Source organism: Mucilaginibacter calamicampi, from assembly GCF_042676765.1.
GTDB classification, from domain to species: Bacteria; Bacteroidota; Bacteroidia; order Sphingobacteriales; family Sphingobacteriaceae; genus Mucilaginibacter; species Mucilaginibacter calamicampi.
The window spans coordinates 574,549-689,891 of the sequence record NZ_JBHTHU010000005.1; the positions used below are offsets into that span (position 1 = coordinate 574,549).

At 42.0% G+C, this 115,343-nt stretch carries 97 protein-coding genes, 1 tRNA gene and 1 pseudogene (2 of these 99 only partly in view); 43 read left to right on the forward strand and 56 right to left on the reverse strand.

Going from position 1 to position 115,343, the window contains the following annotated elements:
• The 7 genes from ACFQZS_RS08260 to ACFQZS_RS08290 form a co-directional block, all read right to left on the reverse strand.
• Positions 1–145, reverse strand: partial view of a Pr6Pr family membrane protein gene (locus ACFQZS_RS08260; RefSeq protein WP_377099106.1) — the 5' portion only. The gene continues 500 nt to the left of window position 1, outside the view; 145 of the gene's 645 nt are visible here — the first part of the coding sequence; the start codon lies at positions 143–145; its stop codon lies off the left edge, out of view.
• Positions 142–474: an MmcQ/YjbR family DNA-binding protein gene (locus ACFQZS_RS08265; RefSeq protein ID WP_377099108.1), complete on the reverse strand. Its 333-nt coding sequence runs from the start codon at positions 472–474 to the stop codon at positions 142–144. Before ACFQZS_RS08265 ends, ACFQZS_RS08260 begins: the two co-directional genes overlap by 4 nt.
• A 148-nt stretch (positions 475–622) precedes the next feature.
• The gene (locus tag ACFQZS_RS08270; RefSeq protein ID WP_377099111.1) at positions 623–925 is read right to left on the reverse strand and encodes a hypothetical protein; all 303 of its coding nucleotides are present in this window, start codon (positions 923–925) and stop codon (positions 623–625) included.
• A 162-nt stretch (positions 926–1,087) separates the two neighbouring features.
• A complete protein-coding gene (locus tag ACFQZS_RS08275) occupies positions 1,088–1,993 on the reverse strand; it encodes a DnaJ C-terminal domain-containing protein (RefSeq protein WP_377099113.1) in 906 nt (301 codons plus the stop codon).
• Between the two features lie 84 nt (positions 1,994–2,077).
• Entirely contained in the window at positions 2,078–2,299 is a 222-nt protein-coding gene (locus ACFQZS_RS08280) for a PspC domain-containing protein (protein WP_377099115.1), read from the reverse strand.
• A gap of 6 nt (positions 2,300–2,305) precedes the next feature.
• Positions 2,306–3,592 (reverse strand): DUF2851 family protein, encoded by a 1,287-nt coding sequence (locus ACFQZS_RS08285; protein WP_377099117.1) that lies wholly within the window; start codon positions 3,590–3,592, stop codon positions 2,306–2,308.
• A gap of 253 nt (positions 3,593–3,845) precedes the next feature.
• Positions 3,846–4,310 (reverse strand): NUDIX domain-containing protein, encoded by a 465-nt coding sequence (locus tag ACFQZS_RS08290; RefSeq protein WP_377099119.1) that lies wholly within the window; start codon positions 4,308–4,310, stop codon positions 3,846–3,848.
• Between the two features lie 80 nt (positions 4,311–4,390).
• Here ACFQZS_RS08290 and ACFQZS_RS08295 point away from each other — a divergent pair, with 80 nt between their 5' ends.
• The gene (locus ACFQZS_RS08295) at positions 4,391–4,975 is read left to right on the forward strand and encodes a riboflavin synthase (protein ID WP_377099121.1); all 585 of its coding nucleotides are present in this window, start codon (positions 4,391–4,393) and stop codon (positions 4,973–4,975) included.
• A gap of 2 nt (positions 4,976–4,977) precedes the next feature.
• Here ACFQZS_RS08295 and ACFQZS_RS08300 read toward each other — a convergent pair whose 3' ends face one another.
• A complete protein-coding gene (locus ACFQZS_RS08300) occupies positions 4,978–6,138 on the reverse strand; it encodes a tetratricopeptide repeat protein (protein WP_377099123.1) in 1,161 nt (386 codons plus the stop codon).
• Positions 6,139–6,232: 94 nt separating this feature from the next.
• On the opposite strand from ACFQZS_RS08300, the gene ACFQZS_RS08305 reads away from it, so the two are divergent.
• A complete protein-coding gene (locus ACFQZS_RS08305; RefSeq protein WP_377099125.1) occupies positions 6,233–6,526 on the forward strand; it encodes a hypothetical protein in 294 nt (97 codons plus the stop codon).
• Between the two features lie 78 nt (positions 6,527–6,604).
• Here ACFQZS_RS08305 and ACFQZS_RS08310 read toward each other — a convergent pair whose 3' ends face one another.
• A complete protein-coding gene (locus ACFQZS_RS08310) occupies positions 6,605–7,381 on the reverse strand; it encodes a CPBP family intramembrane glutamic endopeptidase (RefSeq protein ID WP_377099127.1) in 777 nt (258 codons plus the stop codon).
• Between the two features lie 63 nt (positions 7,382–7,444).
• On the opposite strand from ACFQZS_RS08310, the gene ACFQZS_RS08315 reads away from it, so the two are divergent.
• The 4 genes from ACFQZS_RS08315 to ACFQZS_RS08330 all read left to right on the forward strand — a co-directional run bounded on the left by ACFQZS_RS08315 (position 7,445) and on the right by ACFQZS_RS08330 (position 10,717).
• Positions 7,445–7,894: a helix-turn-helix transcriptional regulator gene (locus ACFQZS_RS08315; RefSeq protein WP_377099129.1), complete on the forward strand. Its 450-nt coding sequence runs from the start codon at positions 7,445–7,447 to the stop codon at positions 7,892–7,894.
• A 98-nt stretch (positions 7,895–7,992) separates the two neighbouring features.
• Complete coding sequence (locus ACFQZS_RS08320; protein WP_377099131.1) at positions 7,993–8,748, forward strand: prolipoprotein diacylglyceryl transferase; 756 nt, start codon at positions 7,993–7,995, stop codon at positions 8,746–8,748.
• On the forward strand, positions 8,741–10,141 hold the full coding sequence (locus tag ACFQZS_RS08325) for a radical SAM protein (protein WP_377099133.1): 1,401 nt from the start codon (positions 8,741–8,743) through the stop codon (positions 10,139–10,141). The genes ACFQZS_RS08320 and ACFQZS_RS08325 overlap by 8 nt, the downstream gene beginning before the upstream one ends.
• 303 nt (positions 10,142–10,444) lie before the next feature.
• The gene (locus ACFQZS_RS08330; protein WP_377099135.1) at positions 10,445–10,717 is read left to right on the forward strand and encodes a hypothetical protein; all 273 of its coding nucleotides are present in this window, start codon (positions 10,445–10,447) and stop codon (positions 10,715–10,717) included.
• A gap of 221 nt (positions 10,718–10,938) precedes the next feature.
• On the opposite strand, the gene ACFQZS_RS08335 is transcribed toward ACFQZS_RS08330, so the two are convergent.
• The 10 genes from ACFQZS_RS08335 to ACFQZS_RS08380 form a co-directional block, all read right to left on the reverse strand.
• On the reverse strand, positions 10,939–12,936 hold the full coding sequence (locus ACFQZS_RS08335; protein WP_377099137.1) for a M1 family metallopeptidase: 1,998 nt from the start codon (positions 12,934–12,936) through the stop codon (positions 10,939–10,941).
• 45 nt (positions 12,937–12,981) lie between these two features.
• Positions 12,982–13,911, reverse strand: a complete 930-nt coding sequence (locus tag ACFQZS_RS08340) for a Ppx/GppA phosphatase family protein (RefSeq protein ID WP_377099139.1) — start codon at positions 13,909–13,911, stop codon at positions 12,982–12,984.
• Positions 13,912–13,982: 71 nt separating this feature from the next.
• Positions 13,983–14,480, reverse strand: a complete 498-nt coding sequence (locus ACFQZS_RS08345) for a hypothetical protein (RefSeq protein ID WP_377099141.1) — start codon at positions 14,478–14,480, stop codon at positions 13,983–13,985.
• A 143-nt stretch (positions 14,481–14,623) separates the two neighbouring features.
• Positions 14,624–15,868: a hypothetical protein gene (locus tag ACFQZS_RS08350; RefSeq protein ID WP_377099143.1), complete on the reverse strand. Its 1,245-nt coding sequence runs from the start codon at positions 15,866–15,868 to the stop codon at positions 14,624–14,626.
• Between the two features lie 102 nt (positions 15,869–15,970).
• Positions 15,971–16,297, reverse strand: a complete 327-nt coding sequence (locus ACFQZS_RS08355; protein ID WP_377099144.1) for a DMT family transporter — start codon at positions 16,295–16,297, stop codon at positions 15,971–15,973.
• A gap of 69 nt (positions 16,298–16,366) precedes the next feature.
• Positions 16,367–16,987: an L-threonylcarbamoyladenylate synthase gene (locus ACFQZS_RS08360; RefSeq protein ID WP_377099146.1), complete on the reverse strand. Its 621-nt coding sequence runs from the start codon at positions 16,985–16,987 to the stop codon at positions 16,367–16,369.
• Positions 16,988–17,148: 161 nt separating this feature from the next.
• A complete protein-coding gene (locus tag ACFQZS_RS08365; RefSeq protein WP_377099148.1) occupies positions 17,149–19,098 on the reverse strand; it encodes an FG-GAP repeat domain-containing protein in 1,950 nt (649 codons plus the stop codon).
• Positions 19,099–19,151: 53 nt separating this feature from the next.
• Positions 19,152–21,488, reverse strand: coding sequence for an outer membrane protein assembly factor BamB family protein (locus ACFQZS_RS08370; protein ID WP_377099150.1), 2,337 nt, complete (start codon positions 21,486–21,488; stop codon positions 19,152–19,154).
• Positions 21,489–21,775: 287 nt separating this feature from the next.
• On the reverse strand, positions 21,776–22,162 hold the full coding sequence (locus ACFQZS_RS08375) for a group III truncated hemoglobin (RefSeq protein ID WP_377099152.1): 387 nt from the start codon (positions 22,160–22,162) through the stop codon (positions 21,776–21,778).
• A gap of 68 nt (positions 22,163–22,230) precedes the next feature.
• A complete protein-coding gene (locus ACFQZS_RS08380) occupies positions 22,231–22,782 on the reverse strand; it encodes a hypothetical protein (RefSeq protein ID WP_377099154.1) in 552 nt (183 codons plus the stop codon).
• A 138-nt stretch (positions 22,783–22,920) separates the two neighbouring features.
• On the opposite strand from ACFQZS_RS08380, the gene ACFQZS_RS08385 reads away from it, so the two are divergent.
• The 4 genes from ACFQZS_RS08385 to ACFQZS_RS08400 all read left to right on the forward strand — a co-directional run bounded on the left by ACFQZS_RS08385 (position 22,921) and on the right by ACFQZS_RS08400 (position 27,764).
• Positions 22,921–24,165, forward strand: coding sequence for a M16 family metallopeptidase (locus tag ACFQZS_RS08385; RefSeq protein WP_377099156.1), 1,245 nt, complete (start codon positions 22,921–22,923; stop codon positions 24,163–24,165).
• Positions 24,158–25,447 (forward strand): M16 family metallopeptidase, encoded by a 1,290-nt coding sequence (locus ACFQZS_RS08390; protein ID WP_377099158.1) that lies wholly within the window; start codon positions 24,158–24,160, stop codon positions 25,445–25,447. The genes ACFQZS_RS08385 and ACFQZS_RS08390 overlap by 8 nt, the downstream gene beginning before the upstream one ends.
• Before the next feature lie 174 nt (positions 25,448–25,621).
• Positions 25,622–27,091 carry an IMP dehydrogenase gene (guaB, locus tag ACFQZS_RS08395; RefSeq protein WP_377099160.1) on the forward strand — a complete coding sequence of 490 codons (1,470 nt, stop codon included), beginning with the start codon at positions 25,622–25,624 and terminating at the stop codon, positions 27,089–27,091.
• 88 nt (positions 27,092–27,179) lie between these two features.
• Positions 27,180–27,764: an LOG family protein gene (locus ACFQZS_RS08400; RefSeq protein WP_377099162.1), complete on the forward strand. Its 585-nt coding sequence runs from the start codon at positions 27,180–27,182 to the stop codon at positions 27,762–27,764.
• A 92-nt stretch (positions 27,765–27,856) separates the two neighbouring features.
• Here ACFQZS_RS08400 and ACFQZS_RS08405 read toward each other — a convergent pair whose 3' ends face one another.
• Positions 27,857–28,837 carry a hypothetical protein gene (locus tag ACFQZS_RS08405; RefSeq protein WP_377099164.1) on the reverse strand — a complete coding sequence of 327 codons (981 nt, stop codon included), beginning with the start codon at positions 28,835–28,837 and terminating at the stop codon, positions 27,857–27,859.
• A 251-nt stretch (positions 28,838–29,088) separates the two neighbouring features.
• Here ACFQZS_RS08405 and ACFQZS_RS08410 point away from each other — a divergent pair.
• The 10 genes from ACFQZS_RS08410 to ACFQZS_RS08455 all read left to right on the forward strand — a co-directional run bounded on the left by ACFQZS_RS08410 (position 29,089) and on the right by ACFQZS_RS08455 (position 37,813).
• A tRNA-Pro gene (locus ACFQZS_RS08410) sits at positions 29,089–29,162 on the forward strand.
• Between the two features lie 271 nt (positions 29,163–29,433).
• On the forward strand, positions 29,434–30,675 hold the full coding sequence (locus tag ACFQZS_RS08415; RefSeq protein ID WP_377099166.1) for a site-specific integrase: 1,242 nt from the start codon (positions 29,434–29,436) through the stop codon (positions 30,673–30,675).
• A 133-nt stretch (positions 30,676–30,808) separates the two neighbouring features.
• Complete coding sequence (locus tag ACFQZS_RS08420; protein WP_377099169.1) at positions 30,809–31,201, forward strand: plasmid mobilization protein; 393 nt, start codon at positions 30,809–30,811, stop codon at positions 31,199–31,201.
• Positions 31,176–32,090, forward strand: a complete 915-nt coding sequence (locus tag ACFQZS_RS08425; protein WP_377099171.1) for a relaxase/mobilization nuclease domain-containing protein — start codon at positions 31,176–31,178, stop codon at positions 32,088–32,090. Before ACFQZS_RS08420 ends, ACFQZS_RS08425 begins: the two co-directional genes overlap by 26 nt.
• On the forward strand, positions 32,087–32,596 hold the full coding sequence (locus ACFQZS_RS08430; RefSeq protein WP_377099174.1) for a hypothetical protein: 510 nt from the start codon (positions 32,087–32,089) through the stop codon (positions 32,594–32,596). The genes ACFQZS_RS08425 and ACFQZS_RS08430 overlap by 4 nt, the downstream gene beginning before the upstream one ends.
• Before the next feature lie 78 nt (positions 32,597–32,674).
• Positions 32,675–33,007, forward strand: a complete 333-nt coding sequence (locus ACFQZS_RS08435) for a type II toxin-antitoxin system HigB family toxin (RefSeq protein WP_377099177.1) — start codon at positions 32,675–32,677, stop codon at positions 33,005–33,007.
• A 2-nt stretch (positions 33,008–33,009) separates the two neighbouring features.
• On the forward strand, positions 33,010–33,462 hold the full coding sequence (locus ACFQZS_RS08440) for a helix-turn-helix domain-containing protein (protein WP_377099179.1): 453 nt from the start codon (positions 33,010–33,012) through the stop codon (positions 33,460–33,462).
• A gap of 907 nt (positions 33,463–34,369) precedes the next feature.
• Complete coding sequence (locus ACFQZS_RS08445; RefSeq protein WP_377099181.1) at positions 34,370–35,848, forward strand: GmrSD restriction endonuclease domain-containing protein; 1,479 nt, start codon at positions 34,370–34,372, stop codon at positions 35,846–35,848.
• On the forward strand, positions 35,845–36,954 hold the full coding sequence (locus tag ACFQZS_RS08450; RefSeq protein WP_377099183.1) for an AAA family ATPase: 1,110 nt from the start codon (positions 35,845–35,847) through the stop codon (positions 36,952–36,954). The genes ACFQZS_RS08445 and ACFQZS_RS08450 overlap by 4 nt, the downstream gene beginning before the upstream one ends.
• Before the next feature lie 37 nt (positions 36,955–36,991).
• Complete coding sequence (locus ACFQZS_RS08455; RefSeq protein ID WP_377099185.1) at positions 36,992–37,813, forward strand: type II toxin-antitoxin system YoeB family toxin; 822 nt, start codon at positions 36,992–36,994, stop codon at positions 37,811–37,813.
• A gap of 77 nt (positions 37,814–37,890) precedes the next feature.
• On the opposite strand, the gene ACFQZS_RS08460 is transcribed toward ACFQZS_RS08455, so the two are convergent.
• Genes ACFQZS_RS08460 through ACFQZS_RS08480 form a run of 5 tightly spaced genes read right to left on the reverse strand, consistent with a single transcriptional unit; the run spans position 37,891 to position 44,466 of the window.
• Entirely contained in the window at positions 37,891–38,868 is a 978-nt protein-coding gene (locus ACFQZS_RS08460) for a DUF3883 domain-containing protein (RefSeq protein ID WP_377099187.1), read from the reverse strand.
• Positions 38,852–40,840: a DEAD/DEAH box helicase gene (locus ACFQZS_RS08465; RefSeq protein ID WP_377099189.1), complete on the reverse strand. Its 1,989-nt coding sequence runs from the start codon at positions 40,838–40,840 to the stop codon at positions 38,852–38,854. Before ACFQZS_RS08465 ends, ACFQZS_RS08460 begins: the two co-directional genes overlap by 17 nt.
• Positions 40,840–42,273, reverse strand: coding sequence for a hypothetical protein (locus tag ACFQZS_RS08470; RefSeq protein ID WP_377099191.1), 1,434 nt, complete (start codon positions 42,271–42,273; stop codon positions 40,840–40,842). The genes ACFQZS_RS08465 and ACFQZS_RS08470 overlap by 1 nt, the downstream gene beginning before the upstream one ends.
• Positions 42,274–42,276: 3 nt before the next feature.
• Positions 42,277–43,992 carry a DNA cytosine methyltransferase gene (locus tag ACFQZS_RS08475; protein ID WP_377099193.1) on the reverse strand — a complete coding sequence of 572 codons (1,716 nt, stop codon included), beginning with the start codon at positions 43,990–43,992 and terminating at the stop codon, positions 42,277–42,279.
• 27 nt (positions 43,993–44,019) lie between these two features.
• A complete protein-coding gene (locus ACFQZS_RS08480; RefSeq protein ID WP_377099195.1) occupies positions 44,020–44,466 on the reverse strand; it encodes a very short patch repair endonuclease in 447 nt (148 codons plus the stop codon).
• Between the two features lie 190 nt (positions 44,467–44,656).
• Here ACFQZS_RS08480 and ACFQZS_RS08485 point away from each other — a divergent pair, with 190 nt between their 5' ends.
• From ACFQZS_RS08485 to ACFQZS_RS08495, 3 genes are read left to right on the forward strand one after another with little or no spacing between them, the layout of a single operon-like run.
• A complete protein-coding gene (locus ACFQZS_RS08485; RefSeq protein ID WP_377099197.1) occupies positions 44,657–45,925 on the forward strand; it encodes a hypothetical protein in 1,269 nt (422 codons plus the stop codon).
• A 9-nt stretch (positions 45,926–45,934) separates the two neighbouring features.
• Positions 45,935–46,753, forward strand: coding sequence for an esterase/lipase family protein (locus ACFQZS_RS08490; protein ID WP_377099198.1), 819 nt, complete (start codon positions 45,935–45,937; stop codon positions 46,751–46,753).
• Positions 46,754–46,769: 16 nt separating this feature from the next.
• Complete coding sequence (locus ACFQZS_RS08495) at positions 46,770–47,318, forward strand: hypothetical protein (RefSeq protein ID WP_377099200.1); 549 nt, start codon at positions 46,770–46,772, stop codon at positions 47,316–47,318.
• A gap of 772 nt (positions 47,319–48,090) precedes the next feature.
• On the opposite strand, the gene ACFQZS_RS08500 is transcribed toward ACFQZS_RS08495, so the two are convergent.
• Positions 48,091–49,797 (reverse strand): RagB/SusD family nutrient uptake outer membrane protein, encoded by a 1,707-nt coding sequence (locus ACFQZS_RS08500; protein WP_377099202.1) that lies wholly within the window; start codon positions 49,795–49,797, stop codon positions 48,091–48,093.
• A gap of 10 nt (positions 49,798–49,807) precedes the next feature.
• Positions 49,808–52,954: a SusC/RagA family TonB-linked outer membrane protein gene (locus tag ACFQZS_RS08505; RefSeq protein ID WP_377099204.1), complete on the reverse strand. Its 3,147-nt coding sequence runs from the start codon at positions 52,952–52,954 to the stop codon at positions 49,808–49,810.
• Between the two features lie 286 nt (positions 52,955–53,240).
• Here ACFQZS_RS08505 and ACFQZS_RS08510 point away from each other — a divergent pair, with 286 nt between their 5' ends.
• The 8 genes from ACFQZS_RS08510 to ACFQZS_RS08545 all read left to right on the forward strand — a co-directional run bounded on the left by ACFQZS_RS08510 (position 53,241) and on the right by ACFQZS_RS08545 (position 63,628).
• Positions 53,241–54,131: an AraC family transcriptional regulator gene (locus ACFQZS_RS08510; protein WP_377099206.1), complete on the forward strand. Its 891-nt coding sequence runs from the start codon at positions 53,241–53,243 to the stop codon at positions 54,129–54,131.
• A gap of 263 nt (positions 54,132–54,394) precedes the next feature.
• Positions 54,395–55,423, forward strand: a complete 1,029-nt coding sequence (locus tag ACFQZS_RS08515) for an aldo/keto reductase (RefSeq protein WP_377099208.1) — start codon at positions 54,395–54,397, stop codon at positions 55,421–55,423.
• A gap of 7 nt (positions 55,424–55,430) precedes the next feature.
• Complete coding sequence (locus tag ACFQZS_RS08520; protein ID WP_377099210.1) at positions 55,431–56,264, forward strand: amidohydrolase family protein; 834 nt, start codon at positions 55,431–55,433, stop codon at positions 56,262–56,264.
• Positions 56,265–56,270: 6 nt separating this feature from the next.
• Positions 56,271–57,281, forward strand: a complete 1,011-nt coding sequence (locus ACFQZS_RS08525; RefSeq protein WP_377099212.1) for a zinc-binding alcohol dehydrogenase family protein — start codon at positions 56,271–56,273, stop codon at positions 57,279–57,281.
• Positions 57,282–57,311: 30 nt separating this feature from the next.
• On the forward strand, positions 57,312–58,823 hold the full coding sequence (locus tag ACFQZS_RS08530) for a tagaturonate reductase (protein WP_377099214.1): 1,512 nt from the start codon (positions 57,312–57,314) through the stop codon (positions 58,821–58,823).
• A gap of 1 nt (position 58,824) precedes the next feature.
• Entirely contained in the window at positions 58,825–60,792 is a 1,968-nt protein-coding gene (locus ACFQZS_RS08535; protein WP_377099216.1) for a sialate O-acetylesterase, read from the forward strand.
• Positions 60,793–60,820: 28 nt separating this feature from the next.
• Entirely contained in the window at positions 60,821–62,761 is a 1,941-nt protein-coding gene (locus ACFQZS_RS08540; protein ID WP_377099218.1) for a glycoside hydrolase family 97 protein, read from the forward strand.
• Between the two features lie 57 nt (positions 62,762–62,818).
• The gene (locus ACFQZS_RS08545) at positions 62,819–63,628 is read left to right on the forward strand and encodes a 3-keto-disaccharide hydrolase (protein WP_377099223.1); all 810 of its coding nucleotides are present in this window, start codon (positions 62,819–62,821) and stop codon (positions 63,626–63,628) included.
• 89 nt (positions 63,629–63,717) lie between these two features.
• Here the strand turns inward: ACFQZS_RS08545 and recQ are convergent, their stop codons facing one another.
• The 7 genes from recQ to ACFQZS_RS08580 form a co-directional block, all read right to left on the reverse strand.
• Positions 63,718–65,877, reverse strand: a complete 2,160-nt coding sequence (gene recQ / locus ACFQZS_RS08550; RefSeq protein ID WP_377099225.1) for a DNA helicase RecQ — start codon at positions 65,875–65,877, stop codon at positions 63,718–63,720.
• A 68-nt stretch (positions 65,878–65,945) separates the two neighbouring features.
• On the reverse strand, positions 65,946–67,853 hold the full coding sequence (locus tag ACFQZS_RS08555; protein WP_377099227.1) for a DUF294 nucleotidyltransferase-like domain-containing protein: 1,908 nt from the start codon (positions 67,851–67,853) through the stop codon (positions 65,946–65,948).
• Positions 67,850–68,551, reverse strand: a complete 702-nt coding sequence (locus ACFQZS_RS08560; protein WP_377099229.1) for a 3'-5' exonuclease — start codon at positions 68,549–68,551, stop codon at positions 67,850–67,852. The genes ACFQZS_RS08555 and ACFQZS_RS08560 overlap by 4 nt, the downstream gene beginning before the upstream one ends.
• A 143-nt stretch (positions 68,552–68,694) precedes the next feature.
• Positions 68,695–69,231 (reverse strand): NADPH-dependent FMN reductase, encoded by a 537-nt coding sequence (locus ACFQZS_RS08565; RefSeq protein ID WP_377099230.1) that lies wholly within the window; start codon positions 69,229–69,231, stop codon positions 68,695–68,697.
• Between the two features lie 169 nt (positions 69,232–69,400).
• Positions 69,401–70,942 carry an alkaline phosphatase family protein gene (locus tag ACFQZS_RS08570; protein WP_377099232.1) on the reverse strand — a complete coding sequence of 514 codons (1,542 nt, stop codon included), beginning with the start codon at positions 70,940–70,942 and terminating at the stop codon, positions 69,401–69,403.
• Between the two features lie 175 nt (positions 70,943–71,117).
• Positions 71,118–72,578, reverse strand: coding sequence for a SusD/RagB family nutrient-binding outer membrane lipoprotein (locus ACFQZS_RS08575; RefSeq protein ID WP_377099234.1), 1,461 nt, complete (start codon positions 72,576–72,578; stop codon positions 71,118–71,120).
• A gap of 13 nt (positions 72,579–72,591) precedes the next feature.
• Positions 72,592–75,759, reverse strand: coding sequence for a SusC/RagA family TonB-linked outer membrane protein (locus ACFQZS_RS08580; RefSeq protein WP_377099236.1), 3,168 nt, complete (start codon positions 75,757–75,759; stop codon positions 72,592–72,594).
• A 293-nt stretch (positions 75,760–76,052) separates the two neighbouring features.
• On the opposite strand from ACFQZS_RS08580, the gene ACFQZS_RS08585 reads away from it, so the two are divergent.
• The 4 genes from ACFQZS_RS08585 to ACFQZS_RS08600 all read left to right on the forward strand — a co-directional run bounded on the left by ACFQZS_RS08585 (position 76,053) and on the right by ACFQZS_RS08600 (position 81,258).
• Positions 76,053–78,200: a glycoside hydrolase family 20 zincin-like fold domain-containing protein gene (locus ACFQZS_RS08585; RefSeq protein WP_377099238.1), complete on the forward strand. Its 2,148-nt coding sequence runs from the start codon at positions 76,053–76,055 to the stop codon at positions 78,198–78,200.
• Positions 78,201–78,204: 4 nt separating this feature from the next.
• Positions 78,205–79,536 (forward strand): GntP family permease, encoded by a 1,332-nt coding sequence (locus ACFQZS_RS08590; RefSeq protein ID WP_377099240.1) that lies wholly within the window; start codon positions 78,205–78,207, stop codon positions 79,534–79,536.
• Between the two features lie 2 nt (positions 79,537–79,538).
• Positions 79,539–80,675 carry a glycerate kinase gene (locus tag ACFQZS_RS08595; protein WP_377099242.1) on the forward strand — a complete coding sequence of 379 codons (1,137 nt, stop codon included), beginning with the start codon at positions 79,539–79,541 and terminating at the stop codon, positions 80,673–80,675.
• Between the two features lie 82 nt (positions 80,676–80,757).
• Positions 80,758–81,258 (forward strand): DinB family protein, encoded by a 501-nt coding sequence (locus tag ACFQZS_RS08600; RefSeq protein WP_377099244.1) that lies wholly within the window; start codon positions 80,758–80,760, stop codon positions 81,256–81,258.
• Between the two features lie 178 nt (positions 81,259–81,436).
• Here ACFQZS_RS08600 and dnaJ read toward each other — a convergent pair whose 3' ends face one another.
• The 5 genes from dnaJ to ACFQZS_RS08625 all read right to left on the reverse strand — a co-directional run bounded on the left by dnaJ (position 81,437) and on the right by ACFQZS_RS08625 (position 85,509).
• Positions 81,437–82,600, reverse strand: coding sequence for a molecular chaperone DnaJ (gene dnaJ / locus ACFQZS_RS08605; RefSeq protein WP_377099246.1), 1,164 nt, complete (start codon positions 82,598–82,600; stop codon positions 81,437–81,439).
• A 138-nt stretch (positions 82,601–82,738) separates the two neighbouring features.
• Positions 82,739–83,311: a nucleotide exchange factor GrpE gene (locus ACFQZS_RS08610; RefSeq protein WP_377099247.1), complete on the reverse strand. Its 573-nt coding sequence runs from the start codon at positions 83,309–83,311 to the stop codon at positions 82,739–82,741.
• Between the two features lie 185 nt (positions 83,312–83,496).
• Positions 83,497–84,186, reverse strand: coding sequence for a cell division ATP-binding protein FtsE (locus ACFQZS_RS08615; protein ID WP_377099249.1), 690 nt, complete (start codon positions 84,184–84,186; stop codon positions 83,497–83,499).
• A gap of 6 nt (positions 84,187–84,192) precedes the next feature.
• Positions 84,193–84,396 (reverse strand): fructose-6-phosphate aldolase, encoded by a 204-nt coding sequence (locus ACFQZS_RS08620; protein ID WP_377099251.1) that lies wholly within the window; start codon positions 84,394–84,396, stop codon positions 84,193–84,195.
• A gap of 69 nt (positions 84,397–84,465) precedes the next feature.
• Positions 84,466–85,509: an acyl-CoA reductase gene (locus ACFQZS_RS08625; RefSeq protein ID WP_377099253.1), complete on the reverse strand. Its 1,044-nt coding sequence runs from the start codon at positions 85,507–85,509 to the stop codon at positions 84,466–84,468.
• A gap of 97 nt (positions 85,510–85,606) precedes the next feature.
• Between ACFQZS_RS08625 and ACFQZS_RS08630 the strand changes: the two genes are divergently transcribed.
• Both ACFQZS_RS08630 and ACFQZS_RS08635 read left to right on the forward strand, forming a co-directional pair.
• Positions 85,607–85,960, forward strand: a complete 354-nt coding sequence (locus ACFQZS_RS08630; protein WP_377099255.1) for a 4Fe-4S dicluster domain-containing protein — start codon at positions 85,607–85,609, stop codon at positions 85,958–85,960.
• 121 nt (positions 85,961–86,081) lie between these two features.
• Positions 86,082–86,843 (forward strand): C40 family peptidase, encoded by a 762-nt coding sequence (locus tag ACFQZS_RS08635; RefSeq protein WP_377099257.1) that lies wholly within the window; start codon positions 86,082–86,084, stop codon positions 86,841–86,843.
• Here ACFQZS_RS08635 and ACFQZS_RS08640 read toward each other — a convergent pair.
• The 11 genes and pseudogenes from ACFQZS_RS08640 to hisG form a co-directional block, all read right to left on the reverse strand.
• Complete coding sequence (locus ACFQZS_RS08640) at positions 86,840–87,829, reverse strand: hypothetical protein (RefSeq protein WP_377099259.1); 990 nt, start codon at positions 87,827–87,829, stop codon at positions 86,840–86,842. The two genes, ACFQZS_RS08635 and ACFQZS_RS08640, sit on opposite strands and share 4 nt — an antisense overlap.
• A gap of 62 nt (positions 87,830–87,891) precedes the next feature.
• A complete protein-coding gene (locus ACFQZS_RS08645) occupies positions 87,892–88,800 on the reverse strand; it encodes a WD40 repeat domain-containing protein (protein ID WP_377099261.1) in 909 nt (302 codons plus the stop codon).
• 68 nt (positions 88,801–88,868) lie between these two features.
• Positions 88,869–89,456, reverse strand: a complete 588-nt coding sequence (gene hisIE, locus ACFQZS_RS08650; RefSeq protein ID WP_377099263.1) for a bifunctional phosphoribosyl-AMP cyclohydrolase/phosphoribosyl-ATP diphosphatase HisIE — start codon at positions 89,454–89,456, stop codon at positions 88,869–88,871.
• A 108-nt stretch (positions 89,457–89,564) separates the two neighbouring features.
• A complete protein-coding gene (hisF, locus tag ACFQZS_RS08655) occupies positions 89,565–90,314 on the reverse strand; it encodes an imidazole glycerol phosphate synthase subunit HisF (protein ID WP_377099623.1) in 750 nt (249 codons plus the stop codon).
• Positions 90,315–90,383: 69 nt separating this feature from the next.
• Positions 90,384–90,728 (reverse strand): annotated as a pseudogene (locus ACFQZS_RS08660) (endonuclease domain-containing protein); the annotation flags it as partial.
• 35 nt (positions 90,729–90,763) lie between these two features.
• A complete protein-coding gene (locus ACFQZS_RS08665) occupies positions 90,764–91,513 on the reverse strand; it encodes a 1-(5-phosphoribosyl)-5-[(5-phosphoribosylamino)methylideneamino]imidazole-4-carboxamide isomerase (RefSeq protein ID WP_377099265.1) in 750 nt (249 codons plus the stop codon).
• A 5-nt stretch (positions 91,514–91,518) separates the two neighbouring features.
• Positions 91,519–92,190: an imidazole glycerol phosphate synthase subunit HisH gene (gene hisH, locus ACFQZS_RS08670; protein WP_377099267.1), complete on the reverse strand. Its 672-nt coding sequence runs from the start codon at positions 92,188–92,190 to the stop codon at positions 91,519–91,521.
• Positions 92,191–92,281: 91 nt separating this feature from the next.
• Positions 92,282–93,430 carry a bifunctional histidinol-phosphatase/imidazoleglycerol-phosphate dehydratase HisB gene (hisB, locus tag ACFQZS_RS08675; RefSeq protein WP_377099269.1) on the reverse strand — a complete coding sequence of 383 codons (1,149 nt, stop codon included), beginning with the start codon at positions 93,428–93,430 and terminating at the stop codon, positions 92,282–92,284.
• Positions 93,427–94,473 carry a histidinol-phosphate transaminase gene (gene hisC / locus ACFQZS_RS08680; RefSeq protein WP_377099271.1) on the reverse strand — a complete coding sequence of 349 codons (1,047 nt, stop codon included), beginning with the start codon at positions 94,471–94,473 and terminating at the stop codon, positions 93,427–93,429. The genes hisB and hisC overlap by 4 nt, the downstream gene beginning before the upstream one ends.
• A gap of 49 nt (positions 94,474–94,522) precedes the next feature.
• Positions 94,523–95,806 carry a histidinol dehydrogenase gene (gene hisD, locus ACFQZS_RS08685; protein ID WP_377099273.1) on the reverse strand — a complete coding sequence of 428 codons (1,284 nt, stop codon included), beginning with the start codon at positions 95,804–95,806 and terminating at the stop codon, positions 94,523–94,525.
• Between the two features lie 117 nt (positions 95,807–95,923).
• Positions 95,924–96,775, reverse strand: a complete 852-nt coding sequence (hisG, locus tag ACFQZS_RS08690; RefSeq protein ID WP_377099274.1) for an ATP phosphoribosyltransferase — start codon at positions 96,773–96,775, stop codon at positions 95,924–95,926.
• Between the two features lie 361 nt (positions 96,776–97,136).
• Here hisG and ACFQZS_RS08695 point away from each other — a divergent pair, with 361 nt between their 5' ends.
• Genes ACFQZS_RS08695 through ACFQZS_RS08705 form a run of 3 tightly spaced genes read left to right on the forward strand, consistent with a single transcriptional unit; the run spans position 97,137 to position 99,756 of the window.
• Positions 97,137–98,183, forward strand: a complete 1,047-nt coding sequence (locus ACFQZS_RS08695) for a sensor histidine kinase (protein ID WP_377099276.1) — start codon at positions 97,137–97,139, stop codon at positions 98,181–98,183.
• A 23-nt stretch (positions 98,184–98,206) separates the two neighbouring features.
• Entirely contained in the window at positions 98,207–99,058 is an 852-nt protein-coding gene (locus ACFQZS_RS08700; RefSeq protein ID WP_377099277.1) for a TlpA family protein disulfide reductase, read from the forward strand.
• A complete protein-coding gene (locus ACFQZS_RS08705; protein WP_377099279.1) occupies positions 99,055–99,756 on the forward strand; it encodes a LytR/AlgR family response regulator transcription factor in 702 nt (233 codons plus the stop codon). The genes ACFQZS_RS08700 and ACFQZS_RS08705 overlap by 4 nt, the downstream gene beginning before the upstream one ends.
• Positions 99,757–99,761: 5 nt before the next feature.
• Here ACFQZS_RS08705 and ACFQZS_RS08710 read toward each other — a convergent pair whose 3' ends face one another.
• The gene (locus ACFQZS_RS08710; protein ID WP_377099281.1) at positions 99,762–102,194 is read right to left on the reverse strand and encodes a glycoside hydrolase family 95 protein; all 2,433 of its coding nucleotides are present in this window, start codon (positions 102,192–102,194) and stop codon (positions 99,762–99,764) included.
• A 171-nt stretch (positions 102,195–102,365) separates the two neighbouring features.
• A complete protein-coding gene (locus tag ACFQZS_RS08715) occupies positions 102,366–103,250 on the reverse strand; it encodes a hydroxypyruvate isomerase family protein (protein ID WP_377099283.1) in 885 nt (294 codons plus the stop codon).
• 203 nt (positions 103,251–103,453) lie between these two features.
• On the opposite strand from ACFQZS_RS08715, the gene ACFQZS_RS08720 reads away from it, so the two are divergent.
• Complete coding sequence (locus ACFQZS_RS08720; RefSeq protein ID WP_377099285.1) at positions 103,454–105,040, forward strand: aldehyde dehydrogenase (NADP(+)); 1,587 nt, start codon at positions 103,454–103,456, stop codon at positions 105,038–105,040.
• Positions 105,041–105,168: 128 nt separating this feature from the next.
• Positions 105,169–106,866: a GH39 family glycosyl hydrolase gene (locus tag ACFQZS_RS08725; protein ID WP_377099287.1), complete on the forward strand. Its 1,698-nt coding sequence runs from the start codon at positions 105,169–105,171 to the stop codon at positions 106,864–106,866.
• A 294-nt stretch (positions 106,867–107,160) separates the two neighbouring features.
• Here ACFQZS_RS08725 and ACFQZS_RS08730 read toward each other — a convergent pair whose 3' ends face one another.
• From ACFQZS_RS08730 to ACFQZS_RS08745, 4 genes are all read right to left on the reverse strand, one after another.
• The gene (locus ACFQZS_RS08730; protein WP_377099289.1) at positions 107,161–107,568 is read right to left on the reverse strand and encodes a Dabb family protein; all 408 of its coding nucleotides are present in this window, start codon (positions 107,566–107,568) and stop codon (positions 107,161–107,163) included.
• A gap of 176 nt (positions 107,569–107,744) precedes the next feature.
• Positions 107,745–109,103, reverse strand: a complete 1,359-nt coding sequence (locus tag ACFQZS_RS08735; RefSeq protein WP_377099291.1) for a glycoside hydrolase family 27 protein — start codon at positions 109,101–109,103, stop codon at positions 107,745–107,747.
• Positions 109,104–109,208: 105 nt separating this feature from the next.
• Entirely contained in the window at positions 109,209–110,735 is a 1,527-nt protein-coding gene (locus tag ACFQZS_RS08740) for a hypothetical protein (RefSeq protein WP_377099293.1), read from the reverse strand.
• A 44-nt stretch (positions 110,736–110,779) separates the two neighbouring features.
• A complete protein-coding gene (locus ACFQZS_RS08745) occupies positions 110,780–111,271 on the reverse strand; it encodes a D-glycero-alpha-D-manno-heptose-1,7-bisphosphate 7-phosphatase (protein WP_377099295.1) in 492 nt (163 codons plus the stop codon).
• 355 nt (positions 111,272–111,626) lie between these two features.
• On the opposite strand from ACFQZS_RS08745, the gene gltB reads away from it, so the two are divergent.
• Positions 111,627–115,343 carry the 5' portion of a glutamate synthase large subunit gene (gene gltB, locus ACFQZS_RS08750; protein ID WP_377099296.1) on the forward strand. 801 nt of this gene lie beyond the right edge of the window, so 3,717 of the gene's 4,518 nt are visible here — the first part of the coding sequence; the start codon lies at positions 111,627–111,629; the stop codon falls past the right edge of the window.

Consider the following 115,343-nt stretch of genomic DNA (forward strand, 5'->3'; position numbering starts at 1 on the left):
AGCTCAGCAATTGCACTATCGCTCCACCTAATGTTCGCCCTTTGTCAAGATAGTCGGGTATGGAAATGTAGAATTGAAGAACAATGCCAATCCATAAAAGAATGGCAAGCAGCGCCGCGAAGGTGAGTTTGACTTTGTTTTTCATTTCTTCTTTTTAACCCGTTTTTCTGAAGCAGCCTGCCATGCGGTTGTCAGGGCATCTTCCAGCATATCCAGCCTAACGGTGGCCAGTTCAAAAAAAGTGCAGCCATGCAGACCCCATTTGTTGGGTACTGGGTATATAACCGCCGGATCAAAAGCCGAAAACACCGATTGATCAACCAACGACAATTTAACCATAGCCCGCTGCTCGGGTACCCAAAGCGTTGCGAATGTGCGTTTGTTGGCTCTGAACGCCGGCTTGCCAAAATGGTCATATTCCTCTGTTCCCGGCAGGGACAGGGCAAACTGGCGTACGGTATCTATGCTGATCATAAAATTTGTGCAGGCGCTTGCTGAGGTTGATATTTTAGAATGAAGTTATAAGTAAATATTTATAAATGAAATGTTTCTGCGAAGGGAGGGCGGATATAAATAAAAAAGGCCCTTGTTTCCAAGGGCCTTAAGCATTTGTTCTTTGTTATTAATATCTTCTGTAAGGGGCGTAGTAGGGTTGGTTAACATAGTAACGGTGCCCACCTCTGTAACGTACAACCTGGCGATATCTTGCCGGACCGCGATGCGCAATTACCACGGGTCTGTGATATACTACCGGCCTATGGCGATACACTACCGGTCTGCTGTAAGCTACGGGCCTGTTATACACAACTACACGGCGCGGTGCAGGTGCGCCAATTTGTAAACCTACGCTTACCTGCGCTTCGGCAGCCTGAAATCCTAATACTAATGCTATTGTTGCTATGGCTAATTTTAAAGTCTTCATCATCGTATCTGTTAAGTAAACCTAATCTTGTTGTTTGTATTATTGAGACGCAGCCAACAACACAGGGTTTAACAAAACATTGCCAAAAAATATAATTTGCTGTTAAACAGCCTTATAAGTTTAGATGAGCAGCAATAAGTGTAGAAGAATATACACCTATCCGTACTATGATTTTGCCAGTTCTTCAAATAATTGCTTCTGTTTTTCGGTTAGATTGGTGGGTACCTGCACATCATACGTTATAAAAAGATCGCCATGCGCGGCAGTTTTTTTATAAACGGGCAATCCTTTTCCTTTTAATTTAACTTTTGTGCCATTTTGCGTTTCGGGCGCTACTTTAAGTTTTACTTTTCCGTTAAGCGTATCAATCGTCAAATCGCCGCCTAAAACAGCAGTATAAATGTCAATTTTAGCTATCGCGAACAGATCAGCCCCCTGCCGCCTAAAGCGTGTGTCCTCACTTACCAATAGTTTAATAAACAGATCGCCCGCAGGGCCGCCGTTAACACCTGCCGCGCCATGTCCGGCAACTCTAATGGTTTGCCCGTTCTCCACCCCGGCAGGTATGGTAATGCGGATGTTCTTTCCGTTTACAGTAAGTGTTTGTTTATGTGTTTCAGCGATCTGGTTCAGGTTAAGCTGTAGCTCCGCGTTATAATCCTGACCGCGGTAACGCGCCTGCCTGCCTCTGCCTGCACCGCCACCACCGCCAAACATAGATTGAAAGAAATCCGAAAAATCATCGCCGCTGCCAAAGCCTTCAAAGTCAAAACCCTGTTGGCCCCCGCCACCGTAGCTGCGTTGCTGCCCCTGTTGCTGTTGCCGGGCTTGGTCATAAGCGTCGCCATGTTGCCAGTTCTCGCCGTATTTATCGTATTTCTTCCGTTTTTCCGGATCGGCTAGTACCTCATTGGCTTCGTTAAGCTGCTGAAATTTTTTATTGGCTTCGGCATCATTAGGGTTAAGGTCTGGATGATACTTACGCGCCAGTTTGCGGTAAGCGTTTTTTATGTCTTTATCTGATGCGGTTTTATCTAACCCTAAAACCTTATAATAGTCAATAAATGCCATAGCAGTTTTTTGTAAATACTAAACTTTAAATATAGCAGATTGGTTTTTATAAATAAGTGACGGAAGTCAACTATGGTGGTTAGTCTAAAGATCTGTAGCGCCCGCGCGGCTTCGTTTTACATAGTTGCGTATATCTAAAACAATACCTGCAAAAAAGTAAAATATCAGCGGAAAGCCCACTGCTAAAAACGAGGAGTAAATAAAAAACAGCCTGATCTTAGAGATTGAAATATTAAAGCGCTCGCCTAAATAGGTACAAACCCCAAAGGAATGCCGTTCAAAAAAAGTGAGGAGTTGTTGCAACATAATTAATCAGGCTAACTTTAATATCTTATTTCCAATGCTGCATTGCAGGCATTTTTTGTAATTACAATAATAATTTTTCAGCTCCAGCAGCGCCTGCGATTCAAAAGCGGTTACCGCTTTAACACCTAACAAGTTAAAATCAGCAATTATCTGATTTTGTTCGCCGGGTAAACTTTCCAGCAGTTTCAAACTACGGTCTATGTAGTACTGTTGCTGATGGTGTTTGCCATAGCTGAACAAAAATACAGCTAAAGTGTTTAAAAGCAATATATTAATTGATGCCGCGCCTAAATTTTTGCCTAAAGGCTTTGATATTTTATCAAAACGATATCTGTCGTCCCAATAAGCGTTTACTTTTATCCCATCAAACAGCTCGCCCAGCGTTTTTACATCCCTTATGTCCAGTACTTTTGAGAAAAGGTGATTAGATGCCACAATTAATGCTGCAAACTGCGCCAGCCTTATGGTAGGGAAGTTTTGCGGACGTAAGCGCATAAACTTCCATAAGTGCTTTTCAATCGGCGTTAAGTTGTATTTTTTGTGCAGAAACGCGTACTCTTGTTTTAGCTGATTTGGATAATCGTCTGCAAAATCATCCTCCAGCATACCGGCCTGCCCAAATATCAAGGCTTCAATTTGTAGCGGATTGTTTTTGTTTTTAGCCAGAATGTTTTGCGGCAGCGACCGGGCCAGCAGTTCAAACGGCAACGCGTTGGTTTTAAAACCAAAGTTGGCTGCCAAAAACTGGTAAAAGGTTTCTTCCCAATCGCCGCGGTTAACCTCAAGGGCCGCAATTACCGCTGCCGATTTTTTTTCGAGCCGCTCAATCAATACCCGGGTAAGCCAGGTTCGCAGCGTAAAATCATCTAATTTGCCGATGCTGCTTTCGCAGGGAATAATGGTCTTTTCGCCATATACTAAATTGTGATACCTTAGGTACAATTCTTCGGGTATCCGATCCTTTAATTCAAGTGTAGGGATGCGCCGGCCATTAGCTAAAACAAGTGGTGCGTCGTCGCGGTAAACTACATGCAGAATAACATTGCTATAAGCGTAGTCGTTGGTGTGGTTATGTTTTTGCCAGTCGGACGAATTAATGTGCAGCTCTATATTTCCCGCCCAGGTAGTCTCGGCAATGCGAATGCGTCCGTTATGAAAATCAGGGCCTGAATCGGTGTTATGCAAACCGGCAGAGAAGATCTCCAGTTCATCACCATCGGTAGTTTGCAGTGCAGAACGTTCAAACAAACGGAACTTCCATACATAATGCAAAAAATCTTCTGTGATAAGCATGTAACTAAGGTAGGTGGTTTACTTCGAAAAACATAGCGATGGGTTTCAAACCAAGAGTGTTTTGAAAATTTGTGTGCGTAAAAACTCCTTCCTCGGGGAAGGGTGCGGTAGCCTGTGGAGTGGCGGGTAGGGGTTTCGCTCGGCGATAAACGGCGGTCTAACCCCTTCCTACACCTTCCCCGAGGAAGGAATCGCACAGGCCACCGCTTTCTTTAAATCTTGTTGAACTCTTCTTTACTTTCAAACCCATACACTATGCGGAATTTAAAATACTGCTCAACTCCTCTATTAACCCAACTTGCGCAATATTAAGCTTAACACAGGCCTCATCCACACCAAACCACCCCGCCCGGTCCACCTCCGGAAAGCTGGCCATTTTACCTGAACGCGGCGGCCATTCTATTTCAAAAGTATTGCTGACTATGATATTATCATCAATGTCACCCTCAACAGCCCATGCATGCACAATTTTGCCGCTCTTTAATTTTATGGGGGATAGTTTAATAAAATCGCCCTCAACCTGCTGACCTGTTTCCTCTAAAAATTCGCGTTTGGCAGCCTGTAGCGGATCTTCATCATCCAAAAATTCACCCTTAGGGATAGACCACGCGCCAGCATCCTTATTTTTAAAGAATGGCCCGCCCGGATGCACCAGGAAAACCTCTAATTGGCTATTGATGTTGCGGTAAAGTAAAATTCCGGCGCTTTGCTTGGGCATACTGCGGCTTTTGATAAATGTATCGTCAATATAGTTATTTTTGCCACACCATGCTCCCCCTTTAGGGGGCTGGGGGGCTAATGTTTACAGGAATAATAGAAACTTTAGGTACAGTAAGCAATTTACAACGCGAACAGGGCAACCTGCATATCACGGTTGAATCTGCTATATCAAACGAGTTGAAGATAGATCAGTCTGTTGGGCACAATGGCGTTTGTTTAACCGTTGTTGGCATTGCCGATGGTAAGCACACCGTAACCGCTATTGAAGAGACGCTGAACAAAACCAGCTTAGGGCATTTAAAATTAAATGACCCGGTAAACCTGGAGCGCTGCATGCAGATGAACGCGCGTTTGGATGGCCATATTGTACAGGGCCATGTAGACCAAACCGCCACTTGCACCGGTTTTAAAGAATTGGATGGCAGTTGGGCATATACATTTGAATATGATGCCGCATTGGGTAATGTTACGGTTGAAAAAGGTTCTATCTGTGTAAACGGCATTAGTCTTACAGTAGTTAACTCGCGGGCCAATAGCTTCTCTGTGGCGATAATACCATATACCTATGAGCATACTAATCTGCACAATGTACGCCAAGGCTCTGTTGTGAACCTTGAGTTTGATATTATTGGCAAATATGTTGCGCGTTTAATGCAACGCTAAGTTTATTTTGCCTTAGTTGTTAATTGCTCTAAACGACTTTTGCCGTAGGCGATGTAATCCTTTTCTGCTGTTTCATCGGGCTTTGATGCAAGATATTTCCTAAAGTATTTTATCGCGTTCTTTTGGTCATTCAGCTTCACATCATACAAATTGGCCAGGAAATAAAGGGTAAGCGGCTTTTCGTCATACAATAACGCTTTTTGATAGGATGCCTGGGCTTTGCTCAACTGGTTAATGGTTTCGTAGCTATCAGCCATTTCGGCGTAGTAGGTGTTTGTACTGGGCGATATACTCAGCTTAATCGCTTTTTCAAATAGGGGAATAGCATTTTTTTGGTCCTTCATTTGTTTATAGCAAGCTGCGGCAAAATAAGCCGTTACTTCGGTTTGTGATGTTTCTGGCAGCGCCATCAAAACTTCAACTCCGCAGCGGTAATTTTTAGTATGATAATAGGCCACGCCTAATTTAGTGACAACGAACACAGATTCATCGCCGGCTTGCAATAGCTGTTCGCCCGTTTTTACAGCAAGCGGCCATTTTTTTTGTGCCGATGCCAGGCGGAGCAGACTTTCAAGTAATATAATGTTTTCAGGATCTGCCGCTATGGCTATTGACAATACTTTTTCGGCTTGCTTAAATTGCAGCAGCCTTACGTAAGCATCGCTCAGGTCTGATGCAACGTCAAACTCAGTCGAATCCAGCTTATTGGCTTTTTGAAGATAGATAAGCTGCGAGACGATATCGGCCCGTTTTATACTGAAATTGGCCAGGTCTTTATAAACATCAAAATTGCCGCTGTCTATCAAAATGTATTTTTTCAGGAAGCCCTCTGCTTTAAAAACATTGCCGCGACGCAAATTTATGTTAGCCATATTTTGCAGTGAGTTTTTATCCGTCGTATCGCGGTCATACATCCGCTGATAAAAGTTCTCGGCATCAGGCAGTTTACCACCCATTGACGCGGTATAGGCCAGCCTGGATAGTTCCTTTGCATCAGTAACCGGCTCTGTATACACAGTTTTTAAATAGCTAAATGCGTCAGCATAGCGGTTATTCTGGTAATACTCTAGTAATAATCCATCATCGGTTTTACGGGTTTGCTGTGCTAAACAAATGGCACAGGAAGCAACAAATATCAGGAGCGTACTAAATGTCAATTTCATTTAACTAAATTATTAGTTAAAATCCAAATATCCAAATTTTAAACAAAAAAGCATTTAAGGCGTTGCTTTTATAGTTTAACTAAAAAACATACTTATGGATACGTTAAAGAAATTTGGATTGATGGAGAAGATAGTGCACGAGTTGGAAGATTTAAGGCACAGCCAGCAAGCCATTATGCAGAAGCTTACCAAGATAGAAGTGGATAATATTGACTTGGGCGATAAAAGGTTAGAAAAAGTGCTGCCTGATATGCACCAGCGTATTGCAGATAACCTGGATGCCATAGCTGCGTTGATGGAAGACTTTACCGAGCAGACCGACAAATTCGGTGATAAGAACAACATCACCGCGCTGAAGGAACAGCAAGAAATTGAAAATTTAAAATAGTAAAAGCCCCGAAAGGGGCTTTGTTATTTCTTTGTATTTAAGTTCCTGGTATGTACAGCATTAACGCGGGCAAATTTATTAGTAGCTGGCCATATTAATGTTGTTATTCCTATTACAACAATACCACCGATAATTGATGCTAAACAGTGCGATGACTTGCCAGGTGTTAAGATTATTATGTGATTGACCATCGATAAAAAGCCATGAGGTAGTGGTGCGTGAAAAGGTTATAAGGCGCGAATTAGCGAAGTTATTACCCCAGTGTAACCCGATTACCAACCAAATGCTACCTGAACGCAGAAAAGCCGTTGAAAACATTAAATAACCCAATAGCAAAGTTGACGCATAAAAAACAAAATTCCAGACATTGCCGCCCCAAACATCGTGCATGCAAATAAAAAAAACAGCGAACAAAGCGGTTGCTATTCGTTTATTTGTAAGCTCAATTAGTTTCACATAACAGTATCCCACTATAATAAAGTCCTGCACCACTGTAGTAGGTAAAACAGCCCAGAAAGCTTTAAACAACAACGAGCCATCTATTATATGGCTGGCAGAAATATGATCATTTCGCACCAACGCGCCAATGTAGAAAGACAATAAGAAGGAAGCTATACCTAATAACAGCCCCAGCGGCAAGAGTAATAAATAGCGGGGGGTTAGATCAAAGCCTAAAAAACTAAAATTTCTTCCCTCGCTGCGCAGCATTACCCAGTTAACAATAATTACCAGTAAGGTACCAACAGGTACAAAGGGTATATTGATAAAACCGCTGCCAATAAGTGAGGCCGCCAGCAATAATACACCAAGAACAAATCGGGATAAATGGGGATAAGATTTAAACAAGTTTTTCATTTCGGAGGCTAAATTAGTACCTTCAAACGCGAATCATATATAATTGTATAAAACGTCGCCGCAATGTCGCTAAATGTCATTACCGAAATATCCTCTCTAACACCCGCGCAGACAGCCGGTATTGTAAAGAAGGGACGGCTTGAAAAACCGCTGACCCAGAAGGAACTGGCCGATCTGTCCGGAATTAGCCTGCGCTCGCTTCAGCGTATTGAAAATGCCGAAGTGCTGCCGCGTTTGTATACACTACGCCTGCTGGCTAAACATATTAACCTTGATATAAGTTCCTCATCCCAATCATCACCGGTTTCAGAAGCTTCTATCGCAATACCATTAAAACCCAACTTGGCACGCAAATGGATTTTAAGCATAAGCTCGCTTGTATTTATTGTGCTATCTTTTTCTGCCTTCGTAATCCAATCGCCTACATTTCCGGAGAACTTATTTGAAACTGTGAACATGGTTCGGGCAGGCTGTATCATTTACACAGTTATTCTTTATAACATTTGGAAGTAAGATATAAGTGAGTGGTATATCAAGATCTGTCAGAATTTCTGATCATATTTTTTTTGCGTTTTTGTAAGGTTAACTTATCTTTCCAAACAAAAAGCCTTTTGCATTTCCCTGTTGATATTTCTATTTGGGGTGCCGCCATCCCGCTGCACCTTATTTTCGAAACGCTTGCTTATTTTATTGGCTATCGATACTACGCCTACCTACGTAAGCACCAGCCCGATCTGATCAGCGATGAAAACCGCATATATATATTTATCTGCTCCGCGTTTGGTGCTTTCATCGGCTCACATCTGGTGGGTATTTTTGAAAATCCCGCCGGTCTTTCTCATTTTAGTTTGATCTACTTTATGAGTAACAAAACTATTTTAGGTGGTATGCTTGGCGGCCTGGTAGGGGTTGAACTTGTTAAAAAGTATATTGGTGTAACTGTTTCCTCCGGCGATCTGATGGTTTATCCGCTTATTTTGGCGATGATAATTGGCAGGATAGGTTGCTTTTTGGCCGGCCTTAAAGATGGTACTTTTGGTACAGCGTCGTCTTTACCCTGGGCTATTGATCTTGGCGATGGCGTGCCGCGGCACCCCACCAATTTATACGAAATTTTATTTTGGATATTGCTTCGGCTGGCGCTTGTTTTAATCGAACGGAAATATACTTTTTCTAATGGATCAAGATTTAAGGTGTTTATGGCCAGCTATTTAATTTTCAGGCTATTAATTGAGTTTATTAAACCTGCATATTTTTTCCCGATAGGTTTATCAACTATACAATTGGTTTGTATAGCAGGTATTTTGTATTATTATAAAGTTTTTATAAAGCCGTATAACCTTTTACAACTAAAACCGCATGCCTGAGCGCCCATATATTTATTATGATTTTACGCAAAGTGTTTGCTCAACTTGCTTACGCCGGGTTGATGCCAAGATAGTTTTTGAAGATGAAAAGGTATACATGCTGAAAAACTGCCGTTTGCATGGCTCTGAAAAGGTATTGATAGCTACTGATATTGAATACTATAAAAACTGCCGCAACTACGCCAAGCGCAGCGAAATTCCGCTTAAATTCAATACCAAAACCCATTATGGCTGCCCGTATGATTGTGGTTTGTGCCAGGATCATGAGCAGCATTCGTGCCTTACTATTATTGAAGTTACAGACAGGTGTAATTTAAGCTGCCCAACGTGTTATGCTATGTCATCGCCCAGCTATGGCAGGCACCGCACACTGGAGGAAATTGAGGCGATGCTGGATGTGGTTGTTGCGAATGAGGGCCAGCCCGACGTAGTGCAGATAAGCGGTGGAGAGCCGACCGTACACCCGCGTTTTTTTGAAATTTTAGACATCGCCAAAACAAAACCTATCCGCCATTTAATGCTAAATACCAATGGTATAAGGATAGCCAAAGACGAAAGTTTTGTTGCAAGATTAGCAACTTATATGCCCGATTTTGAGATCTACCTGCAGTTTGACTCCTTTAAAAAAGAAGCATTAGAGCAGTTGCGCGGCGAGGATCTTCGCGAAGTGAGAGAGAAAGCTATTGCTAATCTTAACAAATACAATTTGTCGACAACACTGGTTGTTACGCTGCAAAAGGGCCTAAATACAGATGAAATAGGCGAAATAATTGAATATGCGCTTAAGCAACCCTGCATTCGTGGAGTTACATTTCAGCCAACGCAACAGGCCGGGCGATTGGAAAACTTTAACGCACAAACCGACCGGTACACGTTAACCGAGGTGCGATCTGCCATTTTAGAACAAACCAATATTTTTAATGCTGCGGATCTGATACCGGTACCTTGTAACCCTGATGCACTGGTGATGGGTTACGCGTTAAAAATCAATGGGCAGGTTTTTCCGCTTACGCGGATGATAGACCCGAATGATCTGTTGGATAATTCAAAAAACACCATTGTTTATGAGCAGGATGAACAGCTGAAGGGCCATTTGTTGAATATGTTCAGCACAGGTAATTCGGTTGATAAGGCAACGGAGCATTTAAAATCTATCATGTGCTGCCTGCCTGAAATAGCCGCGCCAAACCTTGGGTACGATAACCTTTTCAGGGTAATTATAATGCAGTTTATTGACGCGCAGAATTTTGATGTAAGGGCAATTAAAAAGTCGTGCGTACACATCGTTAATAAAGACCTTAATATAATCCCTTTTGAAACCATGAATATGTTTTATCGGGATGATAAAATTGGATATCTAAACCAATTGAAGGAGGAAATGAAATGGATGTAAATGAAGGAAACAACATCCCGGAAAATAAAAAGGATTGGACAATGAGGATTGTCGCTATTAATCTCGTGTTAATGATCATTTACACGATTGTTTTCCGATCAATGAAGGGTAATTATTTGGCACTTACTGCGGGTTTTTTTATGGCAATACAGATAGTAATTTGCCTATTAACTGCCATATTTTTTCAGCCAAAGGCTTTCTTGTTGAGCGCGCTTGCTATTTTATTGATTGGTTTTTCTACCTGTCAGATAGCTTTTTCGGGCAATATGTAGGCGTTGCTAACTATTTAAAGGAGTAAACAAAATGGATGTAAACCAAACCCCGCAGGAGGAGGCCCCGAAAAAACAGTATTCACAAATTAAGATAGTAGGGATTAACCTGCTTGTATTGGCAGTTTATGGTATACTGTCTAAAGTAGCGCCACACGGAGAAGGTTGGACCTACTACGCTTTTTTAATAGCTATCCACTTCTTATTCTGTATTTGCGCGGCTATTTATAATAGAAATTGGATGTGGGTTTTAAGCGCTTTGCTGGTGTTGGTAATTGGGTTTTCTACGTGCGTTGGGTCACTTTAGTACTGAAAATAAGCCGGAAATTTTTGGGACAAAATTTGCCATTTTTCACAACATGTCTGTAAATCAATTATTTAACCTTTTTTTTACAGCTAAATTTCCTGACGAATAAGTAGTCTCACTTTGTCCCACAAAAAATCTTCAAACGACTAGCTGTCAAATGGTTGCTGAAAATTCTGTCCCAACTTGTCTCATTTTGTCTCACATACCAGCGGGACAGAAAGCTACTTCACGGTTAAGCTGTTATTCTTTCTGTTCACATCAGGCAGGGCCAAATCAGGGTCAATACTAATACTTTCAACCGCGGAGATGGTCGGCATGATGAAAGTAGTGGCCTTGTTCTGCAGCCAGGTTTCCACAGGTAGTTTCATGCGGTATTTATTACCATCCTTTAGCTTGGCCTCAATACTATATGGCATGGCCATAGCTTCCTTGTTGGCCACCACCACTTCCACGCCATTTTTGGCGTCGCCATCCACATAATTAGCGCTGATGAGTGCAAGGTCAAGTTTATAGTTATTCATAAACCATCCGCGCCAAAACCAGGCAAGGTCTTCGCCGGCTCCATTTTCCATAGCCCGGTAAAAGTCGTCGGGCTGGGGGTGTTTGTAAGCCCATTTGCGGATGTAGTTGCTAAAGGCGTAGTCAAAACGGTCTTTTCCCAACACCTGCTCGCGTAGCAATATCAAGCCAAAAGCAGGTTTAAAATAGGTTAGGGGGTGACGGTACTTTTCGGGTATAGCATCAGGATAGGTATTTATCGCGGGCGAGGCCGGGTCAATTATAGCCGGAATGATCTCATCGGCCGGGTTACCGCCGCCGGGCGCATACTCGCCGTCGCGTTTTGGCGCGTATTCGCCCTTATTGATCACGTCTGATGCGTAAACGTCTATAAACGTGTTAAATCCTTCGTCCATCCACGCAAAGCGCCGCTCGTTAGATCCCACTATCATCGGGAACCAGTTGTGTCCTATCTCGTGCGCGGTTACCCAGAACAACTCTTTGCCTTTATCGTTAATGCCATCAAACAGAATGCCCGGGTACTCCATACCTCCGGCAAGGCCGGCCTCATTTATAGCTGCCGGGTAAGGGTATGGGAACCACTTGGTTGAGAAGTATTCTATCGCGCCTTTCAGGTATTCGGTTGATCGACCCCAGGCATCGTTGCCCGCACTCTCAACCGGGTAAACCGACATGGAGATCGACTTTTTACCGCCCGGAAGATTGATCCTTGCCGCATCCCACATAAAGGCACGCGATGCGCCAAAAGCTACATCGCGAGTGTTCAACATTTTAAAATGCCACGTAAGCGTGCCCTTGTTCACCGGTCGTGATGCAGGATCGGTAACTTCCTGCGCTGTGCGTATCATCACGGTTTTATCGCTGTTACGGGCGGCAGCCAGGCGACTGATCTGTTTGGCGGTCAACACTTCGTTAGGGTTAACCAACTCACCCGAGCCAGCCAAAATCATATCCCATGGCACCGTAACGCTGTAATCAATATCGCCATACTCACAGTAAAACTCGCCGCTGCCTAAAAAGGGGAGTGTATCCCAGCCGTTTGAATCATCATATACGCACATCCTCGGAAACCATTGGGCAATCTCGAAGATAGTACCATTCTTAGTTTGGGTATAGTCCGTCCGGCCCCCAAAGGCACCAGGGATGGTGTAGTGGTAATTGATGAGCATGTTGATCTTGCCCCCCTTCGCCGCTAAAGCCTTCGGTAAGCGAATTTGCATCCGGGTATCCGTAACAACGTAATTTACTTTCTGCACCTTGCCATTAACCGAAATAGCAACCGACTCAATAATATAACCATCGGTATGCTGGTCGACCTTGGGCTGGTTGCCGGTAACAAAGTTAGACCGCGCATCTTTCTTGTAGGTGTTCTGATCCATTTGCAGCCACAGGTAACCCAAAGCATCCGGACTGTTATTGGTATAGGTTATAGTTTCGGAGCAGGTGAGCAACTTGCTTGCGGTATCTATTTTGGCTTTTAACACATAGTCGGCGCGGTTTTGCCAGTATTTGGGGCCGGGCTCGCCATTAGGGGAATGTATTTCATTGCCTTTCTCAGTATAAAATTGCGGCGAGAACAAAGCCGCCGGATTATAATTAGATCTGATGGTATCGTTGGCTGTATTACGTGGCTTGCGTTGGGCCTGCGTAAATAAAACGCCAAAGGTTAGGGCCAACAAAGCGAAGAGTTTAAGTTTCATGCGTATCAGTTAAGGATAGCAATATACAAAAACAGGTTTAAGCGGCTATAACATATCAGCCAAAATACCCTCTTTAAGCGAATTGGTGCAAAGTTTAATAGTAGCTACCTTGAGCGTATCCATAACAAAGCGGGTAAGCAATGATGCCACCACTATCATATCCACGCGGATAGAAACAATGCCCTCCATGCTTTTACGCTGCTGGTGCGACGATGCGATAAGCTTATCGGTAACGGCAATTAGTTCCGAAGTTTCAAATGGGTAGTTTTTAATGTTTTTAAGGTCGAAGGGATTGCGTTTATCCAGTTCAATAATCTCGGCAAAGGTTTCAAACGCGCCCGATGAACCTATAATACTTTCTACTTTGTATTGCTTAGCCGCCTTAAAAAGCGGGGCCAGTTTTTCCTCCAGGTAGAAATGAAGCTCAGCAATCGATGAAGCAGGAATAGGGTCGACCTGGTGAAACTTATCCATTAACCGCGCGGCACCTATTTCAAAACTCTGTTTCCAAAATATTTCATCAGCGTTGCATAAAATGAACTCCACGCTGCCCCCGCCAATATCCATAATAAGCGATGTTTGCGCGCCAAGGCTGCCAGCCAGTTTAACCCCTTTATAAATGTATGTAGCTTCCTGTTCGCCGTTTATCAGTTCTATGTCGATGCCGGTTAGCACACGTACCTTGTCAATAAATTCCTGTCCGTTAGCAGCGTTGCGCAGGGCGGAAGTGGCTACGGCCTTTATGCTATCAACACTGTTCTTCGCAATATCCTGCTCATATTGCTGCATAGCTGCCATACCGCGTTCAAAAGCAGCAGGAATGATCACGCCTTTGTTAATGCCACCTTCGCCTAATTTTGCGGGTAAGCTTTTATGCACTATTTCATTATAAGCAGCGGCTGTACCTTGCGCAATAAGTAAATGAAAAGTATTAGTGCCGAGGTCCATTACGGCGACAGTTTTTTGCTGGCTCATAAACAAGTATGTGCCGTAATAATGCAAAAAATAATTTAATGTTTTAAGCGATGGATATTTGGCACCTGAATTTACTTCGTCAGATAAAATATATCCGCGTATTTACCTACAGTGCCGTTGTCTTTGTCAGCTTCGCTGTTGTTTATAAAAAGCTTATCTATTTGAGGCTGAGTAGTGTTAAACTGCAGTTTAAGCTCGTAAACAGGCTCGTTGCCCAATTTAAGGTATATGCTTTCTCCCGATTGTTTTACAGTGTTTATCCCTGCGGTATATAAGGTGTTGAAGGCGAAATTTTCATTACCGTAAGAAAATGGTGGCCTGATATAAAATGCAAGCTGTGTTGCATTCCCGTTCGCGTCTTTTTTAAACAATTGTATATCGCTTTTTGCGTAAGCCGCCGCATTTTTATCACTTAGCAAGTCAGCACCTGCGGCATTTTTAATAACTAACATAAGCTCGGGCTGTTGTATTGGCGAGCATCCGCAAAGGCCGCCACCGTCTATATTGGTTTTTTTGCAACCTACACCGGCTATAAAAATGATAAAGCAAGCAATTAGAAATTTTTTCATGGGAAGAGTTTAGCGTAATTTACCGGTAAAACGTTTTGCATACGCATTACGCTACATCTAAATGTGATTTATTTATGATGTTTAAAAAGCGAAAAAGCGCCGTATCCTGCCATTAGGATCGGCGCTTTTTGGTTTCAAGAAGTTTATTTAAAGCTGAATAGCAACGGAAATATAAAGGTTACTATGATAGTCCACACAAAATAAACAGGTAAGTAGGATGCGATCACTTTCCCAACTTCGCTAATTTCCGTCCGCTTGGTAAGTGTTCTGAAAAGGCTTACAGTAACCAACACCAGATTGATCAATATCAACACGTTCCCGCCCATAACAGCCAGCCGGTTAGGGGTAATGCCGAGTGTTGCAATGCGATATATAATTGCAGATAATGCCACGCCGTTAACAATAATAGTTATGATGGACAGAAATGCAAGCACCCATATTTCAGCTTTGGTTTTTTGTGTTTTTGCCGTTTCAGCAGCAGAGAAGAAGATGATGGCTAAAACCCCCGCCAGCAAGGCGTTAAAGATCAGCAGAAACTCCCTGTCATTGTACGGGTTTTTCCCCGAGTAGACAATTGCCACTAAATAAACAACAAGCATTACAGTAACCAACGGACTGAAGATCCTGGCAATTACCGGAGACACTTTGCCTACCAGTTGCGGATTAGTTTGCGTTAAGAAGGTGCCTACTATAGGCGCTGCAGCAAGGCCGAATATGGCTATGTTTTTAAAGTAAAATTCCTCTATCCTTAATCCAATTAGCGAGAACAAACCTACAGTAATAGCGCTCATCAGTCCACCTGCTATTAGTATAAGCGCGGTCATTACAACCAGGTCTCCGTTGTATTTTAAAAAACTGAGACGTTTTTGAACATTGTTTACAGTTTCGCCAACATAAACGAAACCGGTAATGCACCAAAGCAGCAAGGCCAGGTGGATACACGACAAGATCAGCGTATCACTGGTTTTTACATTGGGGAGCAGATTAATAAAAACAAGTCCGGCAAGCATCGCGACCGCGCTGAAAGCTATCTTACCGGCAGATAATTTGTTACGCCAGGCAAAATAAGCGGACACAAAAGGAAAGACGATAAAACCAATATTACGCGGATAGAAAAACTCTTCGTCTATCGTGAAAAAGTGCGGAAGTTTAGCTATCAAGCCAGCAATTAAAGATATCACTACAACAAATATCAGTTCGCCTTTTATGCCCCAGTTGATATCGTCACTTTCATAATTTAACCTTTCGTGCCAAAAATCAGCCAACTGATTGCCTTTCAGTTCGGGGTATATCACATCAAAAGCCCGTTTAAATGGCGCCTTATTGGCACGATACATCTTTTCTAAACGAGCCGGATTGTCTAAATGAGTAAATATTTCTTCTTTCATGTTGTACACCAATTTAGGAACACTCAAAGGTAAACAAAAGTACTTTGTATTTCAAAGTAATTATTGAAAATATTTTCTCTAGTACAATTTATGCGAGGAAAATCAATGCGATACAGCCTTTAAGCCAATGATTGAACCTATAAGCGTAGTAATAAAAAACATTCGCCAAAAGGTTGCGGGGTCTTTAAAAACAACTATCCCAATAATTGCGGTTCCTACCGCGCCTATGCCTGTCCACACAGCATAGGCTGTTCCTATAGGGAGGGTTTGAGTTGCTTTTACCAATAATATCATACTTATGGCCATGGTAACAATAAAGCCGCCAAACCAAAGGTACATTGGGGTGCCCGATGTTTCTTTTACCTTACCGAGGCAGGATGCAAAAGCTATTTCGAATAGCCCGGCAATAATTACGATTAACCAGTTCATAAGTGTTTTTGGGCAAATGTATAATATCCGCCTATAAGTAGGCGATTTTAACACTATAAATGCGAACAACTACAAATACATGTCCAACTCTCCTTTACCTTCACGGATGATCTCAAAATCGCCGGAGGTACAGTCGACAACGGTGGAGGGTATATTATCGCCATATCCACCGTCTATCACCAGATCAACAAGCTCCTGGTATTTTTCATAGATCAACTCCGGATCGGTTGAGTACTCAATAACGTCGTCATCATCGTGAATAGAGGTAGACAGGATAGGGTTCCCCAATTTCTTCACAATACACCGCGCTATATTGTTATCGGGAACACGGATACCCACTGTTTTTTTGTTTGAACTTAACAACTTGGGCACATTGTTATTGGCGTTGAAAATAAAGGTAAAAGGCCCCGGCAACGCCTTTTTCAGCACACGGAAAGTGGTATTGTCAATAGGTTTTATAAAGTCGGATATGTGGCTCAGATCATAACACACAAAAGAGAAATTTGCCTTTTCTGGCTTAATATTGCGCATCTTACAAATTTGCTCAATGGCCCGGTGATTGGTAATATCACAGCCCAAACCATAAACCGTATCAGTAGGGTAGATGATGATGCCGCCTTTACGCAGCACCTCCGCCACCTGTTGAATGGATTTCTCGTTAGGGTTTTCCGGATATATTTTAATGAGCATGTTTTTTTGATTTCGGATTTCGGATGTTCTATTTCGGACGTTTTTCCCTTAGTAAACCATTGAACTTTACTACTGTTTTAATAGAACGCAAGATACCTAAAAATCAAGAAAGCCTTCCTGTGATATCAGGAAGGCTTTCTTTAATTAAAATTTATAGGAAACTACTTTTTAGCTGTAGCGGCTTTCGCTCCGGCTTTGGGCGTGTTCCAGTAAATAAATACACCACGGTTGGTAGCTGTAACCAGATCAATAGTGCCGTCCTTATTTAAGTCGGTTGCCAAAACGTCTGATCCTACTCCCGAACGGTTATGCACCAACTCCGGAACAAACTTAGCGCCACCCGGCGCTTTTGGGTCGCGTACGGTTTTGTATATGTAAACAACCGGCGCGCTGTAAGGATCAGGATCCAGGTAGGTATCCAGGTGACTGTAGTAACGTTTACCTGTTATAAAATCGGTAATACCGTCGCCATCCATATCAGCAAATGCGGCACCATGCGCTTCAGTAAAGGTTACATCGCCTGCATTTTTGGTAGAGTAATCGTCGGCTATCATGTGTCTTACAAACGATATTTTACCTGCGGCATCACGTTTTTGTTCAAACCAGGCAAGGCCAAAACCGTGCGCGTTAAGGCTGGCTACAACATCGTTCAATTTATCACCGTTAACATCATAAACACCCATGGACGAGCCACCAAAGAGCGAACCGCGTTTACCGTACCGGCCAAATGCCTGCGGATGGTACTCCCACATCATTTTGCCATCGTAATTTTTTGGATGTTCAAACCAGCCATTTGCGTTCAATACATCTAAAAGGCCATCGCCATTGATGTCCCCAACGCCAACACCATGTTGGGAGGATGTGCCACGCTCAGATATAGCGGTTTGAATCCATGGTTTTGTTGGATCAGCCGGATCTGGTTTGGCAAATTTCATTTGGCCTCCGCCACCGTATATCAGTTCAGGTTTGCCGTCGCCGTCAATATCTCTGAATATGGTACTCTCTGATTGTACGCCCTGTACAACAGTATATTTATCCCAACGGCGAGATTCGCCTTTAGGGTTGATAAATAACGAACTTGTTGACGGGCCGGTTAATACGTCCGGCCATCCATCGCCGTTAAAATCATAAGTATACTGACAATTATAAGCAGTAAAGTTTTTTGAAGGGCTTACTGATGAAGCGAACTCAATTTCGCGCGATTTTTTAAAATCAGGGCCATAGTAAATTATCGGTCCGGCAACTATGTCCATAATACCATCACGGTTAAAATCGCCCGCTCCGGCTGCCCATGAGTAGTACATATCCTGTATATGCTGAACTTTAAAGCGTGATGAAGTTAGCTCGTTATCCAGTTTTTTAATGGCTGCATCATTGTAAGCCAATTCACTAAACTGCACTTCGCCGGTTCCGTTCACCATTAAAGCTATCGGGCCAAAACCATTAGCTACCTCTGTTGCCGTCATGTTTTCGCCACCGTCATTAAAGAAAGCGCGCATTACATCAAGGTCAAGTATATCTTCAAATTGATTCCACTCGCCTGGTTTTACTGCTGTATTTGGGCGGGTTAGAGGCAATTGCACCGTTGATGCAGCCGCCCCACCCGGGCCACCCGGACGAGGGCCACCAGCGCCCCGTGCAGGTGCGTTAGGGTCAACCACGGGAGCCTGACGGATAATGCCATTAACATTGCGCAATTTTTCGCGACTTAGTTCTTTGCCCTGTGCATCCAGTTTTACTTTATACGAGCCTGTTTCGCTACCTTTTGATGATACCAGGAAGCCCTGCCAGCCATCGGCAGTTTTCTCTAAACGGAATAAAAAGCCAACCTCGGTGTTTGCATCCGGTTTATACAAAGTTCGGATGGCCACATCCTGAAATGATTTATCAGATATCAGGTACCCGGTACCATTGGCTTTTGCCGTAATAATACCATTACTGGCCTGCCAGTTTGCATTGCCTAAAGTATGCCAGCCCGTAAGCGCCGAACCTTTAAAAACATAATCGGGTTTCAGACTTACACTTCTGCCGTTAAAGTCACCGTTTACGTCTTGCCCATAGGAAAATGCGGCGAGCGCTGTTAACAGCAGGGTTGAAATTGTGCGTTTCATTTTTTTCTATTTAGAGTGTTATAATTGGCTGTATTTTCAATTGGTTAAGCAATTTATTTCTTTTTATCAGGTAAAGCAAATACCATGTAGCCGGATGGATAAAGCCCCGGTTTTTTTGCGCGTTCGCCTGCTTCTACGCCAAATGCGCTTGTAGCCGGAACCACCAGGTATTGTTTTCCATTAACCTGATAGGTGCTCATTGGCCCGTCTGTATCTTTTGGCAAATCGTATTTCCATAAAACTTTGCCGTTATCGGCATCAAAAGCGTATAGTTGCCCGTTGGCTATAGTTGCAAATAACACACCTGTAGATGTTACTACCATGCTTTTGCGCTGCGAGCCTGCAGGCACCCCCATTTCATCAGCCCCTGTTTTTAAAGGAATTCGCGCATCTTGTCCATAAGGTTTCTTCCAAAGCACGGTGCCTTTATTCAGATCGTAAGCGGTAATGGTTGTCCACGGCGGGTTAACCAGATCTGTATTTGAAAGTCCGTAAGGAGTAGTATACCTATCATAATTGGGCACACCCTCAGGGTAATCCGTCATGGTTTTAGTTGGCCGCTGCGCGTTGAATGCCACAGCATCAGGCGCGCCTCCGGTTGCTACAACAGGGCCCTTAGGTACTGCAGCGGCACGCGGCGCACCGCCAAAACCACCCGGCCTGCCCCCGGGCGCTCCCGCAGGAGGGCCTCCGGCACCTCTTCCGGTTACAAAACTATATATACCGGTTAACGTAGTTTCATCAATGTGCGCAAAAGGCGGCATCTGCCCCTTACCGGTAGCTACCAGCGTTTTAAATGCCTCAAGGTTTATACGCGTTGCAATATTATTTATAGCTGGTCCTACAGCGCCTTCGCGGTTAGCACCGTGGCACGACTGGCAATTTTGTACATAAGCCGTCTGCGCTGCAGACATGGCCGCTGCCGAGATTGGCGTATTACGCGCCGGTGTTTTGGTAAGTTTATAAATAGACGCATGGTTCATGGAAGCAACGTAAACAATACCCTTTTTAGGGTTAGAGGCTGTATTGCCCCAGTTGGCCCCACCCACAGCGCCTGGCATGGCAACTACTTCATATTTATCACTTAATGGCGTAAATAAGCCGGTTTTAGTGGCGGCTACCCTGCGTTTCATAGTATCAGCATGACCCGGACTCCAATAAGGATTCAAGTCCTCAACGCTAACCTTTTGCCGGGTAAATGGCGGCAGCGTAGAGTGGGGTTGAGTTGGCCATGCCTGTTCGCCGGCTACATCGCTTTTCGGTACGGGGCGCTCTTCAATAGGGAATAGTGGGTCGCCGGTTACCCTGTCAAATACGTATAAAAAGCCTTGTTTGGTGGCTATGGCAACGGCATCAATGCTTTTGCCATTTTTATCCACCGTGATCAACTGCGGAGCCGCGGTAATATCATAGTCCCATATGTCATGATGCACAGTTTGATAATGCCATAACCGTTTGCCTGTGCGTGCGTCTAAAGCAACAATACAATCGCTAAAAAGGTTAGCGCCTATACGGTCCGCTCCATAGTAATCATATGTTGGTGAGCCAAGCGGAACATAAACTATCCCGCGTTGAGCGTCTATTGACATTTCGCCCCAGCAATTAACGCCCCCTATGTATTTGTAGGCTTCTTTTGGCCATGTTTCGTAGCCAAACTCACCCGGTTCAGGGATGGTATGGAAAACCCAGGCCAGTTTGCCGGTTATTACATTATAGGCCCTGATATGCCCAGGCGAAGAAAACAGGCCCTCGCCGGGTGAAGAACCCAGTACGATCACATCTTCAAAAACCTGCCCCGGTGTACCCGAAGCCGCACGACCTATGCTTTCAGGATCACGATTCAGATCATTTTTTAAGGAGATATAGCCATTGTTGCCAAAGGTGAGAATGGATTTACCTGTAAGCGCGTCAATCTCCTGCAATGTGTTGTTTAACGAGAAGATAAGGCGGCGGTCTTTGCGGTCCTTACTTTCCCAGTAGTTAAGGCCCTTACGTGTAATACCGGCTAAGTTGGCATGGATCCATATCTCTTTACCGTTAACGGCATTAACTGCTATTAGCGAGCTATTCTTTCCCATCAGATACATAATGGTATCGATAACAATAGGGTTAAAGGTATACTCTGTATTATCCATTGTTGGATAATGCCAGGCCACCTGTAGCTGTGTTACATTTTTCTTATTAATCTGCCCTAACTCTGAGTACCGGGACATATCTGCACTGCCTCCATAGGTTGTCCATGTTTTAAAGGGAACAACACCGTTAATAGTTTTAACCATAGCATCCTTGCGAGACATACAGCCAACGACGACTATGGTGGACACAAGCGCAGCCAGGCCGATCTTTCTCCACGTTCGGCGGGTTGTTTTTTTGTAAATGTTTGAATTCATATAGCGTTTAGTATAATGGGTTTTATTACAAGCACTATTAACCTCAATACCAAATAAAGACATTCCGAAGAAATGCCTTGTTCAAAATAAAAAAATAAACCTGCTGGCTTTAGGTAATTGGTATAATAGCTGGCTTAAAAATACTAAATAAGGCGAAAGTATACGCTTTACTAATGTATTAATTAGCTATTAACAAAGAAATCAGATATGGGCAAATTGTTGCAAAGTATCGCCTAAATGTTACAGGAAAATCAATGCAAACGATGTAGTGTTTAAATGGTTGATTTTTAGATCAGCGGCTTTGTATTCCGTTCTCTAAAATATTCAATCTTAGCCATAAACATATCAGCCATGGCTTGTCCGCGCCATTTGGCATCATCGGCTTTAGAGCCTTCAAAAAAACTATCTACAGTTGTTCGCCAAAGCCCTAACCAGCGTTCAAAATGAGCGGGGCTTACAGGTAACTTGGCATGCGGAGGAAACGGACTGCCAAAATAAGTATGCTCTTGCAGTAAAACGGTTTGCCAAAAGGTGTACATCTTGGCCAGGTGCGGTGTCCAGTCGCTGATAACACTATTGAAGATAGGGCCTATCAGATCATCATTCTGTACTTTGCCGTAAAAGGTATCAACCAATAGTTTTATATCATCCAGGTGGGTTATGTCCTTCTTCATCGCCTTAAATATTCGTCAAAATTAAGTTAAATAGGGCATAGGTACTGTCTTGATTTCGCCATTTTAATTTACTGCAGCTGGTGCAGTATTTTCCTTCCTTTAGATTGTATGGCAGCTGTACCGTCGCGCATTAAAAACTGAAGCTGCTGGGCAAGTTCATCTTTAATCCAGGGGTAACGGTCCTTCATATTAAATAACGCTTCGGCCGCGAATGCTTTTACAGCGATTTTAACTTTAGGCTCAATCATCCATTCAAATAATTGTTCAACAGCCGGTTCCATATTTAATTGCTGTACTTTATCTTTTATTATTTGGGGTGCTGATGAATCGGTAATGTGCATTATAATTTTAGCGTAATGCCGCTGCGGACCGGGGTGTTTTACTTTGGTTATGCCACTCAGTAAAAATTCCAGTTCGGGCAGGTAAACTTCGGGGTTATCTAAAAAAACATTTTCCAATAACCACGTCGCTCTAAAGGCTACGTCTTTGTTGTTATGAAAGGTAACAGCTATCAGGTCGCGCAGGTCGAAATTTCGCTCGTGCAGTATTTTGCTTAGGCCCAGTACTTTTACTTTGCCAATGTTGCTGCTAATTTGTTTAATCAGTTCGGTTTTATCCAATGTGCTTGCAGATTATTGTAAACTAAAATATAAAAGCTTCCCTTTCCGGTGGAGATGCGATAGCAATTGGATTAGAGGGGGCTTTTTCACCTTAAAATTATACATTTGCCAACTGCTATTATAACTATTTATTGATACATGGTTAAATTCAACCGATTTACATTGAGCAATGGCCTGCGGGTTATTGTACACGAAGATAATACGACACCCATGGCGGTTCTTAACATACTTTATGATGTGGGTTCTCGCGATGAGGACCCTGAACGCACCGGTTTTGCCCATTTGTTTGAGCATTTAATGTTTGGTGGGTCTGTAAATATTCCAAGTTATGACGAGCCCTTACAAAGGGTTGGGGGCGAGAACAACGCCTTTACCAGTAACGACATTACTAACTATTATATAACCCTGCCTGCCGCTAATTTAGAAACGGCATTCTGGCTGGAAAGCGACCGTATGTTGAGCCTCGCGTTTAGCGAGAAAAGCCTTGAAGTACAGCGCAACGTGGTGATAGAGGAATTTAAACAACGCTACCTGAATCAGCCTTACGGCGATGTATGGCTGCGCCTGCGCCCAATGGTTTATAAAAACCACTCTTACCGCTGGGATACTATTGGCAAAAACATAGAACACATTGCCGAAGCAAGTATGGAGGATGTAAAGGCTTTCTTTAAAAAGCATTATAATCCGCAAAACGCTATTATGGTGGTGGGTGGAAATATCAAAACAGAAGATGTTAAGCTGATGGCCGAAAAATGGTTTGGCCCTATCCCGGCAGGCGAAAAATATAACCGCAACCTGCAACAGGAGCCTGAACAACATGATGAGCGCCGCGACAGCGTTACGGCTAAAGTTCCTTTAAATGACATTTATGTTGCCCTGCAAATGCCGGGCCGTAGAAGCGGGGAGTTTCACGCTATTGAACTGCTGGGCGATATTCTTTCTCGCGGTAAATCTTCGCGTTTGTACAAAGCTCTGGTTAAAGAGCAACAATTTTTTAGCGAGATACACGCTTACATGACCGGTAGTTTAGATAAAGGCATGTTTGTTATTGAAGGTAAGCCCCTTACCGGCGTTGCTGTTGAGGACGCTGAAGCTGCCATATGGCAGGAAATTGAAAAGTTGAAAACGGAAGAAGTGCCTGCGGATGAGCTTGATAAAGTTAAGAACAAGATGGAATCAACCATGGTGTTTTCAGAAATGTCATTGCTGGATAAGGCGATGAATCTGGCTTATTTTGAATTGTTAAGTGATGCGGAAGATCTGAATAGTGAAACCGGCAGGTTTTTGGCGGTAACTGCCGCTCAGGTTAAAGAGCAAGCCAATAAGTTGTTCAGAAAAGATAATTCGTCAACCTTAATTTACTACGCTGAAGCAAATGACTAACGATATATTGAACAGGAGTGTTGCTCCGGATTTTAAGGCGATAGAGAACATAGATCTAATTAAGCCAGAACATACCGTATTACCTAACGGCTGTAATTTGTTTACATTTAATTCTGGCGACCAGGAGTTGGTGCGGATTGAATGGATATTTAGTAATGTAAGATTTGACCCTGCAAAGCCTCTGCTTAACATGGCTGTAAACACCATGCTGACGGATGGCACCGCCACTTTAACCGCTGCCGAGATTGCGGATAAGATTGATTTTTACGGCGCTTTCTTCTCAACCGAATATGGCTTTGATCATTCGCAAGTTACGTTGCATAGCCTAAACAAACACCTGAATGATGTTTTGCCAATTGTAAGCGATGTACTAACTGATTCTATATTCCCGCAAAAAGAATTGGATACATATGTACGCAATCAGCAGCAAAAATTACAGGTAAGCCTGCAAAAGAATGATGTAGTTGCCCGTCGTGCTTTTAATAAAGCCGTTTACGGCGATACCTTGTACGGAATGGCTGTTGAGCCTGAAGAATATGATAAACTGCGTAGAGATGACCTGTTGACGCATTTTAAACAAATGTATCAACCCGGTAATTGTACATTAATAGTAGCAGGTAAAATTGACGATGTTACCTTGCAACAACTCACCTCAGTTTTTGGAAGTGATTGGAAGAACGCCGATGCTCGCGCCGTTACCAGCCAGCCGGAAGTAGCCACAGCTACAGAGAAGTTTTATTTTATTGAAAAGCCGGAGGCTTTGCAATCTGCCATACGCATTGGTATGCCATTTATAAAACGCGATCACCCGGATTTCCCGGCTATGCAAGTACTGAATACCGTTTTAGGCGGCTATTTTGGGTCGAGGTTAATGGCTAACATCCGCGAGGATAAAGGTTATACCTATGGCATTGGTTCGGGCATGAGTTCGTTAAAACATGGCGCGGCTTTCTTTATAGCTACCGAGGTGGGCGCCGATGTTTGTAAGAATGCCGTGGCCGAAATTGAAAAGGAAGTGAACCTTTTAAAGACGGAGCTTATACCAGACGAGGAAATATCATTGGTGCAAAATTATATGCTCGGCTCATTGTTGGGTAGTTTAGAGAATGTATTCTCGCATGCTGATAAGTTTAAAAATCTTTATTTTTCCGGTGTAGGTTATGAGTATTATGATATTTATACAGAAACGGTTAAATCTATCACAGCCGCCAAGCTATTAGCGCTCGCCAATAAATATTGGAATTTTGACGGCTTTTATAAAGTGATTGTTGGTAAGTATTAAAATTTCGGATTTCGGATGTTCAATTTCGAATTTATAAAAGGTCACGGATGGGCAATTTATATAGTTATTGTCAATTTTAAGAACAATCAAAAAAATCCGAAATTGAAAATTCGAAATCCGAAATAAATCATTAGCTTTGCCCGGCAAATAATATCTCCAAAATCATTGTTTGCTATGCAGTCTTACAACTCCAAATTTGTTGCCGAAGGATTAACTTACGACGACGTTTTACTACTCCCCGCTTATTCAGAAGTTTTACCACGAGAGGTTGATACCAGCTCTTTTTTAACTAAAAAGATCAGGCTGAACATTCCCCTGGTATCTGCAGCAATGGATACCGTAACCGAAGCCCAGATGGCTATTGCCATGGCGCAGGCGGGTGGTTTAGGTATGTTGCATAAAAACATGAGCATACAGCGCCAGGCTGATGAAGTACGCAAAGTAAAGCGCTCAGAAAGCGGGATGATACAGGACCCGGTAACGTTGAACGAGAACGCTATTGTAGCCGACGCGTTTAAAATAATGAAGGAGTATAAAATTGGCGGTATCCCGGTTGTAGACGATAGCAAAACACTTAAAGGTATTGTAACTAATCGCGACCTGCGTTTTCAAAAAGATATGAAACGGCCGGTGAGCGATGTAATGACAAAAACCGATCTGATAACCGCCCCGAAAGGAACTACGCTTACCCAAGCCGAGGAGATATTACAAAACTACAAAATTGAAAAACTGCCTGTTGTTGATGACAATGGTGTACTGATAGGCCTTATCACTTTTAAAGACATTCAGAAGTTTAAAAATTTCCCTAACGCTTGTAAGGACGAGTTAGGCCGTTTACGCGTAGGTGCTGCGGTTGGCGTTACACCTGATACACTTGATAGGGTAGATGCCCTGGTTAAAGCAGGTGTAGATGTTATTGCAATTGATACAGCGCATGGGCACTCAGTTTATGTAATAAATAAAGTTAAAGAGGTTAAGGCGGCATACCCTGATCTGCAGGTTATAGCGGGCAATGTAGCAACCGGCGACGCAGCCAAAGCTTTAGCTGATGCCGGGGCAGACGGCGTTAAGGTAGGTATTGGCCCTGGGTCTATTTGTACTACACGTATTATCGCCGGAGTAGGCGTTCCGCAGCTATATGCGGTGTATGAGTGCGCTGAAGCCTTAAAGGGTACCGGTGTTCCGGTTATTGCCGATGGTGGCATAAAACACACCGGAGACGTTGCCAAGGCCATTGCAGCCGGCGCAGGCACTATAATGGCAGGCTCACTGTTTGCCGGTGTTGAAGAATCGCCTGGCGAAAGCATAATTTATGAAGGGCGTCGATTTAAGTCTTACCGTGGCATGGGTTCTATTGAGGCTATGGAACAAGGTTCAAAAGATCGCTATTTTCAGGATGTGGAAGATGATATCAAAAAACTGGTTCCCGAAGGTATTGTGGGCCGTGTACCATATAAAGGCACATTATCTGAAGTGATATACCAGTTTGTAGGCGGTTTACGTGCCAGCATGGGTTATTGCGGTGCTAAAAACATAGAGGCACTGCAACAAGCGCGTTTTGTTCGCATAACCGCATCGGGCATCCGCGAGTCGCATCCGCATGATATTACGATAACTAAGGAAGCACCGAATTATACACGTTAGTTTTATCGAGTGAATTAGCGAATGAGTGATTGAGCGATTTGTGCTTTTGTATTTCATTCACTAAATCACTAATTCACTCATTCATAATATGCAAAGCATTTGCGTTTTCTGCGGAGCCAATTTTAACGGTGATCCTATTTTAAAGGATACTGTTGAATTGCTGGCCGGAACTATGGTGAGCCAAAATATTACACTGGTTTATGGTGGCGGCTGGGTAGGGGTTATGGGTATTTTGGCCGACGCTGTTTTAAAGCGCGGAGGTAAAGCTATTGGCGTTATTCCGCAGTTTTTGATGGATAAGGAAGTAGGGCATACGGGCTTAACCGAATTACGTGTTGTTGAGAATATGCATCAGCGTAAACAGGTAATGAATGACTTATGCGATGGTATTATTATGCTACCCGGCGGATTTGGTACCTTAGAAGAGTTTTTTGAAGTATTAACATGGTTGCAGCTTGGGCTGCACAATAACCCGGTTGGCATATTGAACGTAAACGGCTTTTACGATCTGTTGCTAAAGCAAATGGATGTTATGGTAGAGCATTCCTTTTTAAAGCCTGCTAATCGTGATCTGGTACTCTCTTCAGGTGATCCGATAGAATTGATCAGCATGATGAACAGCATTGACATAAAACCAGATGAAGTATGGTTTAGAGACAGGAACCTTTCCTGATGTTCGGATAAGTACCCTATTTCAGCAATTATACTAAACAAAAAAGCAGTTCTTTTTAGAACTGCTTTTTTGTTTAGTATGTATTTTTAAGACTATTGTTTAGCCAAAGTATATTTACCCCAAAAATCTGTTGGAGCTGCTAACTCAGCAAAATTAACGTTACCTCCACGGGCGTTGCCACCACCGGCAGGGCGCCCACCACCACCGAATCCGCCGCCGCCGCCACGGCCACCGCCAAAGCCGCCACCACCACCACCACGGGCTCCGCCGCCACCGCCGCCGCCAAATCCACCTACTACAACTTCACGATCGCCGCCGCCGGCACCACCAAAGTTACCGCCACCCGGGCCGCGTCCGCCGCCCATTTGCAAACCATTAAGTTTAACGTTATAGGCTATTTCTTTTCCGTCGCCGGGAGTTAACCCCATTTGTTTAAGCGGAATAGCTATTTCATAGCTAAAGCTTCCTTCAGCATCAAAATCCATAGCAGCTTTAATGCTGTATTCGTTATATACAGATATTAGCGAATCGCTGATATCTTTAAAGCCCACTACTTTTATTTCTTTAGCAGCAGTTAAAAACCGCTTTTCATTCTCTTTCCTGGCAGAATCAGTTGTAGCACCAAATCCTGGAATGCCACCGCCGCCGGCAAATCCGCCTGGACCGCCTCTGCCACCGCCTGCCGCGCCACCAAATCCGCCTGCACCGCGTTGCCCGCGTGTTGCCCTGGTAATAACAGGAAAGGTAATCTGGAAGGATTCGTCCTCTTTCTTTTTATTTGCTGTGTTCACCGCAAAAGTAATGGCACCAGCCTGTATTTTGGCTATGGTAGTTGCATCAGTTGTTTTTAACTGCAGATAAATAAAACGGGCATCATTGCTGATGGTATAAAACGCTTTTACGGTTTTATTATAAGCTTTAAACGAGTTATTAAGTTCTGTGAGTTTGCCATCAACTTTAACGCCTGTAGCGGCCCATTGAGGCGTCTCCTGAACATCTTTTAACTTCTCCTGCGCAAACGCATTAACGCCGGTAAGCAATGTAAATAGAAATAAATAAAGCGGTTTTTTCATGTTCTTATTAGGTTGAGCTTTGGTGAGCTGATTTGAATGTGAAATTACAACGAAGTTTGTTTAATAATTATTTGTAATAAAAATGTTAGCCTCTTGTCATGCAATTGTTGCATACATAGACATGGCTGCATTAAAATAGTTTAGTTTTTGCAGCTTAAAAAAATATAAAATGCTAAGAGTAAAGCTAATGCAAACTTCTTTTAAAATTTATTTGCAACAGTGATTTTAAAGCGTACTTTTGCATTCCCTTTCGGGATGTAGCGTAGCCCGGTATCGCGCCACATTTGGGATGTGGAGGCCGCAGGTTCGAATCCTGCCATCCCGACACCAGCGATACCAAACAAGTATCAAAACCCTCTAAATTGTATGATTTAGAGGGTTTTTTTGTGATAATTGAAAAATTATCCCCTTAACAACCCCAAAGTTATATCAACTTCTAAATGCCCTATATCGCACCCTCTTTTTAATTTGTAAAATTGTTCAATGCGTTTTTACTCGCAACCCGTGGTTGCTTGTAACTGATTTCGTGTTTTAATCCGTTTGTCGCAAAATGTATTTGCGTCGACGGGGATAATATCAAATAAGTAAAACCGCGTATGAAAACAACAAATTCATTCAGTATCCTTTTTTTTCTAAAAAAGGATAAAGCAAGCAAAGGGATCGCTCCCTTGTATGTGCGAATCACTATTAACAAGAAGTTCGTCGACATTTCTTTGAAACGCCGCCTCAAGTTAATATCCTGGGATCACAAGTTTCAAAAAGTAATTGGAGCTGATAAGGAATTAAAAGAGATACAGGAGAAGATCCGGCAGACCAGGACAGAAATTAACTCTGCTTACGACAATCTTCGATACAATAAAGAAGTTCTAACTGCTGATAGCATCAAGACTTTTCTGGAAAGTGGTGGTGAGGAAGAGCAAACAACTTTGCTTTTCCTAATGAACTACCATAACACTGAGGTTAAAAAGCTTTTGGAACCAGGTACCATGAAAAACTACTATAGTACCGAGCGGTATGTTAAGGAGTTTTTGCTAAAAAGAAAAAAACGCACTGACATTTACCTTTCTCAACTCGATTATAAGTTTATAATAGATTTTGAGATCTATTTACGCCAGCGCGAACCCGATAAAGGCCAGCGCCCTTGTACAAACAATACGGTCATGAAGCACATCGAGCGGCTGCGCAAGATGATCAACATCGCACTGAAGAACGATTGGATCGTCAAAGACCCATTCCTTCGTTTCGAGCGTCACATGATTCACAAGGATAGGCAGTGCTTGGAATTGGAGGAGTTGGAAACTATCAAGGCTTTGAATTTCGAGATTCATGGACAAGAGATAGTAAGAGACACTTTTGTTTTTAGCTGTTATACAGGCCTGGCTTTTGCCGACGTGTGCAATCTGAGTAGTGAACATTTGGTAACTGATATCGAAGGTGAAAAGTGGATTGAAATGGTAAGACAGAAAACGGCTAATTTTTCCGGCAAGAAATTTTATGTTCTATTGTTGCCGGAGGCTGTCGAGCTGATTAAAAAATATAGAGGTCATCCAATGGCTTCTTACACGGGCACTGTCTTTCCAATCTATTCAAACCAGGCTACCAATCGCTACCTTAAAGTCATTAGTAAGATGGCTAATCTGAATTTCGCTTTAACCTATCACATCGCAAGGCACACATTCGCAACTACTGTTACTTTGGAGAATGGCGTACCCATGGAAAGTGTATCTAAAATGCTTGGGCATTCAAGTATTCGGACAACGCAAATCTATTCAAAGGTTAAGAAAAAGAAGGTTAGTTCGGACATGAAAGTCTTAAGAGAACGCCTGAAACAGGCATAACCGATAGTAAAGAGCAAGTTTGTGTTTTTGCTATACAAAAACTCGTTTCGCCTTAGCGGCTAAACGGCAAACTTGCCTTCTGCGCCCGTTGGTTGCAGAAGGGGAAATCGAAAGGAATTTAAAGGAGGTAGTGATGGAAGACCAAAAAAGTAAAGCAGAAAAAGTGATCCGAAGCAAAGGCGGCAGGCCACAAAAGAAAATAAAACGGTGCCATATTTATATGATAAGGTTAACGGATTTAGAGCAATTTACTATTGCCACTAAAGCCAAAAATGCCGGAACTTCAATCAGCGATTTTTTCAGAAAGTCAGCACAAAAGGCGAAAGTCGTATCCCGGTTGACTACCGAGGAAGCGGGACAAATGCGCGTGTTGGCTGGTATGGCAAATAACCTTAATCAGCTCACACACTTGGCTCACTTAAACGGGTTGCTGAGCGTCCAAAGAAATTGCAGGTTGCTAATGGCTGAGATAAATGAGTTGCTTAAAAAAGTAATTGGCGATGATAGGGAAAGTGATTACAGGTAGAAGCTTTGCCGGGTGCATAGCCTACAATTTGCAGCGGAATGGAGCAAGCATATTGGATGCAAGCGGCGTGCGTACAACAAGCGTTAAAGACATTGCCAGCGATTTTAATTTTCAGCGTAAGCTAAACCCAAACTTGGGACAAGCTGTTGGCCATATCGTTTTAAGTTGGAGTTGCGAAGATAAAGCAAAGCTTAATGATGCGATCATGGTTGAGCGTTCAAAGGAGTACATGCACAAAATGAAAATCAGAGATACGCAATATCTGATTGTGCAGCATACAGACAGGCAGCATCCGCATTTACACTTGGTCTACAATCGTGTGGGTAATGATGGGCAGACCATCACTGACCGTTACCAGAAAGTTGTTAATGCGAAAGTATGCAAAGAAATTACCTTGAAATATGGCTATCATTTAGCGGAGGGTAAAGTTCAAGTGAATAGGCAACGCCTTAAAGGTTCAGATCAAATCAAATATGAAATGTATGATGCCATCAAAGGGGTAGCTAAAGTTGCGCAAAACTGGCAGCAATTGGAAGCAGCACTTCTTAAGCAAGGAATACAAATTCATTATAAGTATCTAAGCGGAACTGACAATGTTCAAGGAATCAGCTTCAGTAAGGGCATTACTAAATTCAAAGGTTCTGAAATAGACCGGAGTTTAAGCTACGGCAAATTAATTCAGCTTATTGAGTTTAATAAACAACATGGGCAGCGGCAACAGATTGCGTCGGTAAACGGCATAACACTTCCTAACAGCAACTCATTTAGTGATAAACACGGAGCATCTTTATTAGGCAAATTATTAGAACCCGACCACGAACAGGACGCCCAAGCACCATTTGAGTTATTAAGAACTAAACGTAAACTTAAGAAAGGGAGAAGGATATGAATGATACACTTGAAAAGCTTGAAGCAATAGAGGAAGTATTGCAACAAGTGATCGTGACTATAAACAGTTATGATAAAAAGGAAGTTAAATTACCTGAAATAAGAATACCTGACTATAAAAAGGAGTTGCTTGATATAAATGGTCAACTGCATGAACTCAAGCAGAACAGAGATAATGTACTGATTGAGAAGCTATCACAAAAGATCCAGCAATTGGATTTAACAAAGCAGCCTGTAAAGCAATATCGTTTCCTATTATTTCCGGAAACCAACCAGGGCCAATATTATAAAATTGTCTTCGGTCGCCTTATTCCCTGGGGAATTCTATTAATGGGATTAGTGTTCTTATTTGCTTTGGCACAAAAAGGATTAGACGTTTGGAGGATAAAAGAATACAATCAACAGGCTGACCGATACGTCAAAGCGTGGAATTATATGAATAACCACGCAGAAAGTAAGTTAGTAAAAAAACGAATGGATGAAGCTTGGGAAAAAGCCAACCAATAACCATTAGCAGAAAAAAAAGAATAAATATTTCATTTTAAAAGTTCTCTTTTTGTGAACTTTTATTTAAATTTGCATAAGATGAAAATTCATCTGATTAAAAAACAAACGCTGGAAGAGTTTGCAAAGCTTCAACCACGTAGTAAATCTTCGTTGGAGGACTGGACTGAAAAGTTGAAACTTGCCGACTGGCAACAGCCCGGCGATATGAAATTCACTTATAACACTGCTGATCTATTAGGGAAAAGCAGTAATAGGGTGGTATTTGATATTGGCGGCAACAATTACCGGATGATCTGCAAATACGTATTTGGAACAAAGCAGGTACATCTTTTTGTTTGCTGGATGGGAACTCATGCAGAATATGATAAAGTTTGCAAACAAGGTGAACAGTATACAATTAATCTCTATTGAAGATGGAAACAACAGTTTTAAAATATACCGTCATAAAAGATAAAAACCAGTATGAAGAATATTGCAACCAATTGGAAGGCTTACTCTCTGGTGATAATAACGATGCAATACAGGATGAAATTGATCTGCTAACGTTATTGATCGAAAAATTCGACGAGGAAAACAACACGTTTAAAGATAGCGATCCTATTACCTTACTACGTTCCTTTATGCAGGATCATCATTTGAAACCGCAGCATTTAGTTAATATTCTGGGCATTAGTAAAGGTTACGTATCTGATATTTTAAACTATAAAAAGGGACTGTCTAAAGAAGTTATTAGAAAACTTGCTGATTATTTCAAAGTAAGACAGGAAGCTTTTAACAGGCACTATAAGTTGACACCTACTGCTGATACTTACACTAATCCAGGGTTGATAAATACTTCTAAGCAAATTCACGCAGCTAAACATTAATTTAAGGTATTATAGCAAACAATAAAGGACTGCTATAATCGCTGCGGCAGATTACTACATTACACCACGCGCTGTCGCGCCGGGTTCCATTTCGTCACCAGCCTCGCTAAATAGCGCAGAAATGCCTCGTACCTCGGCATAACTACGAAGACTTGGTTAATTAGTTCATCATATTTTCACCGCCAGACGCAAAGATAGCCTGCACAACGAAAGCATTAAAGGGTATATAAATGAGTGCCATGTATTTGTTTTTTAAGGCCGGCACTCACCCTTGACAGCTTCCGTTGTTTCCGCTTTTGGTGCTTAAGCGTTAAAAATGGGATGGTATGTTCGGTTATGGCGCTTATAAAAGCTGAATTTTAAAATACTACTTTTTTGGCAGTTATAAAATTGCGGTGGAAACGCATACGACAACAAGCCCCGCATCCGATCAGTTAACTCCTATGCTCTTTAAGCTGCTGGTAAAGTCTGATCAGTTTATTAAACTTAAGGACTATAGGCCCAAAACGAACGATCAATTTAATATTAATACTAATTAACGCATTGCTATTAGATTGATTCCTATGGTGAGCGATCCCCTCCTTCTATAAGCAATAATACGATGTTTCAAACACCAAGAACCAACTTATCGTTTCCCAATTCTTTTGCTGATTGCTATGGCGGTACAATCATTAAGGTCATTCCAGGCTACCACTCACTAATTCTTTGCCACCCACACTATTAGCTAGCAAATTGATTCTAGATGGACTGTTAATAATTGGCAATCATACCCAATATTGCGATGGTAAGTAAGAGGCGCACCGCACAGAAGCTTAACAAATACATTTAAAGCAGTATTGCCACCATTGAGTTTGGCAATGAAATTACAAATGGATTTAATAGTTATATTTGAATTTATTATTTAAACATGCTAATTCCCCAATTTGATGATTTGATGAACCCGACGCTCCAAGCCTTAAAGGACTTAGGCGGTGAGGCCCATATTAGGGATATTGAAAATCGGGTTGCCGAGCTTTTGAATTTGACTGATGAAGAGATCACAGACATTCATAGAGGGACAATGACTAAATTGGTCTATCGATTAGCTTGGTCTAGAAATTATTTAAAAAGATTTGGACTAGTTGAAAAGACTTCTAGAGGAATTTGGTCTTTAACATTGAAAGGTAAAGAAGTAAATGTCGTTGATAAAGAAGAGGTAAAGAAAACCGTTAAAAGTTCTGAAATAGATAATGACGATCAGGAAATTCAAAAAGATATTGATGATTCAATTTTAATTGACACTATTAATCCTTCGGTGGAATTTGAAGAAAATTCAATTGACGACAACGACTTAGAAATAATCAAACCATTTGACCCTAAAAAGATAGATATTACGAGTAAATCGATGATTCTCGACTTGATTTTTAAAAGAATCAGACAGGGAGAAATTAATTTTTTTACTGATTTTCAGAGAAAAAATGATTTATGGGACAAGACGAAGCAGAGTAGACTTATTGAGTCAATACTTATTCGTTTCCCCTTACCCGCTTTTTACTTTGATGGAACTCAAGACAATAAATGGCTTGTAGTTGATGGGCTGCAGAGAATTAGTAGCCTTAAAAACTTTGTAATTGATAAAAGTCTTAAATTGGAGAAACTAGAATTCCTGAAGCAATTTAACAGTTTAGGGTTTGATGAACTTCCTCGAGATCTTCAAAGAAGGATTGAGGAATCAGAGATTAATGTCTATATTATTAATCCAGGTACTCCAGACGACGTTAAATACAATATTTTTAAACGCATAAATACCGGGGGATTGATGCTCGAGCCTCAAGAAATAAGGCATGCAATGAACCAAGGAATACCTGCTAATTTTGTGAGAGACTTAGCAGTTATAGAGGAATTTCGTAAAGCCACTTGTTACTCAATTAAAAAAGACAGAATGCAAGACCGAGACTTTGTTACAAGGTTTATATCATTTTATATTAATCCATATCAAAATTATCAACCGGATCTTGACACTTTTATGAACAAATCTATGGCAGCACTAAAGAATCTTACAGAAGCGGAAAGACAATTAATTAAAACAAACTTCATAAAATCCATGAGTGCGGCGGTTAAGATTTTCGGTCAGGATGCATTCCGGAAACGATTAAATAAAAACGATTCTAGAAAACCCATAAATAAAGCGCTTTTTGAAGTATGGTCCGTTATATTATCTAAATTAGAAGCTTCGACGATACAAATGCTAGTTCTAAAAAAGGAGATTTTAAAAGAGGCATTTATGGACCTCTTAAATAACGATGTAAAGTTCACAGCATCATTGAGTTCAGGAACAGGAGATAAAACAAGAGTAATAACTAGGTTTTCGGAAATTCAGAATTTAGTAAACAAAATTTCAGAATGATAAAAGCGATTTCCATTAGCAATTTTAAATCGCTAAAATCAGCTAAACTGCCGATAAAGAATCTCAACATTTTTACTGGTTTGAATGGGATGGGCAAATCATCGTTTATCCAGGCCATTTTGTTGTTAAGGCAATCATTTCAACAAGGTATGTTGGAAGATCAAGGATTGACCCTTAAAGGAAGTCTCATTGAATTGGGGACAGGTAAAGACGTATTTAATCAGTACGCTGGAAAGGATGAAAATATTGAAATAAAAATCAATACAGAAGAATATAATTTCTACTGGACCTTTGGATATCTACCTGATGCTGATATCTTACCTGTAGAAAGAAAAACGAGCTATACAGAGATTTTAAGAAGGTGCGGGGTATTTAATAAGGATTTTCAGTATTTAAATGCTGAACATATAATTCCACAAACAACGTATAAAAAATCCGAATTTGAAGTTATTCAAAATAAGCAAATAGGTAAATATGGTGAATACGCAGTACACTACCTATCTGTTTATGGCTTAGATAATTTAGAAAATGAGAATTTAATACATGAAAAATCCAAGTCAAAAATTTTAATACACAATATAGATGCATGGCTAAATGAAATTAGTCCGGGGGTAAAGTTAATAGTTGAAGATATCAAGGGCGTCGACCTTGTAAGATTAGGGTTTCAATATGAGACCGAAAGTGGTTACACTAACGAATTTAAGCCAATAAATGTGGGTTATGGATTAACTTATGCGCTTCCTGTGATTTTAACCTTACTTACTGCAAAATCGGGTAAGATAATAATTATTGAAAACCCGGAATCACATCTACATCCAAAAGGACAAGCTAAAATAGGTGAATTGGCTGCTTTAGCTGCGGAAATGGGTGCCCAAATTTTTATAGAGACCCATAGTGATCATATTATTAATGGGGTAAGAGTAGCTGTTAAAGAAGAAAAAATCAATCCATTAAATGTCAATATTCAATATTTTGAAAGGGGAGGCGATGTGGAGGTTCATGAATCTAAAATTTCAACGATTGAAGTGGATAGAAAAGGAGAATTAAGTCACTACCCTAAAGATTTGCTGGAAGAATGGAGCAATCAATTGCTAAAGCTCCTGTAATATGCAACTAATAAGCAATGAATTATCCTTTTACCCTTTGGCTGATACTTCTCAAATTGCAGTTCAAAGATTTGAGCAGTTTCTAAAAACGTTTAGATCAGCAAAAAATAAATACGACTTTAACCATATTACTTTCCAAGGCAACTATTCAACACTACAGGTTACGACAACACAGACATTTATTGAATGGCTTTCAAATTTAACATCTCCAACTCTAAAAAACCTAATATTAGGTCTTTGCAAGAGTCCCTACACTGACGACTTGGAACAGACCGAAGTTGATTCTTACCTTGAGAGCACATTTAAAGCGAATGTTGCTAAAGATTTAACTAATAAAGAACCATTTGGATTATCAATTGCCTTTATTAAATCGATGCCTGTAATTAGCTTTGATTCACATCCAATATGGAGAAATCGAAAGATAAATATCGAAAAAACAAATAATCAATCTGATGAAAACGCAACAGTAAGCGTATTTAATATCTGCTTAGATAGTGATTTATTTTCTCTCGAAATTGACCAGTGGGCAAGGGATTGTATGGGATCGCTAATAAAAGATGAGAAATTACTTATAAAATTTCTTGGATTTGAAAAATTCACTTTAGCGTTTGCGGAATCTTTTATGGCTCAATTCTTAGATTGGAAGGAAAATGATATAGACACTTTTAGATATTTATTACAATTGATGAAAGATGTTGAGTTACATCCGTTTAACGGCGGTTTAGGCAAAACAGAAAATTTAAAATATCGAGGAAAGGAGGCTTCCAAAAGAATTACTCATGGTGATCGATTAAGTTACTGTATTGTTAACAACACAGTCACTTTTTTGGCCTGCAAAGGCCATTATGAATTTCATTAAAATTGGGGAATTTTCATTTGTAAGTAATCAGCAAAGCTTGATATATGGAATTTCAATTTTTTATATGACAATTCCATTTAACCTCCTTTTATAGCAAATCTGATTTTTTCTATCCTTTGATCCCAATTCGCTTCATTATTGTAAATTTCGACGTAAGGATTTTGAATAATCAAAGGCGTATAATCAATGTTATTCATTTTATCTCTATCTACAAGATATAAGTAATATTCACCTTTTTTTATTCGCGCGATATCTATTTCATTTCGTGACCAAAAGAAATATGGCCGGCCACTAAAAGATTTAACTTCAATAAATCGATCATTGACTATTGATAATTCATTATTAAAAGACGCGATATCGTAACCCTCAGCTACAGAATATTCAGCTACCCAATCAATTGTTTTATTCCCATTTAGACGATCATGCTCAAATTTAAGGACGAATTTTTCTGCTTCTTCCCCATAGATTTGTTGCTGTTCCAATGATAATTGAAATTCTTCAATTCCTATTTTTCTTCTTTTGATCTCGGGCAAGATGGTTTTGTCGAAAAGCTTTTTATACCTGGAGTTTATTATGAATTTTTTAATCTCTGTGGTAGGATGGATCTTAATAATTTCAAAATCTATCAACAATTGCTTAAAACTGGCATACTTTAAACCGAAAGCGCCGTAAGTTATTTGTACCGAATGGTAAATAACATCATATGAAATATTCTTTGATGAAAATATATTTTGAAATTCATTATCGTCTTTTAGGCTCAAAAACAAATATTCAACGAACTTATCACACATTTGCTTTTCACTTAATAGGAAATCTTGAAATGTTTTATTTAATGAGACGGTATTTGTATCATCTATTAGTAAGACCCCGATATTAAATGCCAAATCAAGACATCCATCAAAGACCGATCTGCCATTGATATTTCGATTATAGAATAATTGCTCTAAGTCCCTTTTTGAATAAATAGTTGCGTTGTTGTTATTCAATGATTTGAATAATTCAAAGAAGTATTGAGGTGATCCTAAATTATCATATGTTCTAAGATCTTTTAGCATAATTTGCAATAAGATCTTTAATAATATCGGTTTCGTCGCTATCGTTTATTCTATTGAAAAGAGGAATATCATCATTGATAATCATTTCCATTCGTTCGATCTTGACTCTCAATCTGTCATTGATAATCTCATCTATCGAATTTCTTGAGATAATATAATAGTAATTTGTTAATTGCCCTTCTGCCAAACCTACGCGATGGATACGATCTTTAGACTGGAGAAAGTTCGAGCAATTATAATCACGTTCAAGATATATGGCATTATGGCATCCTTTATGAAGAGATATTGATTCCGCTACCGAAAAAGGATTTGCTATAATTACCTGAAAATCTAAATTATTAGGGTCGTTGAATTTTCTAATGGTCGTTTCTCTTTCGATTTGCTCGATCTCTCCAATTAGCAGCTTCGATGAAATATTATGTTTGTATAAATAATCTTGAAGCTCTTTTGCGTTTTGTATAAATATGGTCCATATTATAACCTTTCCATTATTTTCTAATATTTCATCATCAATTATTTTTTTTATCTCAATGAATTTTTGCGGCGTTTCAAATTGAGCATAATTACATATTTTGTTAAAGAACTCTGAGTCGTTAATAAATTCATCATTGTAGGTTGTAAATCTTGAGTTAGGATCGTATTCCCCTGTAAACTCATTATTTGCCAAGGAATCCCTTAATGTTTTAGCAAGTAATGCAGGATTTGTCGAAGCTTGCCGTAACCTTATTAATTTTGCTTTATTCAAAATATCCTTAACGGTTGCCGATGGGTTTTGACTAAATGAATTAATATATGTAGTTTCAATAAAATCATATATCTCGCGCTGGTATGGCTCCATATCGATTAAGATAGTCTGCTCATTTATCGGCGGCAACTTCAAATCAGCTTTTTTAATGCGTATAAAAAAAGGAGATATATTTTCTTTTAGATTCTGAACACGATCACTGTCAGGAAGATTATTATAGGTCATGTCTTCCAAATTTTGATAGTGTACTTTAAGAATTTCCTTATACTTGAATGGATAGATAAACCTGTATAGATTGTATATGTCTTGATACCCATTAGGCACTGGTGTCCCGGTAAGTATTATTCTTGATGTCGCTTCTTTAGAGATTTCCACGACACTTTTGCCCCAGACACCTTCTGGATTTTTTATCCTATGTGCCTCATCGACCACGACCATTGTTTTATTCTTCTTTAGGAACGCAATAATATCACGTTGAAGATTATCGACACCACCATGAAATATCAATGTCACCTCAGCAGGGGAACCCGAATATAAGTGCTCCAGTTTCTTATCTTTAGAAATAGAACTATCACCCGATAATCTTTGGAAAGTTGTATTACGACCGAAACAAGCTACATATTCATTTTCCCAGGGAGCAAACGACGACAATGGGCCTATCACCATTAATTTATCAACGTGTTTAGCGTCATCTGCAGGCAGAGATTTCAAATAGGAATATGCCCCATAAACGATCCTTGTTTTTCCAGCCCCCGGAACAGCAAAATTACAGGCGTTTTGTGCAAATGCCATATGGAAGGAAGATAGCTCCTGTAGTGGATATAGATTTTCGGCTAATGTTTCATTTAGAACGTTTTTGAAAGATCGATAATTTTCGATCAGTTCGGGATATATCTGAAACTCGTCATTACGAATAGACCTGGCTTTTAATTCAAATTCCTCAAATAAGCGATTTTCTCTATCAAAGCCCTGAACGTCATTAATTACCCCTCGTGAAAGTGAACTGGTAAGTTCATATTTAGTAAACAAACTTTGTATCTCTTGAAGAATCTTTACTTGAGTTTCCTCACGAAAAGGAATGAAGATCGTATTGTCTTTAGTTGAATAATTTAAGCGTTTTAAAGTAAGTATTAGGCGTTTGTTAGAAATGATATTTTCGTAACCGCCTCTAATAATAAAGCCGGGATTTACTTCATCGGTACTTACATCTATCTCTACGTTTTCCATTAAAAACGTTTTGTGATTTGATATCCTAACTGCTGTATCTTTTTAGCTTTATCATGAATTTCTTCCTGCTCAGCTTCAGGAACATTTTTCAGATCCAAAGATTCCAATAACGAAATGATATGCGATAATGTCCGCGTCGTTGATTTTTGTAACAACATGCCAAAAACCTTATTACCTAAAGCCTCTACTTGTTTTTGAACATCTTTATTGGCAAAAGATTTATGCCCGGTCTTTATAGCATTTAAAGCGTCTAACGCTTTTGATACTAATTTTTGAGGCTCATCAGAAGCACGATTGTAACCAAGTTTTTCTTCATGTATTCTAATATTCTCCTCTAAAAAGCTGATTTTGCCATCAAGTTTAGTGCTTTCAAGAAATGAACTGTCACGTGCGTCAAGGTGCTTATTAAGATTCTGTGAAGCATAATCAATTTCGACCTCCTCGATGTTTTTTAGCCTATCGTTATGGTATTTTGCAAAGCTTGTCCATATCTCTTTATCGCCAAAAAAATGATTAGGTCTTTGACCTTCTGCTAATATTCTAAACTCCTTACCTTCATATTTTGCCCTTATATAATCGAACGCGATAGCTTTTAATTCATCGACATCATCATCACCATATCCGTCAAATCCCTTTTTACTCGCTTCTCCGTAATACGTATTGAGCCATTTCGTTAAATTTAAAAATTGATCCTCTCTTTTGTCCAGTTGAGTATAAAAGCCGTCATATTCCAAAAATTCCAAGTACTCATCCATCACCTCCATTGTATTAAGATACTTGACGATCTCAGAAGGATCTTCTCCCATCCATTTAGCTATTTTCGCAATTGCTGACTTGCTTGGCTCGTGTTTCTCTATGTTCGATGAATAATTTTGTTGAGTTAACTTTTTGTATAATAGCTTAGACTTTATATATTTTTCGGTTGCATTATACCCGACTTTTTCGTCTTCACCCATTTGGTAAGTTGTTTCCAACTTTTCAATTTCTAATGGGTTTTCATCTAAAGTTACGTCAAGAACAACCGCTTTGAAATATTCGTATTTTTTCCCGCGGTTAAGAAGCATAGCTCTTCTATTGCCGTCAATGATGATTCCATCTTTAGTTATAATACCGACCTTTTGCTGACCGTAATCGTTCAGACTTGTTTGGGTGGTTTTATTTCGAGACTCGTTAGAGTCAAAAAGTAGTTCCTCTATCTTTTTTTTTCCTTCTTCACTCTCAACATCAATTACATAGCTTTGTCTTTCAAGTGATTGGGTACGACTTAAGATTCTACCATTATATTTATTGTAAACAAGATATTCTAAAGGGATCTGATAAACATTCTTAGATACTAGTGTATCATTCCAGGGAATCTCCATCTTCCCAAATGGATTTTTTTCATCCCTGACAATAATTTCTTGGATTTTCTGTATTCGGGTTTCCTTATTCATAGCCTAATTGTGATTAGCGATAGTAACTACCTTATTCAGTGCATAAAGTGCGAAAAGTTGTTTTTTGGGAACGGCATCCTTATTGAATATCTTTATATCTTTCTGAATAAACACCGGTTCCTTAAATTCTAATTTATTAATTAATTCGCCAACAAATTCGACTAATACGGTAGGCTCTAAGTAATTCCCTATACTATGTTGCTCTTCATACATTCTCTGTAAATGCTCTTTTGTAGCAATCTTTTCTGAAAATCCATTATTAATCATCTGAATGAACTCTTTCCCGTTTTCTAAGTTTTCGATGATCGGTTCTATATCTTTATAATAACCCTCGTGATAGTTGAACGAGGGGAAACCTTCCCCGTTGCCATACTGGATTGATGTCAGCCATTTACTGGCTTCCTTTTCGTTACTTAAGATATCATAGTTAGATAAGGTTACGGTTATATTTCCTTCCTTGAAAGGATGCCGTCTGAATCTTGAGCCGCTTTTTCTCTTGCGCGGGGCGTCGAAAGCCTTTTCTTCATAAGAATTTAGGTCTGGAACATTTTCAAGATCGAGCACTTTTTGCACACATGGGACAATTACATCTCCCCATTTTAACTCCCTCCTTACTATAGATGCAAAAGCCCGACTAACCGATGGACACACTGCATTACCGACCAAGCGCCATTTAGTGCCTTCAGTACCTATAAATTGATAAGTTATTGGGAAGCCCATTATACAACTGGCTTCACGAACTGTTGGCGTTCTATATTCACCATCGCCAGTCCTATTATATTCTGATCGATATATTAAGGCCTCCCTCGATGTTCCTATTTTTGTTGCTGTTATAGTTCTGCTTGGCCTATCCTCATTTTCTGGAAAAGACATCGTTCCCATATAAGGATGATTGACCTTTAAAAATTTAGAATTTTTCCATTCACTTGAATATAAACCTGTATCATAAAAATGATCGGTAAGTTCGGACTGTTTTATTTGTAGACTGGGGTATATCGGATCTGAAACAAGCTCATCTGACCTTTTACTATTGGGCTTAGGAAGTATGGCCTTGATAAAACCTAATTTCTTAAAAGGCTGTAGATCGTTATCGAATATCTCTTTTATTTCTCCATGTGTCTTTTGTGGTACAACTAATGAACCTTTAGAGATGATCTCGCCAGTAACGACGCGTTTTCTGATTTGAGCTGAACCATATTCAGCAGAATTGATAACGACACTATTACCCTCGATCCTTATGGCGATTTTTGCAGGGCTTAATCGATGTTTTTTAGCCCATTCATGCAATCCAAGATCATTAAAATTATATTCTCTCGCTAGATACGTGGTGGAATTTGTCACGTTTTCCATGAACCACGCTTTCAGTTTTGAATTTGGCTGAAATTTCTTTACTGCAACGATCTTCAGGAATGTTTCAGTAAGTTTTACCCCTAATGATTTATCAGCTTTGCCGGAGTTATTTGAACTTGAAAAACTCACGCAGGGTGGGCTCCCTAAAATAATATCCGTATTTGGCAGGGATTCTATCAGTTCAATGGAATCTTGGAAATCTAAAATATCTTGTAGTACACCCTTACCTTCTCCATAGTTATGATTGTAAGTATCGACTGCTGGTTTCCAATGATCATAGCCTTTAACTATTTCAAACCCCTGTTGTCTGAATCCTTCAGAAAATCCACCAGCACCACAAAAGAAGTCAATAAGGCTTAATTTAGTCATGCACGGAATATAAGCAGGAAATTAATATTACAAAAATTTATTTTTCACCATTTCCACAGTTGTTGACAAGCTGTTCTTAATATCACATTCCCAAATAGTTATAACTGTCCAACCTAATAATCTAAGCTCTTGGTTTTTGCGTTCATCGCGCTCTTTATTCTTGATAAACTTTTGGGTCCAAAAATCAACATTGGATTTAGGCAGATTCGGATGGCACTTCTCGCAGCGATGCCAAAAGCAGCCATTTATGAAAATTGCCAATTTTCTACCAGGAAACGCGATATCGGGCCGACCGGGGGCCTTTTTCCAATTTAAACGATAGCCTTTAATTCCCGCGCTAAGCAAAGCTTTCCTAAAAATAAGTTCTGGATTCGTATCCTTTGCTTTGTTAGCACTCATCACCCGAGACGTGGATCCTTTGAGCGGGACCGGAGCTCTACCATCGCGCAAATAATTTCGAGCTTCTTTTGACATTTATGATTTTCTGAACCGAACTCAAATAAATAATATATTGAAATAATGGAATTCTTAAACAAATTAAAAAAATGCGATCGATTTGTTTTAGTTTAGGTAAAATAATACATACGGTATAACGACCGGTCACCTAAAATATTTTGTGGGGACCTGATCAATATCCTACTGCGAAACCAATACGTTATAGGCCATGACAAAAGAAGAAAGAGTTGCTAAGCTAGTTGAGATCGAAGCGAGTGAACCACTAATGAACAAATTCATATGGTATAAGGGGCGTAGGAGCGAATTCGGCGTACACGAAATCCCTTTGCAATTACTAAGCTATAATCCATATAATGGAAGAATTATGAGCATGACCAAATCGTTTGAAAAACAACAAGGCGAGATTGACCTCACGGATGAGAAGCATCGGGGATTGATAGAAAAGTTCCTTTGGGATTCTGCTCCGGATTATAATCAGAACACATTAAAGAGTCTAAGAAAATATGGGCAAAATGAAATAGGCATTGTCACAAAGGATGGTGTTATCATTGATGGAAATCGAAGGGCTTATCTCTTAGGTGCACTAAATAAAGAGGATGGAGAGAAAAGAACGTTCCTTGCTATTATCCTACCTGACGAACTTGATCAAAACAGCGAAGAGATTAGTACCCTTGAAACGATCTATCAAATAGGTGTGGATGACAAGGTTGATTACAATCCTATTGAGAAATATCTTAAGTGTGCTGAACTAACCCAATTCAAATCGATAGAAGAGGTCGCATCACTCATGTCGGAAACCGACGGTAAGATCAAATCCTATTTAAGTATCCTCGCCCTTATGAAAGACTACCTGATCTACATTGGATATCCGGAGGTGTTTACGAAACTGTATAAAAAAGAAGGTCACTTTGTCGATCTTAATAACTATTTGAATAGTTATTCTAAGAGCGCTACAAAATATCAGCTTGTCAACTGGCCCTATTCCGAAGCTGACATCGATGATCTAAAAAAGGTCTATTTCGATTACATAAGACTTGGGTTACCTGTTTCTAACACACGCATCATTGGCAGGCCTAACAAGATGAACAGCTTTTTTTGTCATGAAGAGCTCTGGTCGAGATTTAAAGCAAAGCACAAAGCTTCCATCGCGCAATATCCGGAAGCAACACTAGAGGAATACATCCAAATAAATAAAGGTTCAGATAAAGACAAAGCCTCTGATGAAAGAGACACGCTATGGGGTGAAAAGGTTGGTCATGCCATTCTAAATAATTTGAATTATTATAATCGGATACTTGAGGACAAAAAGAACGCGGACTCCCCCGGTGAGCTTTTAAAACGGGCCAAAGGCACTTTGTCACTTATCGAAAATAGAAACATCGGTCTGAACAATCAGCAAGAAGTGACGGAAATGGTCATTGAGATCAAACAACAACTTGCTTTGATCGAATCACATATAACTACCTTAAAGGCTTAGTTCGTTAATATGATCGAGCAAGTAATACCCTTAAGCAAGGTCGCTTACGTGTTGCCTACCGAAGAAAAGGTTTTGGTATTGTTCGTTCATGGATTAAATGGCGGGAAAAAGACCTGGAATAAATTCGTAACTGCTTTAGAAGACATTGAAGAGATCAAAGGGATGTACGACGTGGATCGTTTTGAGTATCCAACCTCTTTCTTTGAACGGTTCTCCAATCCTTTACCGACCATACCTGCCATTGCCAATGGTTTGCGCAGCTATGTAAATCTAGCGTGTAAGCCTTACAAAAACATCATACTTGTCAGTCACAGCATGGGTGGACTCATCTGTCGAAGATATTTAATAGACCATGTCAAACAGTTCAATCATGAAGAGTTTAAGATCCGATCATTACTGCTTTACGCTGTACCTAACAACGGGTCAGATTTAGCAAAGGTGAATATTCTTAATCCCTGGCATTCACAAATTAAGGAACTAAGTAGGAACGCTGGTTTCATTTCCGATTTAAATGGCGACTGGAACATCTTTGGTGTTAATAAATTAACTGATGTTAAATACATCATTGCTGGACGGGATGAGATAGTTGCTAGAGATAGTGCCGTAAATTATTGGGGAAATCCCTCTATCGACACAGACCTTCCTAAAAACCATAAGAACATTATTCATCCTTTACCTAAGAATGATATTTCACTTCTAGCACTGGTGAATCAGATCTTGAACGTTTTCAATACATCTCTCCAAGAAAATGATGAGGCTTATTCAGTAGAAGATGAAATTTTAGATTATGATGATGAAGAAAGAGAGGAAAATCTAGACAAATTTTGATAATTATTGACGTCCTATGAGTCCTTATTTTTTTGATTTTTACCATAATTGGAGCAATAAATTACTGGGTATTATTGGCGATGATTTAGCCAGTGTTTATGACCGTTATATTACTTCATTTGTTATTTATAATAGTTTATATAATCAAGTACCTGAGGCCTTAATAGAAAATGGCATTCCAGTGGCTTCAAAGATTTTTGATAACAAACTTGCCACAGAAATAGTAGTTCAATTCGTAGGTGCCACTAATTTGCTCGATCTGTTATATAATAATGGATGTGGTAATGACATTCAGGGTATCATTAATTTGATTGATCAACAAATGTTTTACATAAAAATCAAATACGGCCAAAGGCAAAGAAATGAAGATTTAAAATTACTTTCAGATCTTAATTCTACAAACCATAACAAAAAAGCTGTAGCAATTTTACAGGTTCTTTACCATGTTAGATGCAATATATTTCACGGGAATAAAAACTTTGAAGAATACCAAAGAATTTTAGTCGAACCATTATTTAAGATACTTCAAATAATTAACAGCGAATTATTTAACCGATTACAATAGCGTAACGAATCTATGAATCTCTGTAACTTAGGGTGTCATTGATTCCTTTCTATAATAAATCGATTATTTCAGACGTGTAATAAACCGAGGCTAATTAGTTTGAAATCATTCAAACTTGATGCTTCGCCTTGTGTTGGTTTTGGTTTTAGAAATTTATTAATTCCTTTATTTGTGTTTTTCCAAAGTGCTCTATAATAGTTAGTTCAGATTAATTTTTCAGTTATTAGGGCAAAATAAATAACGTCAAATAAATCAACAAGCAACTTTTTACCACCATTTGCAGAACACTACTTGTAAGTGGAATTTTATTTTAGCTTTACCTACTTAGTAATCAAAATTTATAAAACATATTTACCTTACAGGTAATCTACTAAGACAATCAAACAACATTATATTGATGGATTTTCAAGAACAACATTTGAAAATGAATTCTTCAAAAATCTTTTTTATCCTTACTTTTGATAAGCATTGACAGCAAATTAAAAGCCATGAAGGGCGAAATAGTTCCTTAGAAGTTTCAGAAAATGCCCTAATTCACACCCTCGTCTATTTGGTGTAATTAAAGCATTTGATAATCAATAGTTTAGAGCGTTGCGGATCCATCCTGCCATCCCGACACCGGAAATTTAAGCCCTGACAATAGTCGGGGCTTTTTTTGTAATGTATCTTTTTCTAACAAATTAAAAATTACGCAACGCTATAGCCAGCTATATAAAAAAAGAGGCTGTCTCATTATTTGAGACAGCCTCTTTTTAATTAACCCAATGGTTTACTACCAACCAATTTGAGCTATGTCCGGGTTACGGCGTATTTCATTCGCCTCAATCGGTAACCAGTTCATTTTGTCCTCATAAACGTGTTCTATTTGTTTAATCGGGGTATAAGTTTTAACACCGGTAGTTACATCTTTTATAATGTCCATACCATAGACAGGTCTGTTTTCAATATCAATGGCAATTTTCCATCTTCTGATATCAAAAAATCTGTGCGACTCAAACGCTAACTCTATTCTTCTTTCGTTGTAGATGCGTTTTCTAAGCGCCTCGCCGGTAACAGTTGCCGGTATAGGCGGCAGGTTAACACTTGGCCTTGCTCTTACCTTGTTTACATATTCGCGGGCAGTAGCTTCATCACCTAACTCAAACTTAGCTTCCGCATAGTTCAGGTAAATTTCAGCTAAACGGAATATAGGCCAAGGTTGAGTGTAAGTAGTTTGCCAGTTTAATGGCTGATCCTCAGGCATAAACTTTTTCAAAATGTAGTTGCAACGTGGGTTATCACTACTTTGTTTGTATGAGTCAAAACCCCATGTTTTATTGTCTGATGATACCCACATTTCGTAGAAATCACCATGGAAAGTGGTCTCGTCATGTATAACAGTTGCATCAAACCTTGGATCTCTGTTAAGATATGGCTTTTGAGCATTGTAGCCAGAAAGCGCGTTAACAGTTTTAGCTACAGCTGTACCTGTACCGGTTACCGTGAATGGCTGCAAGCCGTTGGTCATGTCATAATCATCAACAAGGTTTTGTGATGGACCGTTACTTGCCCACCAACCTCCGTAAGCCTGATATCTACGACCAAGGTTGTTCATAGGAGCTTGGTGCCCGTTAGCGGTAGTAAAGTTTTTAGCAAAGATCAACTCATCGTTGGTTGAGCCGCTTGATCTGTTAAATGCTGCTTTGTAGTCTGGATATAAACTATATCCACTGGTAAGCAAGGCAGCTGCGGCATCAGCAGCCTTTTGCCATTTAGCATTGTCTTTTGTTGGGCTATAAAGCGGAGACGCTGCATAAAGGTACACACGTGAGCGTAATGCCAAACAAGCATCTTTAGTAGCGCGGCCGAAATTAGCATCCTGTGCTGCGTATTTTTGCGGCAGATCAGGCAATGCTTCGGTTAAGTTTTTGTCAATGTAAGCAACAGTTTCATCTATTGTTGCTCTTTTGAATTTTACCGCTGCACCATTAGCTAATTGATAAGTTTGCTCAACAATTGGTACGCCACCAAATCTTTCTAATAATTGAAAGTAAGTGTAAGCGCGTACAAACTTTGCTTCAGCAATTAATCTGGCTTTGTCTGCAAGCACTACTTTAGTTGTACCTAACTGTTCAAAAAACACATTGATCTTACGGATGTATTGATAACCGTAATCCCAATAGTATAACCTTTGGTTATCCCAGTTACCTCCGTTTATAGTTGTAACATTGTCAGGCGTAAGTGTACCTCTGGCAAAAACGTAAGGCGGTTGCCCGTTGGGTACCGTGTTAACGGCCTCGTCAGTATGTTTTGAAAGCATACCGTGTACACCCATACCATGCGGTATAGCGTTGTAAAGCTCAGCTTCATAAGCCCTTATCAGGTTTTCATCTGACCATACAGCATCTTCGCTTACCTTGTCAAGCGGAGTGATGTCTAAGATGCCTTTTTTACAAGACACGCAGGACAGGACTGCTAAAAGAATAATTAATTTTCTCATATTATTGTTTTTAAAATCTAACATTTGCGCCCAGGTTGATAATTTTTTGTGGCGGATAGTTTACAAAACTACCGTTGTTAAGACCTGCGCCGCTGATCTCAGGATCAGACCATTTTATTTTAGGCGACCAGGTTAACAGGTTGAATCCGCTTACAAAAACTCTCACACTGCTTATTTTTAATTTTGACAATACGCTAATTGGAACGGTATAACCCAATTCGGTTGAGCGAAGTCTGATAAAGGTTGCATTATTATTAAAGAAAGTAGTATTTCCAGGCTGATAAGCATCAGAACGTGGCATAGTGCCATTAGGATTTGATGGGGTCCACCTGTCAGCGGCACGATATACAGACGCGTTAGAAAAATCCTGGTTACCTAAGTTGGCAAATGCACCATCATAGTTGTAAGCCTTGGTTTGTCCGTAAAGTCCGATATTCATGTCAAACTGTTTGTATTGCAGGTTAATGTTCATACCGAAAGTATATTTAGGTACGTTGTTATAATCAAACCTGAACTGGTCATTTCCGTCAATTTTACCATCATTGTTTAAATCCAGAACTTTAATATCGCCCAGTTTTTGATTTGGCTGGTGAGGGTAGCTGTCTAGCTCTGCCTGCGTATTAAATATTCCATCGGCCTGGTAAAGTAATGGTGCTCCAAAAGGATGCCCCTGAGCGTTTCTATAAGCGTAAGTGTTAGGCACTTCGTCTGTAAACACAACAGTGTTACGTGCGTAAGCGGCGTTAAAACTAAGGTTATAAAACAACTGGCCAATTTTATTTCTGTGGCTCAATATCAACTCAAAACCATTATTATCAACAATACCAATATTTTCTGGAGGTAAGCCAATAAAACCTAACACTTTAGATGCAGAAAAGTTTCTTTGTGTAAGGATACTTGACCTTCTTTCTTTAAAGTAAGTAAAGTCAAAACCAAACAACCCTTTCCAAAGAGAACCCTCTATACCAAAGTCAGTTTTCTTTGATCTTTCCCAGGTAAATGTTGGGTTAGGTAATACAGCAGTTTGAATACCGCCTACATCAGATGATCCAAATACCACGTTGTTGGCGAAAGTATAGAATTGCGCGTATTGATAAGCGCCTCCATCTGTACGGTCACTACCAAGCTCACCATAAGTTGCACGTATTTTTAACTGATCAACAAACGGGAAGGCTGCTTTAAAGAAATCTTCCTCAGAAATACGCCATGCACCCTGGAACGAAGGGAAGAAACCATAACGATCACCTGCTTTAAATATCTGCGAGCCATCATAACGGAAATTGAAATCAAAGATATACTTTGATGCAAAATCGTAAGAAGCACGACCCAGGAAGTTGTTATAAGCGCTTCTGCCGGCAATACCGTCGTTGTTTTTATCAGCAGCTGCATTGCTTCCGTACCTTAATTGCGGGAACTGAGTAGAAAGGAAGTTTTTACGATAAGCATTAAACCAGTTATTGTCGTTCTGCTGTTGCTCGCCGCCTACCATCACGTTAATATGGTGTTGGCCAAAGTTTTTATCATAAGTTGCCCTATAGTTATATAATAAGGTTCTGTCCTGATCATATCTTTCGGTCAACTCGGCAAGGTTTGTACTGTTAACTTTAAAGTTTTGTTGCGTTGTTACGTTATAGTCGTAATAAAAATATGGGGATGAGAAGGTTTTAGTATAACGATTATTCAAGTCATAGTTAAAACTCACATCAAATTTAAGGCCCGATACCCATGGCACTTTGAACGTACCGGTAAAGGTTGAAGTGATAGGGTAGTTTTGTTCTTTATTACTACCGCGGCTGTCAAGCAATAAAGGGTTTTCACCTAACCTGCCACCGCCTAATAATCCGTTAGGATAACGCGCTATCAGCGTAGGGTTGGCCTGTAATATGTTAACAAAGTTGGTACCTGTAGTTATGTTAGAATAGGTTCTGTTAAGAATTATACCGCTTATGTTAGCACCTACGGTAAGGTATTTGCTTATGTCAACGCTTATATTGGTTCTTACGTTATACTGTTGCACTTTAGTAGGATTGTTCCTAAAAAGGTTATCCTGCGTAAGCGTACCGAATGACAATAAATAACGGCTGTTATCTGAACCACCGGTTACCTGTATATTCTGGCGTTGCTCCGGAGCGTATGATTTCAATACCTCTTTAGTCCAGTTGGTATTACCCCACACATAAGGATTAGACTGCGTTTGTATTTGCTGAATAACATCAGCAGAGTAAAATGGAGCAGTACCACCACGGTAAGCTACGCCTTCATTGTAAACCTTGGCAAACTCAACAGCATCAAGCATTTGAGGTATCTTGGTTGGGCTTTGAAACGCATAGTTGTAGGTGTAGCTAAGTTGTGCTTTTCCTTTTGTGCCTTTTTTGGTAGTGATCAAAATTACACCGTTTGCAGCACGGTTACCGTAGATAGCTGCAGAACCATCCTTCAACACTGAGATACTTTCAATGTCTTCCGGATTCATACGGCCTACATAGTCTTGACGGCTTTGGCTACTAGGCACACCATCAATTACATATAAAGGACCGTTAAGTGAGTTGTTATTATTACCACCTAAAGTTCCACCGCCACGTATCAATATGTCTGGGTTATCTCTACCAGGCTCACCGCTACGTTGGCTTACTGTTAAACCCGGAAGTTTACCTTGCAGGCTGGCTGCCAGGTTGGGAGATGGGTTTTTAGTAAGTTCTTCCCCCTTAACTGTCGAAACAGAACCAGTTAATGTGGCTTTTTTCTGCTCACCATAACCTACAACAACTACTTCATCAAGTTGGGTTTGCACGGGTATAAGTTTTACGTTAATAACAGCGCCGCTACCTGCAGCAATTTCCTGCGTTTGATAACCTAATACGCTGAAAGTTATCGCGGCGTTGCCTGGCACTGATAAAGAATATTTACCATTACCGCCCGTTACCACGCCGATACTGGTTCCTCTTACCATTACACTAACGCCCGGCAATGGTTGGTTGGTTTCGTCTGTAACTGTACCTGTTATAGTTACATTTTGTTGCTGTAGCAATACGGGGGTATTGATTGGCGCTCCTCCGGCTGCGGTGGCGTAATTAGTCGTAACATTGACTAAAACAATAGCCGCAATCGATTTAGCAATTACCGAATTTTTGGACAATACCGTCCATGCTCGAAGCATGACCTTCGATTTTAATGTCATAATTTTAAGTTTTAGTTTTGTAGTTGGTTAATAAAAGTAATGGCTAAAAGCCAAAGGAGTTAAGTTTTGATTTTCTCATAGGCATATTTAATATTAATAAAATTGGTTATGGCTGTGTTAAACTTAGTTGAACAGCTCTATACTTGGTATTCAAATTAAACCTTAAAAAATCAGATAGCGTTGCATATTATTACCGTATTATTAAGGAATATTACCATAACCAGAAAGATAGTGCCAAAAATTGGTATGTTTACCTCAGTTAATTATGGAAGCCGAGCTACTAAAAGTTTCTAACCAGTCTGCCTTTTCGTTTAGTATAAGGCAAGACCGTGTGCCAAATGTAAATAGCAGATGGCATTTTCACCCTGAGGTAGAATTGATCTATCTTCATCGTGGCTCCGGAATGCAGTTTATAGGCGATAGTATCAAACGGTTTCACGAGGGTGACATCATTTTAATCGGATCAAATCTGCCGCATTATTTTAAGTTTGATAAGGAAAAGCATTTAACCGGTAATAGTAGTAATGATAATCCATACTCAACTGTAATTCATTTTTACGAAGATTTTTGGGGTAAACCTTTTTTGGAACTGCCCGAGAATGCCATCATAAAGCGTGCTTTAGAAAAAGCCAAAAGAGGTATTTTAATTTCAGCAAGAAAAGAGCCGCTCATCTCCAATCTGATAAAACAGTTATCGGTTTCTGAGGGACATTCGCGCATAGTTTTGTTGATGGAGACCCTGGCGCTGATAGGATCAAGCAATAGCGGCAGATTATTATCGTCAATTGGCTTTAAGTATAATTTTGAAGAGTCAGATAAATACCGGATAAACCTTATTTATGAATACTCCTTCGCTCATTTTAAAGACAAAATTTCGCTGGAGAAAATTGCTCAGGTTGCTAATCTGGCGCCTAATTCGTTTTGTCGTTATTTTAAAGCCAAGACCCGGAAAACTTATTTTCAATTTGTTAATGAGATAAGGGTAAGCCACGCGTGCAAACTGCTTATTGAAGACGAGGTTAGTATTAAGCAAATATGTTATGAAAGCGGCTTTAATAACTTCTCTTCTTTTCACGCTGTTTTTAAGCAAATAACAGGGAAAACACCGCTTACTTACAAACAGCACATTATTCCGAGTTCAATATTAGAAGGTTAGATGTAGAAATAGGAGCACGAGCCGCAATGTTAATATACCTTAATAGTAAGTTAATTTTATATAATAGCTAACAGATTTTAAGCGCTTAATTTGAAGCCCGATCAATCATTACCAATATTAAATAATGCCCCTAAAGTTAAGGCTTGTTAAGCTTAAATCCGGATGGATTTAATAATGCGTTTTTAATAAATTGATATCTTATAAATTTAAATACAAGATTATTTGCAGTTTAAATTTTAATTGCAAATAGTTCTGAATATATTATGACCAATACCTTAAACCAATCCATTTCAGATTTGCCAAGAATAATTTTTGGTACAGCCAGCCTTGGAAATTTATTTGTTGAGCTTGAGTATGGTGTGAAGCGCGAAATCATTTCTGAGTGCTTTAATCGTTCTACCGGTAAAGTGGTATTTGACTCGGCCGGCAAATATGGCGCGGGTTTGGCGCTTGAGTCTATCGGTAAAGCTTTAACTGAATTAAATATAGACCCGGAAAGGGTAGTGATCAATAACAAATTAGGCTGGTACAGAACTGAATTGAAAACTCCGGAGCCAACATTTGAAAAAGGTGTGTGGATAGGCCTTAAAAACGATGCTGTGCAGATGATAAGTTATGACGGCATGATGAAGTGTTTTGAACAGGGTAATCAATTATTGAATGGCTGGGCGTCTGAGATGGTGTCTGTTCACGACCCCGATGAGTACCTTGCTGCGGCTGTTTCGACGGAGGACGAGGCCAGGAGATATAATGATATACTGGAAGCTTATAGAGCGCTGGCAGATTTAAAAGCCAGTGGTAAAGCTAAGTCTGTTGGAATAGGGGCGAAAGATTGGAGAACAATTATAAGAATAGCCAAAGATGTTAAGCTGGATTGGATAATGATAGCTAACAGTATGACCATAAAAAGTCATCCTGCCGAATTATTGGAATTTATAGCAGATATGGATAAGAAGGGTGTACCAATTATCAATTCAGCGGTATTTCATTCGGGTTTTTTAATAGGCGGTAATCATTACGATTATAAACTTGTTGACGAGAATTTTCCCGGGTCCAGTGATCTTTTAAAATGGCGGGAAGATTTTTTTGCTACGTGTAAAGAGTTTGAAGTAACTCCCGCCCAGGCCTGTGTTGCTTATGCGTTAAATATACCGGGTGTAAAAAGCGTTGCTTTAAGTACTACCAACCCTTTGCGGGTTAAGGATAATATTAATATGGCCCATACAGTCATTCCAAAAGATTTTTGGGCTAAAATGGTTGAAAGAGGGTTGTTAGATAGCCCTTTTAACTGAAAACAATATGTCGAAAATTGATTCGCATCAGCATTTTTGGAAATATGAGCCCGTTAGGGATTCATGGATCACGGATGACATGGCGGTAGTTCAACGGGATTTCTTTCCCGAGGACTTGGCGCCGATACTTAAAAGTAATGGATTTGATGGTTGTGTAATTGTGCAGTCAGATCAATCTGAAGAGGAAAACCATTTTCAGTTACAAAATGCAGAAGGTTATTCGTTTATTAAAGGAGTTGTGGGTTGGGTTGATCTCTTGTCTGCCAATGTAGAGCAACGCCTTGAATATTACAGCCAGTTTAAAAAACTGAAAGGGTTTAGGCATGTGTTACAGGGCGAGCCGCAGCGCGATTTTATGTTGCGCCCTGAGTTTTTAAATGGGCTCTCGCTACTTAGCAAGTATGATTTCACTTATGATATTTTGGTTTTCCCTGACCAGTTGAAATTTGTAAATGAAATGGTTGCCAGGTTCCCGTATCAAAAGTTTGTTTTGGATCATATAGCCAAACCATATATAAAAGACAAAACCATAAGTGGTTGGGATTCCGATATTCGCGCGCTTGGCAAATTTGACAATGTGTGTTGTAAAATTTCGGGCATGGTTACAGAAACCAACTGGAATAGCTGGAAGCCCGAAGATTTTGATCCTTATATAGACGTTGTAGTTGAGGCTTTTGGAGCAGACAGGTTGATGTTTGGCTCTGATTGGCCGGTTTGTACGGTTGCGGCAAGCTATGAGCAGGTGTACGGTATAGTTAAAAATTACTTCTCCAATTATAGCGCAAGCGAACAAGAAAAGATCTTTGGAGAAAATGCAATTAAATTTTATAGTTTATCATAATAAGAAATGAATTCGTTGGTGTGTACCCATCCCGGGAAATTTGAATATAAAGAATCTGAGCGCCCGGTGTTAACGCCCGGAAATGCCATTATAAAAATAAGGAGAATTGGCATTTGTGGCACAGACCTCCACGCCTTTAGGGGTACGCAACCCTATTTTAATTATCCGCGTGTTTTGGGGCATGAACTATCTGGCGATTTAGTTGAAGCTGATGGTGCGCCCGGATTTGCAATAGGCGAGCGGGTTACTTTTATACCCTATATTAACTGTCAGGAATGTATAGCATGCAGAAGCGGTAAGCCTAACTGCTGTGTTAATATTAAGGTATGTGGCGTGCACATTGATGGCGGCATGGCTGAGTATTATTCTATCCCTTCGCGGTTATTATTACATGGCGAAGCATTAAGCTATGATGAATTGGCTTTAATTGAACCTTTGGCTATAGGGGCACATGGCATTAGACGCGCAGGAGTTACTCCCGGCGAATTTGTATTGGTTATAGGTGCCGGGCCTATTGGTTTAGGTACCATGGAGTTTGCCCGCATAGCAGGTGCGCAGGTTATCGCGATGGATATAAACGATAACAGGCTTAAGTTTTGCAAAGAAAAATTAGGTATTCATTATACCGTAAATGCACTGGACGACGCCAAACAGCAAATAAGCGATATAACCGGAGGGGATATGCCTACTGTTGTGATAGACGCCACCGGTAATCAGAAAGCTATAAATTCTGCACTGCAATATATGGCACATAGCGCCCGCTTGGTGCTCATCGGTTTGCAGAAGGAAGAAATATCATTCAGCCACCCGGAGTTTCATAAGCGTGAGGCTACATTAATGAGCAGCAGGAACGCCACTCGCGAAGATTTTGAACACGTTATTACTTGTATAAAGAAAGGATTGGTTAACCCGCTGTCCTACATAACGCACCGGGCAGATTTTAACAGCCTTAGTGTTGAATTTCAAAATTGGCTTGACCCGGCTTCAAACGTAATTAAAGCCGTAGCTACTTTATAATATAGACCACAGCATGCAGAGGATGAAACGATGATAGATGTTAAACCCATAAACCTTTCAAACAAAACTATTGGAGATATCAATGCTCCCGGTGTAATTACACCGTCTATAAATTATCTTAATTTGCCCGTAAAAGTTTTGCAATTTGGCACGGGAGTGCTGTTGCGTGGCCTTACAGATCACATTATTGATAAAGCCAATAAAGCCGGGATATTTAATGGGCGCATAGCAGTTGTAAAATCTACCAGCACAGGCGGTACCGATGCTTTTGCCGAACAGAATAATCTGTACACACTACAGATGAAGGGCATTGAAAATAAACAGCTTACAGAGGAAACGGTTATTAATACAGCAATAGCCAGGGTTTTATCTGCAGCTGACGAATGGAATTTGGTATTAAAGGAAGCTGAAAATCCCGAACTTAAAGTTGTTATTTCAAATACAACCGAAGTTGGCCTTCAGTTAGTAGAAGAAAATATTGATCAGCAACCGCCTTCCTCATTCCCCGCAAAGTTACTGGCGGTATTAAACCATCGCTATAAAAGTTTGAATGGAAGCGCTGAAAGCGGTTTGGTAATAATACCAACTGAACTTTTACCGGATAATGCTATCATTCTAAAATCAATTATAAAAAAACTTATTGCTTTTAATGGCTTAAGTGCTGATTTTGAGAAATGGTTAGATGAAAGCAACTATTTCTGCAATTCTTTAGTGGATAGGATAGTCACCGGCAAGCCTTCGTTGGAGGAACAAAAGCAATTTGAGCAAAAAAACGGGTATCACGATGCATTGCTGATCGTATCAGAACCGTATTGCTTATGGGCCATTGAGGGTGACGATAAAGTAAAGGAGATATTGAGCTTTGAACAGGCAGATCCCGGTGCCGTTGTTATCCCGGATATTGAAGTTCACCGCGAGCTGAAGTTAAGGCTTCTAAATGGTACGCATACATTAAGCTGCGCCCTGGCGCTTTGTATGGGTTTTGATCTGGTAAACACAGCAACTAACAATGCTCAATTCTCGGCTTTTTTAGAAGATCTGATGAAGGAGATATATGAGGCAATGCCCTATAAACCTGAAGCTAAGCTTGCAGCGGAGTTTTCAGAACGCGTGTTAGACCGATTCAGAAATCCATTTATACAGCATCAGTGGGTAGCCATAGCACAGCAATATACTACTAAGATCATAACAAGAGTGCTTCCTGTACTGAAAGAGCATTACAGGTTATTCAATAATGCCCCCGAAAATATTGCAAGGGGCTTAGCCGCTTATATGTTTTTGATGAGCAAGGTTGTTAAGGATAATAAGGAGTATTATTTAACTTATAAAAATGAGCGGCATCTTTTAAAAGATGATAAAATAGGTATTCTGGTAGAAAAATGGGCGGTAAACCCCGCAAGTGTAATGGCTTCTGAAATTCTTGGTGCAAAGGAAATTTGGGGCGAGGATCTGTCTCAACTACCCGGTTTAGCACATTCCGTTCAGAACAAGTTGAATGATATAGTTAAAAATGCTCAACCACATAAACAAAAAGAAAATTAGCATGAAATTTCTTTTCAGGACACTTTGTGTTATTGTTGTTTTTACCAGTTCTTTTGCGCTTTCGCAAAAGGTTTATGCTGATATCAGGCTACCTAAATTAATAAGCGATGGCATGATATTACAGCGCGATAAGCCGCTTAAAATATGGGGTTGGGCAGCACCGGGAGAAAAGGTTACCGTTAATTTTATTAAGAAAAATTATAGCACGGTTACCGGTGCGGACGGAAAGTGGCTGGTTACCCTTAAACCTATTCCGGCCGGCGGCCCGTATAACATGACGCTTACAGGTAACAATAAGTTAGAAATAGCTGATATTTTGTTGGGCGATGTTTGGTTTTGTTCGGGCCAGTCAAACATGGAAATGGGAATGGGTGATGTGAGCGAAAAATATGAAAAAACAATAGCGCAGAGCCAGAATACGCAGATACGGCAGTTTTTAGTACCTAAAAACACCAATGATGCAACCAAAATTCACGATGATTTAACAGGTGGTAAATGGACGCCGGCTACCGGTGCCAATGTTAACAGGTTTAGCGCTTCGGCTTACTTTTTTGCTTTATCAATATTTGAAAAAGAACACGTAGCTATAGGTATTATAAACGCAAGCTGGGGCGGAACGCCTATTGAATCGTGGATCAGTGCGGATGGTTACAAAACTTTCCCGGAGATAGCTAAACAAGTGGCGCGCTTAAGCGATACGGCTTATATTAACCGCATGAACCGGAATAATGCCGAAAACAGCCGTCTTCAGGCACCAAGAACTGACCGAAAATATGATGACGGCTTAACCGATTCACCGAAATGGTACGAGGCTACCTATGTGCCAATGGGTTGGAAAGATATTATGGTTCCCGGTTTCTGGAATGGGCAGGGGTTGAACAATTTTAGCGGTGTTGTTTGGTACCGTAAAGAGATCAATATTTCGGCATCAGCTGCCAGCCAAACCGCTAAACTGTATTTTGGGCGTATTAATGATAATGATGAAGTATATATAAACGGACAATTAGCCGGGCGTACAAACGGACAGTACGCTAACCGCATGTATACACTAAAATCAGGGCTTTTGGTGCCGGGTAAAAATATAATCGTGGCACGCTTAAGCAACAATGCAAATATTCAGGGCGGTTTTGTGCCCGATAAGCCGTACTATATTACCGCAGGTGCGGATACCATTCAATTAGCCGGAAAATGGCAATATCGGGTAGGGCAGGCATTCCCTCCGCAAAAGCCGGGGCTTGAAGGATACTCAGCGGCAAATCAACCCACATTATTATATAATACTATGGTTGCTCCGGTGGCCAATTATGCTATTAAAGGTGCTTTGTGGTACCAGGGCGAGTCTAATACAAACAAGGCTAAAGAATACGAGCGTTTGCTGCCTGAGTTAATTTCAAATTGGCGCACTACCTGGCAAGATCCAAAATTACCATTTATTACTGCTCAGCTCCCTAACTATCAGGAAGCTACATATTTGCCTGCCGAAAGCGGGTGGGCCGAACTACGCGAAGCGCAAAGAAAATCATTATCCATACCAAACACCGGCCTTACGGTTTTAATTGATGTAGGCGAGTGGGGCGATATTCATCCACGTAACAAAAAAGACGTTGGCGAACGCCTGGCACTTACCGCTGAGCGGGTGGCTTATGGAAACACTAAACTGGTAACTTCTGGCCCAACCTTGCAAAGCGCTAAAAAAGATGGCAGCAAAGTAGTTTTGTCTTTTGGCGATACAGGAAGCGGTTTAATAGCCAAGGGCGACGGAAAACTAAGGCATTTTGCGGTAGCCGGTGCCGATAAAAAATTTGTGTGGGCAACCGCGCAGATCAGCGGTAACCAGGTAATTGTATCTGCTGAGAATGTTATCGATCCGGTTTATGTAAGATACGGATGGGCTAATAATCCTGACAGGGCAAACCTGTATAACAAAGAAGGCCTACCTGCCTCACCATTTGAAGCAGCGGTAAACTAAACAAGCCAATTATAATAATCATAAAAAAATGAAAATTAATAAGTCCGCCGTATTGGGATTGTGCATATTAGCGATATGTAATTCATTTGCATTTGCGCAAAAAGTTTCCGTTCAATCTCCTAACAAGAAAATTAATGTAGGGCTGTTCAATCAGCAAAACGGCGATGCAGGTGCATGGTATTTAAAAGTAACTTACACTGAAGGAGATAAAACTACCGAAGCTATCTCGCGTATTGACCTGGGCCTGGTAAGGGCCGATCAGGAATTTGCTAAGGAGCTGGCCTTTGTAAAAGCCGGTAAAGCTACGCCTATAAATGAGCAATATAAGGCACCGCATGGCAAGCGCTCTGTGCGGAGTAACAACGCAAACGAAGTAGCTGTTTCATTCCAAAATCCTGATAAAACAAAAATGAACGTTATTATACGCGCTTATAATGACGGGATGGCTTTTCGTTATGAATTTCCGGATAAACGCGAGGCAATTGCTATGAAGGATGAGTTAACCTCTTATAGCATCCCAAAGGAAACAAGCAGATGGATGGAGAAGTGGAATACAGCCAATGAGGGATTTTATACCGCTATGGTTGATGACAAAGTGCAGCAGCAGGAGTGGTGCTACCCTGCGCTTTTCAATACAAAAGATAAGGCATGCTGGTTTTTAATGCATGAAGCTGATCTGGACAGAAACTATTGCGGCACTAAATTGAGCAATGTAGCCGATGCTACAAAGTACAAGCTTACTTTTCCTAATCCGCGTGATGGGCGCGGCACAGGTGTAGTTGAACCAACTATCAGCTTTCCGTTCAAATCACCATGGCGTGTGGTTATAATGGGCAATTTGCAGGATGTGGTGGCATCTACCTTAGTTGATGATATATCAACACCAACCTTGTTGAAAAATACGGATTGGATTAAACCTGGTGTTGCATCATGGAATTACTGGTCAAGTAATCACGGCACAAAGGATTATAAAATAGTTACCAAATTTGCAGATCTGGCTGCCGAAATGAGCTGGCCATACACGCTGCTAGATTGGGAGTGGGACAGCATGGCTAATGGCGGCAAACTGGAAGACGCATTGACTTATATAAAAGCTAAAGGCGTAAAACCGCTAATGTGGTACAACTCGGGTGGTAATCACACTTCAGTTACTTCAACACCTAAAGACAGAATGCTTACGCACGAAAGCCGGGTTAAAGAATTTACTAAGCTTAACGAGTTAGGTGTGGTAGGCGTTAAAATAGATTTCTTTGAGAGCGAGAAGCAGAATATGATCCAATACTACCTGGATATATTGGATGATGCGGCACAGTATAAGATCATGGTATATTTTCATGGTTGTTTGGTGCCGCGTGGCTGGTCAAGAACTTATCCGCACTTAGTAACTTACGAGGCAGTACGCGGAGCTGAATGGTATAATAACGTTCCCGATTTTACTATGGCTGCACCAGAACATAACACCATATTGCCGTTTACCCGTAACGTTATCGGTTCCATGGATTATACGCCGGTTACGTTCACTAATTCGCAATATCCGCATGTAACATCATACGGGCACGAGTTGGCTTTGAGCGTGCTCTTTGAATCGGCAATTCAGCATTTGGCAGACCGGCCGGAAGGATATGCCGCACTGCCCGATGCCCCTAAGAATTTTTTACGCACAGTACCCAACGCCTGGGACGATACTAAGTTAGTAGATGGTTTTCCGGGTAAAGATGTAACCATGGCTCGCCGTAAAGGAAACGATTGGTACCTGGCCGGTATAAATGGCGAACAGCTTGAAAAGAGGAAAACCATAAAGCTTGACTTTTTACCTGAGGGTGTAAAATATAAACTTACACTTATAGCAGACGGTGCCTATGATAGCTTGTTTAGCACACAATATTTGGTTGTAGATAAGTCAAGCTCAATAGATGTTAGAATGTTGCGTAGGGGAGGGTTTGTGGCTTCAATAATTAGAGAACAATAAACTTAGTATATTGCAAATTATCTATAAATTTATAACCACTTATAGCAACATAAACTAATGAAAAGAGCCTTAATATATTCTGCCGCTTCAATGTTCCTGGCTTTAGGAGCTAACGCGCAGATGATAGTTGACCCAAGCAAGCCGCTAACTAACAAACCCGAGGAAACAGAAGTGTATCCACCACAAGCTGCCTTGCCTAAAGTAGTTCAATCGCCAAAGGCATTTGACACGCCACCATCAGACGCTGTTGTATTATTTGATGGGAAAAATCTGAATGAATGGGTATCATCATCGCGCGGTAAGGGCGAAGCAAAATGGACCGTGGCAGATGGTGCATTTACTGTGAATAAGCCATCCGGTGATATTGAGACAAAACGCAACTTTACTAATTATCAGCTGCATATTGAGTACCGGATCCCCGCTAATATAACCGGCCAAGGTCAGTCACGTGGTAATAGCGGTGTTTTTCTTGCTGCCACAAACGGTAAAGCGGGAGGATATGAGATACAGGTGCTTGATGGTTATAATAACGAGAACAAGACCTATGTTAACGGCATGGTAGGTAGTATATATAAAGAGGTTGTTCCTTTAGCTAACCCTGCACGTAAAGCAGGCGAGTGGAATGCGTACGATATAGTTTGGACGGCCCCTACCTTTAACACAGATGGCACAGTTAAAACCAAAGCGCGCGTAACAGCGTTTTTAAATGGTGTACTGGTTCAAAATAACTTCGAGGTGGAAGGCGAAACCAATTATATTGGCAAGCATGAGTATGTAAAACACGGCCCCGCGCCAATAAAATTGCAGGCGCATGGCGATAAGAGTGAGCCGATCAGCTACCGTAATATCTGGCTGCGCGAGTTATAGGTTAAAGATAAAAGCATATAAAACCCCGTGCATGGTATTGTACGGGGTTTTATTTTTTAATAGAATATATTTTCCTCACTATATATCTTTTATAAAATGGTTTTTCCGGTTTTTATCCAGCTAATAACACATTTTATCTCACCGTAGCTGTACTCTTCGCCTAGCAACTCTTTTAGTGGTGCCAGTCTGTCGTCGCCATATTTTTCAATAGCATCTTGTATGGCTGGTATTTTTTTAGCATTTACCATATCCGTCACCTCTAACTCTCCTTGTTCTACAAAATAGGCTAAATGGCCCTCAATCGTAGTAACGGCCAATCCACGGGTAGCCGCTATTTCGGCAATTGTTTTGCCGGCTTTATATAGGTCAAAGCTTTCGCGTTGGGTACCGGCAACTGTCTTCCGTGCCGATTTAGCATTCTGTTTACGCTCTCGTCTCGCTTTCTTTTGGTGTATTTTTGATGAAAGGCCTCTTTGTGCGCTGTAGCTTGTTACCGGTAGTAAAAACTCCCGCCCGTAACGCGCAAGCTTTATATCACCAAATCCCGAAATGAGCCGCAATTCATCCATACTTTGAGGCAGGTAAGTAGCCATTTCAAGTAAGGTATTATCAGCAAGTATAATGTAAGGTGGTACATTCTCATTCCGGGCAATATCGCGCCTAACGCTTTTTAGCTCGTCTAACAGGGCCACTTCAAACGGCAGAACTATAACATCGTCGCGTTCCTCAATAGTTTGCGAGGCTATTAAATATACCTTTTCCAGTCCTTTTAGTACCCCTTCGCTTTTGTTAGTTAATTGTAAAACAGGATATTCTCCATCAGATGATTGCAAATAGCCTGTCGCAACCAGTTCGCGCAGGTAACGCTGCCAGTCTGGTTTATTTATATCTGCACCAATTCCATAAGTCTTAAGCGCCTTATGCTCTTCGCGTATTTTTTCGCTTTTTGATCCTCTTAAAAACTCTATCACATAACCTGCGCCAAACCGCTCTTTTAACCGTGATACAGCCGATAGTGCCTTTTGGGCTATCAACGTGCCATCAAAACGCTCTACCTCGGTAAGGCATACGTCGCAAGCTCCACAGTTATCAGGCGCATCCTCTGCAAAATATCTTAACAAAAACTGCCTTCTGCAGGTTTGCAGCTCGCTATACCGTACCATATCATCCAGCTTTTTCAGCATGATACGGCTTTGCTCGGGGTTGTTTTCTACCCTAGCAAATTCCTTTAATTTTTGCGCGTCGCCTGGCGAATAATATAACATCGCCTCTGATGGTAATCCATCTCGTCCGGCCCGGCCTGTTTCCTGGTAGTAACCTTCAATGTTTTTTGGCAAGTCGATATGTACCACATAGCGCACGTTCGACTTATTTATGCCCATACCAAACGCTATAGTAGCAACCATTATCTTTACCTCATCGCGTAAAAAAGCTTCCTGGTTACGGGCCTTGGTCGCGTTGTCTAAGCCGGCGTGATAAGCTTCTGCGGAAAAACCCTCTGCCTGCAGGTTAGACGCCAGCGCTTCGGTAGACTTCCGCGAAAGGCAGTAAATTATACCCGACTGATCTTTTCGCTTATCCAAAAAAGCAAGCAACTGGTTAAAACTGTTACGTTTGGGAACAACCGTATAGCTAATGTTTTCGCGGTTAAATGAGGATACAAATACCGCAGGATCTTTAAGGTCAAGTTTCTCCAGAATATCTTTCTGGGTAAGTTTATCAGCGGTCGCGGTAAGAGCAATGACAGGTACCGAGGGGAAATATTTTTTCAACCCGGCAAGCATCAAATACTCCGGCCTGAAATCATGCCCCCAGTGCGAAATACAGTGCGCCTCATCAATAGCTATCTGTACCACGGGCAACGACTGTAAGAAATCAATCAGTTTGCTGTCGGCACTAAACAGGCGTTCAGGTGCCAGGTACAGTAATTTTATTTGGTTGTTTTTTAATTTTTCAAAAAGCTGCTGATGTTCATCCGGTGTTTGGGATGAATTAAAAAACGCCGCTGATATACCGTTAATGTTCAGGCTATCAACCTGGTCCTTCATTAAAGCAATGAGTGGGGATATTACAATAGTTAGGCCATCAAGTAACACAGCCGGCAATTGATAGCATAAGGATTTGCCGCCACCCGTAGGCATTAACGTAAGCACATCCTTGCCGTTTAATATATGTGCTATAATTTCTTCCTGTTGATGACGGAAGTTACTGTATCCAAAATATTTTTGTAAGGCTTGGTTAGGCGTCATTACGCAAACCTAATAATTTTAGCATAATGGTTTGCCATTTTTTTCTTTAATACTTGTAGTGTTAGGTATTAACTCATCAAGCTGCCGGTAAAAGAGACTTTGATCTTAGATTGAAAGTTTGAAATTATCTTAAAGATCTCTTTTAAAGTAACCTGCTCCAATTTTGAAAGTTGGTCAATGTCGATGTAATTATCCGGAGCGGAATGATCCTGCATTATCTGCTCGGTTTGCTTTTTAAGCCTTAGGTTCATCAAAAAATAGTAAGATTGGCTCAACTCATGATACTCCGTTTCTGAGAAGATGCCTTTTGCCCATAGTGCTTTCATGCGTTCACCTGTATTCACTTCAAAAATGCGGTTCTTTAAAGCATAAACGCGCACCAGATCAACAATAGGGCTCATTGCTCTTTTAATGTCAAACACCTCGCGGGTGCCTTTTTTAAACGTGCGGATATTGTTGAAGAAGGTTAAAGGCGGCTCATACTGCAGCGCGTTTTGAGCCATATAATGAAAAAGCTTCTCCAGTGGATGCTGCAGTTTTTCATCCAAAAAATCATGCAGTTCATCCATTATGGTGTTATCGCCGTAAATGGTGCGGCAATCAAAAAAAGTAGAGAAGTTGATCACTGTTTCTGGGATGGATTCATCCATCCAGTACTCATAATTACGTTTCCAATGGGAGAGTGAGTGTGTCCATTTTGGGTTTTGCGCCATGAAATCACCCGTGCAATAAACAAAACCTATGTGGTTAAGGTCGGCAGATACGCGGGTAGCCATATCTAAAAAATAAGCCCGCACTTCTTCGCGGTGTTCATTGGCCTTATCTTCATAAATAATGGCGTTATCCTGGTCTGTTTTAAAGGTTTGCTCTTTGCGCCCCTCGCTGCCTAATACCATAAATACAAATTTGGCTGGCGGTTCGCCAACCTCGGCAATTACATTCTCTATCACTTTTTGCGCAATGGTATCAGCAACGGTGGTAATTATCTGGTTCACAATTTCGGCATTAACACCCCGCCCCAGCAGCTGGGTTACAAATTGCGGAACGCCCTGCCACTTGCGCTGTAACTCATCAGTAGAGTTGGCCAGTTTAACCGATTGGATGAACACCAGCGGCGATTGCGCCTGCTCGCTCAACAGCTTATTTCTGCTGATAAAACCAACGTGGCTGCCATCTTTTTCAATCAATATGTAACGTATTTTGGTTTGAAACATCATCAGCAGGGCCTCATAAACAAAAGCACCGGCGTTTATGCTGATAATGGGGGAGGCCATTACGTTTTTTATCGCTTCGGTGGTATTGTATTGTTGTGCAATTACCTTATCGCGCAGCGTAATATCAGTTACATACCCTATTATCTTTTGCGCATCGTCCGTTACAAAAAGGCAGCTGGTTTTTTGGGCAGCCATTAGCCGGGCAGTTTTATATATGGGTGTTTGGTAGTGACATGAAACCACGGATCTGTACTCCACACTGTCTATGCGGCGCGAGTACAACTGTTCTGAGGCTGTATAGCTTTCGGTAAACGAAGCCGGTTGCTTAAAAAAATGAACAAATTCTTCATTTTGCATGCGCTTACCAAACTCCGTAGTAAAATGCGTAAAGAACTCATCATAAGCTTTACAAAGCGCTCGGAACTCCCTGCGATGCAGGAAATAAACCAACGTGCCTTTTTTGGCTATAACCGTGCGTAATGAGCGCCGCCTGTTGAGCAATACCGATACGCCTCCATAGCAAAAACCAGGTTGGTGCGTTTCTATTAAGCGCTTGTTGCCGGTACTATCGTAAAAAAAGGATTCGTAACTGCCTTCAGCAATAATATCAACGCCTTTCATCATGGTAACATCCTGCTGATAGATGGTGGTATCTTTCTTATAACCAACCTCTTTTAATTGTTCAGCCACGCCTTTCAATACATCTTCCGGAAGCGTATTAAATGGCGTTACGGTTTTCAGAAACTCCAATCGGCTATTCATAATAGGTAAATGGCAAATAACAATAACAATATAACAATTAAGGCCGGTAAAAGGCAACCGGATGGTTTTTTCTTAGGCTCGCGCTGCAGCTCAAAATCTTTATTTTGCTGTACGATGCTTGCTTCGGATATTTCGCCGCGGGTGCGTAACTCAAAAAAAGATTCCGCGGTAGCCTGTGCATCGTGCAGGGCGTTATGTTGATTTTGCAGATCAGCCTTAAACAGCATATAGTAAAGGTCGCCTAAACGCAGTTGGCGTGTAGAAGGGCTGCGGAGCAGCTGCGTTGTGGCAACCATGGTACAAAAAACGGGTAGTTTACTTAACGGGTTGAATACCCCGCTGCGGTAAAATGCCGCGCCCATCAGGTAATAATCCAACTGCATAAAATGGCCTATTATAGTCGGCTCAAATTCCACAAGGTCATTAGCCAGCATTTCCATCACTTTGTCCAATGGTTCGCCATGCGATAGTAAAAAGTCAGGAGTTATGCCATGCGTTGCGATGGCAGCGTCGGTAATGATGACACCATCAGCGCTGATGTAGCGATTTTGCTCTTTAACCAGGTTACGATGCTCATCATATATCAGCCAGGCTATTTGCACTATATGCGGCCAATTATCATCAGTGCTGTAGGGCAGGGTCCAATTGCCGGGCAGGCCCGAAGCCTCGGTATCAATAAAAAGCAGGTACTTATTCACTCAATTGCATTTTGTGGGGCGTTAAATATAATCACAATTGTTAGGTGTTAAGGGTTTATTTTTACAACCAAACTTTGCTTGATGGGCTACCGAATGGACAATTTAAAAACACTAAGTGATTGGGCCGACGTAATTATCACCCTTTATGATGCTGCACAGACCAGCGTTTTACAAGCATCAATGAAATGTTCAATATCGGCGCGAGTTAACGGGTCGGTAATATTACCCTCCTGATCGATCTTACCTTTGATCCCCTGAATGAGCAGGGAAGTTGCGGGTGTTAGTTTCGCCATCAACGTGTTCATGATCAACTGCAATTCCTGATGACCTTTCTCGCCGCTGGCGGAAGCGGTAATCAGACCTACCGGCTTATCAGAGAAAATAGTCGTCGATACGCACCACTCTATCAGGTTCTTCAACCCGCTGGGGATACTGAATACATACTCCGGCGTGCAAATGATGATGCCATCCGATGCCGCTATTTCATTTCGCAGAGCGACAATCGCCGGTGGGGGCGCGTCGGTTGTGTCCGGATCAAAATGTGGGTAGACCTTCGGGTCGGCTATTACTGTAACTTCAAAATGCGACCGGGTAGCTTGTTCAATATACCGAACCAGGCGGTGATTGGACGAATTAGCGCTGGCGCTGCCGACTATGGCGAGTATCTTATTTTTTGGCATTGTTTAATTGCGGTTGAGCAAATATTTTACACTATAGTAAAACCACTTTCCGAAGTTACAAACTTCCGCTATGCATGTAGTCTTCGACTACAGTGAAAATGATGCTAAACGCAAAAAGCCCGGACCGGTCAACTGACCATCCGGGCTTAAATATATAGGGAGTTGTAACTTATTTAGCGGCGTTCAACACTCGCTCTGTCTTAGTAAAATCTGTATAAGCATATTTACCCAGTATAGTGCGTTGCAGGGTAAGCTTGTATGTTCCCCATGGGGTTTTAACGCTGCTTTCAATATTCTCAATTTTGGCTTTCTGTGGCGCCGAAGCCGGCGCTTTTTCGTTCAATAACTCATAAACAACCCTTCCGTCCATTACTGCTGGTACAGGCAAGCCCAATAAATGCAGAACAGTTGGCGTAATATCAACGTTGGCGGTTGGCAGATCGCCTTCAAAAGATTTTTTAAAGCTTGGGCCTGATGCGATCAGCGCGATATGTACCTCGTACGGACTAAAGCCACCGTGACCGGCAACACCACCGGAAAAACCTGTTCCCTCATAACCGAAACTATTCTTACGGTTATCCCAGTTCTCGTCAACCAAAATATCAGCCGCGCGGGTAGGGTGGTTCCAATGGATGGCTTCAAATGATATGGTACCGTCTACCCAACCTTTCATATCGCCGGGTTTAGCACCTTTAGTGAAAACAGCGCCGATAAATTCAGGCTCTTGTAAAGCAGCTACAATCTTTTTTATCATATCCGGATTGTGGTCTTTTACATAGATGGCACCTTCTGCTACAACCACGTCTTCTGAAGTTTTATCCTTTTTCAGGCCCTTTTCAATAAGGTAGGTAGCAACATTTGTTTTACCCACATGTGTTACAAAACCGTGATCGGTTGAGATCAGCACGTTATAAACTTCGTCTAATTTCTGGCTTTTTAGGTAATCTATTATCCGGCCAAACTCATGGTCTACAGTTTTAATAGATGCCATTGAAGTTGCAGCGCCGATACCGTCTGAGTGAGCTGTTCCATCGGGATCATTAAACCAGATAGCACTTACGTTGGGACCGTTTGGTGCTAAGCCCAATTTTATCAACGCGTCAGCCACCCAAACGTGCTTGGCACCCGACTTGTTGTTTTTTGGAAAAGGGCCAACCGCGTTAAAAACTGTTTCCTTAAAAGATTCAGGCAATATCATGCTCGAGTTTACAATAGCGCCACCGCTAAGTGTATGGTTTTGCAAAAGCGCCTGGCCGGTTGAGCCTGAGCTGAATACCATCATTTTTTTACCGTTTTGCATTAATACTTCCCCTAAGGTTATGCTGGTAAGCAGGTGACCGTTAGTTGCGCTGTCAATACGTTTCAAATCAGCGGCATCGCCCGTATTAAGGCCTTTAACTTTGTCTACTTCAGGAAAGTATACCGTATTACCCAAAATACCGGTTTTAGCAGGATAGGTGCCGGTTGAGTAAGCCGATGAGTTTACACGGGTTACCGTAGGGAACACGCTATGATGCTGTTTGCCAAATGATCCCTGCTTTTTAAAGGCATACAGGTTAGGCATTGCCTCCGGCGTAATATAATCAGGGCGCAGGCCGTCAAAAAATACGATCAGGGTTTTTAGCTCCTTTTTTGGCTGCGATTGGGCGTTTACGCCGGTGGCTATTAAAACCAGGGCCAGCGCTCTCGCAATGTTTTTTATGTTTTTCATGATGTTGAGTTTTATAATATGTAGTAGAATGTTTGACTGTGGAACTCTTATACAAATACTTGTCATTTCGAGCGGTAGTGAGAAATCTATACACACGTTTTCCGCCATGCTTAGCGCGTGTATAGATCTCTCCTTAGGTCGAGATGACATTTACTATTTGTCTCTTTTTCGTTAATTATTTATCCCACCAAACTTTAACATTGCTGTTATCGCCGCCCATTGCTGCAACAGCCGCCTTTAAATTAACCGGGTTAAGCGATTGTAAATAAGTTGGGTACGGTATACGGTTAGGGAACTGATTTTCGGCAGGTATACCTGTACCGCGCGGCAATACCGGGTAGCCAGTACGACGTTTCTCTAACCATGCCTGGTAGTCATTAAAGAAATAAGCGTAATATTTTTGCGTGATGATCTGCTCAAGGCGTGTGGCTACACTGGTGCTCTCATCAAGATTAACACCTGTTTGCTGCAGGTAACCTGTAGGCAGGCTAACACCCCATTGTGTCATTGATGCAGCTATTCCGGCTTCGTAATGCGCCCTTGCGGTTTTACCGGTATTATAACCTTTAAGGGCTAGCTCGGCTTTAATAAATTCTTCTTCAGCGTAGGTTATCATCACACCGGTGTTTGATGCGGTTTTAAGCGCGTCTGTATAACTGGAGTTTTTGCCTACCACATATTCAACCGTTGTAGGGTAACCGCTATCAATGCCCTGGTAAACGCCTGAAACGGGGATGGCCCATATAGCGCGGCGAGGATCGTTCCATGTATTCAAATTGCCTAAAAAGAATTTAGTGTAATAAGTACCATCGCGCCAATCCAACTGGCGGGCGGTGTAGTAAGGGTTAAAATAAGGGTATACGTTAGGGAACTTATAAACGCCTTCATCTGCATTTGACGAAAACACGGGGTACTTCGTCGCATCGCTCAAAATAGCATTTATCTGCGCGTCGGTATTCATTTCTGCCGCGCGTTTTGATAAACGCAGCAACAAACGCAGTTTCAAGGTATTGCCAAATTTCTTCCAGCGTTGTATACCCACGTTCTTACCGCTGGTTAGGGTGTTAGAAGGGTACAGGTTGTCGCCGCCGTAAGTAAGCGCTTTTGTGTCATCAAATAATGTATTGGCCTCATCAAGGTCTTTCAGTATTTGGGTGTAGATGTCTTTTTGCGCGTCAAACTTGGGCTGTACGTTACCATCTGAGGCTTTTGTTGCCTCGCTGAAAGGCACATCACCATAAACATCTGTTAACATAGAATAGGCCCAGCTTTTGTAAACCAATCCTATAGCGCGGTAGTTCTTTTCTTTTAACCTGTCGGCGCTGTTAATAACTACATTTACGTCGGCCAGTAAGGTGTAAAAGCTGTTCCAAACGCCCGTCCCCGGGTTTATTACATACCTGTGTACGCCGTTGCCGCTGCTGCTGCGCGGCGCATCAACCTGCATTAATTCATGTGTGAAATCGCGTGCAGCGCTAATGCTGCTGTTTACAAAACGGTATTCCATCTGCCCCAAAACAACACCCGGGTTTACTTCGGTAGGGCGGTTAGGGTCTGTATTTATTTTTTCGAAATTTTTGGTACATGATGCTGTTAAGCAGCTTAACAGAACCAGTGATATATATGCTTTTTTCATGGATGCTAAATGATTAGAGTTTTAAAGTAAGATTGATACCCATAGTACGTGCCGATGGGAACTGCATCAGCTCAACACCCGGTGTAAGGGTACCGCTGTTAAGGTTACCACCCTCTGGGTCAAAGCCCGGAAATTTGGTGATGTTAAACAGGTCGCGGCCATAAACAGCAAATGATGCTGATTTAAAACCACTTTTACCTAACCATTTTGCAGGCAGGTTAAACTCAATGCGTGCCTCGCGCAGTTTAAGGTAGCTGGCATCAAATACGTTGGTTTCGGCATTGTTAATGGCGTAATAATTCTCATAATAAGATGCAGCTGAGACTTTTACGGTATTCGGACGGTAAACGCCGTCTGAGCCTAAAACCACGCCATCGCCAACTATACCGCCATCGCGGCCGGGCAGGGTAACTTTGGTTTTACCCAAAGTGTTGTATTTGTGGTTGCTTTGCGAAAACATGCTGCCACCGTGCTGGTAGTCTAACAAAAAGCTTACTCTTACTTTATGGATGCTGAATTCGTTCAGTAATCCACCTTTCCAGTCGGCAAAGGCATTACCCCAAACTTTAGCAGTTGCATCAAGTGGGGCAGGTAAGCCGGTCGAGCTGTAAATAACTTTTCCTTCCGGTGAGCGTTGGAAACCTCGTCCGTACATGTCGCCCATGCGGCCGCCTACACGCGCCTCAATGGTCACGTTACCATCGTGGCTGTATATAACCTGGCTGTTAAGGCCGTCAGCTAATTCACGTACGTAGCTGCGGTTACGACTCCAGTTCAAGGTAGCGTTCCAGCTAAAATTAGGAGTAGATACAGGCGTACCGCGTAATACTACCTCCACGCCGTTACTTTCTATTAAACCTGCATTAACCAAAGCACTGCTATAGCCAGAGGTAGGGTCAAGCGGGATAGCCAGTATCTGGTTGCGGCTATTGTTGCGGTAGATAGTAACGTCAGTTGATAATCTGTTATTTAAGAACCTTAGGTCTAAACCGGCCTCATAGCTGGATGTGATCTCTGGTTTAAGGTTAGGATTGAAAAGGGTAGCAGAGTTAGTGAAGGTGTTGCTGTAGATCTTATCGTAATATTTTGTGGTTTGATAAGGGCGCGTATCATTACCAACCTGTGCGTATGATAATCTCAGCTTGGCAAACGAGATCTGCTTAGGCAGCGTAAACATATCACCTAAAGAAAAACTGGTACTTACAGATGGATAGAAGAAGGAGTTATGACCATAAGGCAAGGTGCTGCTCCAATCGTTACGGCCGGTCAGATCAAGAAATATGGCATTGTTGTATGACCATTGGGTAGCCGCGTAAACGCTGTTGATAGCTTTTTGCGAGCGTTGCGGATCGGCAACGGCGGGGTCTAAACTGTTTGATAACTGGTAAACACCCGGCTGCGCTAATTGATCTGCATAGATGCCTGCAAAATTGTAGCTCTGTTTCATAGCATTGGCACCGGCGTTGAAGGAGAAATCAATTTTTTCGCCTACTTTATCTTTGTAGGTCAACAATACATCGTTGTTTACTTCATAATTGAACACGTTTTGCTCACGGTAGCTACCTTTAGGGTATTTGGTGATGCTGTAAGGGCGCTGCTGTGAGCGGAACTCGTTAGACATATCCAAACTGGTGCGGAACATCAGGTTCAATTTAGAATTGAATTGATAATCTGCAGAAGCGGTACCGATAAAGCCGTTTTTGTTCATTTTATTTAAATCCTCATACAAGTCGATATAAGGGTTGTCAGGACCCGGGTTAAATGGGTTTTTTTGCTGTACACCAACCAGGCCGGGCTGCCAGTAAGGCTTAAACCAGTTATGATCAATGTTTGGCGCTGTACCTATAGCCAAAAAGTACATCAGTGTTTGGTTGTTATAACCTGCTGATGGCAGGTTATCGCTCTGTTTATTGGTATAGGTGGCCTTACCGCTTATTTTTAACTTATCGCTAACTTTTTGGTTAACAGAAAGCGCAACCGAACTACGCTGATAGCCGGTATTAGGTACTATCCATTTGTTATCCAGGTGTGATACTGATAACCGGGCCGAGCTTTTGTCGGTTCCGCCTTCAATAGAAAGGTTGTTGGTAATGGTAGAACCGGTTTGGAAAAAACCCTTTATATAATCAGGATTCGCTTTCCATGGAGTGCGTGTGGCAGCGAGATTATTGGTAGTATTAGGATCATATTGAAAATATGATTGCCCGTCAAATTTAGGTCCCCACGCACGGCCTGCAGCCGCACCTGTACTTGTGTTAATACCGTCAGCACTATCCCCGTAGGAGTAATAAGCAGTGGTTCTGCCTTCGCCGTACTCATATTGATAATCGGGCCAGCGGTTAACCTGGTCTACGCTGGCGTTAAGGTTATAGGTAACGCCAATGCCGCCGTCTTTACGTGCACCGGTTTTGGTAGTGATAATTAACGCGCCACCCGCCGCTCTGCTACCGTACAAGGCAGTCGCGCCAGGGCCTTTCAGCACGGTAATGCTGGCAATGTCGTCCGGATTAATGTCCGATACATCCGAGCCAAAGTCAACAGGACTGTCAGTAGCAAGGTGTGCCTTAAAGCCCGTCCCGGTGATTTTGCTGCTTACAGGCACACCATCTACTACTATCAGTGCCTGGTTGTTGTCCAGGTTAAGGGAGTTTTCACCGCGCAAAGTGATACGCGACGAGCCCATTGGGCCAGAGCCGGTGCCCTGAATGTTCAAACCGGCAACCTTGCCAGAAAGCGAGTTTACCCAGTTATTGGTCTTGGCATCTTCAACCGCGCTTGCTTTAATGGTTTGGGCAGCGTAGCCTAAAGATTTTTCTTCGCGTTTAATACCTAAAGCCGTTACCACAACTTCGTTTAACGATCTTGTGTCCTCAAGCAGTTGAATGTTAAGTTCCTGCTGCCCGTTAAAGGTTATTTCCTGTGGCTGGAAGCCCAGAAAATTAAAAACCAATACATCGTTTTTAGTAAGTGTGCGCTGAGCGCTAAATGTATAAGCGCCCGTGGCAGTGGTTGCGGTAGCGTTAGTGCTGCCTTTTAAGGTAATTGTAACACCGGGGAGCGCCTGTCCGTGGGTATCAGTTACCCGCCCCGTTATCCGGGTGGATTGTGAAAAAGCACCCAGGCAACAAAGCAAGAGTGCGGGGAGCAGCATAAGCTGCTTTAAAAAAGTAAAGTTGGTCATAGGGGATAGCCGTTAATGATTTTAATGGCGCAAAGCTATCCCAGGCTTGTAAAGTGTATTTTAGCAAAGCTTTGGCAAATAGTTAAGTAATTACTTACTTATACGTCAGTAATTAACATTCACATCAAAATTTAATAACTGCTATTTAGCAATAGTGTAATTGTTAATTAATAGGAAATACTATGGAGGATTAACCTCATCGCAGCGCGCGCCCATTAAAGAATTAGCCCCTGCTTTTTTAAAAATTATACCTAATTTGCGCTAACCGATTTAAAAATTACCAGGAACCATCTATGAAGAAGTTTATCTGCGCGTTAGTTTTAACTGCAAGTATTGGCTATAGTTTTGCTCAAAATGTAAAGTTAACTTTCGACAAATCATCGCCGCAGGCTAACTATGCTGCCGGGCGTTTACAAAAAGTGCTCACCTCTAAAAAATATGCTAATGGCGCCGGTGGATACATTATTTCAATCGGCTTAAACAGCGGGTTGGGCAAAGAGGGTTACAGCGTTACCACTCAGAGTAAGACTATAAAAGTTGAAGGCGGCGATGGTACAGGCGTTGTTTATGGGGCGCTGTCTGTAGCAGAAGATCTGGCTAATGGTGTTAAATTACAGGCAATAAAAGCAAGTAAGGGTACACCCCAAATGCAGCTGCGGGCCGTAAAGTTTGATATGCCCTGGGATACTTACCGCCACCACTTGTCGCTTGATCAGCATTACGAAACCTGCCGCGATATAAAGTACTGGGAAGCTTTTTTGGATATGATGGCTGATAACCGGCTGAATGCTTTAAGTTTATGGAATCTGCATCCGTTTACTTACATGATACGGCCAAAGAATTATCCGCTGGCAACACCTTTTAATGATAAGGAATTGAAAGAATGGCAGACGTTGTTTAAAGGCATATTTAAAATGGCGCATGATAGGGGGATTGATACATACCTGGTGCCGTTCAATATATTTTTCAGTCCGGAGTTTGCCAAGAATTATCCGGTTAAAAAGCCCAACCTGGATCATGATTTTTTTGTGGATGGTGATACATCAGCCATTGTAAAAAAATATACCCGCGAGTGCATAACGCAGGTTTTAAAGGAATACCCTGATCTGGATGGCATTGGTTTTACCTTAGGCGAAGGCATGGGCGGCATGACCCCCGAACAGCGCGAAGACTGGATGACAGAAACCTATATTGCCGGCATGCGGGATGCCGGTCGCCCGGTAAAATTGATACACCGCATACCCTTCTCAAGCACTACCGGATCTTTAGGTGTTACTTCAATACAAACCGAAGTTATGACGCGTAAAACCATTGAGGAACAGAATGATATGCCATTTATAAATGGGCCAATCTGGGCCGATCTGAAGTATAACTGGTCACATCCGTTCTCCACCACAAAACTGATAAAAGTACACGGAGGCAAACTATTCGATACCTATTTTAAGTTGCCCGCCAAGTTTAAAATTACCTGGACAGCCCGGAACGAAGATGTTTTTTGCCTGCGCTGGGGCGTGCCGCAGTTTATACGCGAGCATGTTAAGGCCAACAGCCAGCCTTATACCGGCGGGTATTTTATAGGGTCAGAAAGTTATATACCGGGCAAAGATTATTTTACCAATCCATCCATAAAAGTTAACTGGAAATATGCTTTCCAAAGGCAATGGCTGTATTACAAAATGTGGGGCAGATTATTGTATGATCCTAACACGCCTGATAAGGTTTTTAGCGATGAGTTTGTACGTAGATACGGAGCGGCGGGTAAAAACCTGTTAGAAGCATCCTCATTAGCAGGAAAAACCTTACTGGCTACCGGTAAATTCTTTGATTCGACATATGACCTTACGCTTTACGGCGAAGGTATGATGGGGCAGTTCGGACGGAACAAAGACATGCGTTATATCGATGTTGACAACCAGATAAAACGCGCTGTTTTAGATTCAACTGCCTCAATTAATATAGCTGATTATGTGGCAGCTATCAACAGCAATAAAAAAATTGATGCCAAAATAGTTACGCCGCTGATGATAGCAGATTCGTTAGAGCGCGACTGCAAACGTGCGCTTGAGTTGGTAAAAGCTATTACTACAGCTAATAATACTGCGTTAATGTTTGAGGTAGCCGATATTAAAACCTGGGCCAACATGGGCCTCAACATGGCAGAGCGTATGCGTGGCGGCGTAGCCCTGCAAACTTACCGCGCCAAAGGCGGCGAAAACAATAAGCAGAAAGCCATTGTCCATTTAGAAAACGCCTTAAACTACTGGAAAAATGTAGCGGCCATTACACGCCCCATTTATAACGATATGCCTTTAACCCACCTGATGGAAGATGGCGGCAGAACGTGGAAGCAAAACTATAACGATAAATTCCACTGGGCTAAGCTAACCCCACAGGTTGCAGCGGATGTTGATGTGGCCAGAAAAGCCGTGGCAGGTAAATAATAATATGCAGGCTTCATTTGTACAGATAATTATTTGCTTGCTGATAGGCATTGCCCTTATAGTGGTGCTTACCTCGAGGTATAGAGTGCATGCTTTTTTCGCGCTATTATTAGCGGCATTTGTTGTTGGGCTGGGCGTAGGCTTGCCTGTAGATGGCATTATAACTGCCGTTAAAGATGGTTTTGGCAATGTAATGAAATCGTTGGCCATTATAATTGTGTTGGGTACAACGCTTGGCGTTTTGTTAGAGCACACGGGCAGCACGCAGGTTATGGCAGCATTTATTATGCGTAAAGTGGGCGAGAAGCGCTCTGCCCTTGCCATGACGCTGACCGGGTTTATTGTTGGGCTGCCGATATTCTGCGATTCGGGCTACATTGTTTTAAGCGGATTGAACCGCTCTTTAGCCAGGCGTACGCATACGCACATGGCGGTTATGGCGGTGTCATTAGCTACAGGTTTATATTCTGTGCATTGTCTTATCCCGCCGCACCCCGGGGCATCGGCAGCAGCGGGAATTATCGGGGTAGATTTTGGCAGGCTGATAATGATGGGCATTATTGTAGCCATACCCGCATCGGCAGCGGGTTATCTTTGGGCCAATTACATGGGCAAAAAAATGGATGATGTAGTTGATGATGATATAGACGTCCCAACAGAAAACAAACATTTACCCTCGTCCTTAAAAGCATTTCTCCCGGTGGTTGTGCCTATTTTACTGATCTCGTTAAAATCATTTTTAGTTTTAGATACCGCCATAAACAATAAGTGGTTAACATCGATCCTCTCATTAGGCGACCCGGTTTTAGCACTTGCGGTTGGTATTTTACTGGCGCTTAATTGCAAACGTGGCTGGGACAGATCATCCCTCGGGAAATTGTTAACTGACGGCGCAGAAAAAGCAGGCGGTATATTGGTAATAATAGGGGCAGGTGGTGCATTTGGCGCTGTACTGGCTGCCACAAAAATAGGCGATCATTTAAACGGTGCTTTCGCTTTGGGCAGTTTGGGTATCCTGTTTCCATTCCTGGTAGCTTTTATTCTAAAAACGGCGCAAGGCTCATCAACAGTGGCCATTATTACTGCATCGTCAATTATACTTCCATTGTTACCCGCATTGGGTTTGGATACGCCAAACGGGCATCTGTTAACAGTATTGGCCATGGGCGGAGGCTCCATGATGATATCGCACGCTAACGATGCTTATTTTTGGGTAATAGCCAAATTTTCGGGACTCGAACTTAAATCAATGTTGCGGGTTTACTCGGTTGCTACCGTGCTGATGGGAATTACGTCGCTTGTAATGGTTTATATTTTATCAACGGTACTGGCTTAGTTATGCATATACTTATCGCCCCCAATGCCTTTAAAAACAGTGCCACTGCTACAGCCGCTACCGAAGCTATACAACAAGGGCTGCAAAGCAGCAAACTGTCATGCACGACAGAATGCTTTCCTATTGCTGACGGAGGCGACGGAACAGCAGAACTCATAGTCAATAAATGTAATGGCGTTTGGGTTGATGCGGTAGTGAGCGACCCGCTTGGCCGGCCAATTACTTCCGCTTTCGGGTTGATTGACGACGGAAAAACAGCGGTAATTGAAATGGCTAACGCATCGGGTTTGCGCTTGTTAAAGGCTGACGAACTGGTGCCGATGCATACATCAAGCTATGGTACCGGGCAGCTGATGAAAATTGCCTTGGATAGGGGCGTTAATAAAATTATCCTGGCGATGGGCGGCTCGGCAACGGTTGATGGCGGCTGTGGGATATTAAATGCGCTGGGCATAAATTTTCTGGATGCAGAGGGGAATACGCTAACCGCCAACCCCGAAGGTTTACAGCAAATGGCGGCTATTGATACCAGCGGATTGGACAGCCGCATAGCCAATTGCGAAATAGTAGTTGTTTGCGATGTGGATAATAAGCTTTTAGGTGACAATGGCGCTGCTGCAGTATTCGGTCCTCAAAAAGGGGCAACAGCGGAGCAGGTAAAATTATTAGATGGTTTTCTTGCCAATTTCAGCGCTGTTACGCTTGAACATACCGGTAAAAATATTGCCGAAATTAAATACGGCGGTGCTGCCGGTGGTGCTACAGCAGGTGTACATGCTTACCTGAACGCACGTTTGGTAAACGGTATTGAGTATTTTCTGCAGCTAACCGGCTTTGATAAAGCCTTGCAAAACGCCGATGTGGTAATAACGGGCGAAGGTAGTATAGACACGCAGACCTTACAAGGCAAGGGGCCATTTGGCGTAGCTGCAATGGCTAAACAATATGGCTTGCCTGTTATTGGTATAGCGGGTATGGTGCCGCTTAACGGGGACCCTGATCTGCGTAAATATTTTGACGTTTTATTGGCGATAGGCAATGGCCCGGCTGATATGCCCAATGCAATAAAAAATACCCATGCCAACCTGGTGCGCATGGGTACGGAAATAGGAACGATGTTAGCTATACCGCGTAAATAGGAAAAGCAAACCCTTTCGTCACACTTGTATCAAATAAACAGCTAACCCTTGCAGTTAACACGCCACTACCTAATATTGTAGTATGGAAAATCAAGAAATATCACTGCCCATAAAACAGATCATTCAGTTTTGGGAGAGCAATAACCAACAGTTAACCCAACTTTTTAATAAATTCCCCGACCACGTATACGCCGGTAAAGTTGCACCCAAACGTAGCAGCGGTTTATATCTTTTTGCGCACCTGGTGGCTGTGTCCGATGGATTGTTCACCATATTAGGTTTGGGCGAAATAAAATTCCCTGAGTTGGCCCGTTTTATCCGCGAAAGCGAAACGGATATTAACTACCAGGTTGATATTAACGAGCTAAAAGCAAAATGGGAAGCTATCAATACCAAATTAACTGCCGAATTTGCCACTAAAGACAACGCCTGGTGGTTAGATCGCCACATGAGCGTATCCGAGGCAGATTTTGCTAACGAGCCACACCGCAACAAGCTAAATGTTTTGTTAAGCCGCGCCAGCCATATTAACTACCATCGCGGACAACTGGTGTTTTTAACTGAGGAAGTGATTGCTGAGTAAAAGCTACACTTGTCATTCTGAGCGATAGCGAAGAATCTTGTAAGATAATGCTACACCAAGCGTCGGGCTTACAAAGCGTATAAGATTCTTCGCTATCGCTCAGAATGACAATCTCTATAAATAGAAAACCCAGCGTGTTTTAACACGCTGGGTTTTCTATTTCTTCCGGACTCAAACTCTACTCAAAATATTCCTTCATCCGTTCAAAGAAACTTTTCTCGTTCTTACCCGGGTTAGGTTTAAAGTTAGGTGAGTTCTGTAGTTTTTCTAATAGCGCGCGTTCTTCGTTACTAAGCGCTTTAGGCGTCCATATGTTAATATGGATCAGTTGGTCGCCGCGGTGGTAAGAGTTTACTTCCGGTACGCCTTTACCTTTCAGGCGCAATATCCTGCCGCCTTGCGTTCCGGGGTCTATCTTTATTTTGGCTTTGCCATCAATGGTAGGCACTTCAATGCTGGTGCCTAAAGCGGCATCAATAAAAGTGATATGCAGATCATAAATAACATTACTGCCATCGCGCTTTAAAGTTTCATGCGGAATTTCTTCGATCAGTATGATTAGGTCGCCGGGCATACCACCACGGGGAGCGGCGTTACCTTTGCCACTCATGCTTAACTGCATACCTTCGCTTACACCTGCAGGCACATTCAACGTAATAGTTTCCTCGCCGCGAACAACGCCGTCGCCATGGCAGGCATTACATTTTGAAGTGATAACACTGCCTTCGCCATTACAGGTAGGGCAGGTGCTGGTAGTTTGCATCTGGCCCAGTATGGTGTTGGTTACCCTGCGCACTGCGCCCTGGCCACCACAGGTGTTACAGGTTTGGAAAGACGATTTATCCTTAGCGCCTGTACCATCGCAGGTAGTACAATGTACCTGCTTGTTTACTTTAATTTTCTTTTCGGTGCCGTTGGCTATTTCTTCTAAACTTAAACGAACCTTTATACGCAGATTACTGCCACGGGCTACCCTGCGGCCGCCGCGTTGCTGCCCGCCGCCACCAAAAAAGCCATCAAACGGACTGCCGCCACCACCAAAAATATCGCCAAACTGACTGAATATGTCTTCCATATTCATGCCGCCGCCGCCATAGCCGCCGCCACTGGCAGATTGCGCGTTAGCTGCGTGCCCAAACTGGTTATAGCGCTGGCGCTTTTCGGGGTTGCTTAAAACCTCGTAAGCCTCGGCAGCTTCTTTAAATTTCTCTTCGGCATCTTTATCCCCCTCGTTTTTATCAGGGTGATATTTAATAGCCATTTTACGATAGGCTTTCTTTATCTCATCCGCGTCGGCTCCCTTTGAAACGCCAAGTACATCGTAATAATCTCGTTTAGACATTTTTTTTAATGAGTGAATTAGTGATGGAGTGAATGAGTGATTTTATTCAATCACCACCGGTAAACTTTTCTATATGTAAAAATGAGTGACGTGAAATAACATTCACTAATTCACTCATTCAATCATTCGCTAATTAAATCAAGCTCCTACAATTACCTTGGCAAAGCGGATAACTTTGTCATTAAGATAATAACCTTTTTCCATTTCGTCAATTACCTTGCCTTTCAGGTCATCAGTAGGGGCAGGGATGTTGGTAATGGCTTCGTGTATATCCGCATCAAACGCGGTACCTATTGATTCCATCGGGATCAATCCTTTCTGCGTAAGCGCATTTTTTAATTTATTCTGTATCAATATCACGCCTTCTCTAACAGGGGCTACATCACTAGCGTTTTCAGTAGCTTTTAAAGCGCGTTCAAAATCATCCAATACAGGTAAAAGCGCTGTTATAACGTCTTTTCCTTCGGTTTTGCGGGCTTCTTCCCGTTCCTTTACCGTACGGCGCCTAAAGTTGTCAAACTCCGCAAATAAGCGCAGGTATTTATCATTGGCCAGCGCCAGTTCTTCTTTCAGAACATCTTCGGCAGATGTGGCATTTTCGTCTGCCTGTTGTTCAGGCTCAACTGCATTATTGTCAATACCCTCCTGGTTAACCTCAGGCGATTCCGGGTTATCTGTCTTCTTTTTCTTCAACATATCGTTAAAATTCATAGCTGATAATGCCAAACAAGTACCTTGCCATTAGTTAAAAGCCGACAAGGTGACAGGAGGGAGTTGGCAGTTTTAAGTTGGCAGTTGTCAGTTTTAAGCCGGGCTTAAATAAAAAATAGCAACGGGTCAACCCATCGCTATGAATATAATATTCACTAATCAACTAATCTCAAATCACTAATCTTCTAAACCTGCGCCAATTGCACATCCTCCAAAACCTTACCGCCTTCGCATTTAATAATGCGTGATGGGAATGCGCGGATAATGTGATAATCGTGCGTGGCAACAACCACGGCGGTGCCCGATTGGCTGATCTGTTTTAACAGTAAAACAATTTCTTCGGATGTTTCCGGGTCAAGGTTACCGGTTGGCTCATCGGCCAGAATAATTTCAGGATCATTAAGCAAAGCACGCGCTATAACAACACGCTGCTGCTCGCCGCCTGATAGCTCGTGCGGCATTTTCTTCAACTTTGAGCGCAGACCTACTTTTTCAAGTACATCCAGCGTGCGTTCGGTAATTAACTTGGGGTCGGTCCAGCCGGTGGCGCGCATAACAAACTCAAGGTTATGCTCAACAGAACGGTCAGTAAGTAATTGAAAATCCTGAAAAACTATACCCAGTTTACGGCGCAGAAAAGGGATGTCTTTTTCGGCAATTTTATATAAACTATAACCGCATGCGTGACCATCGCCATCATTAACGGGCAGATCGCCGTATATTACTTTAAGTAAGCTGCTTTTGCCTGACCCGGTTTGGCCTATCAACCATACAAAGTCGCCTTTGTCTATATGCAAATTTACTTTAGCGAGTACTTTATTTTTCTGCTGATAAATATCAACGTTATTCAGTTTGATAATTGATTTTCCTATCATGATATTTTAGAAATCTAATTTTAAGATCTGTCCAAAAGGCAGCTCTCTTACTACATTCATTATGTAATCTGCCTTGTCGGCTAACCCTACTTTATCCAATGATTTTTCGGGCCTGTCAACCCTAAAATAAGCCAATAGCGTAAACTCATCGTCGCGCAGCTGCACATAATCAGGTATTTTGGCAACGCCTTTTACTTTTATAATATACATTTTGTGCTCAAAGCTTAAAGCACAAAGCTAAAAGCTTTATTGTAATTTCTTGTAAAAAAGCTTTTTGCTTTAGACTTTCTGTTTTTCGCTTAACGAAGTCAAGAAGTCCATCGTATCTACACCATCGGCATAATCCCACAATTGCGGCAGCTGGCTTTGGCCGGGATTAACTACCTGATTATTCAATTTAAGCGGCGATATGCACACCACGCACTGTATTTTTTCGCTCGCCGCGTTCATTGTGGCTTCAGCTTCTGCCAAAGTATCATAATACTCATAATGCAATACCGCCAGGGGCGAAGCAAGGCTTTCGTTCTCTCTTAATAACAAAAACCCATTATCAAAATGCATTTCGCTGTTTACCAGGTAAATGGATTTATTGTAATCGTAATTGTTGTTATATTTATGATGATTAATAACCGGCTGATAAGTTTCTATCGGTCTGAAAAATGTGCCAATGTCATAACCTCGCGGAATGAGTAACTTGGACACATTACGACACCCCAAACCAAAATAATCAAAAATGTCATGCCCCAGCAGGTTTAGTTCCCCGGTAGTTTCATCACCGGTAATAACGGCAATGCTGTTGCGGTTTTTACGGATAATGTGCGGCACTTTGCCAAAGTAATACTCAAAATACCGGGAGGAGTTATCGCTGCCCGTGGCTATAACAGCATCAAAATCTTTCAACTTATCAACAAAGCTATATTGAGCAGAAAAGCGGGCATCAATGGTGGCAAGCATATTTAACACATGCCTTACTAATCTTCCATCTTGTGCTGACGCCTTAATTAGTGCGTGGTGACCTGCGGCCAGTACACAAAGCACATCATGAAAACCAACCAACGGAATGTTACCCGCTAATATCAAACCCACTTTCTTTTCTTCTGTTATCTTGTCCGTTTCATACTTATCCAGCCATTTTTTTATCGCATCGGCGTTTAGCATTTGGCCGATAGACAAAATGGCCCGTTCTACATTAGCCGGAGTAAACCATGGATTGTGAAATTGTTCCTGTTGAATAAGTATTTGAAGCTGCTCGTTAGGTTGTTGCAGCCGGGTACCCAATTCAGAAAAAATATTAATCAGCTCATTTGGATGGATTTTTGACATATATATGTTAGTATCGAAACTGTAGAATTCTTTTTTTGTTATATTTGCAACTTATTTAAGTACAAAGGTAAATTAGAATTTAAGATTTTTTTAAAATATGGCGATTATAATCACCGATGAATGTATAAACTGTGGGGCCTGCGAACCGGAATGCCCAAACAACGCGATATATGATGCGGGTGCTGCATGGCGTTTCTCGGACGGTACAGGTTTAAGAGGAGTAATTGATTTTGGCGACGGGGTAACTTTAAGTGCTGAAGAAACACAGGCGGCATTGTCTGACGATATTTACTATATAGTTCCTGATAAATGTACTGAGTGTGTAGGTTTTCATGACGAGCCTCAATGTGCTGCGGTTTGCCCGGTTGATTGCTGTGTAGACGACGAGAACGTACGCGAAACACGCGAAGAGCTATTGGCTAAAAAGGATTGGTTGCATCAGAACGAATAAAATTTACGATATTTATATTTGGGGAAGGGAATGCATTATGTGTTCCCTTTTTTTGTGTTGAAACATTTAATAAAAGTTAACGTACAAATATGCAAGCGTTACGCTCCCTGATATTTATGCTATGGAATACGGAATTTGCAATTTAGCAGTTATACCCATGCGCGCCGCTGCCGATGAGCGCAGTGAGCAGGTATCGCAGTTATTGTTTGGCGAAGCTTTTGAGATACTGGAATGGCAGGAAAACTGGGTACGTATAATATCGGCCCATGATGGGTATGAAGGCTGGATAGCGCGCCTGCAGTTTATAATGCTTGGCCACATGACTTATCAGCAACTTATTAGTAATCCGCCCAGATTAACTTTCCGCCCTATAACACAAGCGTGGAAAATCAAAGATAACAGCGTACTTTATTTACCTGCAGGCAGTTCACTCGCTTTTTTAAATGGCACTACCTGTTATATGGACAAAGAAAAGTTTGAAATAATAGGGCAGATAGGCGAGAACGAGAATATAGACGTATTAGCTAAAAGCTATTTAAACACACCCTACCTATGGGGTGGCCGTACCCATTTTGGCATTGATTGTTCGGGTTTTACCCAAGTAATTTACCGCATGAAGGGTATCTCTTTAAAACGCGACGCGAGTTTGCAGGCGCAACAAGGGCATACAGTTGGCTCACTTGCCGAAGCAAAATTGGGCGATCTGGCTTTTTTTCATAACACCGCCGGCAAAATAGTTCATGTTGGTGTACTGCTTGGTAATGAGCAGATCATTCATGCATCAGGTAAAGTTAAAATTGACAGTATTGACGACACCGGAATTTATTCGGACGAGCTAAAGCGTTATACGCACAAGCTAACCTCTATACGGCGCTATTTTTAATTGTCAATCTTCTCCTCAAAATCCATATGATCAACACTTTGGCCTACAATGGGTTTTCGATTCATGGCCGAATAAAGCATCGTCTTTTTACCTTTATTTATGCCGGGAAAAGCTGCGGGTAATTGTAGCTTAATCTGTTCGTTCTCTTGTTTAAGCGCTGCGGTATCTGTTATTTTTAATTTGGTAAGGTAATACACGTATTGAACAAATTCATCTTCTTTAGCATCGCTCGAGATAGAGAAGACTTCCGGATGCGTTTTTACGCCGCTAAGCATTAACGGATACTTGATCTTTGAATTGGCCTCATCTATCACCTTTTTTGAAAATTCCGCTATTTCATCACCATTGGCTGCCTTCAGGTAAGCGCTTCCCGATTTACAGTTGGCTGCGAGCATTATATTGTTAATAGCGTTAACCAGATATCCCTGCGCATAATTTTTCTTTGCAGCTTCAAACAATTGCGTACCCGTTTTACCCAATTGGGTATAATAGCCAATTGCAATATTATTTGCTTTCCAGCCTACGTCATACCTGGCATAAACCAACGTTAGCATTATTTTATTTTGCTTTTGCTTGGGTACAAAAAAGGCAAAATACATTTCTTTAGCCAGTGGCTGATAATCAACTTCTTGGTTTTCTATCCCTTTCAGAATGTCATCGTCATCATTGCCGCCTTTGTTAACTATATAATAGTCTTTCAATAAAAAGTATTCATTTTCGGTACGCAGCTTGTTAACATATTCAAATTGTATTTTTAAATTCTTCTGCTTTAGCAGTTCTTTGGAGCAAAGCAGTTCCGCGTCATCCCGGTCTGTTTTAATAGCTTTAAACAGATCAGTATTCAACTGACGAAGCTGTGTAGCTTTATCGGCAGGTATAGCCTTGTCTTTAAAAACTCCTTCCTTGGGTGGTGTTTGGCAGCCATAGCCAATTAAAATTGCTAGAAGTACTATCAGGCAGGTTAATTTATAGGCAATTGAGCGCATATTGTTAGGTTTATGCACCTAAGTTAAATAACGCTTATTAATCTCCCAAATCTTTAGTTGATTTAATTGAAATCTATTTGCCAAATAATAATGCGCTTATCATCACTTAAGGAAATAAGTTCATTACCATTCCATGCTATCTTATTGATGGATAATTGATGTGATGCATATCCCTTTTCGCGACTGATGACCTTATACAATTTAAAATCGTCTGAGCCCCAGATCTTGATGGTTTTATCCATGCTTGCAGTAGCAAAGTAGGGCTGGGTAGGGTGGAAGGCGATATGATTCACTGCAAATAAATGTGCGGCTATGTTTTCCTTTAATTCAAGCGTTGCGGTGTCCCATACCTTCACCTGCGCATCGCGGCTGCCTGATACTAAATAATCGCCAAGCGGAGAATATTGAATGGCAAATACCGCCATGGTGTGGCTTTTCAGGCTTTTTATCTGCGTGTAGTCTTCAAGGTCGTAAATAGATATGTTGCTATCGCGACAGCCAAAAGCAACCTGTTTTTCATCAGGAGATATGGCGATACAACGTACCGTATCATTTGATACTTTGATGTTGTGGATCAGTTCAAGGTTTTCCAGGTTCCATATAGAAACTGTTCCATCTTCTGATGCTACCAATAACTCTTTTTTGTTGTTTACAGATTTAATGTCGAACACCGGTTTTAGGTGATGGTTCAGAGATTTGATAACTTTCTGCTCCATAAAATCAAACACCAAAACCTGCCCGCTGCGCAGGCCCGCTATCAGATACGGGAAATTCTCAGGGCAATGAATAGCATAAACCGATGCCGCCACCGGGAACATTACTTTTATAAAGGAATTGGTTTTTAAGCTCCACTCCACCACACCTTTATCGTTGCCACCAGAAAAAAGGATCCCCGGCTTTTGCGAAAGCGCCAAAGCAAACAAAGGATTACTGTGTCCGGTAAGTTCGGCTGTTTTTTCTACGGTGATCATGTTAGTCCATGGTCCATGGACGATAGACCATAGTTTTTACTTTTTAACTATGGTCTATCGACTATGGGCTATTTATGTCTTCCCTCTAAATTTTTTGCAATGGTTTCAAGCGTAACTCCCTTTTCGCGCAGCAAAACTAACAGGTGAAATACCAGGTCTGATGCTTCGTTTATCAGGTCAGTTTCCGTTTCGGCTAATGCAGCTATAACTGTCTCAACACCTTCCTCGCCAACTTTCTGGGCTATTTTGTTAAGTCCTTTGCCGCGTAATTTATTGATGTACGAACCTTCCTGCGGATTTTCATATCTGTCGGCTATTATCTGCTCCAACTGCATAATAAAGTTCTGATTATAGTCAGTATTAAAGCAGCTGCGGCTACCAGTGTGGCAGGTAGGGCCATCCGGTAACGCTTTTATTAATAATGTATCGTTATCGCAGTCTATATGGATGCTTTTTACATGTAGAAAGTTATCGCTAGTTTCGCCTTTTGTCCAAAGTCGGTTTTTTGACCGCGAGAAAAACGTTACAATGTTTTCTTGAACGGTTTTATCGTAAGCTTCCTGGTTCATGTAGCCCAGCATCAGTACCTCAAGCGTTTTATCGTCCTGAATTACTACCGGCACCAGGCCATCGGTTTTATTGAAATCTATCGTCATTTAAGTATTTTCTACGTCATGCCGAACTTGTTTCGGCATCCCATCAACTAAGCGCCCGTTTGGCGCGTGAGGTGCTGAAACAAGTTCAGCATGACTTTTGTAAATTAATTATCTTACTTCAATCCCCTTACCTCTTAACACATCCTTCAAATCAGGTATCAATATTTCCCCGTAATGAAATACCGATGCCGCTAAAGCTGCGTCTACATTGGTTTTTTCAAAAACATCCGCAAAATGCTGAACTGATCCCGCACCACCTGATGCAATTACCGGAATATTTACCGCATCGTTAACCTGTTTTAACAAACGATTATCAAAGCCAGCCTTTGTGCCATCATGATCCATGGAGGTAAGTAATATCTCACCCGCGCCACGACTTTCGGCTTCCAATATCCAGTTAAGCGTTTCTTTTTCGGTGGGTATGCGCCCGCCGTTCAAATGTACAATGTTTTTGCCATCCATACTGCGGGTATCAACAGCTACGATAACAAACTGCACACCAAATGCTTTAGCCAGTTCGTCAATTAAAGCCGGATTACGCACCGCGGCAGAGTTAATGGATATTTTATCCGCGCCAGCGTTTAAAAGCGCGTCAGCGTCGGCAATTTCGTTTATGCCGCCACCTATGGTAAAGGGAATATTTATCTGTCGCGCCACTGATTTTACCAGCTCGACCATTGTTTTGCGGCGCTCGTGCGTTGCGGTGATATCTAGAAACACCAGTTCGTCTGCACCCTGGTTGGAGTAGTTCCAGGCCAGTTCAACCGGATCGCCGGCATCACGCAAGTCAACAAAGTTTACACCTTTTACAGTGCGACCGTCTTTAACATCAAGGCAGGGGATAATGCGCTTTGACAGCCCCCCCCGCCCCCTAAAGGGGGAGCTGCTGTTCTCCGGCCTTGCAGCAGAGAAGTTTAATTCGTCCTTAATATTGCTCAATATTTTTTCGAGTTGATGAAATACTTGGTGATTTGTGTAACGTAAAACTTTGAGACCGTCAGATTGCAGATGATTTTGTCTGATAATATCATTACTCGCAACATGCGGTAGGTTATGGATACTTCCATCAAGTTCGATAACTAACTTATGACTGTGACAATAGAAATCCGCTACGTAAATTCCTAACGGATGTTGCCTCCTGAATTTGACACCCAATTGTTTGCTTTTCAGATGCGCCCATAACATTGCTTCAGCGTCTGTTTGAGTATTTCTTAAAGCCTGCGCGTTTTGAAATATAAAACGATCAGCACCCAAAAACATACGCTTTCTCATCAGCAATGGTTCCCCCTTCAGGGGGTTAGGGGGCTTTAGATGGACATTAATGACTCCAAATTCCAGTTCTTTACATCATCAATACTGATGCGGTCTTCATAAATAGCTTTGCCCACCACGCATGATTCCACTTTTAAACGGCTCAGATCTTCAACATCCTGCATGGAACTTACACCGCCCGATGCGATCAGTTTAATGAAGGGCGAATGGTCAAGCAGTTTTGCATAGAGTTCAACTCCTGCGCCACCCAGTTTGCCATCTTTGCCAATATCGGTACATAAGAACCTGAAAAAGCCTAATGCCAAACACTTATCAACGTAATCCATCAGTTTGATGGGCGAACTTTCCATCCAGCCTGAATATTTTATTACTTCGTCCAACACATCAATAGCTATAACAACCTGGTGCGAGCATTTATCCCGGCCGCAGATGGCTTTGCTCAACTCATCTAAAAACATGGGATTAGTGATGGCTTGCGTACCTACTATAACACGGTGTATGCCCGCGTCAATCAGTTCTTTTACCTTATCAATACTGCGGATACCGCCGCCGTATTGCACCTGCATATCCGTTTTTTTAATAACATCAAAAAGATACTGCTGGTTAGAGAAATCATTTTTTGCGCCGTTCAGATCAACTACATGGATCAGGTTGGTGCCGTTCGACTGATATCGTTCTATCATTTCTTCCAGGGTTACGTCATATTCAGTAACCTGGTTATAGTCGCCCTCGCGCAGGCGGACAACTTTTTTATTTAAAATATCAATAGCGGGGATGATATACATGTCTCTTATATTTTTGAAAAGTTTGATAATAATGTCTCGCCGTACACGCCTGATTTCTCGGGGTGAAATTGCACACCATAAAAGTTATCCCGCCAAATTGATGCCGAAAACTTTGTGCTGTAATCTGTTGCGGCTAAAGTAAATACGCTATCATACTCAATAAAGTATGAATGTACAAAGTAAAAGTGTGAACCGTAGGGAATATTTTTAAAAAGTGGATTTTCTTTTTCAGAGAATACCCTGTTCCAACCGGTATGCGGCACCTTATGTTCCGCATCGCTGGTAAATTTAACGGTTTTCATGGGGAACAGATTCAGCATCCCGGCATCGCCTTCCTCAGAGTGTGAAGAAAGCAGTTGCATACCTACACAAATACCCAACGTAGGCTTGTTAAGCGCCTTTATTTTAGGCACTAAACCCGTTTGCTCTAATTTTTGCATTGCAGCCCCTGCGTGTCCTACACCGGGAATAATAAAACGATCATAGTTGGCAAGGTCAGCCTCGGTATATACCATGCCATAAGCTACACCCAGCCTGTCTAAAGCTGCAGTGAGCGAGAATATGTTGCCGGCACCGTAGCGGATAATGCCAAGAAGCCCCCCGCCACCGCGCTGTCCGTCGCTCCCCCCTAAAGGGGGAGTAGGGTTTGGTTGGTTTTTATTCTCGTTAGTTAACATTTTTCTTATGGCAGTTCTATGTTTGATTACCTATCATTCTATACTCCCCCTTTAGGGGGGAGCACCGGCCCGTGCGCGTAAAGGCGGGGGGCTACAACATGCCCTTAGTACTCGGTAAAACCATCTTATCCACATCCCTTTTAACCGCCATTTTTATGGCTTTGGCAAAGGCTTTAAATATTGCTTCAATTTTGTGATGCTCATTTTGTCCCTCTGCTTTAATATTCAGGTTGCATTTTGCAGCATCGCTGAATGATTTAAAAAAGTGATAAAACATCTCTGTTGGCATATCGCCAACCTTTTCGCGTTTAAAATCTGCATCCCATACTAACCAGGCGCGTCCGCCAAAATCAATAGCCGCCTGTGCCAGGCAGTCGTCCATTGGCACGCAAAAGCCATAACGCTCAATACCTTTTTTATCGCCTAAAGCAGCCGCAAAAACCTCGCCTAAAGCTATTCCTGTATCCTCTATAGTGTGGTGTTCGTCAATATGCAGATCGCCTTTTGCCGTTATTTCCAGATCCATGCTGCCATGGCGCGCTATCTGATCCAGCATGTGGTCAAAAAAATGCAGACCCGTTGCTATTTTAGCATCGCCCGTACCATCCAGGTTTATTTTTACCGATATATCTGTCTCTTTGGTGGTGCGTTTGTTGTCAAATACGCGTTCGCCCAGCTTTAAAAATTCATAAATGGCTTTCCAGTCGGTAGTTTCTAAAGCTACAACTTCTTTTACCTCAGCGTTTTGCTCTGCAGTAAACTCACCACCGCCTAAGTTAGAATGATTGTTGAGCCAGATTGCCTTAGCGCCCAGATTTCTTGCCAGTAATACATCATTGCGGCGATCGCCTATGGTAAAGGAGTTCTTAAGATCGTACTTCTCAGTATCAAAATACTTAGTAAGTAATGCAGTGCCCGGCTTGCGGGTAGGGGCATTGTCCTTAGCAAAAGTGCGGTCAATTACCTGATCTGAAAACTTAACGCCTTCATTCTCAAAAGTTTTAAGAATAAAATTATGTATAGGTAAAAAAGTATATTCAGGATAAGAAGCTGTACCTAAACCGTCCTGATTTGTAACCATTACCAGTTCGTAATCCAGTTCGGCAGCAATTTTTGGCAGGTATTGTAAGGCACCCGGGTAAAACTCCAGTTTATCAAACGAGTCTATCTGCTCGTCAGCGGTTTCCAGTATCAGGGTGCCGTCTCGGTCAACAAAAAGTATCTTCTGCAGGTTGCTCATTTGTAGTCCTGTAAGCTTTTTATCAATATGTTATTTTCTTCGGGGGTGCCTACTGTTATGCGCAGCGAGCCTTCGCAAAGTTCAACTTTCGACCGGTCGCGCACAATTATTCCGCGTTGTACAAGGAAATTGTAAATGGCTTTGGGATCAGTTGTTTTTACGAGGATAAAGTTAGCATCTGAAGGGTAAATATCCAGCACAAAATCAAAGTTTTTAAGCTCAAGTACCAAATTATCACGTTCTTTCAGCGTTTCCTTTATCCATTCGTTAACCTGATCTACATTTTCCAACGCCTTTAATGCCAATTTTTGCGATGCTTCGTTGATGTTATAAGGTGGTTTAACTTTGTTCATCACCTCAATAATTTCCTCGCTGGCGAAGGCCATTCCTACACGTAAACCAGCCAGGCCCCATGCTTTTGACAGCGTTTGCAACACTACCAAATTAGCATATTCTGTAAGCTCCTGTATAAAGGTTTTTTGCCTGCTGAAGTTGATGTAAGCCTCGTCAACTACAACTAATCCACTGAAGTTGGCCAGCAGGGTTTCTACATCCTCACGGTTAATTGAATTGCCGGTTGGGTTATTGGGCGAGCAGATAAAGATCAGTTTGGTGTTTTTATCAATTGCTTCGGCAATACCCTCTAAATCCAACTGATACTCTGTTGTAAGCGGAACCCGTTTAAGGGCAACATCGTTTATATTGGCTGATACCTGGTACATGCCATAAGTAGGCGGCACAATTATAACATTGTCTATACCCGGATTGCAAAACGCGCGGAAAAGGATATCAATTGCCTCATCGCTGCCATTACCTAAGAATATATTGCGGATAGGTACACCCTTAATCTCGCTCAGGCGCTTTTTTACATTGTATTGCAGCGGATCAGGGTAGCGGTTATACTGCTCATCCAAAGGTGAGCCGTAAGCATTTTCATTAGCATCCAAATACACGCTGGCCTCGCCCTGAAACTCATCGCGAGCGGAGGAGTAGGGGGTGAGGTTTTTTATGTTTTCTCTTAATATGTTATTTATGTTGAACATTGTAATTGCCTTTCTTTGTCATTGCTTCGTGCCTCGCAATGACAGTTATTTATTTCATTCTAACACTCACCGCATTTTTATGCGCGTGCAAACTTTCCAGCTCAGCCAGTATTTCTACCGACGGGCCGATATTGTTTATACCTTCCGGCGTGATATGCTGAAAAGTGATCTTCTTCACAAACGAATCAACCGATACACCCGAATACGCCCGCGCATAGCTGCTTGTTGGCAAAGTATGGTTAGTTCCTGAAGCGTAATCGCCTGCGCTTTCGGGCGTTAAATTGCCCAGAAAAACGGATCCGGCGTTGACGATCTTTGCGGTTAGCTGCTGCCAGTTATCAGTTGCCAGTATCAAATGCTCAGGTGCGTATTGGTTGCTGAAATTCATAGCCTGATCCAGGGTTTCGGTTATAACTACGTAGGAGTTATCCAACGCTTGTTTAACTATCTCAGCCCTTGGTAATACGGCAGTCTGTCTTTCAACCTCAGCCAAAGTTGCTTCTGCTATTTGTGCTGATGTTGTAACTAATATGGCCTGGCTATCAATTCCATGCTCAGCCTGTGCTAACAGGTCGGCAGCGATAAACTCAGGTTTGGCCGTTTCATCGGCAATTACCAGCACTTCTGACGGGCCGGCAGGCATATCTATAGCGGTTGTAGTGGTTGATTGAATGATGGTTTTAGCCTTGGTTACAAACTGGTTGCCCGGGCCAAATATCTTATCTACCTTAACAATGCTTTCGGTGCCGTAAGCCATTGCGCCAATGGCCTGCGCGCCCCCTGCCAGATAGATCTTATCTACCCCCAGTAATTGAGCCACATAAGCTATAAAAGCATTCACCTTGCCGTTTTTTTGCGGGGGTGAGCAAACCACAATTTCTCTACAGCCAGCTATTTGTGCCGGAATACCTAACATCAAAAATGTACTTGGTAAAACAGCTGATCCACCCGGAATATATAAACCCACTTTTTCAATGGCTCGTAGTTCGCGCCAGCACGTAACGCCGGGCATGGTTTCTACCTTATCCTCGGTTTTTACCTGCGTTTGATGGAATTTGTAGATGTTATTATACGCGATCTGCAAAGCAGCTTTTTGCTCGTCGGATATCGCCGAAGCTATTTCTGCCAGTTCCTCTTTATCCAGGTAAAGTTTATTAAGTTCTACTTTGTCAAACTTATGGGCATAATCCAACAGCGCGCTGTCGCCATGTTGCCTTACGTTATCTAAAACTTCTTCAACAATAGCACGGATCTCGTTGGCAGGGTCAACATTACGTTGCACCAGCTCGACTATGTCGGATGTGTTTAAATCAGAATAATTGTAAATCTTCATAAGTCCCCAAACCCCCTAAAGGGGAAGTAGCCCCCCGACCCCCTAAAGGGGGAGGAAGGGAATTTATATTTTAACCTCTTTTACCCACCATCGTTCCCCCTTTAGGGGGATAGGGGGCTAAAGTATTATCTTCTCAATAGGCATTACCACAATACCCTGCGCGCCGGCTTGCTTAAGCTGGCTTATGCGACCCCAAAAATCGCGCTCCGGGATAACTGTGTGTACAGCTACCCAGCCTTCTTCGGCCAGTGGTAATACAGATGGGCTTTTTACACCCGGCAGCAGTTTCAATATACCCGGTAAGTTGGCTTTTTCAACATTAAGTACAACATATTTGGTTTCTTTTGCCCGCAGCACAGATTGTATACGCTGAATTAATTCCTGTATCAGGTCGTCATTTTCGCTGCCTTTTGAGCCGATTAGAACCGCCTCTGATGACATTACATCAGCAAATGGTTTTAAGCCGTTGCTTTTTAACGTGCCGCCGGTTGATACCAGGTCGCATATAGCATCGCTCAAACCCAAGCCCGGCGAGATCTCAACCGAACCGGAAATGGTGCGTATATCGGCATCAATGTTTTGCTTCGCTAAAAATTTGCCTAAAATTACCGGGTAAGTAGTAGCTATTGATTTGCCGTTAAGGCCTTGTATATCCGTAATGTCGCTGTTGTTGGTTATTGCTATTTTAAGCGAGCATTTACCAAAGCCTAAGCGTTGCAGGTAACTTACCGCAACTTCTGTTTCCTCTATCACATTTTCGCCAACTATACCCAGATCGGCAATGCCGTCCTGTACATATTCAGGGATATCATCGTCGCGAAGAAAAAGAATTTCGAGCGGAAAATTAGAAACAGGAGATATAAGCGAGCTTTTGTAGTTTTCAAAACTAAGACCGCAATTTTTTAATAATTCAACAGATTTGTCGTTGAGCCGACCAGATTTCTGGATCGCTATTTTAAGTGTTTTCACAAAAAAGGTAATTAAGTACTATAATAAAAATATAAACCGGGGCTGTTATTTCGCGTAGAAACATACATTATCTATTCATCACCGGGCGGTGATGATGCAATTGCAGATGATGTAAGTTAAATGATCCCATTTTTATTATTACGAGTAGTAAAATTATAGCCGTATCAGTTAACGGATATGCGCTGCAAATATAGATAGTTATTTAAAAAAACAAAACATTGGCTAAGATTTATAGGGTTTGACCATGATTAATGGTGGTTAAACGTTATTGAGTTTGTTAGTGAGAAGCCATTCACCCCATTTTATTTACCGCTTGCCACAATTATTTTTCATGGTGATGTAATGCCTGTTTATTTGAGGCATGAAAACAAAAGCATTATCATTTATAAAAGATTGGCTGCTGCATTTTGCCGCGCTTATATTCCTTTTTAATTTTTTCGACACCATTGATTTTATAAGCAAGCGGGCGCGTTGGGGAGATTTTCTGCGGGACGACGATGGTACACCCGATACTGTTTCTGACAGGATAATACGTCATACTTTTCATAACCCCGAAATTTTTGAAATGATGGCGTTTACATTGCTGGTTGATCTTTTATATCGCTTTGTGTTTAAAAAATACCGGTGGCCGGTTTTTATAATTGTTTCTGCCATATGCTGTTGTTTAGTACTTGGCGCCCATGCATTGTTCACACACAGAGAATTAACGGGCATTTTACAGCTGCTTGGGGTGCTTATGGGGTATGTGGTTGGTTATGCCCTTTTGCGTGAATTTTTTCACCATAAATTATATGCGTTGGATGTCAGGTTAGGAAAATCAGAAAACGAATTGAATGTGCTTAAGCAACAGCTTGACCCTCACTTTTTGTTTAATACCCTCAATTACCTGTACGGTACCGCGCTGCGGGAGAAAGCCGAAAGCACTGCTAAAGGCATTGAGGTAATGTCGGGCATGATGCGGTATAGTGTTGAGGGGATGCAGCAAACCTTTGTGCCACTGGCAGATGAAGTGAATTTTATAGAACAATATCTGTACCTGCAGCGGGTGCGTCTGCCTGAAAGAACATCCAATGGTATTAGAGTTACCGTGGCAATTCCGGATAAGGCATGTATTATAGCCCCAATGCTGCTGATCCCCTTTATTGAAAATGCATTTAAGCACGGCATCAGTAATGATTCTTCCGTTGATATAAATATCGACATCAGATCGACCGGCAACGTACTTACAATGAAGATAAACAACAGCATTCATTCAGAAAACCTGGTTAAAGGCACTAATAGTGGCCTAAGTATCACCAAGCGCAGGCTTGAACTACTTTATCCTTACAAACATCAGCTTGAAATAAAAGCGGGAATGGACAGGTATGATGTGCTGCTGGTATTAACCCTTCAACCATTAAACAAATAATTAAAAACTTAAACTTTATTATCATGATCACATCAAAAAACCTTTGGATAGGAACTTTATCCCTTGCAATAATACCTGTACTAATTATAGATATTGGCCATCATTATGTTGATTGGACAAAGGACGTGCACAACGAGATGATACATCTTGCATATAACCAGGGGGCATTTAGCAATTACGAGAAGGCTAATATTTTAGACCATATTTTTGAACAAAACCAAAGTCTGGGCGTGCAACTTATCCTGAAATCTGTTATGGCTGTGGGTTTGTTATTTAGTTGTATCTATTTTTTACGCCGGTACATTAAACAACAAAATGCTACGGTATTAAAATCGTCACCAATACTTGTTGCGGTAGTAGTGCTCTTTCTGTGTGTAAAGGTTTTCGTTATGCCAAGGATGATGTTTAATCCCAATGTACATTTACTTGATTATGACCCTAAAAACCAAAATTTCCAAAACTTTTATAATGCCAATTTCAAAGGAAAGGCCGTCTACGTTGATTTTTGGGGTACAACCTGCGGCCCCTGCGTTTATGAGTTTCAGCATTTTACTGGTAAGCTAAAAAAGCGCTATGCGGGAAAAGACGTAGAATTTCTTTACATCTGCAGCGGCAACGAGGTAAGGCATAAGTACATGTGGAGAGAGCAGATAAAAAAATATAAACTGGAAGGGAATCATATTTTTTTAAATAATGAAGAATATATTAAACTTTACAACCAGTTAACAGGCAATAAAAGCGATAATACACTTATACCGTGGTACGTAATAACCGACAAAGCAGGAAAAGTGACCGACAAAAATGCCCCCCGCCCAAGCGATAAGGATAAATTATTTACTTTGATAGACAGAAACCTGTTAGCCGCCAACAAATGATAAAAGCCATAGCTATAGATGACGAACCCGTAGCGCTCAGCATTATTGAGATGCATGCGCAGCGGGTGCCGTTTATAACGTTAGAGGCGATATTTACCAGCGCCAGGGCGGCGCTGGATCAGTTGGCGAAAGAATCTGTCGATCTTATATTTCTGGATATTAACATGCCCAATATGGGTGGTTTAGAGTTTGCCGCGTTGGTGGATCCTGCTATACAGATAGTTTTTACAACCGCCCATAGTCAGCACGCCGTAAAAGGCTATGATATTGACATTGCCGACTTCTTGTTGAAACCGATAACCTACCCCCGCTTTTTGCAGGCTTGCGAGCGGGTGCAGAAAAATATCGGCAAAAATGATATCAAACAACCGGCATCAAACAATGAAAGCCTTTTTGTAAAAGATGGCTACAATTGGGTGCGCGTATTTATAGCTGACCTACTTTATGTAAAGACCGAAGACAATTACATCAACATGGTAGAGGCTAAGCGCCAAACGCTGGTACGAATGACGATGCAGGAATTTTTAAACAAAGCGCCGGTGTGCAGCTTCATCAGGGTTCATAAGTCATACGCGGTAAATGTTGCTTATGTTGAGCGGTTGCAGAGCAGCACTATTGTTATTGGTGATGCAGTTATCCCCATATCAAAAAGCTTTGCGGCGGATGTAACCAAATACCTAATTAAACCGCCGCAGTAGGTGGTTTATAATTGAGCTACTATCTGATATTTTTTGTTAGCTGCAACTTTAAATATATACAACCCGTTTTCTTTTTTGCCAGTGATAATTTTCCCGTCTGCTACAATTTTTACAGGTGTTTTAGACCTTAACCTGCAGGTTTGCGCTATGCCGGACGAGATAGTAGCGGTTGACAATTGCTGATCCTTCCATTTAATATCTATGGTATAATCACCTTTTCCCCTTAAGCCGGCAATTGAACCTGTTGGCCAGGCTTTAGGTAGCGCAGGTAGTAAAGAAATTTCGCCGGAGTGACTTTGCATCAGCATTTCTGCAATGCCGGCTGTTACGCCTTGTATGCCCTGGTTGCCTTCAAATGATGGGGTGACCCTGCTATCCTCAGCGCGTGGGTGAATGCTTACGTCAGTCAACATCGGCACTAAAACTTTATAGGCGTCTTCTCCATCCTCAAACCGCGCATGTTGGTTAATTTTCCACGCGCCAGACCATCCCATGTTGATATTTCCACGGCGCTGCAAAACCACATTTACGGCTTTGGCCAGTTCCGGCGTTTTTCTCAAAGTTATCTGATCATCAGGATAAGAAGCAAACAAATGCGAGATATGCCTGTGTCCGGGATCAACCTCCTTGTAATCATACAGCCACTCCTGCAATTGCCCAAATTGCCCAACTTTAAAAGGAGGAAGCTTTTTTACAGCAGCCTGCAATTTGCTTTTAAACGCGGCATCAAGTTTTAAAATATCTGCCGCAGCTATGCAATGGGTAAACAGGTTACGCAGCAGTTCGTTATCCATTGTTGATCCCATGGTAATGGAGCCTACTTTTCCATCTTCTGTATAAAACGTATTCTCCGGACTGGTTGAGGGCGAGGTTACCAGGTAACCGCTTGCGGGGTCGGTTATTAAATAATCCAGAAAGAACTCCGCCGAACCTTTCAATAAAGGGTATATTCTTGCCAGATATTTTTTATCGGGATGGTATTCGTAATGATCATACAACGACTGCATTAACCAGGCCCCGCCCATAGGCCAAACAGAAGCTTCTTTATTGCGGTCGGTAGGGGCGGTATTAAACCAAACGTCGGTACCGTGGTGCGCAACCCAGCCCTTTGCGTTATATAATTCCTTTGCAGTACGTTTACCTGCCTGCGCCAACTGTTCGGTAAAATACAACAATGACTCGTTCAGGCGTGATAGGTTGGTGTTTTCTACCGGCCAGTAACACTCCTGTATGTTAATGTTCAATGTCCATCTGCCCTGCCATCTGCCCTCTAAATTGTTTAACCACACGTTATGGTTGTTGAATGCCAAAGTTCCTTCGCGGGCATCTGCCAATAAAAGATAGCGGCCATATTGAAAATATTGGGCTGTGTACAAAGGGTCTTCCTTCCCCGCCCGCAAATTGTCCATACGCGCTGTGGTGTTAATGGCACCGGCGGCATTACCGCCCAGATCAATTTTGCACGAAGCAAATAATGGCATGTAATCGGTTAAATGGCGATTTAAAAGCTGAGCATATTTAAAACCTGTGGCTTTGTTGATGTAAGTATTACAACTTAGTTTTTCATCACCTGATACGTCATTCCAGTTTTTCCAGTTGGTGGCTCCCGCCAATATAAATTCTACCGAATTAGCTTGTTTTATTTTGATAACGTCGCCGGTTTTGCCGTTTTCTTTTGCATATGTTATTACGCCGCCATCGGTTATAGTCTTTAGTCTGGCCTGCCATTTCATTGTTGATGGTATCACTGCTGCTTTGTAAGAGCCTGTTGATAGTTCTCCGGTTCTGCCATTCATTACAATATCGCCACCCAATAGCGTGGTTTCCGCAGTTGATTGTAAGCTGCTTAATGATGCATTTAAATTGATGCTGCCGGGCTTGCTGGCGGTTATGCGCATTACAATAACCTGATCGGGATAGCTGGCAAATATTTCGCGCTTGTAATTAACACCGTTAATGGTATAGGTAACAGATACCAGCGCGCTATCCATACTCAGCTTGCGTTTATAATTCGTTACTGCCTTCTCTTCATGTCCCTCAAAACCGATATTCAAAATGCCCATGGGCTGGTAATGTTGAACGCTTACAGGCGCGCTGCTTAGCTTCATGGCTTCGGTAATGGCTTCTGTGTATTTTTTCTCCAATACCAGTTTTCTCACATTGGCGGTTACCGCTGGTCCGTTAGGGTTATTTGGATTGTACGGCCCGCCTGTCCATAAGGTCTCATCGTTAAATACAATATCCTCATTGGCTATTTTGCCGCCAACCATTGCAGCGAACCGGCCGGTGGCTATAGGCAAGCCTTCCCAATATTTGGTAGCCGGCTTATCATACCACCAGCACATTTCGTTTTTGTTAATGGTATTTGATTTACTATTCTGCGCAAATACAGGCAGCATGCAAAACAGCAGATAAGCTGATGTAAGAAGCTTTTTCATTTAAGTTTTATAAATGGTTTTATGATCCATTGTTCCGGATCATTCTCAAGGCGCATTAAAAATAGGCAGATTTGAATAGCACGTATTCCACAGTATTAACATATACTTAAGGTATATAGTCTAATTTATTAGTTAGGAACGCCGTAACCCAGGAAGATTTGCAGGAGAGAACTACACGTCACACAACTGTACACATTTTGTTAGCGTGGCAACCTGTCCCTTTTCTTTTGGGATGAATTCCTGTGCAACAAAACCTTTGTATCCGGTTTCAACAATAGCCTTCATAATGGCGGGGTAGTATAACTCCTGCGTTTCGTCTATTTCATGTCGGCCCGGTACGCCACCTGTATGATAGTGAGCAAAATACTTATTGTATTTTTTGATAGTAGCAATTACATCGCCCTCGTCTATCTGCATATGGTAGATGTCATACAGTAATTTAAAATTTTCAGAGCCTAAGCGGTTGCAAAGTTCAATACCCCATGCTGTTTTATCGCATTGGTAATCTTTGTGGTCAACACGGCTATTTAGTAACTCCATAACCAACACCACCTTATGTTTTTCGGCCAGCGGAAGCAACTGTTTCAACCCTTCCACACAGTTTTGCCATCCTTCTTCGTCGGTTTTTCCGCGCCTGTTACCGCTAAAGCATATCAGGTTGGTGTAACCCGCATTAGCAACTAAGGGGATCATATCGCTATACCGTTTTATTAACTCGCCATGAAACTTTTTATCATTAAAACCGTCAACCAGATTGATCTCGGCACCATTACACATAGACGAATGCAGGCCATGTTTTTTTAGCGTGGGCCAGTCTGCCGGGCCAACCAGGTCAATCCCTTTAAGCCCTATTTTTTTACCTTCCGCGCATAGCACATCCAGCTCAAGCTCTTTGTAGCACCACCTGCAAACCGAGTGGTTGATATTGCCTTTCAAGGGCAAATAAGGTGTGTTTGAATCTGTCTGCGCCAGGGGCGAAGCCAACAAATTGTTGGCTGAAAGTACGGCAGCTCCGGTAAGCATATGTTTTATGGTTGATCTACGGTTTAATTTCATGATAATGCATTATTGCGGACGAGCGCCCCGGCTTAAAATTGATTGCAGCAATTTAGAAAAGATTATTTTAATAATGAATTCGAAAACGATTTCTTTCTATCACTACTTTTACAAAAAATGACGATTAACAGGCACGATTTGTAAAGGAAAAGCCCATATTTGCGTAACAAAATATAACCTTTAACATATACCCAAAAAGTTTTATGACACTTATAGCTGATAATTTTATTGGATTTAAAAACAGCGCAAAAGGCGACAAAACCTTCCAGTCTTTTGCACCTGCAAAAAACGAATACCTGCCTGAGAAATTTACCCAGGCTACCCAGGAAGAGTTTGATACAGCCATTGCTTTGGCTGAAAAAGCTTTCCCAATATTCCGCGAAACTTCTTATGAGCAACGCGCCAAATTTTTGGATGCCATTGCCGATGAGATAATGGCTTTGGGCGATGCTTTGATTGAAAGATGTAGTGCCGAATCTGGTTTGCCGGTTGCCCGTATTACAGGTGAGCGTGGCAGAACTTGCGGCCAGCTAAAATTATTTGCGCAATTACTGCGCGACGGATGGTGGTTAGATGCCCGCATTGATACCGCGCAACCTGATCGTCAGCCACTGCCAAAATCAGATATACGCAGAATGTTAATTCCTCTGGGCCCCGTGGCTGTTTACGGCGCAAGTAACTTCCCGTTAGCATTTTCAACTGCCGGTGGCGATACCGCTTCTGCTTTAGCTGCCGGTTGCCCTGTTATAGTAAAATCACACTCATCTCATCCGGGCACCAATGCCCTGGTTAGCTCGGCTATTGCTAAAGCTGCACAGGCTACCGGCATGCCCGAAGGTGTGTTCTCATCAGTATATCTAAACCACGAACACTCAGTTAAACTGGTTGAAAACCCGGTTATTAAAGCGGTTGGTTTCACAGGTTCACGCCACGTAGGTATGACGTTGTTTAACGCTGCTAACGCGCGCCCTGAGCCCATTCCTGTTTATGCGGAAATGAGCGCTATTAATCCTGTTGTGTTGATGGAGAACGCGTTGCAAACTCAAAAAGAAAAGATAGCTAAAGCTCTTTCTGGTTCTGTAACTATGGGTGTTGGTCAGTTCTGTACTAACCCTGGTTTGGTTTTAATGATAGAGAGCGAAGCCAGCAAAGCATTTATAGCGTTATTCGCAGGCGAATTTGTTAATACCGTACCCGGTACTATGCTGAACAAAAACATTTGCAAAGCATATGCGCATGGCATTGATGCATTGAATGGTGCCGGTGCTACTTTGGTTGCCGAAGCTGCTACCGCGGCTAATGCAGATAAAGCAGAGGCTCGTCCGTCAGCTTTCAGCACTACAGCATCAGCGTTTTTAAGTAATAAAGCATTTACTGAAGAGGTGTTTGGCCCTGCTACACTATTTGTGCTTTGTAAAGATGCTGCCGAATTACACAGCGTATTAAACTCATTAGAAGGCCAGTTAACAGCTACCGTTCATGCTGCTGATGGCGATAAAGAAGCTTTACTACCTGTAGTGAGCATTATCACACAAAAAGCTGGTCGTGTTATTTATGGTGGCTACCCAACAGGTGTTGAGGTTTGCCATTCAATGGTACACGGCGGTCCGTTCCCTTCAACCAGCAATGCCGCGTCAACTTCGGTAGGTACAGGCGCTATCCTGCGTTTTGTGCGCCCGGTAGCGTTCCAGGATTTCCCTGATGATCTGCTTCCTGATGCTTTGAAAAGAGATAACCCATTGAACATCCTTCGTTTAGTTGATGGCAACTGGACAAAAGATAAAGCATAAGCTTATTTCAAAGTTTAATATTGAAGCGGCCTGTTTGAAAAAGACAGGCCGCTTTTTTGTTGTTTTATTGTTTACAATAATTCAACAATGTTTCATTATATTTGACATGTAAACCAAAATTCCGTTTTATGTTAAGATCATTAAGAGCTTGTGGCACCTTGCTGGTACTTTGTGCTGTATGGTGCAATTACAGTTTAGCGCAAAATCAAACCACCCCGGCCACCATCCAGGTAAACCTGGATAAGGAGGTTGGCGCTATGTACCCCATGTGGGCCTGGTTTGGTTATGACGAGCCTAATTATACGTATATGAAGGATGGCAAGAAGCTGCTTTCAGAGATTGCTGCTTTAAGCCCCGTACCGGTACATGTACGTGCGCACAGCATGTTAGTTACAGGCGATGGTATACCCAAGCTAAAATGGGGTTCAACCAACGCTTATACAGAGGATGCCGATGGCAAGCCAATTTATAACTGGAGATTGGTTGACAGTATTTTTGATACCTACGTAAAACGCGGTATGAAACCATTTGCACAAATAGGTTTTATGCCCGAAGCGCTATCTACCAAACCAGATCCTTATAAACACAGCTGGACACCCGGCGGCAGGTCTTCTATCGCCACCGGCTGGGCTTATCCGCCAAAAGATTACAATAAATGGGCAGAGCTGGTTTACCAATGGGTTAAGCACTCTGTAGACCGTTACGGCAAAACCGAGGTAGAAAGCTGGTACTGGGAGCTATGGAACGAGCCTAACATTGAATACTGGAAAGGTACTCCCGAAGAATTCTTTAAATTATATGATTATACTGTAGACGCGGTTAAACGCGCCTTGCCAACTGCTAAAATAGGCGGGGCCGATGTAGCCGGTACCGGTGGCAGAGGAGGCACCAAGTTTTTAACCGACTTCCTTACCCATTGCGTATCGGGTACTAACTATGTAACTGGTAAGGTAGGCACGCCTATAGACCTTATCTCGTTCCATGCTAAGGGGGCACCAACTTTGGTTGATGGTGTTGTGCGTATGAATGTTGGCACCCAGATGCGGGATATACAGAAAGGCTTTAACATAGTTGCATCTTTCCCAACGCTTAAGAACCTGCCTATTATTATAGGCGAATCTGACCCTGAGGGTTGTGCTGCCTGCGGCATGGTAACCAGCCCGCAAAATGCTTATCGTAATGGTACCATGTATCCAAGCTATACCGCGGCGTCTTTCGCGCGCAAGTATGCCCTGGCAGATGAGATAGGCATTAACTTTAAAGGTGCGGTTACCTGGGCGTTTGAGTTCGAGGATCAGCCATGGTTTTATGGTTTCCGCGATTTGGCCACCAACGGAGTTGATAAGCCTGTGCTGAACGTGTTCCGCATGTTTGGTAAAATGTCAGGCAAAAGGGTAGAGGTCATCGGTAGCCGCATGTATCCGCTCAGAACCTTTGTTGATTCAAGCGCGCGCGGACAGCAAACAGATGTTGGCGCTTTGGCTGCCAAAGACGCGAAAAAAGCTACGGTAATGTTATGGAACTATCATGATATGGATATCCAATCGCCGCCTGAGCCTGTAGCCGTATCGTTAAAGGGATTAAAAACGACAAGCGTTACGCTAACGCAGTACCTGGTTGATGCTACGCACAGCAACTCTTACGAAGTATGGAAAAAGATGGGGGCGCCGCAGACCCCAACGAAAGAGCAGATAGCCGCGTTAGAAAAAGCAGGTATGCTGGAAGCCGTTGGTAAACCACAAAAACTGGCCGTAAAAAATGGTAACCTTACCATAAGTACCTCATTGGCAAGGCAGGGAGTAGCACTGTTAAAACTGGATTGGTAACTATCTGTAATAAACTAAACAAAAAAAGGGCCTTTGCAAATTTGCAAAGGCCCTTTTTACTGTTGCAGCATATCCTTAAAAAGCCTGAAAAATGCACACTTTTTAAGTGTTTGATATAGAGGTCGTTATATTAATTTTACAGCTAAATTTCCTGACGAATAGGTCCGTTGCAAAGTGTTGCATGTTTAAACTTACAATAATCGTAAATAACTAATAATCAATTATATGCAAAAAACGCTGTTGCAAGTGTTGCAAAGTGTTGCATGTATTTTTGCAACAGCACGCAGTGTTTTTTTATGCTTCTATCGCATCATACACAATCACCTTTTCCCAAAGCGGGCTGCACTCCTCAACAAATTTTAAGTGAATAGGATCATCCTGGTAAGCTTTCTGTCCGGCCAGATCACTGAAACGCATCAGTTCTGAAACCGCCCAGCTGTTATCAACTACATCGCGTTTTTCTGTACTGGCTACTACACCTACATGTAATTCGCGTACGGTTTTAATTTTGCCAAGGCTTTTTACACCGGCTATTAACTTATCGCGGTCGGCTTTTGAGTTAGGGTTCTTTAACCAGAACAATACGTGGTGTACTACCGGATATTTCCCGGCTGCGTTATTTGTTGACATGGCTGATGCTGCTGTACCTGCAGCCAAAGCGGCTGTGGTTGTTATAAATTTTCTTCTGTTGGTTGATTTCATAAAGTGCGTAATAGTTTACTAAAATACTTTATTTGCAATATAAGCTAAAGTGTTTTGGTCTAATTTAAAAAGAAGTAGCCGGAAAAAATTGTCATTGCGAGGTACGAAGCAATCGCACGCAGAAAGGCGGTATGCACAGTCCGCGATTGCTTCGTACCTCGCAATGACACAGTTTGTTATTTCCCTACACTCACCAACACACTTGCATGTGGTGCAATTGAGCGGGATAGTACAGCATCGGTTTGCGTATTAGTTGCACCGCTCCACAGGTCTTTTACTTTAACTTTTCCCGTTACACCCAGGTCTTTCAGGTTTACTGAAATATCCCTTGTGTCTTTATCGCCGATGTTGAATAGCGCTATGTAACGCTCGCCCGTTTTGCTGTTGCGCGATGTAACAGCCAACAGACCGTCTTTCATAAACAATTGCTTTACATCTGTACTTTCGCGATGCATTTTAAGCACAGCGGTATTGGTAAGTAACGACGTGGTGAAGGCATCATTTGACGGCAGATCGCCACCGAACATTAACGGTGATCTGAGTATGGTAAAAAACGACATCAGCGAATACTGTTCGTCTTTTGTAAGGCGTGTCATGCGGTCCTTACCACGTTCGCCGCGAATGGCTATGCGGCCCAGCGGTATCATGTCGCAATCTGGCCAGGTGCCGGGCGCGATGTACGGGTACCAGCCTTGTGCAACGTTCATCAGGTGGGGCAGGTCTTTCCAAATGTCCCACACATCATCAACCATGCGCCACATATTAGCATGCTCTTTAACGTGGTCTGCATTGGCAATCGGTGTTTCGCCGGGAGAAGTGCTTAATACTATTGGTCTGCCTGTTTTATCAATCGCTTTGCGAATCAGTTCAATCTCGCCCAGGTGGTAGGGGCGGGATAGGTCATCTATTTTAATAAAATCTACACCCCATGAAGCATATAGCTCCATTATAGAGTTATAATATTCCTGCGCGCCGGGTTTATTAGCCAGCACGGTGTAGTTATCTCTAAGCCATTTGCATTGCAGTTCTGTAGTGTAGATCTTATCCGCAGTTATACCGTTAGCGCCTTTAATAGGAAGTTTTTCGTTAACGGCTTTTACGGGCACACCCCGCATGATATGGATGCCGAATTTTAATCCTTTACTGTGCATATAGTCGGCCAATGGCTTAAAGCCTTTGCCATTTGCCGATGACGGGAATTTTTTGACAGATGGCAAATACCTGCCGTACTCATCCATTACATAAATAGGGTCGGTTTGGTTGTAGCCGCCTGCCTTATCGTTCTCAACAAACCAGCGGATGTCCACAACAATATATTCCCAACCCAGCTTTTTAAGGTTGGCGGCCATATAATCTGCATTTGCTTTTACTTCAGCTTCGGTAACTGTGGGTCCGTAGCTGTCCCAGCTGTTCCAGCCCATTGGCGGGGTTTGCGCCCAGCTTTTAAAATTTGATTTGGTTTGAGCGGATACAGAAAGGGTAATGGCGCAAAAAGTCAGGGCTATTGCTGCTTTTTTAAAAAATACAGAGGTCATTAGGTAATATTGTTGGTTATCACCAAAACTATATATTAATTGTGAACTGAACAATTAAAATGACACGCTAAATATTGTATGCCTGCCAAAAATATAATGTCATTATTATTTTCCGTTCAACTCCGGCTTCATTTCATATACCGCTCCTTCATCGCCAAAATCATACAGCTTTACTAGCTTTTGTCTTTGCATAACATGCTCCAAATTGATTAATTCGGGGTTTTCCAGTTTCTCAAACCAGATAAGGTAGTAATGTGGCACTTTATAAAACTCTGCGATTTTTTGCGGGAAGAAACGGTGTGGCAGGTTTTTACAGCGTATGCCTGATGTAAAGTAAGCGGCCTCGTTGGCATCAGAATAAATAGGGACGCCCGGTTTATAAATATGTTTGTTGTTCTCTAAAAAAGTAACAAATTTTGAGTTGTTCCATTCGTCATCCGTATAGCCGGGATTACCATAATCATGCTGATCGTGATGGCGGTCCCAATCTGCGTAAGCTTCATTGGCTATAAACACAAGCATCAACAGGCAAAAACACGAGTTAATTATGCGCCGTTTCTGCTGATCGAACCTGATGTTTCTAAAGGCTGTTAACACCCAATTGGTAAGGCTCCATATCAGCGGAATGACCATTGGCGACAGCAGGCGGGGATTGATGCGTTCGTAACGTGAAAAGGTGGATGATATGATAATGAATAACCCGTAAATTAATGCAAACGTAAGCGCGACGTTTTCATAGGCCGACATATCGCCCTTTATCAATTGATAAACCAGCAGGCCTGCTAAGGTGAGTAAAACCAGCCAGGCAAGCGGGGACGATACTACCGCGTAATGTTCAGGAGCAATGTGCAGCCACTCGGCTATAACGGTGCCAAAATAGTATACGTTTTCTGTAAATGGGGTCAAAGATGGTTCGCGGGGGCCGGTCATGGTTTTGGTGAGCAGCGCGTTCCGCATCAGGTTTAATATCAGCAGCGACGAAGCCATCAGGCCATAGTTTAAAATATGAATGATCTTTCTTCTAAGATCCAAATTGCGATCAAACAATAAAATGAAGCCACCCGTGCCTATTATAGTTACACCGGCGTAGCGCGTTACAGTACTTACTGATGCTACAAGGGCCGCTGCCAGCAACCAGGCAATGCTGCGCGTAGCCATATATTTACGGAATATGACCATAAACACAATGCTGAGCAGTATAAACAATGTTTCAGACCATAAGTAGGTATAGATCTGCAGCAGGGCAGGGCTTAATATTATGGCTACCAACACAAGGCATTTATAAAGGTGGGTTGTAGCCACAAAGCGCTGCATTATCCATCCGCATAAATAAAGCAGCGTGGCAAACATTAAGCCGTTTAATACGGGGCCGAAAGTAAAAGGATCAATACCGGTAATGAAAATGACCGAGGCCAAAAAGGTGGGATAAAACACCGGGAAATCAACCAACGGTAAACCGTTAAAGGTGATGAGCGCCCCTTCGTCAACCAGGCTGCGCCCCGCGCTGGCGTACATAATAGAATCTGGCGAAACCCCTATGCCGCTATAGGCGGTATAAAGTTGTATAATGAAAAAACCTGCTACTGCAGCAATTACGGAATCTATATTTTTAAAAGAGTGGGCTAATGGCATAAACTATTTTAAAGCCCTTCCCCCTCCGGGGAGGATTGGACTGCTTATTTAATCATATCCAACACTGTACTTATTGGCTGATCGCTATCGATCAAAATGCCTTTTACGCCTGCTGCGGTACCTGCCTCAACATCGCGCTCACGGTCGCCAATAAAGTAAGAACGGGTTGGGTCTATGTTATATTTTTCAATCCCTTTAACCAATAAACCGGGTTTAGGTTTGCGGCAATCGCACTCTCCGGTAAAATCGGGGTGATGCGGGCAGTAAAAAAAATCGGTAAACATCACACCGTGAGCGCTGTAGTCGTCTCTTAGTTTTTGGTGCATTTTCCCCAACTCGTCTTCGCTATACCAACCTTTTGCCAGCCCACCCTGGTTGGTGGCCACAATAAGCAGGTATCCACGATCCTGCAGTTCTTTTAGCGCGGCAAAATTATCTAATACTTCAAAGTCTTCTATGCGGCGTATATAATCGCCCATTTCACGGTTTAGCACGCCGTCGCGGTCTAAAAAAACAGCTTTATTCTTTTGAAGCATTTTATGGTAGTTTTTTGCAAAGTTAGCAATAATTGTAAGGGTGTGGTTGCAAACCTTATAATAGTGTTAAAACATAAAAAGTTGATCATTATTGGATTTATTGGCTTTGTTTTATTAATTTAGGATAGGTTTAGCCTGCAAATAAGCATCCGCCAACAAAGAATTTAGTTGTTTTGTTTTTTACATTTTTTTAATAATAAGTTATCATTGTTAAAAATATTATAATAATAGCGCTTAACAATGCGATATTATTTAGCATTATCAAAAAAGTTTAGGAATGTTTTAATTTGCCTGTTAAAATCTGTATTTTCGTAATTACACGATATACAATTTTTTTAACGGTTTAATTTTTGAGATGAATCAAACTGATTGCGACCAGGGCCTGTATAGACCAGAATTTGAACACGACTCGTGCGGTACGGGATTTATAACCAATATTGACGGACATAAGACCAACCAAATAATTGATGATGCACTTACCATGTTAGAGAACATGGAGCATCGCGGTGCCTGTGGCTGTGACCCCGACTCGGGTGACGGCGCGGGTATTTTAATGCAGATACCGCATGAATTTTTTATGGAAGAATGCTCAGACCTTGAGATCAGTTTGCCGCAACCCGGCGAATATGGTGTAGGGATGCTCTTCTTACCTAAAGATTCTGTACTGAAAAAAGCTTGCCGTACTATTATTGATAATGCTATTGATAAATTAGGTTTACATAAGCTGGGTTTTCGTAAGCCTCCGGTAGATTCATCGGTAATTGGCGAAACAGCCCGTAGCGCGGAGCCTGATGTTGAGCAGATCTTTGTAGCAAGGCCACATTCTATTACTAATGTTGACGATTTTGAGCGTAAGCTTTATGTACTGCGCCGTTACATCAATAAAATTGTAACCGAAACGCTGCCAGGTGCACGTAACAGCTTTTATTTTCCTTCATTTTCATGTAAGGTAATTATATATAAAGGCCAGTTAACTACTTACCAGGTGCGCCAGTATTATGCAGATCTGCGCGATCCGCGTATGGCATCAGGTTTGGCGGTGGTTCACTCACGTTTTTCAACTAATACCTTCCCTTCGTGGAAATTGGCTCAGCCGTTCCGCTTAATTGCGCACAATGGCGAGATTAACACACTTACAGGTAATCTTAACTGGTTCTATTCGGGCTTAAAATCATACGCTTCCAGCTACTTCAGTGCAGAGGAGATGGAGATGCTGTTGCCTGTTATTGATAACAATCAATCTGACTCGGCTTGTTTAGATAACATCATCGAAATTTTACAACATACCGGCCGTTCATTGCCGCATGTTATGATGATGCTGATACCCGAAGCATGGGATGGCAACGAGCAGATGGACCCGATAAAAAAGGCGTTCTACGAGTTCCACGCTACTTTAATGGAGCCATGGGATGGCCCGGCAGCTATCAGCTTTACAGATGGTAAACTGGTTGGCGCTGTGTTAGATCGTAATGGTCTTCGTCCGTTACGTTATACTATTACAAATGATGGCCGTGTAATTGCAGCTTCAGAGACAGGTGCTATTAAAATAGACCCCAAAACCATCATCAAAAACGGCCGTTTACAGCCGGGTAAAATGTTATTGATAGATACCGAAAAAGGTATGATCATTACTGATGAAGAAATTAAACAACAAATAGCTTCGCGCCAGCCTTATGGCCGCTGGTTAGAGAACTATAAGATAAAACTGGAAGAACTTGCCGAGCCCCGTTTAACATTTGCTGACCTGAGTGCCGATGCGATATTCAAGTATCAGCAGGTGTTTGGTTACTCACGGGAGGATGTTGAGACCATTATTAAACCAATGGCGCTTGACGGCAAAGAACCTATCGGCTCTATGGGCACTGACGTTCCGCTGGCTATTCTGTCAGACAAACCTCAGCACTTGTCAAGTTATTTTAAACAGTTCTTTGCGCAGGTTACCAATCCGCCTATTGATCCGATTCGGGAGCGTTTGGTAATGAGCTTGTCTACCTTTATAGGTAACAATGGTAACTTGCTTGATGAGGATAAAATGCATTGCCATTGTGTAACGCTTAAACATCCTGTTCTTAAAAATCATCAGTTAGAGCGCGTGCGTAGTATTGATACAGGCATGTTCCACGCAAAAACGTTGCAAACTTATTTCAATGCTGATGGTAACCCTGGTTCATTACAAAAAGGTATTGAGCGCGTTTGCCGTTATGCAGAGGACGCGGTTGCCGATGGTTTTGAAGTATTGATCCTGTCAGACCGCGCTTTAGACTCTGAGCACGCACCTATACCATCATTACTGGCGGTATCAGCTGTGCATCACCATTTGATAAAGAAAGGTTTACGCGGAGCAGTAGGCATTATTGCCGAAGCCGGTGACGTTTGGGAAGTACATCATTTTGCCTGTTTACTGGCATTTGGCGCTACTGCCATTAACCCATACATGGCGCAGGCTACTATTGAGAATTTAAAAGACAGCGGTGCGCTTGACACCAAGCTGGATAAAAAATACCTGTTAAAGAACTACGTTAAGTCTGTAAATGACGGCTTACTGAAGATTTTCTCAAAAATGGGTATCTCTACATTGCAATCTTACCATGGTTCGCAGGTGTTTGAGATATTAGGTTTAAACAAATCAGTAGTTGATAAATACTTCTGCGGGGCGGTTACCCGTATTGGCGGCCTTGGTTTGGATGAGATTGCCCGTGAAGCACTTTGCAAACACCGCATAGGCTTTACCGCGCACAAAGAAAATAAATTACTGCCCGAGGGTGGTATTTACCAATGGAAACGTCGTGGCGAGGAACACTTGTTTAACCCCACTACGGTACACTTGCTGCAACACGCAACCCGCAGCGGCGATTACAACGTTTATAAAAACTACGCTAAAGCCGTTAACGAGCAAAGCGATAAACACTACACTATCCGCGGTCTGCTTGATTTTGTTCATCATCGCGAAGCCATCTCAATTGATGAGGTAGAGTCGTCAGAGAGCATAATGAAGCGTTTTGCTACCGGCGCTATGTCTTTCGGATCTATTTCGCACGAAGCACACAGTACGCTGGCCATTGCTATGAACCGCATTGGCGGTAAAAGCAACACCGGCGAGGGCGGGGAAGATGAGATACGTTACCAGACCATGGAAAACGGCGACTCTATGCGTTCTGCAATTAAGCAGGTAGCATCAGGCCGTTTCGGGGTAACTTCAAACTACCTTACTAATGCGGATGAGTTACAGATAAAAATGGCGCAGGGTGCTAAACCGGGCGAAGGTGGACAGTTACCGGGCCATAAAGTTGATGACTGGATAGCAAAAACCCGTCACTCAACTCCGGGGGTTGGTTTGATATCGCCACCGCCGCACCATGATATTTATTCTATTGAGGATTTGGCCCAGCTCATCTTCGACCTTAAAAATGCTAACCGCCAGGCGCGTATTAACGTTAAACTGGTATCAAAAGCGGGTGTAGGTACTATAGCTGCCGGTGTAGCTAAAGCACATGCTGATGTTATTTTGATAGCCGGATATGATGGTGGTACAGGCGCATCGCCAATAAGTTCTATAAAACACGCTGGCCTGCCCTGGGAACTTGGCCTGGCCGAAGCGCACCAAACTTTGGTGAAAAATAAACTACGCAGCCGTGTTGTGCTGCAAACAGACGGTCAGCTAAAAACCGGTAGAGATTTGGCTATTGCCTGTTTAATAGGTGCCGAAGAGTGGGGTGTTGCTACCGCTGCCCTGGTTGCAGGCGGTTGTATTATGATGCGTAAATGCCATTTAAATACTTGCCCTGTAGGCGTTGCAACGCAGGACCCTGAATTGCGTAAACTATTCTCTGGTAAACCTGAGCATGTTGTTAACCTGTTTAAGTTTATGGCAGAGGAAATGCGCGAGATAATGGCCGAATTGGGTTTCCGTACCATTAATGAAATGGTGGGCCGTGTTCAGTTTCTGAAAGTAAAAGATGGTTTAAAAAGCTGGAAAGCTAATAAGATTGATCTTTCAGGCTTATTACACCCGGTTACTTACGACAAAAACTCAACACTTTACAATAGCGAACAGCAGGATCACGGTATGGCT

Bases quoted from the DNA above. Each gene is read 5' to 3' on its own strand.
- ACFQZS_RS08625 (WP_377099253.1), bottom strand. From the start codon at position 85,509: ATGTCAAAAATCCATCCAAATGAGCTGATTAATATTTTTTCTGAATTG.
- ACFQZS_RS08300 (WP_377099123.1), bottom strand. From the start codon at position 6,138: ATGAAATTGACATTTAGTACGCTCCTGATATTTGTTGCTTCCTGTGCC.
- ACFQZS_RS08640 (WP_377099259.1), bottom strand. From the start codon at position 87,829: ATGCGCTCAATTGCCTATAAATTAACCTGCCTGATAGTACTTCTAGCA.
- ACFQZS_RS08485 (WP_377099197.1), top strand. From the start codon at position 44,657: ATGACAAAAGAAGAAAGAGTTGCTAAGCTAGTTGAGATCGAAGCGAGT.
- ACFQZS_RS08435 (WP_377099177.1), top strand. From the start codon at position 32,675: ATGAAAATTCATCTGATTAAAAAACAAACGCTGGAAGAGTTTGCAAAG.
- ACFQZS_RS08510 (WP_377099206.1), top strand. From the start codon at position 53,241: ATGGAAGCCGAGCTACTAAAAGTTTCTAACCAGTCTGCCTTTTCGTTT.
- ACFQZS_RS08525 (WP_377099212.1), top strand. From the start codon at position 56,271: ATGAATTCGTTGGTGTGTACCCATCCCGGGAAATTTGAATATAAAGAA.
- ACFQZS_RS08530 (WP_377099214.1), top strand. From the start codon at position 57,312: ATGATAGATGTTAAACCCATAAACCTTTCAAACAAAACTATTGGAGAT.
- ACFQZS_RS08425 (WP_377099171.1), top strand. From the start codon at position 31,176: ATGATAGGGAAAGTGATTACAGGTAGAAGCTTTGCCGGGTGCATAGCC.
- ACFQZS_RS08645 (WP_377099261.1), bottom strand. From the start codon at position 88,800: ATGATCACCGTAGAAAAAACAGCCGAACTTACCGGACACAGTAATCCT.
- hisIE (WP_377099263.1), bottom strand. From the start codon at position 89,456: ATGACGATAGATTTCAATAAAACCGATGGCCTGGTGCCGGTAGTAATT.
- ACFQZS_RS08330 (WP_377099135.1), top strand. From the start codon at position 10,445: ATGGATGTAAACCAAACCCCGCAGGAGGAGGCCCCGAAAAAACAGTAT.
- ACFQZS_RS08720 (WP_377099285.1), top strand. From the start codon at position 103,454: ATGACACTTATAGCTGATAATTTTATTGGATTTAAAAACAGCGCAAAA.
- ACFQZS_RS08350 (WP_377099143.1), bottom strand. From the start codon at position 15,868: ATGAAAGAAGAAATATTTACTCATTTAGACAATCCGGCTCGTTTAGAA.
- ACFQZS_RS08555 (WP_377099227.1), bottom strand. From the start codon at position 67,853: ATGAATAGCCGATTGGAGTTTCTGAAAACCGTAACGCCATTTAATACG.
- ACFQZS_RS08285 (WP_377099117.1), bottom strand. From the start codon at position 3,592: ATGCTTATCACAGAAGATTTTTTGCATTATGTATGGAAGTTCCGTTTG.
- ACFQZS_RS08450 (WP_377099183.1), top strand. From the start codon at position 35,845: ATGATAAAAGCGATTTCCATTAGCAATTTTAAATCGCTAAAATCAGCT.
- dnaJ (WP_377099246.1), bottom strand. From the start codon at position 82,600: ATGTCTAAACGAGATTATTACGATGTACTTGGCGTTTCAAAGGGAGCC.
- ACFQZS_RS08345 (WP_377099141.1), bottom strand. From the start codon at position 14,480: ATGAAAAAATTTCTAATTGCTTGCTTTATCATTTTTATAGCCGGTGTA.
- ACFQZS_RS08740 (WP_377099293.1), bottom strand. From the start codon at position 110,735: ATGCCATTAGCCCACTCTTTTAAAAATATAGATTCCGTAATTGCTGCA.
- ACFQZS_RS08430 (WP_377099174.1), top strand. From the start codon at position 32,087: ATGAATGATACACTTGAAAAGCTTGAAGCAATAGAGGAAGTATTGCAA.
- ACFQZS_RS08590 (WP_377099240.1), top strand. From the start codon at position 78,205: ATGCAGGCTTCATTTGTACAGATAATTATTTGCTTGCTGATAGGCATT.
- ACFQZS_RS08270 (WP_377099111.1), bottom strand. From the start codon at position 925: ATGATGAAGACTTTAAAATTAGCCATAGCAACAATAGCATTAGTATTA.
- ACFQZS_RS08630 (WP_377099255.1), top strand. From the start codon at position 85,607: ATGGCGATTATAATCACCGATGAATGTATAAACTGTGGGGCCTGCGAA.
- ACFQZS_RS08305 (WP_377099125.1), top strand. From the start codon at position 6,233: ATGGATACGTTAAAGAAATTTGGATTGATGGAGAAGATAGTGCACGAG.
- ACFQZS_RS08730 (WP_377099289.1), bottom strand. From the start codon at position 107,568: ATGAAATCAACCAACAGAAGAAAATTTATAACAACCACAGCCGCTTTG.
- ACFQZS_RS08545 (WP_377099223.1), top strand. From the start codon at position 62,819: ATGAAAAGAGCCTTAATATATTCTGCCGCTTCAATGTTCCTGGCTTTA.
- ACFQZS_RS08310 (WP_377099127.1), bottom strand. From the start codon at position 7,381: ATGAAAAACTTGTTTAAATCTTATCCCCATTTATCCCGATTTGTTCTT.
- ACFQZS_RS08405 (WP_377099164.1), bottom strand. From the start codon at position 28,837: ATGAAAAAACCGCTTTATTTATTTCTATTTACATTGCTTACCGGCGTT.
- ACFQZS_RS08575 (WP_377099234.1), bottom strand. From the start codon at position 72,578: ATGAAAAAAGCATATATATCACTGGTTCTGTTAAGCTGCTTAACAGCA.
- ACFQZS_RS08515 (WP_377099208.1), top strand. From the start codon at position 54,395: ATGACCAATACCTTAAACCAATCCATTTCAGATTTGCCAAGAATAATT.
- ACFQZS_RS08725 (WP_377099287.1), top strand. From the start codon at position 105,169: ATGTTAAGATCATTAAGAGCTTGTGGCACCTTGCTGGTACTTTGTGCT.
- ACFQZS_RS08370 (WP_377099150.1), bottom strand. From the start codon at position 21,488: ATGAATTCAAACATTTACAAAAAAACAACCCGCCGAACGTGGAGAAAG.
- ACFQZS_RS08565 (WP_377099230.1), bottom strand. From the start codon at position 69,231: ATGCCAAAAAATAAGATACTCGCCATAGTCGGCAGCGCCAGCGCTAAT.
- ACFQZS_RS08440 (WP_377099179.1), top strand. From the start codon at position 33,010: ATGGAAACAACAGTTTTAAAATATACCGTCATAAAAGATAAAAACCAG.
- ACFQZS_RS08570 (WP_377099232.1), bottom strand. From the start codon at position 70,942: ATGAAAAACATAAAAAACATTGCGAGAGCGCTGGCCCTGGTTTTAATA.
- ACFQZS_RS08460 (WP_377099187.1), bottom strand. From the start codon at position 38,868: ATGCTAAAAGATCTTAGAACATATGATAATTTAGGATCACCTCAATAC.
- ACFQZS_RS08615 (WP_377099249.1), bottom strand. From the start codon at position 84,186: ATGATAGGAAAATCAATTATCAAACTGAATAACGTTGATATTTATCAG.
- ACFQZS_RS08420 (WP_377099169.1), top strand. From the start codon at position 30,809: ATGGAAGACCAAAAAAGTAAAGCAGAAAAAGTGATCCGAAGCAAAGGC.
- ACFQZS_RS08465 (WP_377099189.1), bottom strand. From the start codon at position 40,840: ATGGAAAACGTAGAGATAGATGTAAGTACCGATGAAGTAAATCCCGGC.
- ACFQZS_RS08295 (WP_377099121.1), top strand. From the start codon at position 4,391: ATGTTTACAGGAATAATAGAAACTTTAGGTACAGTAAGCAATTTACAA.
- ACFQZS_RS08735 (WP_377099291.1), bottom strand. From the start codon at position 109,103: ATGACCTCTGTATTTTTTAAAAAAGCAGCAATAGCCCTGACTTTTTGC.
- ACFQZS_RS08520 (WP_377099210.1), top strand. From the start codon at position 55,431: ATGTCGAAAATTGATTCGCATCAGCATTTTTGGAAATATGAGCCCGTT.
- ACFQZS_RS08580 (WP_377099236.1), bottom strand. From the start codon at position 75,759: ATGACCAACTTTACTTTTTTAAAGCAGCTTATGCTGCTCCCCGCACTC.
- ACFQZS_RS08360 (WP_377099146.1), bottom strand. From the start codon at position 16,987: ATGCTCATTAAAATATATCCGGAAAACCCTAACGAGAAATCCATTCAA.
- ACFQZS_RS08340 (WP_377099139.1), bottom strand. From the start codon at position 13,911: ATGAGCCAGCAAAAAACTGTCGCCGTAATGGACCTCGGCACTAATACT.
- ACFQZS_RS08595 (WP_377099242.1), top strand. From the start codon at position 79,539: ATGCATATACTTATCGCCCCCAATGCCTTTAAAAACAGTGCCACTGCT.
- ACFQZS_RS08475 (WP_377099193.1), bottom strand. From the start codon at position 43,992: ATGACTAAATTAAGCCTTATTGACTTCTTTTGTGGTGCTGGTGGATTT.
- ACFQZS_RS08315 (WP_377099129.1), top strand. From the start codon at position 7,445: ATGTCGCTAAATGTCATTACCGAAATATCCTCTCTAACACCCGCGCAG.
- ACFQZS_RS08745 (WP_377099295.1), bottom strand. From the start codon at position 111,271: ATGCTTCAAAAGAATAAAGCTGTTTTTTTAGACCGCGACGGCGTGCTA.
- guaB (WP_377099160.1), top strand. From the start codon at position 25,622: ATGCAGTCTTACAACTCCAAATTTGTTGCCGAAGGATTAACTTACGAC.
- ACFQZS_RS08585 (WP_377099238.1), top strand. From the start codon at position 76,053: ATGAAGAAGTTTATCTGCGCGTTAGTTTTAACTGCAAGTATTGGCTAT.
- ACFQZS_RS08290 (WP_377099119.1), bottom strand. From the start codon at position 4,310: ATGCCCAAGCAAAGCGCCGGAATTTTACTTTACCGCAACATCAATAGC.
- ACFQZS_RS08535 (WP_377099216.1), top strand. From the start codon at position 58,825: ATGAAATTTCTTTTCAGGACACTTTGTGTTATTGTTGTTTTTACCAGT.
- ACFQZS_RS08540 (WP_377099218.1), top strand. From the start codon at position 60,821: ATGAAAATTAATAAGTCCGCCGTATTGGGATTGTGCATATTAGCGATA.
- recQ (WP_377099225.1), bottom strand. From the start codon at position 65,877: ATGACGCCTAACCAAGCCTTACAAAAATATTTTGGATACAGTAACTTC.
- ACFQZS_RS08665 (WP_377099265.1), bottom strand. From the start codon at position 91,513: ATGTATATCATCCCCGCTATTGATATTTTAAATAAAAAAGTTGTCCGC.
- hisB (WP_377099269.1), bottom strand. From the start codon at position 93,430: ATGAGCAACCTGCAGAAGATACTTTTTGTTGACCGAGACGGCACCCTG.
- hisD (WP_377099273.1), bottom strand. From the start codon at position 95,806: ATGAAGATTTACAATTATTCTGATTTAAACACATCCGACATAGTCGAG.
- ACFQZS_RS08335 (WP_377099137.1), bottom strand. From the start codon at position 12,936: ATGAAACTTAAACTCTTCGCTTTGTTGGCCCTAACCTTTGGCGTTTTA.
- ACFQZS_RS08445 (WP_377099181.1), top strand. From the start codon at position 34,370: ATGCTAATTCCCCAATTTGATGATTTGATGAACCCGACGCTCCAAGCC.
- ACFQZS_RS08715 (WP_377099283.1), bottom strand. From the start codon at position 103,250: ATGAAATTAAACCGTAGATCAACCATAAAACATATGCTTACCGGAGCT.
- ACFQZS_RS08400 (WP_377099162.1), top strand. From the start codon at position 27,180: ATGCAAAGCATTTGCGTTTTCTGCGGAGCCAATTTTAACGGTGATCCT.
- ACFQZS_RS08385 (WP_377099156.1), top strand. From the start codon at position 22,921: ATGGTTAAATTCAACCGATTTACATTGAGCAATGGCCTGCGGGTTATT.
- ACFQZS_RS08710 (WP_377099281.1), bottom strand. From the start codon at position 102,194: ATGAAAAAGCTTCTTACATCAGCTTATCTGCTGTTTTGCATGCTGCCT.
- ACFQZS_RS08275 (WP_377099113.1), bottom strand. From the start codon at position 1,993: ATGGCATTTATTGACTATTATAAGGTTTTAGGGTTAGATAAAACCGCA.
- ACFQZS_RS08700 (WP_377099277.1), top strand. From the start codon at position 98,207: ATGATCACATCAAAAAACCTTTGGATAGGAACTTTATCCCTTGCAATA.
- ACFQZS_RS08355 (WP_377099144.1), bottom strand. From the start codon at position 16,297: ATGAACTGGTTAATCGTAATTATTGCCGGGCTATTCGAAATAGCTTTT.
- ACFQZS_RS08470 (WP_377099191.1), bottom strand. From the start codon at position 42,273: ATGAATAAGGAAACCCGAATACAGAAAATCCAAGAAATTATTGTCAGG.
- ACFQZS_RS08635 (WP_377099257.1), top strand. From the start codon at position 86,082: ATGGAATACGGAATTTGCAATTTAGCAGTTATACCCATGCGCGCCGCT.
- ACFQZS_RS08415 (WP_377099166.1), top strand. From the start codon at position 29,434: ATGAAAACAACAAATTCATTCAGTATCCTTTTTTTTCTAAAAAAGGAT.
- ACFQZS_RS08705 (WP_377099279.1), top strand. From the start codon at position 99,055: ATGATAAAAGCCATAGCTATAGATGACGAACCCGTAGCGCTCAGCATT.
- ACFQZS_RS08280 (WP_377099115.1), bottom strand. From the start codon at position 2,299: ATGTTGCAACAACTCCTCACTTTTTTTGAACGGCATTCCTTTGGGGTT.
- ACFQZS_RS08390 (WP_377099158.1), top strand. From the start codon at position 24,158: ATGACTAACGATATATTGAACAGGAGTGTTGCTCCGGATTTTAAGGCG.
- ACFQZS_RS08600 (WP_377099244.1), top strand. From the start codon at position 80,758: ATGGAAAATCAAGAAATATCACTGCCCATAAAACAGATCATTCAGTTT.
- ACFQZS_RS08495 (WP_377099200.1), top strand. From the start codon at position 46,770: ATGAGTCCTTATTTTTTTGATTTTTACCATAATTGGAGCAATAAATTA.
- ACFQZS_RS08365 (WP_377099148.1), bottom strand. From the start codon at position 19,098: ATGAAACGCACAATTTCAACCCTGCTGTTAACAGCGCTCGCCGCATTT.
- ACFQZS_RS08480 (WP_377099195.1), bottom strand. From the start codon at position 44,466: ATGTCAAAAGAAGCTCGAAATTATTTGCGCGATGGTAGAGCTCCGGTC.
- ACFQZS_RS08610 (WP_377099247.1), bottom strand. From the start codon at position 83,311: ATGAATTTTAACGATATGTTGAAGAAAAAGAAGACAGATAACCCGGAA.
- hisC (WP_377099271.1), bottom strand. From the start codon at position 94,473: ATGTTCAACATAAATAACATATTAAGAGAAAACATAAAAAACCTCACC.
- ACFQZS_RS08505 (WP_377099204.1), bottom strand. From the start codon at position 52,954: ATGCTTCGAGCATGGACGGTATTGTCCAAAAATTCGGTAATTGCTAAA.
- ACFQZS_RS08325 (WP_377099133.1), top strand. From the start codon at position 8,741: ATGCCTGAGCGCCCATATATTTATTATGATTTTACGCAAAGTGTTTGC.
- ACFQZS_RS08695 (WP_377099276.1), top strand. From the start codon at position 97,137: ATGAAAACAAAAGCATTATCATTTATAAAAGATTGGCTGCTGCATTTT.
- ACFQZS_RS08620 (WP_377099251.1), bottom strand. From the start codon at position 84,396: ATGTATATTATAAAAGTAAAAGGCGTTGCCAAAATACCTGATTATGTG.
- ACFQZS_RS08265 (WP_377099108.1), bottom strand. From the start codon at position 474: ATGATCAGCATAGATACCGTACGCCAGTTTGCCCTGTCCCTGCCGGGA.
- ACFQZS_RS08500 (WP_377099202.1), bottom strand. From the start codon at position 49,797: ATGAGAAAATTAATTATTCTTTTAGCAGTCCTGTCCTGCGTGTCTTGT.
- ACFQZS_RS08375 (WP_377099152.1), bottom strand. From the start codon at position 22,162: ATGAAGAAGGACATAACCCACCTGGATGATATAAAACTATTGGTTGAT.
- ACFQZS_RS08490 (WP_377099198.1), top strand. From the start codon at position 45,935: ATGATCGAGCAAGTAATACCCTTAAGCAAGGTCGCTTACGTGTTGCCT.
- hisH (WP_377099267.1), bottom strand. From the start codon at position 92,190: ATGTTAACTAACGAGAATAAAAACCAACCAAACCCTACTCCCCCTTTA.